87 protein-coding genes and 1 tRNA gene (2 of these 88 only partly in view) are annotated in these 115,343 nt (G+C 69.6%); 42 read left to right on the top strand and 46 right to left on the bottom strand.

Translation table 11 applies throughout. From position 1 onward, the window contains the following. Nucleotides 1–63, top strand: a tRNA-Arg gene (locus OHA77_RS13090) (it extends 12 nt beyond the left edge of the window). A gap of 404 nt (nt 64–467) precedes the next feature. Here the strand turns inward: OHA77_RS13090 and OHA77_RS13085 are convergent. Continuing rightward, entirely contained in the window at nt 468–1,367 is a 900-nt protein-coding gene (locus OHA77_RS13085; protein WP_406318305.1) for a hypothetical protein, read from the bottom strand. A gap of 172 nt (nt 1,368–1,539) precedes the next feature. Here OHA77_RS13085 and OHA77_RS13080 point away from each other — a divergent pair, with 172 nt between their 5' ends. Continuing rightward, complete coding sequence (locus tag OHA77_RS13080) at nt 1,540–2,106, top strand: hypothetical protein (protein ID WP_406318304.1); 567 nt, start codon at nt 1,540–1,542, stop codon at nt 2,104–2,106. A 221-nt stretch (nt 2,107–2,327) separates the two neighbouring features. On the opposite strand, the gene OHA77_RS13075 is transcribed toward OHA77_RS13080, so the two are convergent. The 10 genes from OHA77_RS13075 to OHA77_RS13030 all read right to left on the bottom strand — a co-directional run bounded on the left by OHA77_RS13075 (nt 2,328) and on the right by OHA77_RS13030 (nt 12,974). Next, nucleotides 2,328–3,494, bottom strand: coding sequence for a glycosyltransferase family 4 protein (locus tag OHA77_RS13075; RefSeq protein WP_406318303.1), 1,167 nt, complete (start codon nt 3,492–3,494; stop codon nt 2,328–2,330). After that, on the bottom strand, nt 3,491–4,375 hold the full coding sequence (locus OHA77_RS13070; protein WP_406318301.1) for a sulfotransferase family protein: 885 nt from the start codon (nt 4,373–4,375) through the stop codon (nt 3,491–3,493). The genes OHA77_RS13075 and OHA77_RS13070 overlap by 4 nt, the downstream gene beginning before the upstream one ends. Nucleotides 4,376–5,351: 976 nt before the next feature. Continuing rightward, nucleotides 5,352–5,945, bottom strand: a complete 594-nt coding sequence (locus OHA77_RS13065) for a GNAT family N-acetyltransferase (RefSeq protein WP_406318300.1) — start codon at nt 5,943–5,945, stop codon at nt 5,352–5,354. Further along, entirely contained in the window at nt 5,942–7,414 is a 1,473-nt protein-coding gene (locus OHA77_RS13060; protein WP_326820371.1) for an APC family permease, read from the bottom strand. The genes OHA77_RS13065 and OHA77_RS13060 overlap by 4 nt, the downstream gene beginning before the upstream one ends. 28 nt (nt 7,415–7,442) lie before the next feature. Further along, nucleotides 7,443–8,048, bottom strand: coding sequence for a GPP34 family phosphoprotein (locus OHA77_RS13055; protein WP_406318299.1), 606 nt, complete (start codon nt 8,046–8,048; stop codon nt 7,443–7,445). A gap of 47 nt (nt 8,049–8,095) precedes the next feature. After that, complete coding sequence (locus OHA77_RS13050; RefSeq protein WP_406318297.1) at nt 8,096–8,290, bottom strand: hypothetical protein; 195 nt, start codon at nt 8,288–8,290, stop codon at nt 8,096–8,098. A 496-nt stretch (nt 8,291–8,786) separates the two neighbouring features. Further along, nucleotides 8,787–9,704 carry an IS701 family transposase gene (locus OHA77_RS13045; protein WP_406318296.1) on the bottom strand — a complete coding sequence of 306 codons (918 nt, stop codon included), beginning with the start codon at nt 9,702–9,704 and terminating at the stop codon, nt 8,787–8,789. Between the two features lie 303 nt (nt 9,705–10,007). Then, nucleotides 10,008–11,147: an IS630 family transposase gene (locus OHA77_RS13040; RefSeq protein ID WP_406318294.1), complete on the bottom strand. Its 1,140-nt coding sequence runs from the start codon at nt 11,145–11,147 to the stop codon at nt 10,008–10,010. Nucleotides 11,148–11,175: 28 nt separating this feature from the next. After that, entirely contained in the window at nt 11,176–11,835 is a 660-nt protein-coding gene (locus tag OHA77_RS13035) for a transposase (protein WP_406318293.1), read from the bottom strand. A 284-nt stretch (nt 11,836–12,119) separates the two neighbouring features. After that, complete coding sequence (locus OHA77_RS13030; protein ID WP_406318292.1) at nt 12,120–12,974, bottom strand: LysR family transcriptional regulator; 855 nt, start codon at nt 12,972–12,974, stop codon at nt 12,120–12,122. Nucleotides 12,975–13,163: 189 nt separating this feature from the next. Between OHA77_RS13030 and OHA77_RS13025 the strand changes: the two genes are divergently transcribed. Then, nucleotides 13,164–13,667, top strand: a complete 504-nt coding sequence (locus OHA77_RS13025) for an SRPBCC family protein (protein ID WP_406318291.1) — start codon at nt 13,164–13,166, stop codon at nt 13,665–13,667. Here the strand turns inward: OHA77_RS13025 and OHA77_RS13020 are convergent. The 3 genes from OHA77_RS13020 to chrA all read right to left on the bottom strand — a co-directional run bounded on the left by OHA77_RS13020 (nt 13,592) and on the right by chrA (nt 16,607). Beyond that, a complete protein-coding gene (locus OHA77_RS13020) occupies nt 13,592–14,326 on the bottom strand; it encodes a DUF4158 domain-containing protein (protein ID WP_406318290.1) in 735 nt (244 codons plus the stop codon). The two genes, OHA77_RS13025 and OHA77_RS13020, sit on opposite strands and share 76 nt — an antisense overlap. Nucleotides 14,327–14,604: 278 nt before the next feature. Further along, a complete protein-coding gene (locus OHA77_RS13015; protein WP_406318289.1) occupies nt 14,605–14,934 on the bottom strand; it encodes a hypothetical protein in 330 nt (109 codons plus the stop codon). Between the two features lie 503 nt (nt 14,935–15,437). Beyond that, complete coding sequence (chrA, locus tag OHA77_RS13010; protein WP_406318288.1) at nt 15,438–16,607, bottom strand: chromate efflux transporter; 1,170 nt, start codon at nt 16,605–16,607, stop codon at nt 15,438–15,440. A gap of 457 nt (nt 16,608–17,064) precedes the next feature. On the opposite strand from chrA, the gene OHA77_RS13005 reads away from it, so the two are divergent. Both OHA77_RS13005 and OHA77_RS13000 read left to right on the top strand, forming a co-directional pair. Then, the gene (locus OHA77_RS13005; protein WP_406318287.1) at nt 17,065–17,739 is read left to right on the top strand and encodes a pyridoxamine 5'-phosphate oxidase family protein; all 675 of its coding nucleotides are present in this window, start codon (nt 17,065–17,067) and stop codon (nt 17,737–17,739) included. 4 nt (nt 17,740–17,743) lie between these two features. Beyond that, complete coding sequence (locus OHA77_RS13000; RefSeq protein WP_406318286.1) at nt 17,744–18,877, top strand: globin domain-containing protein; 1,134 nt, start codon at nt 17,744–17,746, stop codon at nt 18,875–18,877. 179 nt (nt 18,878–19,056) lie between these two features. On the opposite strand, the gene OHA77_RS12995 is transcribed toward OHA77_RS13000, so the two are convergent. From OHA77_RS12995 to OHA77_RS12985, 3 genes are all read right to left on the bottom strand, one after another. Further along, nucleotides 19,057–19,884 (bottom strand): MBL fold metallo-hydrolase, encoded by an 828-nt coding sequence (locus OHA77_RS12995; RefSeq protein WP_406318285.1) that lies wholly within the window; start codon nt 19,882–19,884, stop codon nt 19,057–19,059. A gap of 127 nt (nt 19,885–20,011) precedes the next feature. Beyond that, on the bottom strand, nt 20,012–20,905 hold the full coding sequence (locus tag OHA77_RS12990; RefSeq protein ID WP_326820378.1) for a serine/threonine-protein kinase: 894 nt from the start codon (nt 20,903–20,905) through the stop codon (nt 20,012–20,014). A gap of 27 nt (nt 20,906–20,932) precedes the next feature. After that, nucleotides 20,933–22,831 carry an N-6 DNA methylase gene (locus OHA77_RS12985; protein WP_406318283.1) on the bottom strand — a complete coding sequence of 633 codons (1,899 nt, stop codon included), beginning with the start codon at nt 22,829–22,831 and terminating at the stop codon, nt 20,933–20,935. Nucleotides 22,832–22,914: 83 nt separating this feature from the next. Here OHA77_RS12985 and OHA77_RS12980 point away from each other — a divergent pair, with 83 nt between their 5' ends. Beyond that, complete coding sequence (locus tag OHA77_RS12980) at nt 22,915–23,712, top strand: protein phosphatase 2C domain-containing protein (protein ID WP_326820380.1); 798 nt, start codon at nt 22,915–22,917, stop codon at nt 23,710–23,712. Between the two features lie 159 nt (nt 23,713–23,871). Here the strand turns inward: OHA77_RS12980 and OHA77_RS12975 are convergent, their stop codons facing one another. Both OHA77_RS12975 and OHA77_RS12970 read right to left on the bottom strand, forming a co-directional pair. Beyond that, nucleotides 23,872–24,702: a phosphoribosylaminoimidazolesuccinocarboxamide synthase gene (locus OHA77_RS12975; RefSeq protein WP_406318282.1), complete on the bottom strand. Its 831-nt coding sequence runs from the start codon at nt 24,700–24,702 to the stop codon at nt 23,872–23,874. A gap of 332 nt (nt 24,703–25,034) precedes the next feature. Next, nucleotides 25,035–25,913 (bottom strand): alpha/beta fold hydrolase, encoded by an 879-nt coding sequence (locus tag OHA77_RS12970; RefSeq protein ID WP_406318281.1) that lies wholly within the window; start codon nt 25,911–25,913, stop codon nt 25,035–25,037. A gap of 109 nt (nt 25,914–26,022) precedes the next feature. Between OHA77_RS12970 and OHA77_RS12965 the strand changes: the two genes are divergently transcribed. Continuing rightward, entirely contained in the window at nt 26,023–26,658 is a 636-nt protein-coding gene (locus OHA77_RS12965) for a TetR/AcrR family transcriptional regulator (protein WP_406318280.1), read from the top strand. A gap of 236 nt (nt 26,659–26,894) precedes the next feature. On the opposite strand, the gene OHA77_RS12960 is transcribed toward OHA77_RS12965, so the two are convergent. The 4 genes from OHA77_RS12960 to OHA77_RS12945 form a co-directional block, all read right to left on the bottom strand. Next, nucleotides 26,895–31,940 (bottom strand): DNA repair ATPase, encoded by a 5,046-nt coding sequence (locus OHA77_RS12960; protein WP_406318278.1) that lies wholly within the window; start codon nt 31,938–31,940, stop codon nt 26,895–26,897. A 5-nt stretch (nt 31,941–31,945) separates the two neighbouring features. Continuing rightward, nucleotides 31,946–34,054: a flotillin family protein gene (locus tag OHA77_RS12955; protein WP_326820383.1), complete on the bottom strand. Its 2,109-nt coding sequence runs from the start codon at nt 34,052–34,054 to the stop codon at nt 31,946–31,948. A gap of 12 nt (nt 34,055–34,066) precedes the next feature. After that, entirely contained in the window at nt 34,067–34,597 is a 531-nt protein-coding gene (locus OHA77_RS12950; protein WP_406318277.1) for a hypothetical protein, read from the bottom strand. Between the two features lie 554 nt (nt 34,598–35,151). Next, nucleotides 35,152–35,913 carry a protein phosphatase 2C domain-containing protein gene (locus OHA77_RS12945; protein WP_326820385.1) on the bottom strand — a complete coding sequence of 254 codons (762 nt, stop codon included), beginning with the start codon at nt 35,911–35,913 and terminating at the stop codon, nt 35,152–35,154. A gap of 229 nt (nt 35,914–36,142) precedes the next feature. On the opposite strand from OHA77_RS12945, the gene OHA77_RS12940 reads away from it, so the two are divergent. Beyond that, entirely contained in the window at nt 36,143–37,726 is a 1,584-nt protein-coding gene (locus OHA77_RS12940) for a peptide chain release factor 3 (RefSeq protein WP_406318275.1), read from the top strand. 144 nt (nt 37,727–37,870) lie between these two features. Next, on the top strand, nt 37,871–38,851 hold the full coding sequence (locus tag OHA77_RS12935; RefSeq protein ID WP_406318273.1) for a Gfo/Idh/MocA family protein: 981 nt from the start codon (nt 37,871–37,873) through the stop codon (nt 38,849–38,851). Nucleotides 38,852–39,569: 718 nt separating this feature from the next. On the opposite strand, the gene OHA77_RS12930 is transcribed toward OHA77_RS12935, so the two are convergent. Further along, on the bottom strand, nt 39,570–40,481 hold the full coding sequence (locus OHA77_RS12930; RefSeq protein WP_406318272.1) for an NmrA/HSCARG family protein: 912 nt from the start codon (nt 40,479–40,481) through the stop codon (nt 39,570–39,572). A 174-nt stretch (nt 40,482–40,655) separates the two neighbouring features. On the opposite strand from OHA77_RS12930, the gene OHA77_RS12925 reads away from it, so the two are divergent. After that, on the top strand, nt 40,656–41,330 hold the full coding sequence (locus OHA77_RS12925) for a TetR/AcrR family transcriptional regulator (protein WP_406318270.1): 675 nt from the start codon (nt 40,656–40,658) through the stop codon (nt 41,328–41,330). Then, complete coding sequence (locus tag OHA77_RS12920; protein ID WP_406318268.1) at nt 41,324–41,656, top strand: hypothetical protein; 333 nt, start codon at nt 41,324–41,326, stop codon at nt 41,654–41,656. The genes OHA77_RS12925 and OHA77_RS12920 overlap by 7 nt, the downstream gene beginning before the upstream one ends. Here OHA77_RS12920 and OHA77_RS12915 read toward each other — a convergent pair. From OHA77_RS12915 to mscL, 3 genes are all read right to left on the bottom strand, one after another. Continuing rightward, nucleotides 41,640–42,860, bottom strand: a complete 1,221-nt coding sequence (locus tag OHA77_RS12915; protein WP_406318267.1) for a beta-ketoacyl-[acyl-carrier-protein] synthase family protein — start codon at nt 42,858–42,860, stop codon at nt 41,640–41,642. The two genes, OHA77_RS12920 and OHA77_RS12915, sit on opposite strands and share 17 nt — an antisense overlap. Before the next feature lie 850 nt (nt 42,861–43,710). After that, nucleotides 43,711–44,319, bottom strand: a complete 609-nt coding sequence (locus tag OHA77_RS12910; protein ID WP_406318266.1) for a hypothetical protein — start codon at nt 44,317–44,319, stop codon at nt 43,711–43,713. A 116-nt stretch (nt 44,320–44,435) separates the two neighbouring features. Beyond that, nucleotides 44,436–44,864, bottom strand: coding sequence for a large conductance mechanosensitive channel protein MscL (gene mscL, locus OHA77_RS12905; protein ID WP_406318264.1), 429 nt, complete (start codon nt 44,862–44,864; stop codon nt 44,436–44,438). Nucleotides 44,865–45,220: 356 nt separating this feature from the next. Between mscL and glgX the strand changes: the two genes are divergently transcribed. From glgX to treZ, 3 genes are read left to right on the top strand one after another with little or no spacing between them, the layout of a single operon-like run. Next, nucleotides 45,221–47,326, top strand: a complete 2,106-nt coding sequence (gene glgX / locus OHA77_RS12900) for a glycogen debranching protein GlgX (protein ID WP_326827008.1) — start codon at nt 45,221–45,223, stop codon at nt 47,324–47,326. Continuing rightward, on the top strand, nt 47,319–49,514 hold the full coding sequence (treY, locus tag OHA77_RS12895; RefSeq protein ID WP_406318262.1) for a malto-oligosyltrehalose synthase: 2,196 nt from the start codon (nt 47,319–47,321) through the stop codon (nt 49,512–49,514). The genes glgX and treY overlap by 8 nt, the downstream gene beginning before the upstream one ends. Before the next feature lie 3 nt (nt 49,515–49,517). After that, nucleotides 49,518–51,281, top strand: coding sequence for a malto-oligosyltrehalose trehalohydrolase (treZ, locus tag OHA77_RS12890; protein ID WP_406318261.1), 1,764 nt, complete (start codon nt 49,518–49,520; stop codon nt 51,279–51,281). A 16-nt stretch (nt 51,282–51,297) separates the two neighbouring features. Here the strand turns inward: treZ and OHA77_RS12885 are convergent, their stop codons facing one another. From OHA77_RS12885 to OHA77_RS12875, 3 genes are all read right to left on the bottom strand, one after another. Next, nucleotides 51,298–52,248 (bottom strand): YbgA family protein, encoded by a 951-nt coding sequence (locus tag OHA77_RS12885; RefSeq protein ID WP_406319818.1) that lies wholly within the window; start codon nt 52,246–52,248, stop codon nt 51,298–51,300. Beyond that, complete coding sequence (locus tag OHA77_RS12880; RefSeq protein WP_406318260.1) at nt 52,248–52,631, bottom strand: RNA polymerase sigma factor; 384 nt, start codon at nt 52,629–52,631, stop codon at nt 52,248–52,250. The genes OHA77_RS12885 and OHA77_RS12880 overlap by 1 nt, the downstream gene beginning before the upstream one ends. Nucleotides 52,632–53,044: 413 nt before the next feature. After that, a complete protein-coding gene (locus OHA77_RS12875; protein WP_406318259.1) occupies nt 53,045–54,010 on the bottom strand; it encodes a MerR family transcriptional regulator in 966 nt (321 codons plus the stop codon). 138 nt (nt 54,011–54,148) lie between these two features. Between OHA77_RS12875 and OHA77_RS12870 the strand changes: the two genes are divergently transcribed. Both OHA77_RS12870 and OHA77_RS12865 read left to right on the top strand, forming a co-directional pair. Beyond that, nucleotides 54,149–55,423: a cryptochrome/photolyase family protein gene (locus OHA77_RS12870; RefSeq protein WP_406318257.1), complete on the top strand. Its 1,275-nt coding sequence runs from the start codon at nt 54,149–54,151 to the stop codon at nt 55,421–55,423. Nucleotides 55,424–55,629: 206 nt separating this feature from the next. Then, the gene (locus tag OHA77_RS12865; protein ID WP_406318256.1) at nt 55,630–56,031 is read left to right on the top strand and encodes a VOC family protein; all 402 of its coding nucleotides are present in this window, start codon (nt 55,630–55,632) and stop codon (nt 56,029–56,031) included. Nucleotides 56,032–56,033: 2 nt separating this feature from the next. Here OHA77_RS12865 and OHA77_RS12860 read toward each other — a convergent pair whose 3' ends face one another. The 6 genes from OHA77_RS12860 to OHA77_RS12835 form a co-directional block, all read right to left on the bottom strand. Beyond that, nucleotides 56,034–56,390, bottom strand: a complete 357-nt coding sequence (locus tag OHA77_RS12860; protein ID WP_326820398.1) for a hypothetical protein — start codon at nt 56,388–56,390, stop codon at nt 56,034–56,036. Between the two features lie 36 nt (nt 56,391–56,426). Next, entirely contained in the window at nt 56,427–57,104 is a 678-nt protein-coding gene (locus OHA77_RS12855; protein ID WP_406318254.1) for a uracil-DNA glycosylase, read from the bottom strand. Between the two features lie 78 nt (nt 57,105–57,182). Next, nucleotides 57,183–58,058, bottom strand: a complete 876-nt coding sequence (locus OHA77_RS12850) for a carbohydrate ABC transporter permease (protein ID WP_326820400.1) — start codon at nt 58,056–58,058, stop codon at nt 57,183–57,185. Then, nucleotides 58,055–59,587 carry an ABC transporter permease subunit gene (locus OHA77_RS12845; protein WP_406318252.1) on the bottom strand — a complete coding sequence of 511 codons (1,533 nt, stop codon included), beginning with the start codon at nt 59,585–59,587 and terminating at the stop codon, nt 58,055–58,057. The genes OHA77_RS12850 and OHA77_RS12845 overlap by 4 nt, the downstream gene beginning before the upstream one ends. Nucleotides 59,588–59,599: 12 nt before the next feature. After that, entirely contained in the window at nt 59,600–60,931 is a 1,332-nt protein-coding gene (locus tag OHA77_RS12840) for an ABC transporter substrate-binding protein (protein WP_406318250.1), read from the bottom strand. Between the two features lie 176 nt (nt 60,932–61,107). Next, nucleotides 61,108–62,364, bottom strand: a complete 1,257-nt coding sequence (locus OHA77_RS12835) for an ABC transporter substrate-binding protein (protein WP_326820403.1) — start codon at nt 62,362–62,364, stop codon at nt 61,108–61,110. A gap of 132 nt (nt 62,365–62,496) precedes the next feature. On the opposite strand from OHA77_RS12835, the gene OHA77_RS12830 reads away from it, so the two are divergent. The 3 genes from OHA77_RS12830 to OHA77_RS12820 are packed head-to-tail and all read left to right on the top strand — an operon-like array spanning nt 62,497 to nt 66,030. After that, nucleotides 62,497–63,003, top strand: a complete 507-nt coding sequence (locus OHA77_RS12830; RefSeq protein ID WP_326820404.1) for a PadR family transcriptional regulator — start codon at nt 62,497–62,499, stop codon at nt 63,001–63,003. After that, nucleotides 63,000–63,746, top strand: coding sequence for an ABC transporter ATP-binding protein (locus OHA77_RS12825; RefSeq protein ID WP_326820405.1), 747 nt, complete (start codon nt 63,000–63,002; stop codon nt 63,744–63,746). The genes OHA77_RS12830 and OHA77_RS12825 overlap by 4 nt, the downstream gene beginning before the upstream one ends. Nucleotides 63,747–63,750: 4 nt before the next feature. Beyond that, nucleotides 63,751–66,030, top strand: a complete 2,280-nt coding sequence (locus tag OHA77_RS12820) for an ABC transporter permease (RefSeq protein ID WP_406318249.1) — start codon at nt 63,751–63,753, stop codon at nt 66,028–66,030. A gap of 154 nt (nt 66,031–66,184) precedes the next feature. On the opposite strand, the gene treS is transcribed toward OHA77_RS12820, so the two are convergent. Both treS and OHA77_RS12810 read right to left on the bottom strand, forming a co-directional pair. Then, the gene (gene treS, locus OHA77_RS12815; protein ID WP_326820407.1) at nt 66,185–67,873 is read right to left on the bottom strand and encodes a maltose alpha-D-glucosyltransferase; all 1,689 of its coding nucleotides are present in this window, start codon (nt 67,871–67,873) and stop codon (nt 66,185–66,187) included. 642 nt (nt 67,874–68,515) lie between these two features. Continuing rightward, nucleotides 68,516–70,174: an asparagine synthetase B family protein gene (locus tag OHA77_RS12810; protein ID WP_326820408.1), complete on the bottom strand. Its 1,659-nt coding sequence runs from the start codon at nt 70,172–70,174 to the stop codon at nt 68,516–68,518. A gap of 71 nt (nt 70,175–70,245) precedes the next feature. On the opposite strand from OHA77_RS12810, the gene OHA77_RS12805 reads away from it, so the two are divergent. Next, a complete protein-coding gene (locus tag OHA77_RS12805; protein ID WP_406318248.1) occupies nt 70,246–72,210 on the top strand; it encodes a glycosyltransferase in 1,965 nt (654 codons plus the stop codon). Nucleotides 72,211–72,272: 62 nt separating this feature from the next. Here the strand turns inward: OHA77_RS12805 and OHA77_RS12800 are convergent, their stop codons facing one another. Then, nucleotides 72,273–75,965, bottom strand: coding sequence for a S8 family peptidase (locus OHA77_RS12800; RefSeq protein ID WP_406318246.1), 3,693 nt, complete (start codon nt 75,963–75,965; stop codon nt 72,273–72,275). Nucleotides 75,966–76,198: 233 nt separating this feature from the next. On the opposite strand from OHA77_RS12800, the gene OHA77_RS12795 reads away from it, so the two are divergent. From OHA77_RS12795 to OHA77_RS12765, 7 genes are all read left to right on the top strand, one after another. Next, entirely contained in the window at nt 76,199–76,855 is a 657-nt protein-coding gene (locus tag OHA77_RS12795) for a DALR anticodon-binding domain-containing protein (protein ID WP_406318244.1), read from the top strand. A gap of 189 nt (nt 76,856–77,044) precedes the next feature. After that, nucleotides 77,045–78,427 (top strand): diaminopimelate decarboxylase, encoded by a 1,383-nt coding sequence (gene lysA / locus OHA77_RS12790; RefSeq protein WP_406318243.1) that lies wholly within the window; start codon nt 77,045–77,047, stop codon nt 78,425–78,427. A gap of 61 nt (nt 78,428–78,488) precedes the next feature. Further along, on the top strand, nt 78,489–79,781 hold the full coding sequence (locus tag OHA77_RS12785; protein ID WP_406318242.1) for a homoserine dehydrogenase: 1,293 nt from the start codon (nt 78,489–78,491) through the stop codon (nt 79,779–79,781). Between the two features lie 836 nt (nt 79,782–80,617). Further along, nucleotides 80,618–81,853: a hypothetical protein gene (locus OHA77_RS12780; RefSeq protein ID WP_406318241.1), complete on the top strand. Its 1,236-nt coding sequence runs from the start codon at nt 80,618–80,620 to the stop codon at nt 81,851–81,853. Continuing rightward, on the top strand, nt 81,850–82,152 hold the full coding sequence (locus tag OHA77_RS12775; RefSeq protein WP_406318240.1) for a hypothetical protein: 303 nt from the start codon (nt 81,850–81,852) through the stop codon (nt 82,150–82,152). Before OHA77_RS12780 ends, OHA77_RS12775 begins: the two co-directional genes overlap by 4 nt. Then, complete coding sequence (locus OHA77_RS12770; protein WP_406318238.1) at nt 82,152–82,589, top strand: YbaB/EbfC family nucleoid-associated protein; 438 nt, start codon at nt 82,152–82,154, stop codon at nt 82,587–82,589. Before OHA77_RS12775 ends, OHA77_RS12770 begins: the two co-directional genes overlap by 1 nt. Nucleotides 82,590–82,865: 276 nt before the next feature. After that, on the top strand, nt 82,866–83,669 hold the full coding sequence (locus OHA77_RS12765; RefSeq protein WP_406318236.1) for a polysaccharide deacetylase family protein: 804 nt from the start codon (nt 82,866–82,868) through the stop codon (nt 83,667–83,669). Nucleotides 83,670–83,740: 71 nt separating this feature from the next. Here OHA77_RS12765 and dnaE read toward each other — a convergent pair whose 3' ends face one another. From dnaE to OHA77_RS12740, 5 genes are all read right to left on the bottom strand, one after another. After that, nucleotides 83,741–87,289 carry a DNA polymerase III subunit alpha gene (gene dnaE / locus OHA77_RS12760; protein ID WP_406318234.1) on the bottom strand — a complete coding sequence of 1,183 codons (3,549 nt, stop codon included), beginning with the start codon at nt 87,287–87,289 and terminating at the stop codon, nt 83,741–83,743. Nucleotides 87,290–87,541: 252 nt separating this feature from the next. Then, nucleotides 87,542–89,233, bottom strand: a complete 1,692-nt coding sequence (locus OHA77_RS12755) for a glycosyltransferase (protein WP_406318232.1) — start codon at nt 89,231–89,233, stop codon at nt 87,542–87,544. Beyond that, nucleotides 89,230–91,152, bottom strand: coding sequence for a glycosyltransferase (locus OHA77_RS12750; protein ID WP_406318231.1), 1,923 nt, complete (start codon nt 91,150–91,152; stop codon nt 89,230–89,232). The genes OHA77_RS12755 and OHA77_RS12750 overlap by 4 nt, the downstream gene beginning before the upstream one ends. Then, on the bottom strand, nt 91,152–92,843 hold the full coding sequence (locus OHA77_RS12745) for a glycosyltransferase (protein WP_406318229.1): 1,692 nt from the start codon (nt 92,841–92,843) through the stop codon (nt 91,152–91,154). Before OHA77_RS12745 ends, OHA77_RS12750 begins: the two co-directional genes overlap by 1 nt. After that, nucleotides 92,840–93,322, bottom strand: a complete 483-nt coding sequence (locus tag OHA77_RS12740; RefSeq protein WP_326820422.1) for a hypothetical protein — start codon at nt 93,320–93,322, stop codon at nt 92,840–92,842. The genes OHA77_RS12745 and OHA77_RS12740 overlap by 4 nt, the downstream gene beginning before the upstream one ends. A 495-nt stretch (nt 93,323–93,817) precedes the next feature. Here OHA77_RS12740 and OHA77_RS12735 point away from each other — a divergent pair, with 495 nt between their 5' ends. Then, on the top strand, nt 93,818–94,951 hold the full coding sequence (locus OHA77_RS12735; RefSeq protein WP_406318228.1) for a glycosyltransferase family 2 protein: 1,134 nt from the start codon (nt 93,818–93,820) through the stop codon (nt 94,949–94,951). Next, a complete protein-coding gene (locus tag OHA77_RS12730; RefSeq protein WP_406318227.1) occupies nt 94,948–96,714 on the top strand; it encodes a glycosyltransferase family 2 protein in 1,767 nt (588 codons plus the stop codon). The genes OHA77_RS12735 and OHA77_RS12730 overlap by 4 nt, the downstream gene beginning before the upstream one ends. 437 nt (nt 96,715–97,151) lie before the next feature. On the opposite strand, the gene OHA77_RS12725 is transcribed toward OHA77_RS12730, so the two are convergent. Continuing rightward, complete coding sequence (locus OHA77_RS12725) at nt 97,152–98,759, bottom strand: glycosyltransferase (protein WP_406318226.1); 1,608 nt, start codon at nt 98,757–98,759, stop codon at nt 97,152–97,154. A gap of 213 nt (nt 98,760–98,972) precedes the next feature. Between OHA77_RS12725 and thrC the strand changes: the two genes are divergently transcribed. From thrC to OHA77_RS12700, 5 genes are all read left to right on the top strand, one after another. Next, complete coding sequence (thrC, locus tag OHA77_RS12720; protein ID WP_326820427.1) at nt 98,973–100,031, top strand: threonine synthase; 1,059 nt, start codon at nt 98,973–98,975, stop codon at nt 100,029–100,031. Nucleotides 100,032–100,336: 305 nt separating this feature from the next. Then, entirely contained in the window at nt 100,337–101,338 is a 1,002-nt protein-coding gene (locus OHA77_RS12715) for a homoserine kinase (RefSeq protein ID WP_406318224.1), read from the top strand. Between the two features lie 465 nt (nt 101,339–101,803). Continuing rightward, nucleotides 101,804–103,918 (top strand): transcription termination factor Rho, encoded by a 2,115-nt coding sequence (rho, locus tag OHA77_RS12710; RefSeq protein ID WP_406318223.1) that lies wholly within the window; start codon nt 101,804–101,806, stop codon nt 103,916–103,918. A 211-nt stretch (nt 103,919–104,129) separates the two neighbouring features. Next, nucleotides 104,130–105,449 (top strand): sensor histidine kinase, encoded by a 1,320-nt coding sequence (locus tag OHA77_RS12705; RefSeq protein ID WP_406318222.1) that lies wholly within the window; start codon nt 104,130–104,132, stop codon nt 105,447–105,449. 12 nt (nt 105,450–105,461) lie between these two features. Continuing rightward, nucleotides 105,462–106,106, top strand: a complete 645-nt coding sequence (locus OHA77_RS12700) for a response regulator (protein WP_406318221.1) — start codon at nt 105,462–105,464, stop codon at nt 106,104–106,106. A 178-nt stretch (nt 106,107–106,284) separates the two neighbouring features. On the opposite strand, the gene OHA77_RS12695 is transcribed toward OHA77_RS12700, so the two are convergent. Next, on the bottom strand, nt 106,285–107,379 hold the full coding sequence (locus OHA77_RS12695; RefSeq protein WP_406318219.1) for a hypothetical protein: 1,095 nt from the start codon (nt 107,377–107,379) through the stop codon (nt 106,285–106,287). 268 nt (nt 107,380–107,647) lie between these two features. On the opposite strand from OHA77_RS12695, the gene rpmE reads away from it, so the two are divergent. The 8 genes from rpmE to OHA77_RS12655 all read left to right on the top strand — a co-directional run. Further along, on the top strand, nt 107,648–107,866 hold the full coding sequence (rpmE, locus tag OHA77_RS12690; RefSeq protein WP_326820433.1) for a 50S ribosomal protein L31: 219 nt from the start codon (nt 107,648–107,650) through the stop codon (nt 107,864–107,866). A 107-nt stretch (nt 107,867–107,973) separates the two neighbouring features. Continuing rightward, the gene (gene prfA / locus OHA77_RS12685) at nt 107,974–109,026 is read left to right on the top strand and encodes a peptide chain release factor 1 (RefSeq protein WP_326820434.1); all 1,053 of its coding nucleotides are present in this window, start codon (nt 107,974–107,976) and stop codon (nt 109,024–109,026) included. A gap of 9 nt (nt 109,027–109,035) precedes the next feature. Continuing rightward, nucleotides 109,036–109,890, top strand: a complete 855-nt coding sequence (prmC, locus tag OHA77_RS12680) for a peptide chain release factor N(5)-glutamine methyltransferase (protein WP_406318218.1) — start codon at nt 109,036–109,038, stop codon at nt 109,888–109,890. Nucleotides 109,891–109,900: 10 nt separating this feature from the next. After that, entirely contained in the window at nt 109,901–110,566 is a 666-nt protein-coding gene (locus OHA77_RS12675; protein ID WP_406318217.1) for an L-threonylcarbamoyladenylate synthase, read from the top strand. A gap of 184 nt (nt 110,567–110,750) precedes the next feature. Further along, the gene (locus OHA77_RS12670; RefSeq protein WP_406318216.1) at nt 110,751–112,481 is read left to right on the top strand and encodes a hypothetical protein; all 1,731 of its coding nucleotides are present in this window, start codon (nt 110,751–110,753) and stop codon (nt 112,479–112,481) included. A gap of 16 nt (nt 112,482–112,497) precedes the next feature. Further along, nucleotides 112,498–112,884 carry a hypothetical protein gene (locus OHA77_RS12665; RefSeq protein ID WP_326820438.1) on the top strand — a complete coding sequence of 129 codons (387 nt, stop codon included), beginning with the start codon at nt 112,498–112,500 and terminating at the stop codon, nt 112,882–112,884. Nucleotides 112,885–112,961: 77 nt separating this feature from the next. Next, nucleotides 112,962–114,227: a serine hydroxymethyltransferase gene (gene glyA, locus OHA77_RS12660; protein ID WP_406318215.1), complete on the top strand. Its 1,266-nt coding sequence runs from the start codon at nt 112,962–112,964 to the stop codon at nt 114,225–114,227. A gap of 57 nt (nt 114,228–114,284) precedes the next feature. Beyond that, nucleotides 114,285–115,343, top strand: the 5' portion of a protein-coding gene (locus OHA77_RS12655; RefSeq protein WP_406318214.1) for a glycosyltransferase family 4 protein. It continues 270 nt past the right edge of the window; only the first 1,059 of its 1,329 coding nucleotides appear in the window; its start codon is at nt 114,285–114,287; its stop codon lies beyond the right edge, outside the window.

Genomic DNA, 115,343 nt, shown 5'->3' with positions numbered 1-115,343 from the left:
CAGGGGATAGAGCACCGGCCTCCGGAGCCGGGAGCGCAAGTTCGAATCTTGCAGGGGGCACCAACGCTTCATCAAGGGAAACCTCGCAACGACCTGCGGAAACGCGGGTCGTTCTGCGTTGTGCCACCGGATGTCGCCAGCTATGGCTGCGCCATCCAGGTACGGGATCTTGTTACCGTAGCGTGTCTTCCGTTCGGTTGCCCGGCTGTCCGCGACTGCCGGCGCGGCCCGGAGCCCGCCCTTCCAGGCTGCGTTTCAGCCGGTTATCGGGTCAGGAGCATCAGCGCGAAAAACCCGTGCGCTCGCAGTGGTACGACAGGTACGTCCCCTGGTTTCGCAGTTCCGCGTCCTTCGCCTTGCCCTTCGCCGCTGACGGGTAGTCGCCGTACGTGATCCATGAGGATGCGATGACGGCCGGGGCGCCCGACGTGTCGTGACCGGTGGTCGCGGCGTTCGGCGCAGGGCCGTCAGGCGTACCAGTCCCCGGCGATCTCCTGAAGCTCCTTGCTCCCCTTGCGCTCCGGGGCCACGGACACGCCCACGGTGAAGACCTGCCAGATCCCCTTCGGGTCGTTGAGCAGGCTGAAGACGTGGAACGAGCCGCCGCCCCCGGTGCGGAAGCCGTAGGTCTGGGTGTGGGAGCGGAACCCCGCGTAAGCGCCCTTGGAGATCCTGGCGTAGGCGCGGCGGCTGAAGTTGTCCCCGGCCAGCCGGTAGCCGTGCTTTCCCGCCTTGTTGTTGGGATAGTCCCAGAAGGTCAGATACTCCTTGCCGACAGCCGCGCCGTCGGACGCGGCGGTGACGTAACCCTCGGCGTCCAGGCGCGGCGCCGGCACCCGCTGGCCGTAGTGCAGCGGTGTCTTCGCGGCCAGCTTGAAGGACTGGCCCTTCGGCCGCCAGAAGGCCAGAATGTGCGCCCGGTCCTGCCCCCGGTAGGTCGCCTGGAGGATGAACCACTCCCCGGTGGCCGGCTGCTCACGGGGCACGTAGTACGTCTGCCTGCCGGTCAGCAGGATCGGCTTGCGGAGCTTGCTCTTGTCGCCGTCCTCCACATGGCCCTTGTCGAGGACCGCCTCGTGCCGGGTGCCGTCCCAGAACAGGTCGTCCACCTTGGAGAAGTCGCCCCACCAGTCACGGTCCTTGATCGTTCTGTTGTGCTTGGCCACCCAGGACGCCGCGGCCTTCCTGGCGTCGGCGGTGGTGAGCCGGACGCTCTCGGGCCGAGGGGTGGGCGTGGGCGTGGGTGCCGCCGCTGTGGGCGGGGGCGTCGTCGTAGGGGAGAAGACCGGGCGAGCGAAAGGGTTGGGCACAAGGGCGCAGCCGGTGAGGCTCATCGCCAGGACGGCGATGAGTGGCGCTTTCCGCACGGTGCCGATCTCCTTTGCTGAATGCGACAAATGACAATGAAAGACACCGTACCGGTCAACCCCCAGGGCCGCGCCGATCGGTCACGGCCGACGGCCACAAGGTCGTTGCTTACCACGTGTCAATGGCAAAGAGTAAGGCAGCCAAAGCTGTCAGTAACGTAAAGTTCGGTGAGTGCTCTGCGCCTTCGTTGATGAAAGCTGTCGTGTCCGCAGGGATGACGACTGCCTCTATGTTCTTGCCGCCGTCCTCCTTCCAGCGGAAGAACTCGACCAGGTCAGGTCGATGATGGACAGCTTGCGGTACGGCAAGGCACCCACCGTTCATTGGCGAACGGAGCGATCCGCGCGCAGGCTGCTCATCGCGCAGGCGGTGGCCTCGTTGGAATGTGCGTCGGTGGTCGCCGTCAGCCTGTACGGCACTGCAGGCCGCTCGGAGCGGGCCAGGCGTCATTGTCTGCTCCGGTTGCTGCCCGAGCTATCCGCGCGCGGGGTCGGAGCGGTGGTGTTCGAGTCGCGTCGAGAGCAGGACGCTGGCGACAGGGCGATTCTCACGGCTCTGCGACGAGGCGAGCAGATCGCCGCTGAGATGTCGGTCAACTGGGAACGAGCCAGCTCGGATGCCGCGCTATGGACGGCTGATGTCGTCGCGGGGGTCGTGACCGGGTGGATGGGCGGAGATCAGCAGTGGTGGCCGCTGTTCGAGGACCGTGTCACATTCCTGGAAGCATCAGAGGCCTGACTGGAGAAAGCGCAAGCGCCGGGCTCCCGATTCCATCGGGGGGTTCCCGGCGCCACTTCCATGCCCCAGAGGACACGACACCGTAAGTATCCGCTTGTTTCCCCTCAGTCGTCAAGCCAAAGCCATCTGGTGGCTTGGACTGGCGCCGCGGGTACTGTCCGCGCGTGTCAGCGTTGCCCTTGTTGATGAGCGAGGAGTCGCGATGCCGCCGTTGCGGGCGTTCAGAGTGTCTGGTGGGTGCGGTCGGTCCTGGTCAGCTCGGCGAACAGGTTCTCCCACAGCGGTGTGACGCTGTCGGGGGCGTAGTCCCGTGCGGTGTGCACCGCGGCGGTGCCCAGGCGCAGGCGTGTCTCCCGGTCGGCGATGAGACGCTTCAGCGCCTCGGCCAGGGCGTCGACGTCCTGGGGCGGGACGAGCAGGCCGTCCACCCCATCGGTGATGACGTCGCGCGGGCCGGTCGGGCAGTCGAAGGCGACGACCGGCAGCGCGTGGGACATCGCCTCGATCATGACCATCGGCAGCCCCTCGAACCGGGAGCTGAGCACGTACACCGACGACTGGGCGAGCTCCTCGTCCAGCCGGTCGGTCCGCCCCATCAGCGTGATGTTGTCACCCAGCTTGCGTTCCCTGATGAGCGCCTTCAGCTTCGCCTTCTTCGGTCCGGTGCCGTAGATCCGTAGCCGCCAGTCCGGGTATCGGCGCACGACCTGCTCGAACGCGGGGACGAGCAGGTCGAACCCCTTCTGCGAGACCAGCCGCCCGGCGGCGATCACCAGCCTGTTCTCCTGGCGCGAGGGGGTCTGGTCGGTGGTGTGGATCGCGTTGGGGATCCGCACGACCGGGGTGCCGGGCAGCAGCGTCTGGTAGTCCCGGCGGTCGGTCCCGGTGAGCACCGCGACCGCATCCAGCCGCCCGTAGTGGCGGGCGATCTCCCGGCGGACGGTGTCGGGGTGGGTGGCCAGGTTCATGTGCTCCTGCGCGATCCGCACCACACTCATCGGGGTACGGCGGGCGGAGATGAGATTCAGCGCGGGACGGGTGGTGACCAGGATGCCGTCCTGCAGCCCGGAGACGTAGTCGATGACGGCCTTCTCCACCCGTTCGGTGAAGTAGGCCGCCGCGAACTCACCATGCGGCACGATCTTCCCGCGGACCTTCCGCCAGACCCGGCGTCCCACCGAGTCGGGCCGGACGCCGTCCCGCTGGTCGACCAGCGGGACGATCTCGACACGCGGGTCGATGGGGAACTGGGGTGTGTCGCGACGCCGTACCACGCTGGCGATCTCGACGTCGTGTCCCGCGGCGACCATCGCGTTGGCCTGGTTGACCACCGTACGGATCGTTCCACCCATGCCGTAGGCGTGCAGGAGCATGTAGCGGATCTTCATGGGCGCCGATCCGCCGGCTCGGGCAGGTACCCCCAGGTCCGGCAGATCGGCCGCAGCACCTCCGGTATCTCCTCCGGAGTGGGGAGGGCGCGTCCTCGCTGCACGGTGCCCGACTGGATCTTGTCCTTCCAGTCGCCGAGCCCCTTCTGCAGGACGGTCTGCTCGCCGTAGGAGAGCATCTCCGGTTCCCAGGGAATGTTCAGAAAGTCGCAGATGCGGCGCGTCTGGTCCTCCGGAGCCTCGGTCAGGTCCTCGTAGCGCAGGGTCAGCCCGCCCAGCGCGCGCCGTGCCCGCTGGGTCGCCTTCATGTAGCGCAGGGCGTCCAGGGCGGCCTGCTCCGCGTTCCTCTTGTCCGGGCTGGCCTCGTGCCACGATCTGGCGATGGAGGCCGGATGGCGCAGCAGGAAGACGAACCGGGCGTCGGGCCAGCAGGTGGCGATCCGCTCGAAGGCGAAGGCGTTGGCCGGGGTCTTGTCCACGACGTACTTCTTGCCGCTGCGGACGAGTTCCCGGTGCAGCACCCGGTCCCACAGCAGATGCTCCAGGTCGGCCTGGTTGTGGCCGAGGGCGTCCATCGCCTTCTCCGCGAGCGGGGTGCCGAATCCCACGGCCAGCCGTCGTACGTGCAGTTCGTGGGGGGCGTGCAACATCGAATGGGCGTTGAGCACCGCCCGCAGCAATGTGGAGCCCGATCGGACGGGGGACAGTACGAAGACCGGAGCGACCAACAGCCGATCAGCGTCCGGATCGGCGGGCGGGCGGACCAGATCATCGGACGCGACGGAGCGCGCGACCGATGTTTTTTCCGCTTTTCCTACCCGCCTTATCTGAAACCCGGCGAACTCGCTGAGAGCTTCGTTGACCTTGTACTTCCAGTTCATGCTTAATAACGCTATCCAGCTTTCCTGGCATTTTCCTGAGCGTGATCTTTCCGGCGGGGGCTCCTGGTGGGTCCGGTGCTTCGGCTGACGACTCGGGGCCCCACAGGTGAAAGGCGCTGTTTCCGGCCGGGGGCCGGGTCCGACGGCCGAGGCGGCCACCGGCCCACGGTCTTCCGGACCTATGGCGCCGCGTACTGGTGCAGGTGCCGACCTGTGACGGATTTCTCACCTCCGGACGGTTCCGCCGGCGGGTCCTGGAATTCGCCCCGGCCCCGTCGCTGCTCGGCAGTCGGTGCCGGACGGCACCACGCTGACCTTGTTCGCCGAGGCGGAGGCCGTGCGGATCAGGTCGGGCATGCCGATGTGGGTGGCGGCGTTGAGCCGTTTCGGCCCGACGGGCGGATTCCGGTCGACGGAGACGGCATCCGGGTGACGCTCCGGCGGGTATCCGTGGACGAGTGAGTTATTGCCGGAGCCGGCCGCCACGGTGAAGGCGGTTGTGTTTCATTTGAGAATGTCCAGGCGGTCGTTCTTTGGATTGTTTTATCGGCTATCTGAAATTTTCATTTTTCTGCAAAAAAGAATCTTCCATGACATTTGTTGTTTCGGAGCGAAGCGATCGGAAGGGCTTGGTGTGCCTCGGTTTCCGAGGGCGCCGCACCGCGATCCTCTCCGGCTGCCGGCCATCGGTCGTCGAGCGTGCGGAACCACGCGTGGGCGGAGAAGGAAGGCCGACGCAGGCAGTGACGACAACGGAACCGCCATTCTGTCGAGTCGTTGACCGTGCGATATACGGTTCAATTTCGCACATGCTGGAGATCAGGTGGTCAGCCTTCTCCGCGTCGATGACCTCGTTCCCGGTGAGAACACGACAGAGAGCACCCTCGTCATCACTCGGTGATGACGAGGGTGCTCTCTGTCTGCTTGATTCGCCAACGGCGTCATGATGGGCCGGGGGCGGGGGCCGGCACTCGGGTCAGGGGTTCGGCGGGCGCCACATCGGGAACATCGGCGGGCCGTCGGGCATGAACATCGGGTCGCCGAGGTCTTGGTAGCCGTGGCGCAGGTAGAGCCTGCGGCTGCGGGTGCTGCTGGCCTCCAGATACGCGGGCATGCCCGCCGCGTCGAGCCCGCGGTGATACTCCTCGAGCAGCCGGGTCCCCGTCTTCCGTCCCTGGTGCCCGGGGAGCACGGCGAGGAACGCCAGGTAGTGGTGCGGGTCGTGGGGGTGGCGCTTGTCCATCACCTCCCCCATCTGCCCGATGCGCTCCGCGTGGGGACCGGCGAACGCCTCCACCCGGGCGTCCCGGTCGGGGATCTCGGGAAGCGGCTCGGCGCCCTTGTGGAACCACACGGCCACGGCGGACATGTCGGCCGTCGCGTGGACCTCGCCGTGGATGAGGGCGCTCTCGGTGATCATGGAGAAGAAGGGGGGCATCACCCGGCGGCGGTCGTCGTCCGGCGGGATCATCCAGGCCGAGATCTCCTGCTCGTGGAAGGAGGTGGCGATGATCGCGCCGATGGTCTCGGCGGCTCCGGGAGCGTGCTGAACGTGAATGATCTCTGTCATTCGGTCCCTCCCACGGCCGCCTGGGCGCCCCGCCCGATGTTCGCGTATACCTTCGGCCGGTTGGCCCGCAGGGCGAGTCCCCACATGACGCCGAGCCCCACGGCGACGAAGTAGACGGCGGGCATGATCCAGCGCAGCGGGGAGTCGGGGGCCACGCCGAGCACGGTGTCGAAGTTGGCCATGACGAGCACGATGACCACGATCAGCAGGACCGAGGAGATACCTGGGGCGATCCTGGTCCGCCAGGCGTTCTCCTCGTTGGAGTTCTTGGCGAAGAAGACCAGCACGGAGATCGAGGTGGCCGCCAGCATCATGAGCAGTCCCAGACCACCGAACGATCCGACGGTGAAGAACAGCTGGACGACCGGATCCAGGCCGAAGACCGCATATATGACGATCGTGACCAGCCCGATGACACTTTGCGCCACCGAGCCGTTGACCGGGGCGCCGGTCCGGGGGGAAGTACGACCGAAGGTCTCGGGCAGCACCCTCTCCCTGCCGAGGGCGAAGACGTAGCGGGAGATCGTGTTGTGGAAGGCGATCAGCGCGGCGAAGAGGCTCGTCACGAAGAGGAGGGAGCCGATGGTGGCGACGGTCGCCCCCAGGTGCTGCCCGGCCAGGTTGAACAGGAGAGCCGAACTCTGCTCGCGCGAGGTCTCGACGATCTTGTCCGAGCCGATCGGCACGGTCATCGCCCAGGACGACACGGCGTAGAGCCCGGAGATGACGGCGAGTGCGGCGTAGGTCGCGATCGGCACCGTGCGCCTCGGGTCCTTGGTCTCCTCGGAGAACACCACCGACGACTCGAAGCCCGCGAAGGACGCGATGCAGATCGCGACCACCGCACCGATCCCGGGGACGAAGAGGCTCGACGGGTCGAAGACGTCGAGGCTGTAGCCCGAAGCCGCCGGGTTGATCAGGTCCGCGATGTCGAACACGACGACGACGGCTATCTCCGTCAGCAGCAGGACCGACAGGATCTTCCCGTTTACGTCGACCCGCATGAGGCCGAGCACCCCGGTCAGTACCCAGGCGCCCAGTCCGATGACCCACCAGGGCGGAGAGCTTCCGAACCAGTCGGCGATCAGTGGCTGGGCGGCCGCACCGATCATGCCGTAGAGACCCACCTGGAGCGCGTTGTAGGCCAGCAACGCGACCCACGCGGTCGCCACCCCCACCGGCCTGCCGAGTCCTTTCGCGGTGTACGCGTAGAACGCCCCGGCGTTGACGACGTAACGGGCCATCGTCACGTAGCCGACAGCGAACAGGCCCAGGATGGCTCCGAGCAGGAGAAAGGCGAGCGGTACGCCGGTCACGCCGGTCGCGGCGTAGGCGGCGGTCACCGAGCCACCGATGACGGTCAGCGGCGCCGCCGCCGAGATGACGAAGAACACCACCGACGGCACACCGAGGCGGTCCTGGGCGAGCGCGGCGGAAACGGCGCTGGCCCTTTGTTCTGTCACGGACATGGGGATCCTTGGAATGAGGGGGGTGGGTTCACCGGCGGCTGATGACGGAGTCGCCTACGGCAGCCTCGGTCTGGGCGATCAGTTCCTGGAGCGGCGCCGGGAGGGCGGTGATCGAATCGGAGAGGTATCTCGGGTTCTGCTCCCACAGGACGAGCTGGTTGCTGCCGGTCGCGACGAGCAGCCCCAGCAGGACGCTGTCCTGGACGCTGAGTGGCTCACGGCGTTGGATCGCCAGGTTGACGCGTCCACTGGGCCACGCCGCGATGTTCACGTCGACCGGCACCTGCCTCCGCGACGGGCGTCTGCCGGGCGGGCGCAGCAGCCCGTCGGCGGTCATCCGGGCCGCCACGTCGGCGGGTGCTGTACGGGCGAGGAACTGTAACCAGGTAGGGAAGCGATGCGAGGGTTCGGCGATGATGTGGTCCAGGGCGGTCCTGGTGAGCGCGTCTCCGGGCGGCGCCGCGTCGAGAACGACGAGCCGTATCTGCGCCGCCGCCAATCCCACGGTTATCCGCCCGGCGAGCATCAGTTCTCCCAGAATGGCGGCGGCCAGCCCCAAACCGGTCAGGCGGGCATGAAGCCTCATCCGGCCGGTCGCGTTGTCATGCATGACAAAGAACAGGTCGTTGGCCAACCGGGTTCCTGAAAGATCAACTCCAATCACGAACGGCGATCGTATAGCTAAATCATTAAATTTGTCATTACGCGAACAAAGTTCCGGAGCCGGACATAGATCGGCCAGGCGAGAACCGAAGAAACGGACAGATAGCTTCTATCCATCTTCGACGGCGCGTTCGGTTCCAGCTCGCGTTCAGCCGACTTCGAATCCACCGGTTGCGCCTCGACGTCCTGCGCCTCCCCCGTCAACTCCTCCACGTGCTTCTTCAGCGCGTTCAGGGCATCCGAAACGTCGAGTCCTTGCGTGGTGAGGCGGTGATATCGGCGCGAAAGACGCTGGTCGGCGGCTCTCGAAGGCTACTGAAGTCCTGAGGTTGAGGAATATCCGCGCCAGAACGTGCGCCAACTGATCGTCTCGGAACGAGTTGAGCCATCGTGAGCGAGCCAACCCAGATTCTGAACGGTCCAGAGGTTCCCGGAGCAATCCTTAGCGTTCAATCTCGCAGGGATATCGGTCAGACCAATACCCGGCGCGTGTAGAGGCCCTGGCGAAACTGGTAAGGCCCCCCTCGGGTTCCGCGCACGTGTACGCGCGAGTGCCTCGCGAAACTCTCCAGAGTCGTTCTCGCCGTTATGGGCTCTGCGTCCCGCAGGTCAGGAAGACAACGTCACTCGGCGCCGGGGGTGGACCCGCACTGGGACCAGAATGCACGCTACTGAAGTTGAAGCCCGGGAGTTAGTACTCCAGCCGTACTTAGTGATCTATGTTGCGTTGTCGCTGGTAATGGGCTCGGCGAGCGCGTGTCTGGTGGCGTATCCGCCACACTGACCAATGCCGGATGTGATGCTCGTCGATGGATGGCCGGGTGAGCGATGCGAACAGCCGGCGGATCTCATTAGCGGAGATCACGATCGTGTGGCCGACGGAACCCGTGGTCATGTGGTCGTGGTCGGGTGGGTTCGGTTCACCTGCGAGTGTGGCTCGGGTGACGGCGAGGAAGGCCAGGGCGAGCATGGCCAGTGTCATGTATCGGTACCAGGCCGGATAGAGCCTGACCTGGTACCGGTCGAGGACGGCTTCGTTCTTACCGGTTCGGAAGCACTCCTCGATGGTCCAGCGTGCGCTGGCGACGCTCACCAGGCGGGAGAGGGAGACCGGGGCCGGGCTGTGACAGAGGTAGAAGGCCAGTGCCGATGGCGTGCTGAGGGAGCGGCGGATCAGCAGGCGCTGAGCCGGGCTGGTGGTGGCGATCAGCGCCCAGTCATAACGTCGCTCTCCTTTGGCTCCAGGGCCGCAGGAGAGTCGTTGCCAGGCGGCTTTGGGGATCTTCTCGGCGATGACGTCGGCACGGACCTTGCCCGCGCCGGTGGTGATCTGGTGATCACGGGCTACGGCCAGCACGTAGCCGATCTGCCCGGTTTCCAGAAAGCGTCGCAGGGGGCCGTTGTCGCCGTAGGCCTCATCGGCCGTCACCCAGGAGAACGGCACTCCGGCGGTGATCGCCCGCTCGATCATCGCCCGCAGCAACTGCGGCTTGGTGGCGAACCCCGTATCGTCAGGGATTCCCGCCTGCGCGCATCGGTCGGTATCGGCGATCCACGACAGGCGGGGAAGATACAGCTCCCGGTCCAGCAGGGCGCGGCCCCGGGTGGAGGCGTAGCCGAGGAACACGCCGATCTGACAATTGGTGATCTTCCCGGGGGCTTGTTCGTGAATAACTGTCAGAGTTGATCTGCGGGGCAGTCATCGGCGGACGTAATACGATCTTGCAGTTGCTCGAGCGTACGTGCGGGCGATCCGGGGATCGGCGTGACGGAGATTTTGTGCAGGTCGAGGATCCGGTGGCCATCTTGGAACTGGTTGGACAAGTTGGTGCGGGTGGCGCCCAGCAGGCGGGCTAGGAGGGTGCTGGTCGCGGCCTTGCGGCGACGGAGTAAAGCGGTCAGGAGCCGGTGGAAGTGATCTAGTGGCTCGTCACGCAGCCTTGGCCGGGTAACTGGTCCAGCTTCGGATGGGTGAACTGGCGGCGAAGCGGGTCTTGGGTACGGCTTGTGCGTTGCGCCAGCGGACGTAGCCGGCGATGGCGGCGTTCTGCTCGTCGTGGCTACGGTGATCGGTGCCGTTGAGCGCGTAGTAGCGCAAGGCTGCGAACTCGGACTCGATCCAGTTCAACCACGAGCCGTAGGTCGGCAGGAACACCAGCTCGACATCGTGCTCGGCCGCCCAGGAGCGAACCTCGGGATGCTTGTGCGGTGAGTAGTTATCCATGATCACATAGAGGGTTTCGCCTGGCCAGCGTGCCCGGAGCGTCTTAAGGAAGGACAAGAACTCCCGCCACCGCTTGCGCTTGCGGATCCGGTAATACAGCTTGCCGGTGACCAGGTCCAGGGCGGCGATCATGCGCATGACGCCGTGGTAGCGGTTGTAGGTGGCCCGCAGCCGCGCCGGCGACTTCTCCGGACGCCAGCGTTTGCCCTTACGCGGCATCAGGTTCAGCGGCCCGAACTCATCGACGCAGATCACCCGCCCTCCCTCGGGCGGATGGTCGTATAAGTCCAGGACGCGCTGCATCTCGGCGATGAAGTCAGGATCGTTGGAGGACTTCCACGTGGTGGTGGTCTGCCAGCTCACCCCGCCCTTGCGCAGGATCCGGCGCAGGTGCTCGCGGCTGATCGAGGCCACCACCTTGCGCTTGAGGAGGTGTTCGGCCAGGGTCTTCAGGCTCCAGGTCGAGTGCCCGGTGATGCCCCATTCGGCGGGGACCGTCTTGGCGATCAGGCAGATGTGCTCGCGCACCTGGCTACTGATCGTCGGCGGACGGCCCCCGCTCCATTTTGGGTCCAGCGCATCGAACCCCCGCTCGTTGAACGCGTGGATCACATCGCGCGCATAGTCATCGCTGACCTGCATCAACGAGGTGATGTCCGGGACCGACCGGCCCTGGCCGGACATCATCACCACGATTGCCCGCCGCAGCTTCACCGGATCCTTCGCGGTCCGAGTGATCCGCTGCAGCTTGCGGCCTTCCTCCATCGACAGGGCACGAACGAACACTTCCGGTCGGCGAGCCACAACCACCTCCTCAACATCCTGGAGGAAGGTTGCCGCTTTCACCGCTCGAGAGCAATTACCCGGCCGAGATTCAGTGACGGGCCACTAGCAGGAAGGCCAGGCAGGGCAGATCGTAGCCGGCGTCGAACACCAGCAGGATGTCCGGATCACCCGGCCGCCACTGCCCCGCCTCGATCAGCCGGATGAGCAGGGCACGGACCTGAGCGGCGGTCACGGCCGCCAGCCGCAGCGCATCCAGCACCTGAGTCCAGGAGGTCCGCCCCGTCTCCAGCGCGGCGATCACCGAGTACGGCCAGCCCGGGATCATCAGATGCTGATCCTTGCTGCGGCCGTAGGTATGGCAGAACGAACGGCTCGGGCTGGTGGCCGCATCCGGGCGCAGCCACGGGGACACATCCACCGCCAGCACCAGGCGTCCGCCCGCCGCCCTGGGCAGCGGCAGACCGGCCAGCGCCCGCCGGAACCTGCTGATCTCGATGCGGCCCTGGTTCAGCCCGCCGTACAAGGCGCCATGCCCGCGCCGGTGCTCGGGTGCCGGCGCCAGGTCCACCAGCGTCGTGACCGGCCCGGCGGTGCACAAGAGCGCTTCGGTCAGCTCGAACAGCTCATCGGCCCGAGCGGTCAGGCAGGCGTAGAAGTCGCTGCGGAAGCCCGACAACTCCGCCAGCGCTTCGGTACGGAGATCTTTCTGGTGCGCGTCTGGGCTGCATACCGCAGCGCGTGTCAGCATGGACCTCACGGCCACCGCCTTCATCTTGATGTCTTGGTAACTCGACGATGAGGCGGTGGCCACTTTCACGTCCAGCATCCGAGCCGTTACAGCCCGATATATCGTCCGACATGGCTTAACGCAGCAAATGCGCAGTTCAGAGGTTAAACAACAAGCTGAGATGGTGTCTTTAAACCACGAGTAGCCGAAGAACGATCATCAGGTCGAGAGGCGGCCGGTCGGCGTCGTCAGGCTCGCCGACTGACTGCTGTGATGAGTGGATTCGCTCTCCGCCAGCATGTTCTTCAGCGCCGCGAGCCTGGACTCGGCAGGGTGTCGACGGCCTCGGCGAGGGCACGGATGAGCGGGTTGGTGTCGGTGGCGCGCCAGGCGAAAGCCCATCGAACGGGCGGCGCATCGGTCACGGGGACATAGGCGAGGTCCGGTCGAGGATAGAAGCGGGCGGCCTCGGCGGCGGCGGCACCGACGGCTTGTCCAGTGCTGATGACCTTGAGCTCGTCCTCCCAGTTGGAGATGACCGGGCCGCGGGCGACCGGGCGCCCGGACGGGGTGTGGAAGGGTTGGAACGCCTCTTCCATAGATGCCGGGATCGGTGATCGGTGTCCCATGAAGGTCAGGTCTCCGTAGTCCTCCAAGCTCAGCGATTCCCGGTCGGCGTACGGATGAGTGGCGGTCATGACGACGACGACCGATGAGGTGTGGGTGACCGGACCGGTGGTGATGTCGGGTTCGCCGACCGGCAGCCACAGATGGGCCACGTCGACCTCACCGGCTCGAAGCGATGTGAGCGGGTCGACGACGTTGAGTTCGCGATGCACGAGCCGGACAGTCGGACGTCGGTTGCGGAACCGATCGACGATCTCGCGGATCATCCAGCCCTGCGGGCCCATGCTGCCGAGCGTGAGCACACCGGCGATGCCTTCGGCGGTCATTCGCGCGCGTGCCAAGCTGTCGTTCAGGCTCGTGTAGATCGGTTGAAGGTCGTCGCGGAGTTGCTGGCCCAGCGGGGTGAGGCGGATCTGACGGCGGTTAGAGCGGTCGAACAGTTCCCCGCCCAGCCGGCGTTCCTGCTGACTGATGGCTTGGCTGATACGGGCCTGGGACACGTGCAGACGTTCGGCCGCCCGGCCGAAATGCAACTCCTCGGCCAGCGTCAGGAAGATCTCGATGTCTCGAAGTTCCACAAGCCCCGCCCCTAGTCATAACCCGTGCGTTATCGGCACGGGCGTGAAGTCTACGTTGATCCAGGCCAGGGTCTTGACGAGAGTGGACGGAGCAAACGGCTGGCGAACGCCCAGCCCGCTCGTGATCACGCATAGGGGGCCCAGATGTTGCAGGAGATTCGCTACCGCGGACCGTCGCTGGATGAGCTGCACAACAACTACGCCAAGCGGCACCGGATCGACGAGGAGGCGCCCATCCGCTCCGCGCACGAGGTGGTGATCGACGCACCGGCCGAGCGGGTCTGGGGCCTGCTCGCCGACCCCACCGCATGGTCGGCATTCGACCAAGCCATCCACGACGTGCGCATCGCGGGCGACGGCGACATCACGGTGGATACGCCGTTCACCTGGGTCAACGGCCGTACCGCCATCACCTCCCGGTTCGCCGTCGTCGAGCCGCTCCGCGAGATCACCTGGACCGGCAGCGCGATGGGCTCGCGCGCCGCGCACCGCCACCTCATCACCACCCGGCAGGACGGAACCACGCTCCTGCGAACCGAGGAGTCCATGGCCGGCACCCTGCTCGGGCTCTTCTACAACAGCGCGAAACTGCACGCCGAGCTGACGCGCTGGCTCGGCTCGATCAAGACAGCCGCCGAGCAGCCGTGACTCTGGCAGTCACGGCAAGGACATGGTCTGCTCCAGCAGCAGGTCCAGCACCGCCCGCTGCCGCGCGCTGGGCAGCGCGGCCAGGGTGTCGTGCAGGTGTCCCGCGTCGCCCGCTCCCGCTCGCGCGCCACCAGCCGGGTCAGCGTGCTGATCCCGGGCAGCAACACGTCATTTTGCCGCAGCCAGCGCACCGCGTACTGGAAGCACGCGGTCGGGCCGTCGCCGGTGTTCCAGGCGTGCGCCCGCACCTTGCCCGCCAGCTCGGTCTCGGCCGAGGCGAAGTCCGTCAGACCGAACGCCTTGGCGATCTCCCAGGTGTGTTCCAGCCGCGTCTTGTCCCGCTCGGTGTAACGCTTCACGCAGGACGGATCATCGATCTGCAGTTGGGCGGCGACGACGTCCAGGACCTCGTTCGGCACCTCCAGCGGATCGGTCAGAAAGCACCTCAGATAGCGAACGGTCACCAGCTGGAGAGCGAAGCCGCATCTGATATGTCGGCCGGGATGCCCCTTGATGAGGGCCATGTCCTCGTTGTCGAGGAAAAAGATCTTCTCCTGCTCGGCCCGGGAGGGCGGACCGTCGTAACGGCCGCACTTCGCCGCTTCTGAGTCGCTCGGGAAGTCGACAGGCGTGTACGCAACGTATGACCCAACAGACACAGCGTCATCAGAGCGACACAACCGTTACCAACCGCTACCTACTGTCACGCAATGTAGATCAAGGTTGCGCTGTGAAACTGAACAGGATCCGGCGTTAACCGCGTCCAGAAGACTGCAGCGGCACGGGGTTACTGACCTGGGAGGACTCCGTTAACGCCGGATTCCGTTCCAAATCTCTCTGACCCCCGGAACCCTCTAGGTCTAGAGGGCGTTCGCGGCGGTCGGCGGGCACCAGTTCGTCAAGATGCACGGGTACATCGGGCTGCGGTCGGTACGGTTCAGGCGCCGCGACCACGCCGCCGCTGCTCGGCCCAGCGGAGGCGGGCGTCGGTCACCAGCTCGACGATCGCCTTGTCCCGGGTGGCCGGGTGGCTGCCGAGTCCCTTGCCGCTCAGGTGGTAGGCGGGGGCGCCGCCGCGGTGGCGGGCCTCCCACCCGGAACGGGTTTCCCGGGCCGACAGGTGCGGGCGGACGGTGCCGATGATGTCGCCGGCAACGATGACCCAGGAGGCGCCGTCGACGTCGCCCATGGCCAGGACCTGAGCGGCGTCGAGCTCGTCGTCGGTGTACCAGCGACGGCGTTGGCCGGATCTCCGTAGCGCTCCCACACCGCGGCCTCGGCGGCCTCGGCGGGCTTGGCGGTGGGCGTGGCCACCGGGTAGGGCGGCGGCGTCCGGGGCGGCTGGGCAGCGGCCGGTGCGGCCCTGCCCGGCTCGGTGGCTGGCTCGGGAACGATCGGCTCGGGTGCGGGGACCGGCTCGTCTACCGGCTCGGGGACGGCCTGGTGGTCGACCGGCGCCGACGGATCTGGCCCGAGTGCCGGGACCGGGGGAGCCGTGGGATCGGCGCCATCTGGTGCCGTATTCGCTGTCGTGCCGACCTCGGTCTCAAGGTCGGCCTCGATGCCGTGGCGTTGCAGCCACTTGCGCGCGGTGTCGGCCTTCATCCCGCCGCGTTCGCCCAGCAGGCGCCCCAGCAGCCGTTGGGGCACGCCCATGCTTCGCAGCTGCCGGGCCACCGTCAGCAGGTCGCTCTCCAGCGCGCTCGTGCGGGCCCGCGCCGCGATGAGATCACTGGGTGCGGCTGGAATACTAACTCTGGAGGTTCAACCTCAGTAGCTGAGCGCCGCTCGCACCAGGCCGATCGCGGCGGCCACCGCGATGAACCAGACGGTGCTGAGCCGGGTGCGCCACTGCAGCAGCAGCGCCAGTACGGCGAGGCCGACGGTGATCGGGTCCACGAACGCGTCACCCGCGAGCTGGAGGGTGACTCCCGCCATCAGGGCCAGGGCGGTGGCGTTGACCCCGTCCAGGAAGGCCGAGGACCAGGCGCGGTCGCGGATGCGGTCGACGACGCGGCTGAGCAGGCCGACGAGGAGGAACGACGGTGCGAAGATCCCCGCTGTGGCCAGCACCGCGCCGGGGAATCCGGCGACCACGTAGCCGACGAAGGTGGCGGTGGTGAACAGCGGCCCGGGGGTGACCTGACCGATGGAGACCGCGTCGAGCAACTGGGTCCGGGTGATCCAGCCGAGCCGGTCGACGAAGTCGCCCTCCAGGAAGGCGAGCAGCACGTAGCCGCTGCCGTAGAGAACCGAGCCGATCTTCAGGAAGTCCAGGAAGAGCTGGGCGAGCCGGCCGCCGGTGGGGTCGGGGAGCCGGGGGCCGACCAGGAACGGCAGCGCCGCCACGGCCGGCGGACCGCCACCGGGCGGCCGGCTCTCCCAGGTGCGCACCGCCGTCACCACCAGCCCGCCGGTCGCCAGGATGGCGAGCTCATCGGCCCCGATCAGGTAGGCCGCCAGGGCCGCCACGGCGACGGCCGCGGTCAGCCGGTCCCTGATCGCGGTCCGCAGCAGCCCCACCAGAGCCCAGACTACGATGGCCACGACCACCGGCTTGATCCCGTACAGCAGGCCCTCGACGGCAGGTGTCTGGCCGTACCGGACATATGCCCAGGCCAGCGCCAGCACGATGGTGAACGCGGGAAAGATGAAGCACACTCCGGCGACGATCAGCCCGCGCCGGCCCGCCCGTTCGTGACCGAGGTGAATGGCCAACTCGGTGGAGTTGGGGCCGGGAATGAGGTTGACTGCGCCCATCAGGTCGACGAAACGCTCGTCGGACACCCAGCCGCGGCGCCGTACCAGCTCCTCGCGCATCATCGCGATGTGCGCGGCGGGGCCGCCGAACCCGATCAGGCCCAGTTTCAGGAAGACCCCGGCGACCTCACGCAACGGGTGGGCCGGGCCGTCGCGGGTCTCGCCATCCGAACCGCTCATCAGTGGCCTCCCGCCGGGCAATCGCCGAATCGTGTGTCGTTCACGACTCCGCTGAACGGCAGGGGGGCGGCCGGATGACGGATGGCCTGCCATGCCCGCGAAATCGTAGAACACGACCGGTCCGTTGCCCACCACCTGGGCGCTGTGTCCGGGTGCGGTGAGAAGCCGTCACCGGACCAGTGACCTGCCGTAACGGCCTTTCCCGACCGGCTGCGACGGGGTGGCGCCGGGTCCGGAGGGCGGCGGGGCGCGAGGCGAATCCCGGGAGACAGGAATAGCTGAGTTGTCCTCATGACTGACGAAGAAAACTTTCCCAACCATTTCGGACAAGGGAGAACATGGTCTAGGCTCCATCGCTTATGTGGGCAGGATTGTTCGGTTCGGTCTTCCGCTCTGGTGCGAGCCGGCGCCCGCTCGTGTCGCAAGCCTCGTGTTCAGGACCAATAGGAGCGATGTGATGGGGCAGTACGCGCCGCGCGGGGGTCTGGATGACGGCGAAGGACTGCCGGGTTCAAGGGGGGAGCACGTCCTCCAGCGGCTTTTCGCCACCAGAGAGCGGGCGGAGCGGTTCTACGACCGGCAGGTCGTCGACCGTCTGACGCCGCACATGCGCGAGTTCGTCGCCCGTCAGGAAATGGTCTTCGTGGGGACCTCGGACGCGGCGGGCAACTGTGACACGTCGTTCCGGGCGGGCCCGCCCGGTTTCGTCCGGGTCATGGATGACACGAGGCTGATGTACCCGGAGTTCCGGGGGAACGGCGTGCTCGCCAGCATGGGAAACATGCTGGAGAACGCGCACATCAGCCTGCTGTTCGTCGACTTCTTCGAGGACCTGGTCGGACTGCACGTGAACGGTGCGGCGACCATCGTGACCGCCTACGACGCGGTTCGCCGCTACGGGCTGGAGGACGAGGACCGCACCGTGCCCGGCCGCCGCGCCGAGCGCTGGATCACGGTGGAGGTCGAGGAGGCCTACATTCACTGCTCCAAGCACATCCCGCTGCTGGTCAGGCAGGACCGCAGGGAGCGCAGGCCGGAGGGGCGCAGGCCGGCGGGGGACGACTACTTCGGGGTCGGGCAGGTGAGGTCCGCCGGGCGGGAGCGGGAGGTAGCGGGGAAGTCGGTCGAGTGACGATATGACAATTGACATCGGGCTGATCCGCTACAGCTGGTCTCTCGTCGAGCCGGTGGCCGGCAAGCTTGCCATGCACTTCTACGGCAGACTTTTCGCGAACTACCCGCACATCCGGGAGATGTTCCCTCCCGCGATGGACATGCAGCGCGACCGCCTGCTTCAGGCGCTCACCCAGGTGGTGCTCAACCTGGAGGACGGTGAGGGACTGAGCGACTACCTCGGCACGCTCGCCCGCGACCACCGCAAGTACGGGGTCCGGCCCGAGCACTACCCCGCCGTTGGGAGCTGCCTGGTCGCCGCGATGCGGTACCACGCGCAGGGCGCCTGGCTGCCCGCCTACGACGACGCCTGGATGACCGCCTACAACTTCATCGCCGAGGTGATGATCCAGGCGGCCGAGCAGGACGCCGCCCAGACGCCCCCGACCTGGGTCGGCACCGTGGTGTCGCACGAGGTACGCACCCCCGAGGTGGCCGTGATCACGGTCGCCCCCGACCAGCCGTACCCGTTCCGGGCCGGCCAGTACGCCACCCTGCAGAGCGCGCACTGGCCCCGCGTATGGCGCTCCTACTCGATAGCGAACGCGCCCCGCGAGGACAACCTGCTCTCGTTCCACGTGCGGATGGTCTCCGGGGGATGGGTCAGCACAGCGCTGATGCACCACACGCGCCCGGGGGACAGCCTCCTGCTGGGACCGCCACGAGGATCCCTCGTGCTCGACCGGGCGAGCAGTTCGCACCTGGTCTTCATCGCGGGAGGTACGGGTCTGGCCCCCCTCAAGGCGCTCATCGAGGAGTCGGTGTGGGTGCCCGACCGCCCCGCCATCGACCTCTTCCACGGCGTCCGGCGCAGCGCCGACGCCTACGACAACGGGGACCTGCAGCGCCTGCGGGCACAGCACAGGCGCCTGCGGATCGTCCAGACGGTGTCCGACGAGCCGCAGCAACGGCCCAGGCACAACGCCGTGGACGCGCTGGACTATCACCGGATCATCCCGCGCGGAGACGTCTTCGTCTGCGGCTCCACCGAGATGGTGCGGGTGACGACCGCTCGCCTGGTCGCCATGGGAGTGCCGTACGACCGCATCCACACCGAATTCGCCCCGGGAGGCGCGCCCACCCTCGCGAGGCTCTGAGCGGCCGCCGTCCTGTCGGAGCCGGACGCCGGGCCCGGGGCCGGGAACAGGCGCCCGGCCAGAGGCGGACGGGTCAGTGGCGGACGGGTCAGTGGCCACCGGCCGGAGAGCAGGTGCCCCGGCCGGTGGTGGACGGGTCAGCGGCTGAGGAGCAGGTGCCCCGGCCGGTGGCGGACGGGTCAGTGGTCGGAGACGCCCCACCGGTCCACCGGGCGGCCCAGGGCGGTCCTGGTGGTGTCCTCGGGGTAGGGCGACAGCCGTACGGCGTCCTGGATGCTCATCCGGCCCGCCGCCACCTCCCGGCAGAGCCCGGCGACGGCGCCGATCTCGGCCCGCTGGGCGGCGACGAACCCGCGATCCACCGGATCCCCGTGCCCGGGCACGACGACGGCGTCGTCGCCGGCGAGCCCGAGCAGACCGTCGACGGTGGCCGGCCACTCGAGCGGGTAGGCGTCGCCGTAGGCGGGCGGCGCGCCGTTCTCCACCAGGTCGCCGGCGAACACCGCATTCGCGTCCGGCACATGGACCACCAGGTCGTTGCCGGAGTGACCGCGGCCGAAGTAGGTCATGACCACGCGCCGCCCGCCGACGACCGACTCCGCGCGATCGGTCACGAGATGATCCGGCAGCACGATCTCCGTCCCGGCGATGTCGTCGGCGATGTCCGCGCGCCCCTTCTCCCGGTACCGCCGCGCCCAGGCTTCTTTCGTGCCGGCCCCGTCCTCGGCCAGGTCCGCCCGGCAGCCCTCATGCGCCCAGACGGGGCACTCCAGGAACGGCCGCGTGCCGAAGCTGTGGTCGAAGTGCGAGTGAGTGATCACCACCGTCCACGGATCCCGGGTGATCCGCCGCACCTCGGCGGCGAGCTCCGCCCCCTGCCGCTCGTCCCCTCGCGTGTCGACCACCAGGCAACCGCCGTCGCCCATGACCAGTCCCACCGACAGGTCCAGCTCGGCATATCGCCGGACCAGCACCCGATCGGCCACTTCCACCCATCGACTCTCCATGAACGGCATTCTCCCCGGAGTGCCGCGGCACCGCCGGACGGTGGGGCGGCGGGTCTCAGGTCGCAGCCGGTCGCAGTGCCGGCACCGGCCGCGGCCGCGCAGGTGATAGGCCTGACCCCGGTGGAGGTCAGGCGAGGACGCGGCCGACCATCCGGGCGTACATCCGGCCGGGGCTGGGCACCGACGGCGGGTTCAGGAAACCGGGGAGCATCGGCAGGTCCACGGCGAAGGACTGCAGGCGTTCATAGAGGAGGTCGGCGCTCGCCGGGCGCCGTTCGGGATCCTTCTCCAGAAGATCCTCGATCAGCCGGTTCAGCTCCGGGGAGACGCCGGGGACGGCGGGCGGGCGCTCCTTCACCTGACGCTCGAAGACGGCGTACTCGGTGGGGCCGGTGAAGAGCTGCCTGCCCGTCAGCATCTCGTGGATCACGCAGCCGAGGGCGTAGAGGTCGCTGCGGGGACCGGCGAGACCGCGCTGGATCTGCTCGGGAGCCATGTAGGCCGGGGTGCCGAGAATCTGGCCGACCCGGGTGAACCGGGTCGAGTCCGCTTCGCGGAGGATGGCCAGGCCGAAGTCGAGCACCTTGACGCTGCCGTCGGGACAGAGCATCAGGTTGGTCGGCTTGAGGTCGCGGTGGTAGATGGAGAGCGCGTGGGCGGCCGACAGCACGGCACACGCCTGGGCGGCGATCGCGGCCGCCCAGGGGACCGGGAGCGGGCCGTGCTCGCTGACCAGGTCGGCCACGGTCACGCCCTCGATGAACTGCATCACCTGGAAGAGCCGCTGGTCGAAGGTGCCGAAGTCGTAGAGGACGGGCGCTCCGGGGTGCTCCAGCTTCGCCAGGATCCGGGCCTCCCGCAGGAAGCGCCGGTTCAGCTCCTCGTCCGGACCGCTGAGCAGGCGCAGGAACTTGACGGCCACCTTGCGGTCGAGATGCCTGTCATGGCCGCCGTAGACCGCGCCCATGCCGCCCTGGGCGAGAGGGAGGTCGTCGAGCACGTATCGGTCGCCGATGACCATCCGGCCCTCCCCTGGACGTATAGGAAGTCACACTCCTTGGTCGCACGGCCGGAGGTGGCCGTCGACCAGTCCGTCAAAGCCTAGCCGGATCAGCGTTTCCCCCAGCGTCGTCGTCTCGCGCACCCTGTCCTCCAGCGCGAACAGCTCACGGAAGGCCGTGCCGTACCGCCGCTGGTCGGCAAGGGGAAGCATGGGCACCCGCGCCCGGCGCACATCCAGGCGGCTGGAGCTGGGGTGGACGCGGGCCGCGTCGGCGGAGCGGAGGAAGCCGGCCAGGAAGTCGGCGTCGAGCCGCTGCGGGTCGACGCGGTAGAGCGTGAGCTGCGGGCCGAGCGCCGCGCCGCTCCGGGTGACCACCCGGACCGTGCCCAGGGTGGTGGTCACCACGTCCCCGGGCCTGATCATGACCAGGGCCGGGTCAAGGGTGGTCCTCCCGGAGGGAGGCGTGCCCAGTGCGGTGTCGTCGGCGGTCAGGACCGGCAGCGGGCCCTCGTCGGCCGTCATCTTGGCCGGAGCCTGCAGGATGGTGATCAGGCCCGCCTTGGCCAGCTCGCCGACGGTGGTGGTCGGCAGGTCCTGCCGCTCGGTGAGCAGCTCAAGCGCCGGAGGGGCCACCGGCAGCATGGCCGAGGTGTCGCGGAAGCGGTTCAGTGCGTCGGTGAAGTCGCGCAGGAAGTCCGGGCCGCCCAGCTGCGGGCGGTGCCGGGCCGGGGTGAGGTCCACCTCGTCGTCGAGCAGGTCGATGATCCGCACGGTACGGCCGCCGCCGGACGGCTCGGCCTCCGGATCACGGAGGTAGGCGTGCCAGGCGGGCTCCACGGCCGACAGGTCCTCGCTCGCGTCCATCATCAGCAGCCGGGACGGCGGGTGGCCTCCGTCGGGCCGGCGCAGGATCCACAGGTCGGGGCCGCCCAGGCCCAGTGTCACCACGGCCCGCAGCGCCCCGGTGCGCAGCAGGTTGCCCCGGATGCGCTTGCCGGGACGGCGACCGGCCGCCGCCGTCGGCATCAGGATCACCACCAGGCCCCCCGGTCTCACGTGGGCCAGGCAGTGCTGGACCCAGGCCAGCTCGGACTCCCCGCGTGGCGGCAGGCCGTACTCCCATCGGGGGTCGCCGGTCAGCTCCTCGTATCCCCAGGCGCGCTCGTTGAACGGAGGGTCGCAGACCACGGCGTCGGCGAGCTCGCCGGCCAGGCCGTCCTCGCGCAGCGAGTCGCCGGCGACGACCCGGGCAGTGGCTCCGCGCAGCAGCAGCCGGACCGCGGCGAGCAGCGCGTTCGTCTCGTTGGTCTCCTGACCCAGTGAGGCACCGGCGTGCAGGAGGAGGGTTCCGAGGCCGCAGGCGGGGTCGAGGACGGTCCCGGAGTCCTGGCCGGCCAGCCGGGACATGAGGGCGGCCACGTCGTCCCTGGTCACCGAGAGCTGACGGGAGTGGGCCTCGACATAGCGCTCGCAGAGGAACTCGAAGGTGTCCAGCGGGCCCCGCTCGGCGGCCAGTTCGGCCACCAGCCTGACGAGCGCGAGGTCGTCCAGTCGTAGGTCGGGGGAGCCGGGAAGGTCTGTCGTCGCGGCGGTCAGGCTGGTGAGAGACTGTGTGCCGTGTTTCCGCCACGCCTCCGGTTCCCGCTGCAGGAACAGCAGGAACGCGCCGACCCTGCCCACCAGGTCGCCCAGGCGCAGGTCGTCGACCGAGGTCCGCAGCCGCTGCCAGACCAGGTCGCCAAGAGAGACCTCGAACGACTTGCCGTTGCGGCGCAACCACGCGGCGATCTCGGGCAGGGAGAACAGCGGGCTGGAGGCGGTGCCCCCGACAGGCTGGGGAAAGTCATCATGGCGGCGGCGCCAGTTGCTCACCGCGGCCCGGCCGACGGAGGCGAGCCGGGCGATGTCGCCCGCGTTCACCGTGATGTCCTGGCTCTCCTCCATGTTGGCCACAGTAGTTCACTGTGCCTTAACGGTCTACAACATCTTTGCTTGTGAAGTGCTTCAACCAATGCTTTACTGCCTTCATGGCACTGAACGAAGGATTGGCCCTGCGATATGCGGCCCGCTCCGACGTAGGCGTCCGCCGTGAGGCGAACGAGGACTCGGGCTACGCGAGCGCGCGCCTGCTCGCCATAGCCGACGGCATGGGCGGTCACGCGGGTGGGGAGGTCGCCAGCTCACTCGCCGTCACCGCCCTGGTGGCCCTGGACGAGGGCCTTCCGGCCGGCGGTGTCGACCTGGTCGCCGCCCTGAAGGGCACGGCCACGGACGTCAACCACACGCTGCACGACATGAGTGAGCAGGACCCCACGTTACGGGGGATGGGCACCACGCTGACCGCCATGCTGTGGGACGGCGCCACCTTCGCCCTCGCCCATGTCGGGGACTCCCGCGCCTACATGCTGCGCGGCGGCGCTCTGTACCAGATCACCCATGACCACACCCTGGTCCAGTCACTGGTGGACGAGGGCCGCATCACCCCCGAGCAGGCCGCCGAGCACCCGCGCCGGGCCATGGTGTTGCGGGTCCTCGAAGGCACCGGCGACGGCGAACTGGACCTGTCCCTGCGCGAGGCCCAGCCGGGCGACCGCTACCTGCTCTGCTCCGACGGCCTGACCGGAGTGGTCGGCCCGGAGACCCTGTTCAACACGCTCACCGAGATCGCCGATCCCGACGAGGCCGCCCGGTGGCTCATCGACCTGGCCAACCGGGGCGGTGGCCCCGACAACATCACCTGCATCGTGGCCGACTTCGGAGCCCATCCGGTCTCCGCCGAGCGCCTGGTCGTGGGCGCCGCGGCCGAGCGGAAGCTGACGCCCTGAGGCCGTTCCGCCGGACGGGAGGCGGTGTTCGCACACCTCTACGGGACTCGTCCCCCCGTCCGGTCGCGGGGAGCCGGTCTCCGTTCGCCCGAGAGGGCACGGCATCCACGGAACGCGGACGCCGGTCCTTCCCCTCGGTGAGGCCCTACCGGCGCGCGATCACCAGGTCTTGCCCGTGATGCGTTCGTACGCCTCGATGTAGCGGGCCCGGGTGACCTCCACGACCTCGGCGGGCACCTCCGGGGCGGGCTCCTTCTTGTCCCAGCCCGTGCCGGTCGCCCAGTCGCGGACGTACTGCTTGTCGAACGAGAACTGGGCGTGACCGGGCTCCCACCGGTCGGCGGGCCAGAACCGCGAGGAGTCGGAGGTCAGCACCTCGTCGCCGAGCACGAGCGTGCCGTCGGCGGCCCAGCCCAGCTCGATCTTGGTGTCGGCGATGATGACGCCCCGCTCCGCGGCGAGCTCGGACCCCCGCCGGTAGACCTCCAGCGTGATCCGTCGTAGCTCCTCGGCGACCTCCGCGCCCTCCTGGGCGACCACGTCGTCGAAGGCGATGGGCTCGTCGTGCTGGCCGAGTGGAGCCTTGGTGCTCGGAGTGAAGATCGGCTCGGGGAGCCTGGAGCCGTCCACCAGGCCGGGGGGCAGCGGCACACCCGAGACCGATCCGTGGGTCCGGTAGTCCTTCAGCCCGCTGCCGGTCAGGTAACCGCGTGCGACGCACTCGACCTGCACCATCGTCAGCTTCCGGCACCGTACGGCGCGGCCCTCGAACTCGGCGGGCACGTCGGTGGCGGAGACCACGTGGTTGGGCACGATGTCGGCGAGCTGCTCGAACCACCACAGGGAGAGCTGGGTGAGGATCTTCCCCTTGTCGGGAATGGGCGTGGGCAGGATCACGTCGTAGACCGACACGCGGTCGGAGGCCACGAGGATGATGTCCCCGCGGTCCTCGTATACGTCGCGGACCTTCCCGGAGTGGAGAAGCTTCACCGTGCTCCCTGCTCTTGCGCGGTCTCGTCGGCCGTGGGGGCCGTCGACCGCTGATCGGAATGTACGTGCCGCACGTGAAGGCCATCCCGGCGGGCGCGGACCGATTGTGCGTAGACGAGGGAAAGTATAAGGAGGTGAGGACCGTCTCCACCGGTGCGGGGGCCACTCCCTCGATCCCACCGGGGAGATCAACGGGTCGCCTATGGACCGTGGGCCGGGCCGGAGATGTTCCGCTGTAGCCCCGGCATCCATGCCGGTGGGTCCGCGCCGTCTTCGGGCTCACCCGGATCCCGCAGACGGGGTGGTCGCCTGTTCGAGGTGTGTGGCGGACTTCAACGGGTGAAGGCAAGGGAGCGGATCTGGTCGAGTATGGACGGCCAGAGGGCTCTGGGCAGGTCGTGACCCATGCCGGGATAGGTGACCAGCCGTGCGCCGGGGATGGCGGCCGCTGTGGCCCGGCCGGCCTTGAGCCGGATGACCGGGTCGTCCTCACCGTGCAGGACGAGAGTGGGGATCCGCACCTTGGCCAGTGCCTTGCGCCGGTCCCCGGAGACGGTGACCGCGGCGCGCTGGCGCGCGTCGCCTTCGGGAGTGCCGGGGTTGCGCTCGTAGGATCGGCGGCCGATGTCGCCCACCTCCTGCTCGTCGAAGGGGTAACGCGGGGAACCGATGAGCTTCTTCATCGCCACCGCCTCCTGTGCCGCCTGGTCCGGGCCGGTCACCGGCATGCTCGAGATTTTCATGATCGCTTTTAGGGTGGCCATTTTGGGGATGGTGCCGATCCGGGCCGCGGGGGTGGACATGATCGAGGTGAGGGTGCGCACCCGGGAAGGGTGCCGGATGGCGATGGTCTGGGCGATCATCCCGCCCAGCGAGGTGCCGACCAGATGCGCGGACTTCCACCCCAGTGCGTCCAGCACCGCGACGGCGTCCTCGGCCATGTCCTCCAGCCGGTACGGCGCCGAAGACGGGCGGGTCATGGTCGTGAACCAGCCGGGCGCAGGCGCGCCGGTCAGGTGAGTGGACAGGCCGGTGTCGCGGTTGTCGAACCTGGCGACCTGGAAACCGAGATCGACGAGCGCGTTGCACAGGTCTTCCGGGAAGATCAGCATCTGCACGCCCGTACCGCTGATCAGCAGCAGTGGTGCTCCGTCCGGGGTGCCGAAGGTCTCGTAGGCGAGTTCGACGTCTCCGTTGCGTGCTGTGCCCATGGGTCTGCCCTCTCGGTAGGTCATACTGTGTATGAACCAGTTTTCAGTGAATCTGAATTCGATGAATACAGATTTACCGAGTGGGAGTCTAGCTGTCAAGGAGGGGTGTGTGTCCGCATCCGAGCCGACGGCTGCAAGCCGTAAGGCCAAGGCCGCGCAGACCGAGGTCGCGCTGAAGGAAGCCGCCCGCCGGGTGTTCGCCCGCACCGGTTATCTCAATGCCAAGATCACCGACATCACCACCGAGGCGGGCCGTTCCGCCGGCTCGTTCTACAAGCACTTCGCGAGCAAGGAGGAGGTGCTCCAGGCGTTACTGGTCGACTGGTCCGCTCAGGCAGGTGAGGAACTGTCGGGCCATGAGGCGGGCGACGACCTGTCGCAGCAGCCCGCCCTGCGCGCCCGGGTGGCCACGTACTGGCACACCTACCAGGCGCACCTCCCTGAGATCCAGGCGCTGGGCCAGGCCGCACTGGTCGACCCGCAGTTCGCCGAGCAGGTGGCCCGGAGCAGGCACGCCCAGTTGCAGACCATGCGCGAGCACCTCCAGCGGCTCCAGACCGCCGGGTTCGACCTACCCGGCGACCCCGCGGTCCTGGCATCGGCGTTCAACGCCCTGCTTGAAGGGTTCTGCGAGGTCTGGATCGCCGGCGGCGGCGAACCCATCGGCCGGATCCTCGGGGACGACGAAGCGATCGACACCCTCACCGGGCTGCTCCAATACGGCCTCACCGGTCCCCGGCCGTAACGGCTCAGGGCATGGTCTCGCCGGTCCCGGACCGTAACGGCTCAGGGCACGGTCTCGCCGGTCCCCGGCCGTAACGGCTCAGGGCACGGTCTCATCGGTCCCCGGTCGTAACGGCTCACGCCGCCGTCTGCGACGGCATGAGCCGGCCGGTCCTGCCGCTCCTGACATGCCGCTCCCGAAACGCCGCTTCCGAAACGCCGTCATGTCCCGGCGGGTCAACCGCTCCGGCACCTCCGCTACGGCTCGGGGGACAGGCGGTCGGCGGCCTGCTCGATGGCCGTGCTCACCCGGTCGGCCAGCAGGCCGACCGCGCCGACCGCCCTGGTCACCGGGTCGTCACCGGCGCCGCCGAGCGCCTTCTCACGCAGGTAGGCCGCCTTCACCTCGGCCCACCGTCCGGCTTGCCCGGCCGTCATGATGCCCCGCAGTTCGGCCAGCTTGAGCAGGTTGGCCTCGGCGCCGGAGGTGAGGGTCCGGGCCTCGCCGAGGTAGTGGTCGTCGATCAACGCCTCCAGCTCGGCCCCGTTCATGACCGGGACGATCCTGGCGGCGAGCTTGTTCATGTTCCGGTAGGACCCCTGCAGCTGGAAGGGCGGCTCGGTCCTGGACGCGTCGGACTGGGCGGCCGAGGCGATGTAGGCCTGGTTGCCGGCCAGCACCACCCGCTGGACGCGGAGCAGGTGGCGCAGGACCGGGAGCACCTCGTCGAGCTCCGCGGCGGAGTACGGGTGGGAGAGCCGGTCGGCCCTGGCCGCGGGGTCGCCCTGCGCCAGCCGTACCAGGAGGCGGATGTCGCCGCGGTCCCGGGTGGACAGCGGAGCGAGGAACGGGTTGGAGGTGAGCGCGTTGTCGACGTAGCTCAACGCGAACAGCTCCTCCCTGCCGGACAGCACCTCACCGAGGTTCCACACGTCGGCACGGTTGGCGAGCATGTCGGGGATGCGGAACCGCGTGCCGGACTCGGTGTACGGGTTGCCCGCCATGCAGACCGCGAAGCGCTTGCCGCGCAGGTCGTAGGTGCGGGTCTCGCCCTCCCAGACACCCTCCATCCGCCGTTGGCCGTCGCACAGCGAGATGAACTTCTGCAGCAGCTCGGGGGAGGTGTGCTGGATGTCATCGAGATAGAGCATCACGTTGTTGCCCGTCTCCAGCGCGAACGAGATCTTCTCGACCTCCTGGCGGGCCGTCGCGTCGGGTGCCCGCGCCGGGTCCACCGAGGTGACCAGGTGCCCCAGGGCGGGGCCGCTGACCTTCACGAACATCAGGCCGAGCCGGCTGGCGACGTACTCCATGAGGGTGGTCTTGCCGTAGCCGGGCGGTGAGATGAGCAGCAGCAGGCCCATCTGGTCGGTCCGTTTGGCGTCACCGGCCGCGCCGATCTGCTTGGCCAGGTTGTCACCGATGAGCGGGAGGTAGACCTCGTCGAGGAGCTCGTTGCGCACGAAGGCGCTCATCACCTTCGGCCGGTACTCCTCCAGGCGCAGCCGCGCCCGCTCGGCGGCGACCAGGTCGTTGCGCCGCCGCTGGTAGGCGCGGTAGGCGGGGACGCGGTGCTCGCGGAAGTGCCGGGTCCGCCCGAGGAACTCGTCCAGGCGCAGCTCCAGCGTGCGCCCGGCGATCCGCGGATGCGTGCCGAGCAGCCCCTCGACCGTGGCGGTCAGAGCCGCGGAGGAGTCGTACCGGACCACCTCGCACAGCCGTACGGCCACCGCCTCCGGCAGTTCGGCCGGTGACTCGAACGCCCCCAGCCAGGCCTCGGCCAGCCGGTGACGTCCGGCGAGGTCGTCCCCGAGTGCCCGCAGGTCGTCGTCGAACTCCTGGCGTGACGTCCCCAGCGCCCGGTCGAACCGCTCCAGCAGCGACCGCGCCCCCGCGCTCGTCACGAACCCGGACGGTTCACCGGCCAGCTCCTCGAAGAGATACTCCCCGGCGAGCGCGAAGACGTCCTGACCGCCCGGCCCGTCCGTCCGCCCGGACCCGGCGGTCGCCTCCCCCGCAGTGCCGCCCGCAGTGCCGCCCGCAGTGCCGCCGAGCCCGGCCATGAAGGCCGCGATGGCCACGCCGAGCGCACGGCGCGTCTCCTCCACCGCGCCGACCCCGCCGAACAGGGCGCGCGCCCGCGCCAGCGAGACCGTCCGGGTGCTCCATGCCGCGCGCGAGGACTCGTCCACCCCGAAGGTCCAGAAGAGCTGGGCCGCCGCCCTCGCCGCGGGAGGGAAGCGCAGCAGGCCCGCGCCCGCGTGCAGCCGCAGCAGGGCCGTCAGGATCGCGGTCGCGTCGTGGTCGTGCACACCACGCTCGTAACCCTCGTCGTAACGGGCCTGCGCCACGGTACGGACGATCTCCAGCAGACCGCCCGCGTCGGCCGCCGAGCGCAGTCCGTCGAGTGTGACGGCCGCCCCGCCCGCGCTCAGCGTGCCGGCCTCGGCGGCGGCCAGGATGACGGCGGCCAGGTGCTCACCCCGGTAGACCTCAGCCGTCTCGGACACCAGCGACTGGCTCCAGAACGGCACGGTCTCGGCGAACGTCTCGTCGCGCACCGGCGAGCGGTAGTCGGTGCCGGTTATGGCGAACGTCGGCCGGCCCTCGTGCGGCACCAGCGTGAGGTCGGTGGCCTGGGTGTTGACGGCGAACCGGTGCCGTCCCAGGCGGATCGTCTCACCGCCGTCGGTGTACAGGTCGAGCCGGTCGCGCAGGGCGCGGCCCGCCTCCTGGCGGGCCGATTTGATCCGGCCCTCGATCTCCTCGGCCCGGACCGCCTCACCCAGCGCGCGCAGTTCCCCGGTCACACCGTGCAGCTTGACGACCATCGGGTCGGAGCCGAAGTAGGTGTTGACCTCGTCGAGCGAGCCGAGCCCGGCCGCCCGGCGGCGCACACCGACCAGGATCCGGGTGGCGGACTCCACCAGCCGGTCGGTTCTGCGGGCGCGCTCGTCCAGCAGTGCCTGCCGCCGCGCGGAGAACGCCTCGTAGACGTCCTCCCGCTTGGCCGCCAGCCGGGCCAGGAAGTCGTCGAACTCGGCGAAGCGCGACTCCAGGCCCTCCAGCTGGAGCATCAGCCGGCCGAGCTGCTCGTCGCAGCGCTCGGGGGTGCCGGCCAGCGCCAGCGCCCCGGTGATCGCCTGCCCCAGCAGCGTGAACTCGGCCGCGAACGCCGCCCGGCCCTCGCTCGCCAGCAGCTCCATCCGGCGCGCGTCCAGCGTGGCGCGGGCCCGGTTGATCCCGCCGAGCACCTCGCCGATCCGTTCCAGGATCGCGGTCCGCACGGTCGCGTCGGCGATGTCGAGAGTGCCGACCACCTCGACCACGACCTCCAGCCCCTGCGACTGCCCGGCCAGCCGCTCGCCGATCGGCTCGGCCTCGGCCACCGTGGCGATGGCCCCGGCGTCGGAGACCAGCCGCTCGACCTCCGCGTGGTAGCCGGCGAAGGCGTCCTCGCCCCGCAGGAAACCGGCCGCGCGCTGCGCGGTGGCGCCGAGTTCGGTGTCGAGCTCCGCGCGCAGCCCGTCGATCCGGCCGGTGTCCACGTAGCGCAGCTCGCGCAGGGTCACCAGACGGCCCTGGGCCCGCCGCAGCTCGGCGAGGTGGGTGATCCACCCCTGCGCGGAGCGCGGCTCCTGCGCGTGTGCCCGCCGTACCAGGGAGACGATCTCGTCGGCGGTGGTCTCCAGCGCGGTCGCGGCCTGCTCGGTGAGCGCCTGGACCTTCTCGAACTCCTCCAGCACCTGCTCGGCGGCGGCCCGCACGTCGGCGAGCGGGCCTCGCAGGCCGTGCTCGCCCAGCCAGTGGTAGTGGTCGAAGGCTCGGGCGCAGGCCGCGATCAGCGCCTCGAAAACAGGGACCGACGGCGCCATCTCCTCGATCATCCGGGCCACCGAGAGGCAGTCGGAGATCCCGCGCACCAGCTCGGCGTTGCCGATCCGTTCCAGCGGCCCGGTGCCCGCCGGCTGGGCGGCGGCATGCAGGTCCGACACGTACGGCGTCTGCCAGACCTGCATCGGGTGGACCCGGGTGGGCTCGTCCGAGGTCGCCTTGAAGACGATCAGCGTGCCGTCGTCGAACAGCGAGTAGCCGTGACAGGACAGCGGCGTGGAGACCTCTTTGCGGATCACGTTGTACGGCAGCAGCAGCGACCGGCCCTCGGCACGGGCGTGGAAGACGTAGAGCACGTCCTCACCGTTGGACGAGCGGATGACCCGCTCGAACTCCAGGTCGGAGACGTCGGTGTCGAAGGTCTTGCCGACCCCGGTGGACAGGTGGTAGCCGCCGGGGAAGATGATCCCCTGGTCATCGGGGAGGCGCTGGCAGGCCTGGCCGATGCCGTCGAGGCGGCTGACGTCCTTGGTCCTGGTGTTGAAGACCAGATGCCGCCACTCGGTCTCGTTGTAGGGCCGGACGCGCAGCAGGATCAGCGGGCCGACCCTGGCGTGGTGCACGTCCGCGTCGGCGAGGCTCTGCAGCGGCTCGGCGACCGGCTCACGGTAGACGCCCTCGCCGGTCTCCGTATTGTTCTCGATCTTGATGGTGAGGTCGCCGCCGACGGTCTCGACGAACATCTCACCCTGGATCGAGATGTGCGGGTGGCGGCCCGGCACGTGGTCGTCGCGGGTGGCCGGAATCCACTCGAAGTCGTGCGAGGGCGGGAAGGCGTGGTCGCGTTCGCCCCGGTCGTCGATGTAGGTGAGGCTGCCGTCCACGCCGACCTGCCAGCGCAGCACGCGGACATCCTGCGGACCCGTCTGGAAGACCGCCAGCATCCTGCCCTCGATCCGGCGGAGCTGGAGCAGCCGCGTCCCCCGGTAGTAGCGGTAGAGCTCGGCGAAGTCCCGCTCGAACTGCGGATGCCGGAACAGCGGTGCGGGGTCGAACCGGAAGGCGTCGCCGTCCAGGCCGCTCCCGGTGCCCGCCGCCCCCCGCACGAAGGTGTGCATGGAGAAGACGTCCCCGACGGCCGTCTCGGGCTTCAACCCCATGAACACGTTGTAGCCGAACAGGATGAGCCCCTGCCGGTGGTCGTGCCCGTCTCCCGTCTCCTCGCGCGGGCCCGCCGTCCCGCCGAGCGCCACGATGTCGCGGGGAACGCAGTTGTTCTCGGTACGGATCCGCTCGGTGCCGATCAGGCGGAGTTCGGTCCCGCCGAAGACCTCAAGGCGCCGGGCGTTGAGCGTCTCGGACCGCCGGGCCAGCACGGCCGCCCGCTCGGCGAGCCGGCCGCGGAGCACCTCGTAGGTGCCCGCGTCCAGCACGGAGTGGCCGCCCGGAGCGTCGGCGACCTCTGTCATGGGCGTCACTGCTTGCCGGAGCTGAGGGCGGCGGCCGGAGCCTCGGCGACGGCGGACTCACGCGTGCCGCCCAGCAGGTCACGCAGTCTGTCGGCGTCGGCACCGCCCGAGTTGATCAGTTTCACCAGCAGCGCGGAGAGGGAGAGGTTGCGCACGTCGGCGGTGTCGATCGAGCCGATCATCCTGCCCAGGTCGGCGGGGAGGCTCTGCGTGCCGTCCAGGTACGGCCCGGCCAGCGTCTGGGCGACGTCGGAGTGCTGCACGAAGCCGTCCACGGCCTTGCCCAAGCCGATCGAGCCCACCAGCCGGTCGAGGAACACGCTGTCGCCGCCGACGATGTCGATGTTGGCCTTGGACAGGCCCGCGGACAGCACCTCGGCCTGCGCCTCGGCGACCTTGAGCTGAACGTTCACTCCGGCGAGCCGGATCTCGCGCTCCGCCTCCAGCCGCAGGCGGTACTCCTCGTGGCCGCGGCTCGCCTCGTCCAGCGCGGCCAGCGCCGCCGCCTTCTCGGTCAGACCCTCGGCCTCGGCCTTGAGCTTCTCGCCGATCGCCGAAGCGGCCGCGAGCGCCATGGCCTGCTCACCGTCGGCCTCGGCCCTGAGCTTCTCCCGCACTCCGGTGGCGGAGGCCAGCGCCTTCGCCTGGTCGCCCTCGGCGACGGCCAGGGCCTTCTCCCGCTCGACCTGGGCCTCGGCGCGGCCGATCTTCTCGATCGCCGCGGCGTCCCGCTCGCGCACCTGCACCTCGGCCAGGCCGGCCGCGGCCGTCTCGGCCTGGACGCCCTCGGCCAGACGGATCTTGGCGCGGGCGTCGAGCTCGGCGGCCTGCTGCCGCGCCTCGGCCAGCACCAGCACCTCGCGCGCCTTGTGCCGGGACGCCGCCTCCGCCGCCTCCGCCGCCTTGATGTCCTTGACCAGGCTCTCCTGGGCCTCGGCCTCGGCCTGGATGATCACGGCCTGGCGGGTCCGCTCGGCGTCCTCGACGACCCGCAGGCGCTTGATGTTCTCCTCCTGCTCGGCGACCGTCTTCTCCACCGCGATCCGCTCCCGCATCACCTCGGCGATGGCGCGCTTCTCGCCTTCGAGCTCCTTGTCCTTGGAGATGCGCGACAGCTCGGTCTCGCGCTCGCGGGAGATGACCTCCAGCATGCGGTCCTTCTCGATCCGCTCGGACTCGATGGCGAGGACCCGCTCGCGGTTCTTCGCCGCCACGGCGATCTCGCGGGCCTGGTTCTCCTGCTGGATGCCGAGCTGCTCGTCGGTGCGCAGGCCGGCGGCCTGCGCCTTGAGCCGCTCCTCGGCCTGGACCTTGGAGGTCTCCGCCTCCTCGCGGGCCCGCATGGTCTCGACCTCGCGCCTCTGCTTGATCTCCGCGTCGGCCTGGCGGCGCTCCAGCTCCAGGATGGCCTCCCGCGCGTCCACGTTCTGGCGGGTGATCTCCTTCTCCTCGTGCCGCTGGAACTCGTTGGTCCGCACATGCTCGATGGCGGTCAGCTCGGTGATCTTCCTGATGCCCTGCGCGTCGAGGATGTTGTTCCTGTCGAGCGAGGTCAGCGAGGTCTGCTCCAGATAGTCGATGGCCGCGTCCTCAAGGCTGTAGCCGTTCAGGTCGGTGCCGATGACCTGGATGATCTGGTCACGGAACTGGTCGCGCTGGGTGTAGAGGTCGACGAAGTCGAGCTGCTTGCCGACCGTCTTGAGCGCCTCGGAGAACTTGGCGTTGAACAGCTCCTGCAACGTCTCCTTGTCACTGGCCCGCGCGGTGCCGATGGCCTGGGCGACCTTGACCACGTCCTCGACGGTCTTGTTGACCCGGACGAAGAAGGTGATCCGGATGTCGGCCCGGATGTTGTCCCGGCAGATCAGGCCCTCGCGGCCGGTCCGCGCGATCTCGATGGTCTTCACCGAGATGTCCATGACCTCTGCCCGGTGGAACACGGGCAGCACTACCGCGCCGGTGAAGGTGACATCCACCTTGTTGACCTTGGAGATGATCAGTGCCTTACCCTGTTCGACCTTGTTGAACAGGCGACTGATCATGATCAGTAAGCAGACGACGACGAGAAGGACGACGGCGAGAAGAATGCCCAGTCCGGTGGAGATGACGTCCATGTGGTCCCCTGGCTAAATAGGACGGTGGGGGTCGAGTTCCGCGTCGTACGGCATCACCCAGAAGAACTCGCCCGTTGCGTCGTAGGCGAATATCAGGGCGGTGCTGCCGGCGTCGAAAGCGTCGTCGCCGACCTGACGGACTTGAACAAGGGCGGAGGAGCCGTCCGCGGCGGTGACCTCGGCCTGGCCGAAGTCCCTGCCGACCCGGCCGGTACGGATGACGCACGTCCGGCCCACGAAGTCGGTACGGGAGGGGAGCTGCTCCCTGGAGGCGGTGCGCCGCAGCGGCAGCAGGATCAGGCGGGTGCCTGCCCAGGCGCAGACGAGCGCCACCGCCAGCACGCCGATCAGCGCGAGGGTGCCGCTGAACAGGACCCCGCCGACCAGGCTGACGAACCAGGCGATGACGATCATCAGCGATACGGCCGCGGCGATCGGTGCCCCGCCCAGCCCGAGGCCGCTGAGGAACCCCGACGACTCGTCGACCTCGCCGTCGAACCCGATACCGCTGGTCACCACAAGCAGCCAGTAGCCGACGACCACCACAAGGAGGAAAGTGAAAAGAACGGTTGGGAACGCTAAAACCGCATCGACAAACTGGCCCATTGGCGTACGAGATCCCCTGTTGGCATGCCCAGCATCGCTCCCCCGAACGTATGTGCCTGACTATACAAACTTAAAGATTGGCTAAAGGGAATAGTTCCTGGAGCACAAGGAAATCTGCCGTACGCACAAGAAGGCCGAGGAAGCGGAGGGCTGCTCCGGTTCCTCGGCCGTTGCGGTGAGGTCAGGCGGGCCGGGTGATCATGTAAGCCAGACCGACGAGGATCACGACGGGTATGAGCCACACGATCGCCTCGATGGCGAATTCCTTGTACATGCGGGACGCCCTTCCGGAGCGACGGTCGCCGAGGAGTGCAGGGAACTCGACCATAACGGCTGACCCGCGCCGCGACCAGGACCCACCGCCGATCGGGCTCCACCCGATGGGACGGTCCCGGCCCGGGACTCCGGCCATGAGAGACGCGCCGCCGAGTGGACACGCCGGCAAGGGGACGGACCCCACGAGGGGGCTCGCTTATGAGAGACGCGCCCGCCTATGAGGGGACGGCCGAGCCGACCACCACGGGGGTGTCGGTGCCGGGACCCTCGACCACGTCCGCCACCACGCAGGTGATGTTGTCGGGGCCGCCCGCCTCGCACGCCAGCTCGATGAGTCGCCGGGTGACCGCGTCGAGGTCGTCGACGTCGGCGAGCACCTGGCGGAGCTGGTCGGCCTCGACTACTCCGGACAGGCCGTCGGAGCAGAGCAGGTAGCGGTCGCCCACCTCGGCGTCGCGCAGGGAGAGATCGGGGTCGATGGTGTCACCGCCGTCCAGGACCTGGAGCAGGATCGACCGGTGCGGGTGCCGGGCGGCCTCCTCGGCGGTGATCCGGCCGTCGTCCATCAGAGTCTGGACCAGGGTGTGGTCATAGGTGATCTGGTAGAGGTCGCCGTTGCGGAGCAGGTAGGCGCGGGAGTCGCCGATGTGGGCGAGGGCGATCCGCGGCCCGTCCCAGAGCATCAGGGTCAGGGTGGTGCCCATGCCGGTGAGGCTCGGGTCCTCCTCGACCAGCTCGCGCAAGCGCTGGTTGGCCTTGCGGACCCCGGCCTCGGCCGAGGCGACCAGATCGTCGGCGTCCTGGTGGTCCAGGGTGGCGACGGTGGCGATCGCCGCCGAGCTGGCGACCTCCCCGCCGACATGGCCGCCCATCCCGTCGGCCACGGCGAGCAGCCGGGCGCCGGCGTAGGCCGCGTCCTCGTTGCCCTGGCGGACCCGGCCGACATCGGAGCCTGCCGCATAGCGGAGCGTGATCATCTTGACACCACTGGAAGGTCGAGTTGCACGAGTGGGTCGCTTTCGGGCAGTTGGGGCGGGCGTAGGGCGAACCGAGTTGTTCCACGATCCACTGAACACCATGGTGGCGCAAGCGGCCCGGGGAAGTGTTGCCACATCTGTTGACAGGTGTGGTGGCGCGTAAGCTGTTTCGGCGCCCCTCGTACTGCCGGGGAGCTCCCCACCTCACGCACGGCTAGGAGACCAGGACATGACCGCGATCCTCCAGGAGGCGGCACGACGCCGCACGTTCGCGGTGATCAGCCACCCCGACGCCGGTAAGTCGACCATGACTGAGGCGCTGGCGCTGCACGCCTCCGCGATCAGCGAGGCCGGCGCGGTGCACGGCAAGGCGGGCCGCCGCGGTGTGACCTCGGACTGGATGGACATGGAGAAGGCCCGTGGCATCTCCATCACCTCCGCAGCACTCCGGTTCGAATACCGGGGGCACATGTTCAACCTGGTCGACACCCCCGGCCACGCCGACTTCTCCGAAGACACCTACCGGGTCCTGGCCGCGGTCGACTGCGCGGTCATGCTACTCGACGCGGCCAAGGGCATGGAGCCGCAGACCCTGAAGCTGTTCGAGGTCTGCCGGCACCGCCGGATCCCGGTCATCACCTTCGTCAACAAGTGGGACCGGCCCGGCCGCGAGGCGCTGGAGCTGCTGGACGAGATCCAGGAGAAGACCGGCCTGCGGCCCACCCCGATCACCTGGCCGATCGGCACCGGAGGGTTCTTCCACGGAGTGGTGGACCGGGTCGCCGACCGTGCGGTCCGCTACACCCGCACCCCCGGTGGGGCCACCAAGGCCATCGAGACGGAGCTCAGCCCGGAGAACGCCCTCGCCGAGATCGGAGAGGACTGGGAGCGGGCGAAGGACGAGGTCGACCTGCTCTCGGCAATCGGCTCCGACCACGACCAGAAGGCGTTCGAGGCGCACGAGTCCACGCCGGTGCTGTTCGGCGCCGCCCTGAACAACTTCGGCGTCGGCCGTCTACTGGACGCCATGGTCGACATCGCTCCCGCGCCGGCGCCCCGTCCCGACGTCAAGGACGACCCCCGCCCGCTGGACCAGCCGTTCTCCGGCCTGGTCTTCAAGGTGCAGGCCAACATGGACCCCTCGCACCGCGACCGGATCGCCTTCGTCCGGGTCTGCTCAGGCCGGTTCGAGCGGGGCATGGTGCTCACCCACGCGGCGACCAATCGCCCCTTCGCCACCAAGTACGCCCAGTCGGTCTTCGGCCAGGAGCGCGCCACGATCGACGAGGCCTTCCCCGGAGACGTGGTCGGCCTGGTGAACGCCACGGCCCTGCGCCCCGGCGACACCCTCTACGACGGCCTCTCGGTCGAGTTCCCGAAAATTCCGAGCTTCGCGCCCGAGCACTTCTGGACGGCCCGGTGTCGCGACTCCAGCCGTGCCAAGCAGTTCCGCAAGGGCATCGAGCAGATGGAGGCCGAGGGCGTCGTCCAGGTCCTGCGCTCCGACATCCGCGGCGACCAGTCGCCGGTGCTCGCGGCGGTCGGCCCGATGCAGTTCGACGTGGTCAAGCACCGGTTGGCCGGCGAGTTCAACACCGAGATCGCGATGGACCGGCTCGACTTCAGCCTGGCCCGGATCACCGACGCCGAGTCCGCGCCGATCCTGGCCCGCCAGCGCGGGGTGGAGGTCTTCACCCGTGCGATCGACGGGGAGTTGCTGGCACTGTTCACCGACGAGTGGCGGATGCGCGGCGTGCTGCGCGACCATCCCGATCTGGCGCTCAAGGCCCTGCTCGCCGACACCCGTGGCTGAGCCGGTCCCGGTACGGCCCGCGCGGGATTGCCCGGTAGGGCCTGCGCGGGGATCGTCCGGTAGGGCCTGCGAGGACTGCCCGGTTCCGGTACGGCCTGCGCGGGGACTGCCCGGTGCGGGCCGTACATGGTGAGATATATCCCCATGAGCACCATTAAGTGGGGAATCCTGGCGACCGGCGGGATCGCCGCCACCTTCACCGAGGACCTGAAGCTCCTGCCGGACGCCGAGGTGGTCGCGGTCGGGTCCAGGTCCGTCGAGTCCGCCCGGACGTTCGCCGACCGGCACGGCATCCCCCGCGCCCATGGGAGCTGGGCCGAACTGGCCGCCGATCCCGACGTGGACATCGTCTACGTCGCCAACACCCAGAACGCCCACTACGACGCCGTGCTGACCTGCCTGACGGCGGGCAAGGCCGTCCTGTGCGAGAAGGCCTTCACGCTCAACCGGGCTCAGGCCGCCAAGCTGGTGGACCTCGCGCGAGAGCGCGGGCTGTTCCTGATGGAAGCCATGTGGACGCGCTGCCTCCCGGCGGTCCGGAAGATCGTGGAGCTGGTCGAAGGGGGAGCGATCGGCCCGGTCGGCACCGTCCACGCCGACTTCGGGATCTCCGCCGACGTCGGGCCCGACCACCGGCTCCGCGATCCCGCCCTGGGCGGCGGCGCCCTGCTCGACCTGGGCGTCTACCCGGTCTCGTTCGCCCATCTGATGCTCGGCGAACCCGCCAAGGTGCAGTCCTGGGGCCGGCTGACCCCCGAAGGAGTGGACGAGAACACCGGCATGCTGTTCGGCTACGACAACGGCGCGGTCGCACTGCTCTCCTGCGGCATCACCACCGACGGCCCGGTCGTCGCGTCGGTCTCCGGCCCGCTCGGCCGGATCGAGGTGCCGAGCCCGTTCTTCCGTCCCGGCTCCTTCACCCTGCACCGCAAGGACGCCGAGCCGGAGACCTTCCACGTCCCCTACGAGGGGGCCGGCATGCTGCACGAGGCCGCCGAGGCCATGCGCTGCCTGCGCGAGGGCCTGCTGGAGAGCCCGCTCGTGCCCTGGCAGGCGACGCTTGAGGTGATGGGCCTCATGGACGAGGTTCGTGCGCAGGTGGGGGTCCGTTTCCCGGGGGAGTGAGCCGGTGCGGGACGCGGCGGTGAGAGTGTTTCCGCTGTTCTTGGGGCGTCTCCCGGCGTGGTGTTTCGGTCTGTCGCCGTTCGTGCTGTGGTGGGTGTTCTTGTGTCTTGGGGGCATGCCGGGATGAAGGGTCTGTCGCCGTGCGTGCTGTGGTGGGTGTTCTTGGGTCCCGTGGGCATTTCGGGTCGAAGAGTCTGTCGCCGTGCGCGCTGCGGTGGGTGGGTGTTCCGGCCGGCCGTCGCAGTCACCGTCTCGTTTTCAGGCCTCCGGCCTGACGGGCGCTCTGGTTACGGTTTTTTATAAGCCGACCGGAACACCCACCCACCTCCGCGCCAGACGGCCCCGCCGTACGGCGTGCGGGCCGTAGTTGCTCACTCTCCGACCGCCCAGCGAACCCTGTGACGCTGAAGCAATCCGTGCGGGATCGTTCAGGGCCGATCGCCGTAGCTGACGCGTTCCTCTCCGACCAGTGCAGGGCTGAACGCTCCAAGGGAGAAGCCGGAGCCGCCATGGTGCGGCGCTCTCTGGGAAGTGCGGCGTCACCGACAGGCGATCATCTGCTGAGAAGCGCATCGAGGGCTTCCTGACGCTCGGCAGAGGGCTCCACTTCGGGCGTACCCGAGAAGATGTCAACGTCGGCTGAATTCTGACCCTCTGCCCTAGAACCCGCGCGTCGCCACAGGGTCAGTTTTCACCCGTCGTCGACAGAAGACCGGCGTCAGGCGAATGCGAGCAGGTTCCTATGCGCTGCCGTCCAGGCCTTGAAGCTCGTCAAGGGGATTCCATAGGCGGCGAGGGTGTCGATCGGAGCGTGATAGCCGACCTCATTGAGCCATTCCTCGCCCCGGACCACGGCGGGATGGCGACCTGCGGCGAGGGCCTCTCGGGAGGTCAGGGAGATCGCGGCAACGGGTCGGCCGGTGACAACGCCGAGCGTTGCGGCGATCTCCCGCATGGTCAATGCTTCGGCGGCCAGTTCGATACTGCGCTCGGAGAAGCGTCCAGGCTGGTCCAGCGCCGCGGCCCCGAAGGCCGCGATGTCGTCGGCGGCGATCAGTTGCACACGGGTCTGGGCTCCGATGGCGGTGACGATCTCGCCATGGGGCAGTTCGGGGAACATCGAGGCCACCTTGGGGGAGGCGAAGTTCTCCATGAGGAAGGCCGGCTTGAGGATGGTGTGTGCCGGGAACCCCGTGTGGCGGATCGTCTCCTCGATCCGCCACTTGGTCTCCCAGTAGTCTTCGTTCCAGTAGCCGCTGTTCCAGCGGGGCATGTGGGGCAGATCGCCGGTTCCTGCCACCGATGTCTGAATGTAGTGCTGAACGCCGGCGCGCTTGGCCGCCTCGGCGAGGAGGATGCTGTTCTTCAGCTCCCCTTTTTCGTCGGTGGGATCACGCAGCGGCACGGCGAATACGGCGGTCGCACCCCGCAGGGCAGCCTCGATGGAGTGCCGGTCGGCGAGGTCGCCGCGGACCAGGTCGGCGCCCAGTCGGCTCAGACCCCGAGCCCGCGCGGGGTCGCGGGTCAGCGCGCGTACCCGGTGACCCCGCCTCAGCAGTTCTCGTACGGCCGCCGACCCCTGGGTGCCGGTCGCTCCGATCACCAGCACTGAGTGCCGTCTGTCGTTCATGGCGTCGCTACCTCCGCTGTGCGTTCTTTCACCCGATGTCTCGCCTTCGACCTGGGCGACCATGCCGATCGTCGTCAAACGGACCAATTGGTCACTTTGACCGTAGGCGTAAACGGACCGGCTGGTCAACTTGCGATAGGGTGTGGTGAGAACGAGACGAAAGGTGAGTGCCAGATGCCGCCCGCATCGCCGCCGCACCGATTGCGAGCAGATGCCGCCCGCAATCGGCGGTCGCTGCTGGATGCCGCCCGTGAGGTGTTCGCCGAGCACGGTATGGAGGCGTCGGTCGCAGAGATCGCCCAGCGAGCCGGAATCGGCAAAGGCACGGTGTTCCGCCACTTCGCGACCAAGGAGTGCCTGGCAGCCGCGATCGTCTCCGACCGGCTCGATGAACTCGCCGCAACCGGTCGGACGCTGCTCGATGCCACCGATCCTGGAGCCGCCCTGTTGGAGTTCATGACCGCCGGCGTCGAGTTGCAGGCGCGTGATCGTGCCTTCTGCCAGGCCGCGACCACGAGTGTCCGCAGGGATCCGGCGGTCCGGGCGGCCAGTGACCGCCTGTCCCAGGCCGCCGAATCCCTCACGGAGCAGGCGCGGAGGCAAGGAGCCGTACGCGACGACATCACCGGCCAGGATGTGATCCTGCTGCTGGGGGCAGCGTGCCAGGCCGCCGCACCGCTTGGGGACACCGCCGCTGATCTGTGGCGGCGTTACCTTTATTTGATCTTCGATGGAATGCGACCCGAGGGCGCGCATCCCTTGCCCCGCCCGGCGCCGGCCCGCGCCCGGTTCGACCAAGCAGTCGATCCCTCCGGTCCTGACCAGGAGCCGTCCGCCGAGCGGTGCTGACCGCCCTCCCGGCTCTGCTCGCTCTCGCGTCCGGCGTCGGCACTACAGAGATCGTCATCGCCGGCGTCTCCGCGTTCAACGTCGGCAACACCGCGGGGCCGTTCCTCGGCGGCCTCGCCGTCGGCGCGGGATACGGCTACTCGTCGATCGTCTGGGCGGCCGTACTCCTCAGCGCACTTGGCCTGGGCCGCGCGCTCGGCCTGGGCTGCGCCCTGCCCCCGGAGCCGTCGAGCGGCGGAAGACATCTCTCCGTTGAGCGTGACCCGAGCCCTGCCATGACGGCGGTCCCGTCCGTGCCGCAGGGACCTCTCAGGGAGCGGGGGTGAAGATCAGGGAGGCGTTGTGCCCGCCGAACCCGAACGAGTTGGTCAGCGCCGCCGTCAGGCGGCCGTGCCGCGGCCGGCCGGTGACGACGTCGAGTTTGATCTCGGGGTCGAGGTCGTCCACGTTGCGGGTCGCCGGGATGACCCCGTCCCGGAGCGTGAGGATCGCGGAGATCGCTCCCATCGCCCCGGCCGCACCGCAGAGGTGGCCGGTCATCGACTTGGTCGCGGTGACCGCCGGGTGTGTCCCGATCGCCTCGGCGATCGAGTGGGCCTCGGTCACGTCCCCGATCGGGGTGGAGGTGGCGTGCGCGTGCACGTGCTCGATGTCGAGCGCGTCCAGACCTGCGGAGGCCAGGGCCAGCCGGATGGCGCGCACCTGCCCGTCCGGGTGGGCCGCGGTGATGTGGTGGGCGTCGGACGTGGTGCCCGCACCGGCCAGTGCGGCATGGACGCGGGCGCCGCGGGCGGCGGCGAACCCGGCACGCTCCAGGACCACCAGGGCGGCTCCCTCGCCGAGGACGAACCCGTCCCGCGACGTGTCGAAGGGCCGGGAGGCCTCCTGCGGTGCGTCGTTCCGGGTCGAGAGCGCTCTGGCCTGGGCGAAGCCGGCGATGGTGAGCGGGTGGACGCACGCCTCGGCACCGCCCGCGACGACGACGTCGGCGCGGCCGAGGCGGATGAGGTCCAGGCCCATCGCGATCGCCTCGGCTCCCGAGGCGCAGGCGCTCACCGGCGTGTGGGCGCCGCCGCGGGCGCCGAGCTCCATGCTGACCATGGCGGCGGGCCCGTTGGGCATCAGCATGGGCACCGTGTACGGCGAGACCTTCCGCGCCCCGGAATTCCGCAGGACCTCGTCCTGGGCGAGGGTGCTCAGCACCCCGCCGACCCCGGTGCCGATGACCACCGCCAGACGCTCGGGTTCCACCTCCGGGGCTCCGGCGTCGGCCCACGCCTCGCGTGCGGCGATCAGGGCCATCTGCTGGCAGCGGTCCAGCCGCCTGGCCTTCGGCCGGTCGAGCACCTCGGTGGGTTCCACCCGCAGCCGGCCCGCAATCCGCACCGGCAAGCCGGCCGCCCACTCTTCCTCGATGAGGCCGATCCCGGACCGCCCAGCCAGTAGGGCGTCCCAGGTGGAGGCCACATCACCGCCCAGCGGCGTGGTGGCGCCCAGCCCCGTCACCACCGCATCAGTTTCCCCGACCATCGGATGCCCCCTTTTCAGCCGTCGTGAAGACGCTTCTCCCCGAGAAGCCGCAGCAGGATGCTCCGGCCCCGATCCACACTGTCAAAGCAGCGGCTGATCTGGCAGGTACAGCGGCCGACGAAAATTGCGGGACAAAATTTGTCGGAAACCCACAGGATCGCGACAGCCGACCCCGCCGACCCGCCCCCTGCCCGACTTGGCCGCACCCGGTGTTTCCCGCCACGTCCACGGCACCCGCCCTGAGGTCATCCTGCCCGCCCTACCTGACCCCGACAGCGATGGCGGACGCGGCCTGCTCCTGCCTGATACGCCCCATGATGATCGTTTGTTGAGAAGTGCACGCCCTCCGGGCAATCCGGCCGTGCACTTCTCAACAAACGATCACCGCTTGGCGAGCCCGCCCTTCCACCCCGATCCTCCCTCCTCTCTGCGGCGCCCAGCCCTGCACTGGTCGGAGAGGAACGCGTCAGCTACGGCGGGCACCTCTGCACGGCCCCTGCGCGGATTGCTTCAGCGTCAGTGAGATCCATGGGCGGCCTGGAAGGGAGCGGCTACGGTCCGCACGCCGTACGGCGAGGCAGCCTGGCGCGGAGGTGGGTGGGTGTTCCGGCCGGCTTATAAAAAACCGTAACCAGCGCGCCCGTCAGGCCGGAGGCCTGAAAAACAAGACGGTGACTGCGACGGCTGGCCGGAACACCCACCCACCGCAGCGCGCACGGCCACTCACCCTTCACCCCGGAGTGCCCGCGGGACCAAAGAACACGCCGCAGTGCGCACGGCGACAGACCCTTCACCCCGGAATGCCCTCAAGACACAAGAACACCCATCACAGAACGAACGGCGACACCCCTCAGACGCGGACCCAATCGTGACGTTCCAGGAAGGAACGGTCGCCGGTGGCGTACTCGGCGAAGGCCTGCTGAATCGCCCCAAGATCGGAGACGTGCGTGCGGAACATCAGGTCCCGGGCACTGTCCTTGTACTCCAGTTCGTAGCCCGTGATCTCCGGAGACACCTGGATGAAGTGCTCGCCGAAGACGACCAGCGCGGTGAACGGGTTCTGCGGCGACAGGGTGGCCAGCGCGTCGGCCACCAGCCGCAGGTCCGGGTCGACCACGATCATCCCGTCGCCCGTGTGCATCTGCATGCCGGAGTAGACGCCCAGGGGCGCCAGATTGTGCACCAGCTCCCGCTGCGGGTCGTAGCAGACGAGGCCGCACTCGCGGGCCGCGGCGAAGACCACGCCCGACACCTCGTCGGCCCGCTCCGGCTCCACGACCACCAGCGCGTACGCCGGAAAGGCCTGCGCGACCCCGGACAGCCGCTCGGCGAACGCCGCCACCCCGGGATGCGGCCCGGCGGCGTCGGGCTCTCCCCGGCGGAGCGCCTGGAAGACGTTCTCCGCCTGCTCCCTGCTGATCGGCTCGGGCTCGTGCCAGACGGCCAGTTCTACGCTCACGGTCCCATCGTCCTACAGCCGGAAGACGCACGAGCCGCCGAAACGCTCGGGAATGCACCCGGGTCCACAGGTGACGTGCGGGCGACCGGAATCCGGGCCGGTGAACCCGGGGCCGGTCAGGCGGGAGGCTTGTCGGCGGCGTGCACCTGGGACAGCTCCACGGTGCAGAAGGCGCAGCGGCTGGCCTGGACGGGGATGTCGCTGAGGCACTCCGGGCACTGCTTCTCGGTGGCGGCCCTGTCCCGGTCGAAGAAGGAGATGACCCGGGTCATCGGCATCACGACCAGCCAGTAGACGACGGCGGCGATGATCAGGAAGCTCAGCACATGGTTGACGAAGTCGCCGTACATGAACTCGGCGCCGTTGACCTTGAACACGTACTTGGAGAAGTCGGGCTCGCCGCCTCCGGTGATCGCCGCGATCAGCGGGGTGATGAGGTCCTTGACCAACGCCTGCACCAGGCCGCTGAAGGTCGCGCCGATCACCACCGCCACGGCGAGCTCGACGAGGTTGCCTCTCATCAGGAATTTCTTGAATCCGCCCATTCCCTGCGTCCTCCGCTCGTGAGAACGCCCGGACTACCCCGGCAGCGGCGGGCAAACGTCGCCCTTGTGGGCGGCCACGCACGGGCCTGTTCCATGGCGCCGGGTGGCCGTGCCGAGCCCTGCCTCCGGGCGGTCCGCACCGCACCATCCCGGGTGCTCGGGGCGGCTGTGGGGGTCACCGGCGGGCCGGGGTTTGGGAGGCCGGAGACCGCGGGTATTCCCATGTCGCGTCAGCGCCACGCCACCCGAGTGGACACTGTCGACCAATGGGACCGAGTTCACAGTGACAAGGGTGGGAATGTGTGCATGTTCAGGAGAACATGGGGCATGTTCCTCCACCGCTGAAGGGCGGTGCAATGATCGAGATCTGGCCGGGTGACCCCTATCCCCTGGGGGCCACCTATGACGGCGCGGGGACCAACTTCGCGCTTTTCACCGAGGCCGCGGAGCGGGTCGAGCTGTGTCTGTTCGACGAGGACAACAAGGAGACCAGGGTCCCGTTCACCGAATGCGAGGGTTACGTCTGGCACGGTTACCTGCCGCGCGTCGGTCCCGGGCAGCGGTACGGCTACCGCGTGCACGGTCCCTACGACCCCGAGAACGGGCTCCGGTGCAACCCGGCCAAGCTCCTGCTCGACCCGTACGCCAAGGCGGTGGAGGGGGACGTGAAATGGGACGAGGCGGCGTACGGTTACCGTTTCGGGGAGCCGGACAGCCGTAACGACGCCGACTCGGCCGATTTCGTCCCCCGCTCCATCGTGATCAATCCTTTCTTCGGCTGGGGTCACGACCGCCCGCCCGCCACGCCGTACCACGACACGGTGATCTATGAGGCACACGTCAAGGGCCTGACCATCAACCATCCGAAGATCCCCGAGCGGATCCGCGGGACCTACGCGGCCCTCGGTCACCCGGAGGTCATCGACCACCTGACCGCGCTCGGCGTGACGGCGGTCGAGCTCATGCCGGTGCACCAGTTCGTCACCGACCACGTCCTGGCCGAGCGGGGGCTGACCAACTACTGGGGGTACAACAGCATCGCCTTCTTCGCCCCGCACAACGCCTATTCGAGCACCGGTGAGCGCGGCGGGCAGGTGCTGGAGTTCAAGGCCATGGTGAAGGCGCTGCACGAGGCGAACATCGAGGTCATCCTCGACGTGGTCTACAACCACACCGCCGAGGGCAACCACCTGGGTCCGACGCTGAGCATGCGCGGGATCGACAACGCCAACTACTACCGGCTGGTCGACAACGACAAGCGCTACTACATGGACACCACCGGGACCGGCAACAGCCTGTTCATGCGCTCCCCGCACGTGCTTCAGATGATCATGGACTCGCTCCGCTACTGGGTCATCGAGATGCACGTGGACGGGTTCCGGTTCGACCTCGCGGCCACGCTCGCACGGGAGCTGCACGAGGTGGACCGGCTGAGTGCCTTCTTCGACCTGGTCCAGCAGGACCCGGTGCTGTCGCAGGTCAAGCTGATCGCCGAGCCGTGGGACGTCGGCCCGGGCGGCTACCAGGTGGGCAACTTCCCCGCCCGGTGGACCGAGTGGAACGGCATGTACCGCGACACGATCCGCGACCTGTGGCGCGGAGAGCCGGCATCCCTCCCCGAGTTCGCCTCCCGGCTGACCGGCTCCAGCGATCTCTACCAGGACGACAGCCGCCGCCCCGCCGCCTCGATCAACTTCGTCACCTGCCATGACGGGTTCACCCTGCAGGACCTCGTCTCCTACAACGGGAAGCACAACGAGGCCAACGGCGAGCACAACCGGGACGGCACCGACGACAACCGGTCCTGGAACTGCGGGGAGGAGGGGCCCGCCTCGCTCGCGATCGAGTCGCTGCGCGAGCAGCAGAAGCGCAACTTCCTGACCACGCTGTTCCTGTCCCAGGGCGTTCCGATGATCTCTCACGGTGACGAGCTGGGACGCACGCAGCAGGGCAACAACAACGTCTACTGCCAGGACAACGAGCTGAGCTGGGTCGACTGGTCCGACATCCGGGAGAACTGGCTGCTGCTGGAGTTCACCCGGCGGCTGGCCAAGCTCCGCGCCGACCATCCGGTCTTCCGGCGGCGCCGGTTCTTCTACGGCAGGCCGGTGCGGGGTTCGGAGGACAACCTCAGCGACATCGCCTGGTTCACCCCGCAGGGGGAGAAGATGACCGACGCCGACTGGAACGTGGGCTACGCCAAGTCGCTGGCGGTCTTCCTGAACGGCGACGCCATCACCGAGCCGGACCGGCGGGGGCGGCAGATCACCGACGACTCGTTCCTGATGCTGTTCAACGCCCACCATGATGTCATCAAATTCACGATTCCCAGGGACTACGGCGACATGTGGCTGACGGAGATCGACACGGCGATGCCGATCACAGTGGACACCCGGCTCTGCCGGGCGGGGGAGGACGTGCCGGTGGTCGGCAGGTCGGTGAGGGTGTTGCGACGTGTCTGAGCCGTTCACGGCGCCGTACGCGGTGCCGGTCTCGACCTACCGGATCCAGCTGACCCCCGACTTCGGGTTCGCCGAGGTGGCCGCACTCGCCCCCTACCTGCGGAAGCTGGGGGTCAGCCACGTCTACCTGTCGCCGATCCTGCAGGCCGAGCCGGAGTCGCGGCACGGCTACGACGTGACCGACCACTCCCGGATCCGGGCGGAGTTCGGTGGGATCGAGGGCCTGCGGGCGCTCTCGGCGACGCTGTCCGAGCACGGGCTGGGTGTCGTCGCCGACATCGTGCCCAACCACATGACGGTCCCGGTGCCCGAGTCGGGCAACGCGGCGCTGTGGTCGGTGCTCAAGGACGGGCAGGTGTCGCCGTACGCGTCGTGGTTCGACATCGACTGGACCGGCGGCAAGGTGAACATGCCGGTGATCGGGGATGCCACCGAGCCGGTGGCCGACGGCGGCGTGCTGCGCTACCACGACCACGAGTTCCCCTACCCCGACACCCACTACCGGCTGGTCGACTGGCGCCAGGGCCCCGGCTACCGGCGTTTCTTCGACGTGTCCTCGCTGATCGGGCTACGTGTGGAGGACCCGGAGGTGTTCGACGCCACCCACGAGGTCATCCTGGGGCTGGTCGAGGAGGGGGTCGTCGACGGCCTGCGGGTGGACCACCCCGACGGGCTGGCCGAGCCCCGCGGCTACCTGTCCCGGCTCCGCGCGGCCTCGGACGTGTGGACCGTGGTGGAGAAGATCCTGATCGGCGAGGAGAGGCTGCCCGCCGACTGGGACTGCGACGGCACCACCGGCTACGACGTGCTCAACCGGATCACCAGGCTGTTCGTGGACCCCGCCGGGAGCCGGCCGCTGGTGGAGCTGTTCGTCACCCACACCGGGATGCCGCACGACTACGCCACCGTGGTCAGACGGTCCAAGCGGGAGGTCGTCGACCTGTTCTTCACCGCCGAGGTCGACCGGCTGCACGCCGAGGTCGGCGGGGACCGCGAGACGCTGGTGGAGCTGCTCATCGCGATGCCGGTCTACCGCGCCTACGTGGTGCCGGGAGAGCCGGTGCCCGAGGTGTCGGCCTCGATCGTCGAGTCGGCCGGGCAGGTCGCCGCCGCCCGGCTGCCCGATGGCGCCCCGGTGGCGGAGGTCGTCGACCGGGTACTGCGCGGCCCGGCCGACGCGGTCGTCCGTTTCCAGCAGATCTGCGGGCCGGTGATGGCCAAGGGGGTGGAGGACACCGCCCTCTACCGGTGGTACCCGCTGGCGTGCCTGAACGAGGTGGGCGGGGAGCCGGACCACTTCGGCGGGGACGTCGGCGAGTTCCACGCGTTCGCCCAGGAGATGTCGCCGACCACGATGACGACCCTGTCCACGCACGACACCAAGCGCTCCGAGGACGTGCGCGCCCGGCTGGCGGTGCTGTCGGAGCTGCCCGAGGAATGGGCCGCGGCGGTCGGGGAGTGGTCGTCCAAGGTCTCCTTCGACCCGGCGCTGGACTATCTGGCCTGGCAGAACCTGATGGCCGCCTGGCCGATCGGCCCCGAAAGGTTCTTCGACTACCTGTTCAAGGCGGCCCGCGAGGCCAAGACCTCGATCTCCTGGGCCGCCCCGGACCCCGCCTACGAGGCGGGCCTGCGTGACTTCGTCGCCCGGGCGATCGACGAGTGCGGTGCCTCGGTGGCGGAGTTCGCGGCCGGCATCGAGCCCTACGCCCGCGCCAACTCGCTGGGCCAGAAGCTCGTCCAGCTCATGATGCCGGGCGTGCCCGACCTCTACTGGGGCAACGAGATCACCGACTTCTCCCTCGTGGACCCGGACAACCGCCGTCCGGTGGACTTCCCGCTGCGCCGGCAGCTGCTCGCCGGGGAGGGCGGTTTCCCCTGGGACGAGGCCAAGCTGGCCGTCACCACCCAGGCGCTGAACCTGCGGCGGCGGCTGGATCCGGCGTCGCCGTACGTCCCGCTGGAGGCCGGTGACCACGCGATCGCCTTCGCCCGCGGGGAGCGGGCGGTGGCGGTGGCCACCCGGCTGCCGGTCGGGCTGGCGCGGCGCGGTGGCTGGGGGAGCGAGACGATCATGCTGCCGCACGGCGCGTGGCGGGATCTGCTGACCGGTGCCGAGTACACCGGCCGGATCCCGCTGGCCCACCTGCTGTGCACCCACCCTGTCGCCCTTCTGGAAGGTGAGTAGCCCGTGTTCGAGGTCTGGGCGCCGCTGGCGACCGCGGTCGACGTGGAGATCGGCGAGATCCGCTACTCGATGGACGCACGGGCCGGCGGCTGGTGGTCGGCGGAGGTGCCGGGGGCCGGTCACGGAACCGACTACCGGTTCCGGCTGGACGGCGGCGAGCCGCTGCCGGACCCCCGGACCCGGTGGCAGCCCGAGGGGATCTTCGGGCCCAGCCGGCTCTACGACCACGACCGGTTCGAGTGGAACGACGACCTGTGGCACGGCCGTGCCCTGCCCGGCTCGGTGATCTACGAGCTGCACGTCGGCACCTTCACCCCCGCCGGGACCTTCGACGCGGCGGCCGGCAAGCTCGACCACCTTGTCGAGCTGGGCGTCGACTTCGTGGAGGTCATGCCGGTGCCCCCGGTGCCGGGGGAGCGCAACTGGGGTTACGACGGGGTGGACCTGTGGGCCGTCACCGACAACTACGGCGGACCCGACGGGCTCAAGCGTTTCGTGGAGGCCTGCCATCTGCGGGGCGTCGGCGTGATCCTCGACGTCGTCTACAACCACCTCGGCCCGTCCGGCAACTTCCTGGCGCCGTTCGGCCCCTACTTCCACTCCAGCGCCTCCTCCTTCTGGGGGCAGGCGGTCAATCTGGACGGTCCCGGCTCCGACGAGGTGCGCCGCTACTTCGTCGACAACGCGCTGCAGTGGCTGCGTGACTACCGCATCGACGGCCTGCGGCTGGACGCCGTCCACGCACTGCACGACAACCGGGCCGTCCACCTGCTGGAGGAGATCGCCACCGAGGTGGACGCGCTGTCCGCGGCCGTGGGCAGGCCGCTGACGCTCATCGCCGAGTCCGATCTCAACGACCCGCGGCTGATGACGCCCCGCGAGGCCGGCGGGTACGGCCTGGCCGCCGCCTGGAACGACGACGTCCACCACGCCCTGCACGTGGCGGTGACCGGTGAGCGGCACGGCTACTACGACGACTTCGCCGGAGCGCTGCCCAAGGTGCTCGCCGCGGCCTACTACCACGACGGGACCTACTCGGCGTTCCGGGGACGTTCCCACGGCCGCCCGGCCCGCCACGTGCCCGGCTACCGCTTCGTCTGCGCCGCGCAGAACCACGACCAGATCGGCAACCGGGCGGAGGGCGACCGGATGGCGCCGGAGGCGCTGCGGCTGGCAGCCGGGCTGCTGCTGACCTCGCCGTTCACCCCCATGCTGTTCATGGGCGAGGAGTGGGGCGCGCGCACGCCGTTCCTGTTCTTCACCGACCACGTCGAGCCGCAGCTCCGCGAGGGCGAGGGCGACCGGCGTCGGCGGGAGTTCGTCGGCTTCGGCTACGACGACTGGGCCGAGAAGGCACCGGACCCGGGGGAGGAGATGACGTTCCTCCGCTCCAAGCTCGACTGGAGCGAGCTGGACGACGAGGCCCACCGGGCCCATCTCGACTGGTACCGGGCCCTCATCGCGCTGCGCCGCGCGCACCCGGACCTGTCGGACCCGAGGCTTGAGCGGGTCCGGGTCGAGCACGGTGAGACCTGGCTGGTCGTCCACCGGGGAGCGCTCCGCGTCGCCGCCAACCTCAGCCCGATCCCGCTGAACATCCGGCTCGCCCCGGGGCAGATCCTGCTCGCCTCCGACCCGGGCGTCCACTTCGGCGACGCTCCGCCCTCGTCCGGCCCGGACGGGGAGGCGTCGGTGCCCGGCCTCTCCGACCTGGTGTTGCCCGCTCACTCCCTGGCGGTCATCCGGCCGGACGGGAGCGGGCTCTGACCGTCCGGTGCCTCCCTCAGGCGGGGACGTGGTTGCGGAGGCGGAGCTCTTCCGGATAGGGCGAGAAGTAGGTCTGGTCGCGGAGATACTCCGCGGACTCGCCCCGCGCGTGGTGGCGGAGCAGGGTGGCCGGCACGCTGAGTGCCACCTGGCCGGCCTGGTAGGAGGCGATGACCTCCAGCAGGTCGGCCCGCCTGGTGTGGTCCAGTGAGTCGCTCACCATGCCCAGACAGTGCTGGAGCACGTTGACGTGGCGGCCGATGGTGGCCTTCCTGGCGAGGGCCGTGCCGAACTCGCGGGTGTAGTCGGCGGCCAGTTCCGCATGGGAGCGCAGGCCGGCCTGCGCCACCACCCGGCCCGCTCTGCGGTAGGCGGTGGGGTCGTGGGCGAGTATCTGCATCTTGTGCCGGGAGTGGAAGGCGACCAGGTCGCGTGGGCGCCAGTCGCTCCGCAGCAGCGCGCGCAGCCGGGCGTGCGCGAAGATCCGCTCTACGAAGGTCTCGCGGAGCAGCGCGTCGTTCAGCCGTCCCTCGTCCTCCACGGGCAGCAGCGGGTGGGCGTCGATGATGCGGGCCGCGAAGACGCCCCTGCCCCCGCGGTCCACCGCCGCGTCACCGGTGTAGACCGGGATGCCGTGCACCCCGCAGCTGGGGCTTCTGGACTTGAAGACGTAGCCGTCCACGTCCAGGGTGCGCGCCCGCGCGGCGCCCAGGGCCGTCATCGGGCCGGTGAGATCCACCCCGGTGTTCCGGGTGACCAGGTGCGGCCCGTCCGGGGAGCGTTCGAGGCGGAGAGTCTCGCGCGGGGTGCCGAGCCCGATCTCCATCTCCGGGCAGACGCGCACCCAGTCGACGTAGGGATCCAGCTCTCCGCTGAGGAACCTGTCGCGGCTGTGGCCGCCGTTGAACCGCACCGGCTCGCCCGTCAGGCAGCTCGACACGGCGACCCGCGGCCTGACCTGGTCGATCACGCCGCGACCGGGGTGAGGATGTCCGACAGGCGGCGCAGCCCGCGCGCCGTACGGGCCTTGACCGTGCCCAGCGGCACCCTGAGCTTCTCGGCGATCTCGCGCTGGGTCAGCTCACCGTAGTAGGCCAGCTCGATGGCCTGGCGCTGCGGGGCGGGAAGCTCCGCCAGCGCCCGCTGGACCTCGTCGCGCTCGGCCAGGCCGTCTCCGTGGTTCCGGCCGTCCACGCCGGCCGGGTCGGCCACCACGTCCAGTGGCACCGTCTGGAGCGTGTGCACCCGCAGATGGTCCACCGCCCGGTTGTGTGCGATGCCGATCAGCCATGCGGGCAGGCTCCGGCCCGGGTCGAAGCGGTGCCGGCACCGCCACACTTCGGCGAACACGATCTGCTGCAGGTCTTCGACCTCCTGGGGAGGGACGAATCACCGCAGGTAGGAGCGGAGCAGTGAGCCATGCTCGCGGAAGCAGTCGGCCAGGGCCGTGTCGTCGCCCTCGGCGAGCCGGATGTTCAGGTTGTCGATCATGGTGGCTCCTCCTACCCATAAAAGCTACTCAAAACTTATTCACTCCGGTCATCCATTCATACCCCGGCCACCGCCGTGACCGCAACTCTGTGTGAGGGACCGGACGCGGTTTCGCCGGTGAGGACGGCGAAACCGTCAAGGTAAAGATCAGTGCACACCGCGGTGGTACGGCTCCGCGTCCGGTGGGTCGGTGAAGTGCGCCGCGGTGGTACGGTTCCGCACCCGGCGGGTCAGTGAGTGCGCCACGGTGGTGCGGCTCCGCGTCCGGCGGGTCAGTGAAGGGCGCCGCTGATCCGGGTGAGGGCCTCACGGAACGAGGTGACGTGGGAGACCGACGGCGGGAGCCCGTCCCACCAGCCCTGGCCTCCGACGATGACGCGGCTCGCCGGGCGCAGCAGCGGGAGCGAGGCCAGCGGCGCCGGATCGCCGGTCGCGTGCAGCTGCGACCAGATGAAGACCACCGCCGGGCCGAGGCGGCGCATCGCGTCGGCCAGGGCCGAGTAGGGGGTCCGCGCGCCGAGGATCCGGGTCTCCACGTGGTACTCGGTGGTCAGCTCGGCGGCCAGGGCGTAGATCGGCAGGCTGTGCTGTTCCTCCTCGGCACAGGCCAGCAGCACCGGCCGCTCGTTGACCGGCTGTCGCGGGCGCTCGATGAGCCGGGTGAGCGCGGTCAGCACCCGCTCGGAGAACAGGTGCTCGATCTCGATGCTCGCGCCGGTCTCGGCCTGGCGCCGGCAGATGAGGTCGAAGACCGGAACGACCAGATTCTCCCAGGTCCACAGGACGCCGTGCCTGGTCAGTGACGAGCCGATCCAGTCCGACACGGTTCGGCTGTCCAGCGAGAACGCGGCCCGCCCCAGCATCGCCACGGACGGGATCTCGTGCCACATCACCGGTGCGGCGTCCGGGAGCACCGCCTCGACAGGGTCGCCGAGCGCCGCGGCGGGCTGCCGGTCCCGGACGCGCTCTCCCACGAGGACGACGTCGGCTCTCAGCGCCTCGCGGGCCGCGTCGGCGGCCGGGACCCCGGTCTTGATGAGCCGGCTCATCTCCTCAAGGCGCCGCAGGTCGCCCGCGTCGTAGCGGCGGTGCCCTCCGGGGCTGCGGTGGCTCGGCCCGATCCCGTAACGCAGGTTCCAGGTGCGCAACGTGGGAGCGGGCACGCCGAGCCGCCGCGCGACGGCTCCTATGCCGTAACCCGGTTCCTCCTCGGTGGTCACCTGCCCCTGACCGTCCATCCCTGTCTCACTTCGTGCCCATTGATCGCGATACCAGCCTGCCAGGCGATGCGGGCGGTTCCTCCATCCAACCTTCTTTCGAGTGGCGGGCATGGGCGGATGCAACCATCGGCGGCCGGCACCTCGAAGAACTCCCTGATGGACACTGTCATCGTCTTGTTCAACCGTGACCTCCGGGTGCACGATCACCCGGCGCTGGCCGCCGCATGCGCGACCTCCTGCCGGGTGGTACCGCTGTTCGTCGTCGATCCGGAGATGCCCGCCGCCCATCGAGCGGGCTTCCTGTCGGAATGCCTCGCCGACCTGCGCCGGTCGCTCCGGGAGCTGGGTGGCGACCTCGTGGTCCGCCGGGGTGATCCGGTGGCGGAGACGCTCCGGCTCGCGGAGGAGCTTCCGGCGCAGGCGGTTTACGCCAGCGCTGACGTCAGCGCGCTCGCGCGCCGCAGAGAGCGCCGGCTCGCCGAGGAATGCGGGCGGCTGCGGATGGATTTTCGCACTTTTCCCGGGGTGACAATCGTACCGCCGGACGCGCTCAGGCCCTCCGGCGGCGGCGACCACTACCGGGTCTTCACGCCCTACTGGCGGGCCTGGAGCCGGCAGAGCCGTCGTGAGGTGCTGAAAGCCCCCGACAAGGTCTCCCTCCCCGAAGGGGTGGAGAGCGGCCCGTTGCCGGCGACCGGTGATCCGCACGGGCTGTTCAAGGGGGGCGAGACGGTGGCACGCGGCCGTATGCGGCAGTGGTTGAAATACTGCGTCGCGGACTACGCCGACGGCCATGACGACCTCGCCGGCAACCGCACCTCCAAACTCAGCCCCTATCTGCGCTTCGGCTGCCTGTCACCGCTGGAGCTGGAGGCACTGGCAGAGAACGGCGACGAGTTCGTCAGGCAGCTGTGCTGGCGTGACTTCTTCCACCAGGTGACGCGGGCGTTCCCGCGCATCAACCGTGACGACTACCGCTCGCGCGGGCGCGAATGGCGCGACGACCCCGACGCGGCACAGGCCTGGAGAGAGGGGATGACCGGGGTCCCCATCGTGGACGCGGGCATGCGGCAGTTGCTCGCCGAGGGGTGGATGCACAATCGGGCCCGCCTGGTGACGTCGGCGTTCCTGGTCCAGAGACTGATGGTGGACTGGCGGGTGGGCGCCGAGCACTTCTTCGACCTGCTGCTGGACGGTGACGTGTCCGACAACTACGGCAACTGGCAGTGGGTGGCCGGGACCGGGAACAACACGCGACCCGACCGCGTCGTCAATCTTGTCCGGCAGGCCAGGAGGTTCGACCCGGATGGCGAGTACATTCGGCGTTATCTGCCTGAACTGGACGCCGTGCCGGTGAGGATGCTCCACGAGCCGTCGCGGATGCCCAGAGTGGTCAGAGGCTATCCCGCCCCACTGGTCTCCGTGGGCTGACCGGCCGTCGCCAAGACGGCCCCCTGGGTGAACGAACGGGCCAGCCGCCGGCGCGGCGATCCGGTGTGCCGTCGCGGCTCCCTCGTCGCCCGCCGTGAAGAGATCCTCACCGGCTGAGAAGAAGATCCGCCGGGTGGGCTGACGGGATCGGCCAACGGTGGCAAGCTCGGGGCTGAAGGCATCGCACCGTCTCGATGGAGGGCAGCATGTCGACGCCCCTTGTGGTCCCGTTCCTTCGCTATCAGGATGCTCCGGCCGCCATCGAGTGGCTGGGCAAGGTCTTCGGCTTCCGGGTGGCGCTCACCGTCCCCGGGCCGAAGGGCGGCATCGGACATGCCCGGCTCACGCTGGGAGACGCCGTGGTCATGCTCGCGTCGGTCCGTGACGGCGAGCCGTACCTGCGCAGTGCCCTGGACCTACCGGCGGTCAGTCAGGGGGTGTTCGTCGTGGTGGACGACCTGGACGCCCACTACGAGCAGGCCGCCGCCAGGGGCGCGGAGATCGTGGTGGAGCCCGAGGCCACCCCCGAAGGCGCCAGGGTCTATCTGGCTTTCGACCTGGAGGGTCAACTCTGGGCCTTCGGGGACGGCTTCGCGGTCAACGACTGATCTCAGTGACCATGGCCATGACCGTGGTCATGGCTGTGGTCATGGTCGTCGTCCTCCTCGTCCGAGGGACCGTCGGAGGGCTCCACGCCCAGCACGGCCTCGCGGGGCTCGATCTGCTCCACGTGCTCGATCAGACCCAGGACATGGTCCGGCTCGATGAGCCACTGCAGCGCCGTGGCGCCGGTGTCGTCGGCGGAGACCATCTCCGCCTGCTCCCGGCGCTCGTCGTCGTCCAGATCGGCGTCCGGGTGGTTGATCTCCTTCAGTGCGGCGGCCTGGAGCCCGCCGAGGTCCTGCACCTCGACGGTCAGCTCAACCGTCAACCGCAGATAGCGTTCAGTGCCCGATTCATCACTCATGGTGGAAATCCTAGTGCCCTCGTGAAGGGGATCGCCCTACGGAAGCTTCCACTCCACCGGTGCCGTGCCCTGCTCCACGAGGAGCTCGTTGGCGCGGCTGAACGGACGGGAGCCGAAGAAGCCGTTACGGGCCGACAGGGGACTCGGGTGGGCCGACTCGATGGCGGGGACGTCGCCGAGCATCGGACGCAGGTTGCGGGCGTCACGGCCCCACAGGATCGCCACCAGCGGCTTGCCGCGCGCGGCGAGCGCCTTGATGGCCTGCTCGGTGATCTCCTCCCAGCCCTTGCCCCGGTGTGAGGCGGGCTTGCCGGGCACGACGGTGAGCACCCTGTTGAGCAGCAGCACACCGTGCTCGGCCCACGGGGTCAGGTCGCCGTTGCTCGGCATCGGCAGCCCGAGATCCTCGGTGAGCTCCTTGTAGATGTTGCGCAGACTCGCCGGGATGGGCCGCACCTCGGCGGCCACGGAGAAGCTCAAGCCGATCGGATGACCCGGTGTGGGGTAGGGGTCCTGACCGACGATCAGCACCTTGACCTGGTCGAAGGGCTGCTGGAAGGCGCGGAGCACATTGGGGCCCGAAGGGAGGTACTGCCGGCCTTCGGCGACCTCCTTGCGGAGGAAGTCGCCCATCGCGGCGATCTTGCCGGCGACGGGCTCGAGGGCCGTGGCCCACCCGGCTTCCACGACTTCGTTCAAAGGGCGTGCGGACATGCCGAAAACCCTATCGAGGTTTGAGACCCGGTACGGCTCGCCCCTGAAATCCGGGTAAGCCGTACCGGGTCTGCCCCTTTACTTCACCGAGCCCGCCATCATGCCCTGCACGAAGTACCGCTGGAAGGCGAAGAACAGCACCAGCGGGATGATCAGTGACAGGAAGGCGCCCGGCGCCAGGATGTCGACGTTGGTCCCGAACTGCCGCATCTGGGACTGCAGCGCCTTGGTCATCGGCTGGTTCTCGGTGTTGGCGAAGACCAGAGCGACGAGCAGGTCGTTCCAGACCCAGAGGAACTGGAAGATGCCGAGCGAGGCGACCGCGGGCTTGGCCAGCGGGAACACCACGGTCGAGAAGATCTTCCACTCGCCCGCGCCGTCCATCCGCGCCGCTTCGAGCAGCGAGGCCGGGATGCCCGCGAAGAAGTTGCGGAGCAGGAAGATGGCGAAGGGGAGCCCGAACGCGACGTGGAAGAGCACCACACCGGCGATGGAGCCGAAGATCCCGATGGAGCCGTAGAGCTTGGCGATCGGAATCAGCCCGATCTGGACCGGCACCACCAGCAGGCCGACCACGACCAGGAACAGCCCGTCCCTGCCCGGGAACTCCATCCAGGCGAACGCGTAGGCCGCCATGGCCGCGATGCCGATCACCAGGACGGTCGTGGGCACCGTGATGAGCACGGTGTTCCAGAACGACGAGGTGAACCCGGTGGCAAGCAGATCGGAGTAGCTCTTGAGGGTCAGCTCGGCCGGCTTGGTGAACACCGTCCACCAGCCGGTGGAGTTGTTGGCCGCCTCTTCACGGATCGAGACGACGAACAACCCGAGGGTGGGGACCAGCCAGAAGACGCCGATCAGTACCAGCGCCGCCTGGACCAGGCCGCCGCCGATCCGGTCGACGACCCGGCCGAGGGCGCTGCGGGGCGGAGCGCCGAGAGTGGAGGTGGTCACTGGTTGTCCCTCCTGAACCGGCGGATGTTGAGAATCATGAAGGGCAGGACGAGGATCAGCAGGAAGATGGCCAGCGCGCTGCCCAGTCCCTGGTTGCCGCCACCGCCGAAGGAGACCCGCCACATCTCCAGCGCGATCACGTTGGCCTGCGGCTGCACCGATCCCGGTGCGATGACGTAAACCAGGTCGAAGACCTTCAGGGTGTTGATGATCATCGTGACGAACACGACGAGCAGCACCGGCGAGAGCAGCGGAACGGTGATCTTGCGGAACACCTGCCACTCGGTGGCGCCGTCGATGCGGGCCGCCTCCAGCGCGTCCCGCGGGATGGCCGCGAGGCCCGCCGCGATCAGCACCATGGAGAATCCGGCCCACACCCAGATGAACGCGCCGATGATCGCCGGAGTGATCAGCGTCGGGCCCAGCCAGGAGACCCCACTGAAGGCGGCCTCGAAGTTCGACTGCGGCAGCCGTACCGTGTAGTCACCCGGAGCGAGTCCGGTGAAGCGGAACGTACCGTCGGCCTCGGTGGTGGCGGTCGCCTTGACGGCGCCGTTCTGCACCGCCTCGACCGTCACCCCGGTCAGGCCCTTCTCGGTGCCGTCCACCTGGTTGAGCGCGCCGCCGCCGCCCTGGGTGAAGTCCACCCACACGGTCCCGGCGAGGTCGCCCGGACCAGGCTGGGCCGCCTTCGCCGCGGAGGCCGAGGCGAGGGACTCGGGCTTCACGCCCACCAGCGGGATGAGCACGGCCTTCCCGGGCTGGGAGGGCTGCTTGGTGACCACCGTGCCCTGCTGGGCGGCGACCGGGGCCTGGTCGTTCTCCCGGGGCCGGGCGTCCGGATAACCCGTGTGGGAGCCGAAGAGGCCGTCCACCGAATTGATCACGGCGTTGGCCACGCCCCGGTCCGGGGCCTGCTCGTACACCAGGCGGAAGATGACGCCGGAGGCCATCAGTGAGACGGCCATCGGCATGAACACGATCAGCTTGAACGCGGTCGCCCAGCGGATCCGCTCGGTCAGCACCGCGAAGATCAGGCCGACCGCGGTGACCAGGGCGGGAGCCACCACGACCCAGATCAGGTTGTTCCTGATCGTGGTCAGGGTGGAGGCGTCGCTGAAGATCGCCGCGTAGTTGTCCACTCCGACGAAGTTCTGGCCGTTGCCGTCGTAGAGGCTACGGAAGATCGAGTAGATGATCGGGTAGATCACCATCGAGCCGAGCAGGATCGCGCCCGGCAGCAGGAACCAGATCGCCAGCGTAGGCGCCGGTCCCAGCTTGGAGGCGCGGGCCGGTGCGGCGGTGCCGGCCGATGGGGCGTTGGTTGAGGTGGGGGGGACGGCACCGGCGGGCTTGGTCCCGGCGGTGTCGTCGGCATCCGTGCCGGTGCCGGCCGGAGTCGAGGGCGGGGGCCCCTCATTCAGGTCGAGGGAGGAGCCCCGGGGGGCGTCGTTCGGTCCGGAGGAGGAACCGCGGGCGGCGTCATCGCCGCCACGCGGGCCCTGCGGGCCGTCTAACCGGTTGGTCACGGCCTCTCCCCTTTACTTCCAGGCCTTCTTGGCCTCGGTCTCGAGCTTCTCCTGGATGTCCTTGACCTTGGAGGGGTCGCGGACGAGGTCCTGCAGGAGCTTCCACTCGCCCTTGCCGTCGGTGCCGCCGAAGGCGCTGGGCGCGAGGTCGGACATGTCGTAGCGGACGGCGTCACCGGCGGAGACGATCGTCTCGGCGAGCTTCTTGGTCAGCTCGCTCGGGTAGTTGTCGGGCGAGACGTTGCGGTTGGGCGAGAGGTAGCCGGGGAGCTTCGCCCAGACCTCGCCGCCCTCCTTGGAGGCGAGGAACTCCATCAGCGCCATCGCGCCCTTGGAGTCCTTCATCACCACCGCGATGTCGCCGCCCAGCACGACCGGAGCGGTGTCACCGGCCTTCGGGAACGGGAAGTACTTGGCCTCCTCGCCCAGCTTGGCGCCGGACTCCTCGGCCGTGGTGCCCACGAAGTCCGCCTCGATGACCATCGCCGACTTGTCCTGGCCGTAGACCTGGGTCACGCAGGTGGGGAAGTCGGTCTGCAGGGCGCCGGAGGAGCCGCCGAGCATGAACTCCTTCTTGCTCACCAGCTGCCCGATCTTCTCCAGCGCGGTGGTCACGCTGGCGTCGGTCCACGGGATCTCGTGCTTGGAGAGCTTGGTGTAGTTCTCCGGGCCGGCGCTGGACAGGTAGACGTTCTCGAACAGGTCGGTCAGCGTCCAGCCGGACGCGCCGCACAGGGAGAACGGCGGGGTGCCGGAGTCCGCGACCGCCTGGGCGGTCGTGACGAGCTCGTCCCAGGTGGCGGGCGGCTGCGCCCCGGCGTCCTGGAAGGCCTTGTCGCGATACCAGATGAGCGACTTGTGCGCCGCCTTCACCAGCACGCCGTAGGCCTGGCCGTCGGCGGAGCCGAGCTCCTTCCAGTACGGGGTGTAGTTGTCGTCGACCTGCTTCAGCACCTCGGGGCTGAGCGGCTTGAGCGCCTTCTGGTCGGAGTACTGCTTGACCAGGCCCGGCTGCGGCAGGATCGCGATGTCCGGCGGGTTCTTGCCCTCGATGCGCGGGCCGAGGTAGGCGCCGGTGTCCTCACCGGTGGAGGCGTAGGTGACCTTCGCGCCGGTCTTGGCCTCGAACGCCTTGAGCACCTCCTGGAAGTTGGTCTGCTCGGCGCCGGTCCACTTGGCGGCGACCTCGAGGGTCACGCCTTCAAGGGTCTTGGCCGCGGGAGCGGCCGCGGAGGAGCTGTCGGCGGGGGCCGGGGCGGCGGTGTCGGTGTCGGCGGACTGGCCGCACGCGGCGAGCGCGAGCGCGAGCCCGGCTGTGGTCACTGTGACGACGGTTTTACGCATATCGAGCAAACCTCCTGCGCTGTCAGCGCTCCTGGATTTCGATCGGGGGGCGGAGATGACAGCTCACTGTGGACGGGATGAAAGGGGATGGCGCCCGACCGGACTGGGGGTGGGGATGACCCTCGGTCCGGCCGGGAGTGGGATGACGGTCTCGACTCAGGGGGATCGCCCCCGGGTCACTGAGCCCGGATGATCTCGTTGAGCTGACCTTTGACGGAGGCGACGACGTCGTCCCCGGACTCCTTGAAGGGCGGGGTGAGCGCGTTGGAGACCGCACTGGCGATCACCAGGCTCACCTGGTTGTAGTTGGCACTCGCCGGTCTCGGCTGAGCGGAGAGAATGCTCTTTTTGAGAACCGGCAGGTAGGGAAAGCGTTTGATCAGGCTGGGATCGTCGTACAGCTCGGCCCACACGGGCGGGAACGAGCCGTCGGCGAGCACCCGCCGCTGGTTCTCCAGACCGGTGAAGTAGCGGATGAACTCCACCGCCGACTTCTGCCGCTTGGAGTAGGCGCTGAGCGCGAGGTTGACCCCGCCCAGCGAGCTGGAACCCGGTCCGTTGAGACCGGGAAGCCTGGTGACGCCGAACTTGTCGGCGACCGCCGAGGTGGTGGCCGGGCCGTACGCGTGCGGCCAGTTGCGGGCGAAGGCGAGCCGGCCGTCCTGGAAGGCCAGCCGGGACTCCTCCTCCTTGAAGGAGAGCGACTCCGCAGGGATCCATCCCTCGCGGAACCCGCGGGTCAGGAAGTCCAGAGCGGTCTTCGCCTTGGTCGCGTCCATGGTCACCTGAGTGCCGTCCCGGCTGAGGATCTGGCCACCCGCCGACTGCACGGCCTCGGCGAAGTTGACGGTCAGCCCCTCGTAGGCGAGGAACTGACCGGCGTAACCGCCGATGGCGTACTTGTCGTGCAGCACGCGGGCCTGCTCGCGCAGTTGTGCCCAGGTTTTGGGCGGCCTAAAACCCTGCTTGTTAAGAAGATCTTTGCGGTAGTAAAGCAGGCCGGCGTTGCTGGTGTAGGGCACCGCCCAGAGCTTGTCCCGGTAGATTGCGGTGTCCACCACCGGCGGCAGGAACCGGCCCAGCGGGAACATGCCGCGGTCGAGCGGCAGGATCCAGCCGGCGTCGGCGAACTCCGCCGTCCAGACCACGTCGAGACCGAGCACGTCGTAGCGGTCGCTTTTCGCCTGCAGATTGGCGACCATCTGCGCACGCTGCTCGTCGGCCGCCTCGGGGAGTTCGAGCAGGGTCGCCCGTTCCCCGGGGTGGGCCTGGTTCCATCGGTCGAGCAGCGGTTGCAGGTAACCGGTCGTGTCGCGTCCCGTCACGAGAGTGAACGGGCCGGTCCCACCGGACCGCTCCGTCTTCTGGGCGACCGCGGCCGAGCATCCCGCCGTCACCAGTACGGCGAGCGCGACGGGGAGCAGGCGGCGCATTGGTTGCCTCCACATTTCGGAGCGGTTACATACGTGTTAGGTAGATGCATGCATGTTATGCACAGCGCTAATGTGGACGTCAACGGATAGCCACATAACGCTCACATAACGAGCACTCCGAGGAGGTGGGGCGTGAGGCAGTCGCTGATGGCGCTCCTCGCGAAGGAACCTGCCCACGGATACGAGCTGAAGCAGGCGCTTGAACAGATCTTCGGCAGTGCCTACCCATCACCGAACATAGGGCAGATCTATGTCACGCTCGGCCGTCTGGAGAAGGACGGCCAGGTGCGGGCCGTGGACGTGGAGCAGACCAACCGGCCGAACAAGAAGGTGTACTATCTGACCGCCAAGGGCCGAGAAGCCCTCGATGCGTGGGTGGACGAACCCACCGAGGGTCCGCGGGTCCGGGACGAGTTCTTCATGAAACTCGTGCTGGCCCCCATGACCGGCATCGCGGACCGGATGACGCTGATCAACCGTCAGCGTCGCCACTACCTCGCGCTCATGCGCGACCTCAACGAACTCGCTGAGCGGACCGACCCGGGGGATCGTGTCGCGCTCCTGCTGATAGAGGGGGCCATGCTTCATCTGCAGGCCGACCTCGACTGGCTCGAACGCTGTCAGGAGGACCTGTCATGAGCCCGCCCCCCACCGTCACCACGGTCAACCTCGTGAAGATCTACCAGAACGGCGGCGTCCCGGTGCCCGCCGTGCGGGGGGTGGACCTGACGGTGGAGGCCGGTCAGTTCGTCGCGGTCATGGGGCCCTCGGGATCGGGCAAGTCCACCCTCGTTCACATGATCGGCGGCCTGGACACCCGGACCAGCGGTGAGATCTGGCTGAACGGCAAGCGGGCCGACACACTGGGCGAGAGCGCCTGGGCGCTGCTGCGCCGCCGGGAGATCGGCTTCGTCTTCCAGTTCTTCAACCTGGTCGCCAACATGACCGTGGCCGACAACGTCGAGCTCCCCGCACTGCTGGCCGGGGCCTCCCCGCGCGAGGCGCGCGAGCGCCGGGAGTATCTCCTCGGCGAGCTCGGCCTGGCCGACCGCGCCGGCGCCGCCCCCGCCCAGCTCGCCGGTGGTGAGCAGCAGCGGGTCGCGCTGGCCCGCGCGCTGGCCAACAAGCCGAGCCTGCTGCTCGCCGACGAACCCACCGGCAACCTCGACAGCCGCAACACCCGTGACGTGCTCCGCCTCCTCGGCGAGGTCCACCGTGACGGCCAGACCGTCATCCTGGTCACCCATGACGCCCGGGTCGCCAGCCTCGCCGACCGGGTGGTCTCCCTGCTCGACGGCGAGATCGCCGACGACGGCGCCGTCGGTACGGCCCGCCGTCGCCCCCGGGCCACCGCGGGCGACGTCGTCGAGCTCAGGGGATAGCCGGGTGAGCACCACCAGGGCCTCGGTCAGATGGATCCGGGCCGATCTTCGGGCACGACGGGGACAGGCGCTGCTGACGGTGCTCGCGGTGGCGGGGATCGTCACGGCGCTCATCACCTCGGCGACGCTGCTGGAGGACGGGACGAACCCGTGGCGGGGGCTTTTCACGGAGTCCCGGGGCGCGCACGTGTGGATCCACACCAAGGACGCTCCGGCCGTGACCGCGCTCTCACACCTTGCGGGCGTGGCCGAGGTGGCCGGGCCGTACCGTACGGCACCCGTGATGCTCGCGATGGACGGGAAGAAGTCGCCCGTGGCACTGCGGGGGATGCAGGCGACGCTCCCGTCCGTGGCCGCTCCGCTGGTCCGTGAGGGCCGCTGGCTACGCCCCGGTGACGTCGAGGGCGTGGTCGTCGAGCGTTCCTTCGCCGAGGCGCTCGACCTGCGGGTGGGCGGTCCCTTCACCGTCACCGCGCTCAGCGGGGTCTCCCACCCATTGATCGTGGTCGGTCTGGCCGACACCGCGGACCAGGGTTTCTACCCCGAGTGGACCCCCGGCCTGGCCTGGACCCTGACCACCACCCTCGCCAGGGTCGAACCCGCGCTGGGCCGCAGCGAGTCGGTCACCGGGCTGCGGCTCGCCGACGGGGAGGACACCCTGCCGGTCGTGCACGGCGCGGTCACCCTGCTGGCCGAGCAGATCCAGCGCATGTCCACCTGGCGCGAGGTCCGTGCCTCCATGGAGCTGGACAACAGGCTGCTCGGCCTGCTGCTGGCACTGTTCGGCGTCGCCGGGCTGGTCGCCGCCGCCCTGGCCATCGTCAACGTGGTGGGGGGTCGCGTGCTGACCCAGACACGCGACATCGCCACGCTCAAGTCCCTCGGTTACACCCGGGGTCAGATCTTCGGCCTGCTCATGGTGGAGCACGGCGCGCTCGGCATGGCCGGCATCGCCATCGGGCTGGTCTGCGGCCAGATCGCCTCCTCGTTCGCGCTGGACGGCATGCCGATCCTGCCGCTCTCGCTGCTCCCGCTGCTGGCGATCACCGGCGGCACCGCCGCGGTGGTCCTCGTCGCGGTGGCCCTGCCCGCCTGGCGCGGCAGTCGTACGCCGCCCATCCCCGCGGCGTCCGCCGCGCCGCCGCGGGGCCACCTGTCACGGATCGCCAGGCTCGCCCTTCTCGTCCGGCTGCCGCCCGCCCTCGTCCTGGGCACCCGTGACGCCTTCACCCGCCGCGTCCCCGCCTTCCTGAGCATCGTCGGTCTCGCCGTCCCGATGGCGATGATCACGATCGGCCTCGGCTGCTGGGCGACTCTGGACGACTTCCTGCGCCATCCCGAACAGATCGGCCAGGCGGCCGCGCTCACCCTCCACCCGGACAAACTCTCCGCCGAAGAGGCCGCCAGGATCGCCAGAGCCGATCCTGAGGTGCTGTCCGCCTACCCGGGCACCGAGGTGTCCGCGCTGGAGCCCGAACAGACCAGGAGCGTGCTGGCCCGCGCGGTGGGTACCTCCGCCGACCCCTACCCCTTCTCGGTGGTCGAGGGGCGGATGTTCGCCGCCCGCGGCGAGGCCGTCGCCGGGCAGGGGCTGCTCGACCTGCTGGAGGTGAAGATCGGCGACCGGGTGCGGATGACGGTCGGCGGCACGCCGCTGATCGTCCACATCGTCGGCCGGGTGGTGGAGCCGGACCAGGACGGCGAGGTGCTCTCCCTCGGCCTGGACAGCCTCGCCGCCAAGGACGCGATGCCACCGCAGTTCTACAGCCTCATCCTCCGGCAGGGAGCCGACCCTGCCGCGGTCCGGGCCCGGCTGCTGGCCGCCTCGAACGAGGAGCTGGAGGTGCACCTGGTGGTCAACCCGGCCGAACGGCTCTCGATCATCCGCGTGGTGATCGTCGGGTTGATCGTCATGCTCTCGCTGCTCGGCCTGGCCAACCTGCTGACCGCCAGTGCTCTCGGTCTGCGCGACCACGCGCTCGACCTGGCGGTGCTCAAGGCCATGGGACTCACCCCGCGACAGGTCGCCGCGACCCTGGTCACCGGCACGGGGCTGCTCGTCGTGCTGGGCGTGGTGGCGGGCACCGCCGCCGGAGCGTCCCTGGTCGGCGGTCTGATCGACCTGCAGGGGCACACCAGCGGTGTCGGCGCGGGCATCGGCCGCACGCCCTCGTTCCTGACCCTGGCCGCCGCGGTGCTGATCGCGGTGGGGGCGGCCCTGCTGGTGACGCTGATACCGGCCCGCAGGGCCGCACGCGCCCAGGTGCCGGTGACCGCCAGGTAGACGGCGATTCCTCCTGTGACGGCCGGCTGAGAACGACGGACGGTGCGGTACGGCCAGGCCGTACCGCTGGACGGCGACCCTCCCATGACAGCTCCTTGAGAACGACGAACGGTGCGGTACGGCCAGGCCGTACCGCACCGTTTCGCGGAAAGGGTCAGCGGGCGTTGATGGAGAACCAGTAGAAACCGTGACCCGGCAGGGTCAGCAGGTAGGGAAGCGTCCCCACCTGCGGGAACGGCACCCCACCACGGGCCTCGACCGGCGTCATGCCCTCGAAGCGGCGCAGATCCAGCTCCACCGGCTGCGGATACTTCGACAGGTTGTTGACGCACAGCATCACGTCGTCGCCGTCCTCGCGGATGAAGGACAGCACCGCCGGGTTGCCGGACCACAGCTCGCTGTAGACGCCGGTGCCGAAGACCGGGTGGTTACGGCGGATCTCCAGCATCTTCTTCGTGAAGTGCAGCAGCGACGCCGGGTTCTTCTGCTGGGCCTCCACGTTGACCGCCTGGAAGCCGTAGATCGGGTCCATGACGGCCGGGAGGTAGAGGCGGCCCGGGTCGGCCTGGGAGAAGCCGGCGTTGCGGTCCGGGCTCCACTGCATCGGGGTGCGGACCGCGTCGCGGTCCTCCAGCCAGATGTTGTCACCCATGCCGATCTCGTCGCCGTAGTACATGACCGGCGAGCCGGGCAGCGACAGCAGCAGCGCGGTGAACAGCTCGATCTGGTCCCGGTCGTTCTCCAGCAGCGGGGCCAGCCGGCGCCGGATGCCCAGGTAGGCCCGCATGCGCGGGTCCTTGGCATACTCGGCGTGCATGTAGTCGCGCTCTTCCTCGGTGACCGTCTCCAGCGTCAGCTCGTCGTGGTTGCGCAGGAAGATGCCCCACTGGGCGGTCTCCGGAAGCTTCGGCGTCCGCGACATGATCTCGGAGATCGGCTCGCGGCTGCCTCGCCGCACGGCCATGAAGATGCGCGGCATGAGCGGGAAGTGGAAGGCCATGTGGCACTCGTCGCCGCCCACCGCCGGGTCGCCGAAATACTCCACCACGTCCTCGGGCCAGCCGTTGGCCTCGGCGAGCAGCACCCGGTCGGGGTAGAGGCGGTCCACCTCGGCGCGGACCTTCTTCAGGTAGGCGTGGGTCTCGGGCAGACCGGAGCAGCCGGTGCCCTCGCGCTCGAAGAGGTACGGCACGGCGTCCAGGCGGAAGCCGTCGATGCCCAGGTCCAGCCAGAAGCGCAGGACCTCCAGCATGGCCTCCTGAACCGCGGGGTTGTCGTAGTTCAGGTCCGGCTGGTGGTGGAAGAAGCGGTGCCAGTAGTACTGCTTGCGGATCGGGTCGTAGGTCCAGTTGGACTCCTCGGCGCCGATGAAGATGATCGGGGCGTCGGGGTATCCGGTGGGCTCGTCGGCCCAGACGTAGAAGTCGCCGTAGGGCCCTTCGGGGTCGTGCCGCGAGGCCTGGAACCAGGGGTGCTTGTCGCTGGTGTGGTTCATCACCAGGTCGGTGATGATGCGCAGGCCCCGCTCGTGGGCCGCCTCGATGAGCTCCACGAAGTCGCCGAGGTCGCCGAAGTCGGGGAGGATCTTCATGTAGTCGGAGATGTCGTAGCCGCCGTCACGGAGCGGCGACTCGTACAGGGGGAGCAGCCAGAGGCAGTCGACACCGAGCCACTTGGTGTAGTCGAGCTTCTCGATCAGGCCGCGCAGATCTCCTGTGCCGTCTCCGTTGGAATCCTTGAATCCCCGGACCAGCACCTCATAGAAGACCGCCCGCTTGTACCACTGGGGGTCGGCCGAGACGAAGTCCTCGGAAACGGGCTCCACGTGGGGGGATGGGTTCATCGCGTTCTCGCTCACGGTGAGAAAGGGCAGGACGAAGTCACCGGATAGTCCGGCTGATGATGTTTGGTGACCGCGCTGGCGGGAGCCGTCATCCCCACGTGCTCCATGCCCCCGGACGGACCGAATTTGTGATTCGGGCTGTCCGTTGTGGCGCTTTCTGCGCCGAACACTACCAGTCGTTCGCCGCTGTCGTATCCCCTAAACATCTCGCCGCCGTCTCTGCCCCACGGAATCTTGACGGGCATCGCGCAACCCACCCGTAATCGTGATGTCACTTACTGTTTTCATTCGTGAAATATGGCTGCACGGTTGCGATGACCTCGGCGTATGTGTGCGCGGCCGGGCGGGCGCGCACCGGATCCGGCCGGCGCGACCTTCCCGGTCCCCGATCCGGCCGTCCGCGCCGGGAGGCCTTCCCCCCGGGGTCAGGGACCCCATCGATCGAGACTACCCACCCGCGGGAGAAGCTCCCAATTCACCCCATACGGCCTTTCAGCTGCACAGACAACGGACGGTGCGCACCGCGGGCGTTCCGTACCGTCGCGGTCTTGCGCCGTCCGGATGGCCGGACGCGGGCGCCGTCGCCGGCGTGGAGTCTCCCGGCCGGCGTGGTGGACCACCCCGAGGCAGGGGGCGGGGAGATCAGGTCCAGGGTGGGGTGAGGGTGGGCAGGCGGTCCTCGTAGTCACCCAGCCAGGCTCCGAACAGGACCAGGCTCCGCACCCAGAACCGGTCGTTCCAGCCGTTGAACCTCGCCAGGGCGTCGGGGCCCTCGGCGACCACGCCGTGCAGCTGCTCCGACAGCAGAGAGGGCACGGTGCCCGCGACCCGGGTCAGCATCCGGTGACCGTACTCCCGCGCGGGCGCGGCGGCCGAGCGGAGCGGGACCCGCTGGAGCGGCTGCTTGACCACGTTGGTGGAGGGGAGCGCGGCGACGCGGGGGTTGGCGGCGTGCAGGAGCTCCCGGTAGAAGTGTCCCTTGTCCTTGCGGGCCACACCCACCGAGAGGGCGGCGTCGAAGAAGTCCGGATGCATGAAGGGCGCCACGAACGACACCTCGGGGCCGACCAGGTTGACCGGGGAGCGGGCGATGCCCCGGGCGGTCCGGGTATGCAGGACCGACAGGGGGAGCTCGGCCCGGTGACCGTTGAACATCGAGGTCGACTGGGTGAAGGCCGCCTCGACCGAAGAGGTGATCCAGGCCGACGCCTCCTCCGACAGGAGCGGCACCGACGGGGCGCCCAGCGTGAGGGAGCCGAGCAGCGCCGCCTTCCTTTCCGCCTCCGAGGTGGCCTCCAGGGCGGCCCCGCTGACCATGAAGTTCTTCAGCAGCGGCCCTCCGGCCAGCCCGTCCACCAGGGTCCGGCCGGCCCGGTGCACCTCGCGGGCGAAGGGGGTGTACCAGGCGTGGTGCGGAGTGAGGAACGAAAGCCGGCGGGCGACGGCCAGCGCGTCGCCGGGGTAGGCGGCGGCGTCCTGGGTGATCACGCGGTGCCGTACGCCCAGCTCACGGGTGATCGCGCGGGCGAAGGCGATGTCGGTGTCGGTGCCGTCGTCGGGGCTCGTCGTCCACGACTCGACGTCGGCGCCCCGGGTCACCGCGACCGAGCAGAGCAGCCGCGAGTCGTAGCCGCCGCTGACCGGCACGAGCAGCGGCCGGTCGTCGAACTCCTTGTAGACCTCGTGCAGGATCTCCAGGATCTCCCCGGCCGTCCGCCCCGCCTCGAACGGTTCCTCGCGCAGCCACCGGGGCAGCCTGCGCTCGGTCGAGATCCGGCCCGAGGAGCGGTCGAAGGCCAGTGCGCCGGCCCCGGCCAGCCGCTTGACCTGGGCGTAGGGGGTGTCGTCGCGGAGCGGGAAGGTCAGTTGGAGAATCGACGCCCAGGCGTCCCAGTTGATCTCGTACGGCGTGCGGGCCAGGGCCAGCAGCGGCTCCAGGAGCGAGGAGAAGTAGACGGCCCCGTCCCGGGACAGGTAGTAGACGTCCACCAGGCCGAGTCCGCCGGCGTGCAGCGTGACCCGGTCTCCGTCGTCGATCAGGCCGGGGGTCTCGAACTCCTCCGCCACGCTGATCCACGGCGCCGCCTCCGTCGGCCTGCGCTCCCCCCAGGCGAACGCCCAGGTCCGGGCGGCCCGCTGGTAGGGCGGCAGCGGCGAGGAGCTGAACAGCGCCGCCTCGGGCGTCCGCAGCGCGGGCCTCACCCGCGGTCCGGCCTCCCGTAGCGTCTCCAGGACGGCATCGTCGAGGTGGCCGATGCCGCCGCAGACGTACGGCCTCACATTGAACGTCGGCCACTGCACCGTGCTGACTCCTCTGTGTCGCGATTGACCAAAGGGTATCCTTTCGCCCGGCTCAGAAATCGGAGGACGGCGTGGCGAGCGAGCAACTCGAGAGCACACGGTTGGCGTTGCGGGAGGCTGTGGCTGCGGCGGAACGGGCTGCCGAACTGGCCAGACTGCTTGACGCGGCACAGGCGAAGATCACTGAGGCGGAGCGTGCCACGGCCGAGCTGCGTGGCGTCCAGGAGCGGCTGAGCGAGGCCGAGGAACGGCTCGAAGCGGCACAGGCGGCGGAGGAGCGGCTCCGCAGGGACCTGGCCGAGCAGCGCTACCAGGCCGAGGTGGCGAAGTGGAAGCTGTCGTCGGTGCAGGTGGCGCGGTGGTCCCGGCTCGGTGACGCGATCAGGACGGGTAAGAGCAACCCGGTACGGCTGGCCCGTGGCCTGCGCGGAGCCGCCCGGCCCGCCAAGCGCCCGACCGCCCCCAAACGCCAGCCCGTCCCGGTGAAGAGCACCTCCAAAGTGGTCCCGGGGGCGTCCTTCCAGGCCACCACGTCCACCAGGACCGTCGGCGGAAAGTCGGTCAAGCTCAAGCCGTTCCGTGTCCCGACCGGCCCGAACACCCGCCCGCACCTGACCGCCGCCGTGGTCGCGGAGCCGCACGCCGAGGCGCTGCTCCGTTACGAGTGGCGGCAGAGCACCGGCTTCACGCCCAGGGACTTCGCCCGGGTCCTGGCCGCCGAGGTCCCGCACCTGCTGCTGGTCGAGTCGGTCACCCGCGGGCCGTGGGCCGAGGAGCTGAGTGAGCCGGGCGAGGGCCTGACCGCGCTGCTCGCCTGGTGCGCCGAGCGGGGCATCCGCACGGTCTTCTGGCACACCCGGGGTGAGGTCGGCGACTTCGCGGCCGCCGCGAGGCTGTTCGAGCACATCGTCACCGCGCTGCCCGGGTCCGTGGCGGCGTGGGGCGCCGCGCTGGCGTCCCGGCCGCCGGAGTCCGGCCGCCGGTCGCCCTCACTGGGGCTGCTGCCCTTCGCGGTCCAGCCCCGGGTGCACAATCCGCTGCCGCTGGCCGGAGACCGGTTCGACCGGGTGCTCACCCTGGAGGAGCTGCTCCCGGGACACCTGTCGTATCCGGACGTGCTCACCTCCTACCGCTGGCCCAGGGCCGTGCACTGCCCGCCGGGCACGGAGGTCTGGCGGATGGCCGAACTGGCCGCGTGCGGCACGCCGATCACGGCGTCTCCGGCCGATCCCGCGCCGGACTCCACGGCCGATCCGTCGGGGACCCCGGGCGGGACCGGTGCCGACGACCGCCGGGCCCACGCGGCGCTCCGCCAGGCCTACGCCTCCGGCACGATGACGGAGAAGGTCGACGACCTGCTCGACGCGATCGGGCTGCCCAGCGCCCGGGCCACCCTGACCGTCTCGGTGATCATGATCGACAGGGGCGACCTCGACCACACCCTCGCCCAGGTCGCGCCGCAGAAGGGCGTCGTCCAGCTGGTGCTGCTGTCGGACGCGGTGGACGCCGCGGAGCGGGCCCGCGCCGCGATGCCGGACCGGGTGGACGTCGTGGTCCGCCCCACCGACCCCGGGCTCACCACCGGCGGCATGCTCAACCGTGCCCTGGACCTGTGCCAGGGCGACCTGGTGGCGGTCATGGACGCCAGGGACGTTTACGGCGAGCACTACCTGACCGATCTCACCCGCGCCTTCCTGTTCAGCACCGCCGACATCGTCGGCAAGGCGGCTTTCCACGCCCACCTGCGCGACGTCGCGGCCACGGTGCTGCGCCAGCCGGCCGCCGAATACTCCTACCTCCCCGAGATCATCGGCGCCACCCTGCTGGCCCGCCGGGCCGTCCTGCGCGGCATCGGTTTCGCCGACGTCTCGGAGGGGTGGGACGAGGTGCTGATGCGCCAGTGCCGCACGGACGGGATCAAGGTCTTCTCCGCCGACCGGTTCGGCTACGTCTGCCGGCGTGACCGGGACCGCTGGCTCCTCGGCTCGGCCCAGCTCGTCGACTACGGCCCGGCCGCCCCGCACGCGCTGGCCTGAGGGCCGGAGTCTCGGGGATACTCCGGCGGGGCCCGTCCGGTGACGGGCCCCGCCGGCGCGGATCACTTGAGGGCGAACGCCCGGGTGATCGTCTGTTCCACCTTGGCGCCGGCCGAGTCCCAGGCGGTGACCCTCAGGGACGCGTGGCCGGTACGCCCCTTGTGATCGGCCCGCACCGTGAACCTGCCGTCGTCGCGCCGGTCGACGCGGAGACCGGTCCACGTCGCGCCGTCGTCATAGGAGATCTGCGCGGTCGCTCCCTTGACCGGCCGGGCCACGGCGCCGGTGGGGGGCCGGACCGTGAACGCGAACGGCTGGCCCCCGCGGGCCGGTACGGCGTTGCGCAGGTCGACGCCCAGCTCGTAATCGATCTTGAGTAGCGGCAGGACCTCCGGCCTGTCGGTGTGCGCGGAGGAGAACGTCCAGGCGGTGGCCGTCTTCGTCGCCGTGCCCCACCAGCCGGCGGTGCGCGCCGAGGTCTGCTCCAGCCGGTAGGAGGCCCGTTCCGCGGGGAGGGTGAGCGTCACGTTGTACAGCTGCGGGCCCTCGCCGATCAGGGTGTCCCCGCGGTACAGCCTGGCGAAGGCCTGGTCGGCGGCGCCGTACAGGAAGCCGAAGTGGTCGGGGTCGGAGTCGCCGAACTCCGGCACCATGATCCGCACGGTGTCCTGGGTGCGCTGCGCGGGCAGGCCGTACTCGGCGTAGGCGCTCGACAGCCTGCGTGGCTGTCCGGGGCCGCCGGGCGCGAACCAGTGCTCGGTGAGGCGCCGGCCCGCCTGGTACGTCCGGTCACCGGTGATCAGTTCCGCGCCGCCCTCGGTGGAGCGCTGGAACCGGGTACGGACCACCAGGTCGCCGGGGGTGGTCCACTCCTCGCGCTCCATCGCGCCGCTGATCGGGGACGGCTTGATCATCATGCCGGCCGCGTTGGGACGGAAGCTGGCGCGCGTGCCGTACCCCTGCTCGTCGGAGGTGCCGTGGTAGTGCGCGTCGATGCGGGTCATGGTCTTCGGTGAGATCTCGTACTGCAGGTTCCGCGGCACGCTGTCGTGCCAGCGCAGCACGTCGTACCAGTACGGGCTCACCGAGGTGCCCTCCAGCCGGACGCGGCCCGCCTTGCGGAGCGCCGCCGCCTCGTCGTAGCCGGTGGTGAACGAGGGTGCCTCCAGCCCGCTGCCCCAGTACGACAGGGCGCCGCGAGCCTCGTTCATGGCGAGCACGACGACCGAGGCACCGGCCTTGCCGGCGCCGGTGACGGCGGTGAACGCGTCCTGCTCCGGCTGGAACGTCAGCAGCGCCAGCTTCCCCCGGAGGTCGACGCCGGTGAAGTCCTCGCGGGTGCCGCCGTCGTAGACCGGCAGGTCCCGCCGCCCGTCGAACTTCGGCCCGTAGTCCATGTGGATCAGCCGGACCTCCTTGCCGCTGGGGACCGTCCTCGCCGTGGCGACGGGCGCGTACAGGTCCCAGTGGTGGTACATCTCGAACTGGCCGACCTCGGCCTTGGGGATGGGCGCGAGGTAGGCGCGCTCGGTGGCCGGGGTCATCATCCACGACGAGGAGAGACCGCCCTCGGGGTTGGCGCCCCACCGGTCGTGCCCGATCGTGACCTGGGAGTGGTCGACCGGCCGGGCCGTGTCCAGCCGGACCCGGTTCGCGCTCCGGGCGTCGATCGGGACCGTCGCCGGACCGGTGACCTCCACGTCCGGGTCGCCCGCGAAGACGATCTCGGAGGTCATCGCCGCCGGCTGCCTGCGCTCCATCAGCGTGGCCATCATCGAGTAGCGGCCCGCCGGGAGCTCGGTGACGATCCGGCCGTCCTCCGGGACCTGCAGGTCGCGGAACTCGCCGGTGTCCAGGTCCAGGACGTCGACGCTGGAGGCCTCGCCCGGTGCGCCGCCGTCCCGGTAGGTGACCGGGATTTCGACGGGATATCTCACCGGGGAGAGGGTCTGGACGACCGCCACCGACAGTTCGACGCCGTCGGCGGTGCCGCGCAGGCGCCCGGTGTAGCGGCCGCGGGTGCCCTTGGCGGGGTCGGCCGTGACGACCACGGAGGCCTTGCCGCCCGCGGGCACCTCGACTCGGTCCGCCGACAGCGCGAACAGGCCGTCGGCGGCCGGTTTGCCGCCGGAGTCGCGCACGTCGAGGGCGAGGGCGAGGGTCACCGGGGTGGTGCCGGAGTTGACGATCTCCACGGTCGCGTCCTGCTTCGCGCCCTCGGGTGTGACGGTGGGCATGCTCACCGCGGCAGGGCTCGCGTACACCTGCTGGGTGACCGCTCTGCCCACGTCCACGCGTCCGGAGCCGATCGCGTCCACCGCGCCCTCCACCGGCTTGGCGGTGCTCACCAGCGATGCCTTGAGCTGCCCGGCGGTCCAGTCGGGGTGCCGCTGGGCGAGCAGCGCCGCCGCGCCCGCGACGTGCGGGGTGGCCATCGAGGTGCCGTTCAGCGAGGTGTAGCGGGCGTCGACCGGGGTGCCGAGCGAGGTGCCCTCGGCGCGGGCGGCGACGATGCCGACGCCCGGCGCGCTGACCTCCGGCTTGAGCGCGTCGTCACCGGCGCGCGGACCGCGTGAGGAGAACTCCGCCAGCCCGTCGGCCTTGTCGACCGCCCCGACGGTGAGCGCCGCGTCGGCGGAGCCCGGTGAGCTGACGCTCCCGGAGTCGGGGCCGGCATTGCCCGCCGCGACCACGAACAGCGCGTCCGACTCGGCGGACAGGTTGTTCAGCGCCTGGCTCATCGGGTCGCGGCCGTCGGTGGCCTCGTTGGTGCCCAGGCTCATGCTGACGACGTCGACGTCCTGTCCGGCCGCCCACTCCATTCCGGCGATGATCCACGACAGGCTGCCGGAGCCCTGGTCGTTGAGGACCTTCCCGATGTAGAGGGAGGCGCCGGGCGCGACGCCCTTGCGCCTGCCCTCGGCCGCCGCGCCGCTCCCCGCGATCGTGGCGGCCACGTGCGTGCCGTGGCCGTGGTGGTCGACCGTGTCGACGGCGTCGCTGAAGTTGGCGCTCGCGGCGACGCGGTCCTTGAGGTCGGGATGCGTGGTGTCGGCGCCCGTGTCGAGCACCGCCACCTTCACCCCTTTGCCGTCGTACCCCGCCTGCCAGGCGGCCGGTGCGCCGATCTGCGGCACGCTGGTCTCCAGCGTCGCCCGCACCGGCCGGTCCAGCCACACCTTCGAGTACGCCGGAGCGGCGGTACGGCCCGTCCCCGCGGTGCCGAGCGCCTTCCAGAAGGCGACGGCCTGCGCGGGGGCACGTTCCACGGCGGCGGCGCCGGCGCTGGGCAGCAGTCGCGTCCGGTGGGCGCCCGCGGGCACCGGCTGGGCGGCCAGGGTCCGCCGTGCCCCCTCCCCGTAGGAGACGATCAGCGGCAGCGACGCGCGGTGGGCGTCGTCGTATCCCGCCGCGATGAGATCGGTGACGTTGAACAGCTCTTGGTCCAGCCGGTCGGCGGCCAGCATCGGACGGGCCGTCTCCGGAATCACGTACAGGTCGCCGTGCCGGTTCACGGTCTTGAACGCCGGCTGCGGCCTTCCGGCGCTCCCGGGACGTGCCGCGGCGACCTGACGGCCGTCGGGGTAGGTCTGGACGTCGACGACATCGCCGGTGATCAGCGTCAGCGTGTGCCGGGACGCGGATACGGCGGGCAGCTTCACAGGTGCTTGTCGTGGTTCGGCGCCGGCCGGTGCGGCCGAGGCCAGTACGGCCGCGCCGGCCGCCACCGCGACGACACGGGAAAGTGGTCGCATCCCTGGGGTTCCTCCTTGGTCCCGCGCGGCACATCCGTCACACCGCGCGGAACAAATCTTCGGGAGGTGAGATATATCGCGACAACCCTTCTTGTCGGCGGATTACTGTCATGTCGGCTATCCGCCACCTCGCTGATCTGGACACAGGGTGCCGCCACGGGAAAGGGGCGAGCCTCCAGCGGGCCGGTCATCGCCACGACGAAGATCCACGAGTACGCCCTAGGCTGCCAGGCATGACGCCCGGTCAGCTCGGTGAGATCCTCGGCCTGCCACCGGTCCCCCAGGGGACGTGGGCCGAGGAGGCCGTCTACGTCTCGCCGGCCGCGCTGCGTCTGCGACGGCAGCCCGGGGAACTGGCGGACCGGCTGCGCGGACTGCCGGGGATCGCGGACGTCCGGGTACGGGCCGACGCGTTCCTGGAGATCACCGTGGCCGTGCCGGGGGAGCTCGTCGCCGCGATCGGCCCGGCCGTCCCGCCGGCCGGCGGGGTGTCGCCGTGGGTCGACGCTCCGAGAACCTGGGGCAATCCCGGATTCGTCGTGAGATACGCGCATGTCCGGGCGGTCGCCGTACAGCGCTGGGCGGCGGAGCTGGGGGTCGGCGGGCGGTTCCGGCCGGAGCTGCTCACCGACCCTCTGGACCGGGCGGTCCTGAGGTCGCTGGCCGAGGTGGACAGCAGGCGGGCGAGCCGGGACCCGGGCTGGGCGGCCTACACCGAGCAGCTCGCGCTGGCCTATCACGACGCGTTCGAGCGGGCTCCCGCACTGCCCGTGGGGGACGAGGAGCCGTCCGCCCTGCACGCGGCGCGGGTACGGCAGGCCGAGGCGGTGCGGGACGTGCTGGCCGAGGGGCTGGCGGCACTGGGCGAGACGGCCCCCGACGTCCTGTGACCGGTTCCGCCGGGGTGGCGGACGCGGGAGGGTAGCCGGGTGACTTATCGGATAGATCACCACAAAACGTAAAAATATGGTGCCGAAGTTATTAATGACATGAAAAATTTCCGTATTTTCCGGCCGATCGTGTCTCGCCAGTTGGGCACTCGTACCACAGGGATCACCGGTTCCGATAGCCTCGATCGGGTGAGTCGATTCGCCCACCCCGCCGGTGACCGGCACGCCGAAGTGCGGCCCGAGGAGCGCCCTCCGCACGCACCTGCCGACCTGAACACACTCGACCCGACCATCTGGCCGCGGACGTCGGGCCGTGCCGCAGGCTCGATCACGGTCGGCGGCGCCGACGTCAGGGATCTGGCCGAAGAGCACGGCACCCCGCTCTACGTGGTGGACGAGGAAGATTTCCGCTCCCGGTGCCGCGACTACCGGGACGCGTTCTCCGGTGGCGAGGTCCACTACGCCGGCAAGGCGTTCCTGTGCCGGGAGGTGGCCCGCTGGATCATGCAGGAGGGCCTCGGCCTCGACGTGTGCAGCGCGGGCGAGCTCGCCGTCGCGCTGAGCGTCGGGTTCCCGCCCGAGCGGATCACGATGCACGGCAACAACAAGTCGCTCGCCGAGCTGGAGAAGGCGGTCGAGGTCGGGGTCGGGCACATCGTGGCCGACTCGTTCGAGGAGATCGCCCGGCTGGGCTTCCTGGCGGACAAGCACGGCAGGCGTCCCCGGGTCATGATCCGGGTGACCGTGGGAGTGGAGGCGCACACCCACGAGTTCATCGCCACCGCCCACGACGACCAGAAGTTCGGCTTCTCGCTGAGTGCCGGCGCCGCGGCCGAGGCGGCCCGGCGCATCCTCGCGCTGCCCCAGCTCGAGCTCGTCGGCCTGCACTCCCACATCGGCTCCCAGATCACCGACACCGCCGGGTTCGAGGTGGCCGCCCGCCGCCTGGCCACGCTGCTGGTGCAGATCAAGGAGGAGCACGGCGTCGTCCTGCCGGAGCTCGACCTCGGTGGCGGCTACGGCATCCCCTACGTCGAGGGCGACACCGCGCCCGACGTGAAGGAGATCGCCGACGGGCTGCGGGAGATCGTCGCGAAGGTGGCGGAGTCCGCCGGCCTGCCGGTGCCCAAGCTCACCGTCGAGCCGGGCCGGGCCATCGCCGGGCTCGCGGGCGTGACGCTCTACGAGATCGGCACGATCAAGGACGTCGAGGGGCTGCGGACCTACGTCAGCGTCGACGGAGGCATGAGCGACAACATCCGCACCGCGCTCTACGGCGCCGAGTACACCGCGCGCCTGGCCTCGCGGGAGAGCCTCGCCGAGCCCATGCTCTCGCGCCTGGTGGGCAAGCACTGCGAGAGCGGCGACATGGTGGTCCGCGACCTGTGGCTGCCGCAGGACCTGGCCACCGGTGACCTGATCGCCGTCGCGGGCACCGGCGCCTACTGCCGCTCGCTCGCCAACAACTACAACTACCTTCCCAGGCCCGCCGTGGTCGCGGTCAAGGACGGGGTGTCCCGCGTGATCGTCCGCAGGGAGACCGAGGACGATCTGCTGAGAGGACAACTGTGAAACGACCCGAAACCGCGGGCCGCCGGGTGGGCGTGGCGAACGAGCAGGGGAGGGCGGCCTGATGGCGCTGAGAGTCGCTCTCCTCGGCTGCGGTGTCGTCGGGTCCCAGGTGATCCGGCTGATGCGTGAGCAGGCCGACGACCTCGCCGCGAGGGTCGGGGCCCCGCTGGAGCTCGCCGGGGTCGCCGTGCGGAGGCTGGGCCGTAAACGGGACACCGACGTGGACCCGGAGCTGCTGACCACCGACGCCGAGGCCCTGGTCACCCGCGACGACGTGGACATCGTCGTCGAGGTGATCGGTGGCATCGAGCCCGCCAGGTCGCTCATCCTGGCCGCCATGAACAGCGGCAAGTCGGTCGTCACGGCCAACAAGGCGCTGCTCGCCGAGGACGGCGCGACCATCCACGGCGCGGCCAGGAACAACGGCGCGGACCTGTACTTCGAGGCGGCCGTCGCGGGGGCCATCCCGCTGATCCGGCCGCTGCGCGAGTCGCTGGCCGGCGACGACGTGCACCGCGTGCTGGGCATCGTCAACGGCACCACCAACTACATCCTCGACAAGATGGACGGAAGCGGGGCGTCCTTCTCCGACGCGCTGGAGGAGGCCCAGGCCCTGGGATACGCCGAGGCCGATCCCACGGCCGACGTGGAGGGCTTCGACGCCGCGGCCAAGGCCGCGATCCTCGCCGGGATCGCCTTTCACAGCCGGGTGACCGCCGCCGACGTGCACCGCGAGGGCATCACCGAGATCACCGCGACCGACGTGGCCAGTGCCAAGGCGATGGGATACGTCATCAAGCTGCTGGCGATCTGCGCCCGCTCCGACGACGGCCGCTCCTTCGGGGTCCGGGTGCACCCGGCCATGATTCCCAGGACGCACCCGCTGGCCGGGGTCCGCGAGGCCTACAACGCGGTCTTCGTCGAGGCGCGGTCCGCGGGACAGCTGATGTTCTACGGCGCGGGCGCCGGCGGCGCCCCGACGGCGAGCGCGGTGCTGGGCGACCTCGTGGCCGTGGCTCGCAACCGGCTGGCCGGCACCCGGGGGCCCGAGGAGTCGACTTACGCCGACCTGTCCGTGCACCCGATGGGCGAGACCGTCACGCGCTACCACGTCTCCCTGGACGTCGCCGACAAGCCGGGCGTGCTCGCCCGGGTCGCCGACATGTTCGCCAAGCAGGACGTGTCCATCCAGACCGTCCGCCAGGAGGGTCACGGCGACGACGCCCAGCTGGTCCTCGTCACCCACCGGGCCAGTGACGCCGCGCTGTCGGCCACCATCGAGGGCCTGCGCGAGATGGACAGTGTCCGTGACGTGGTGAGCGTGATGCGGGTCGAGGGCGAGGACGCCTCCTAGCGCCGCGTTCCCGAATGAGGGCGTACATCCCTGCTGACCTCGGGCGATGATGCTCTCAGGGGGATTGTCACCCTGAAGTCGCCTCCTCGCGCGTCCGCCGGTGGACGCCGAGGAGGCTCTACGGCTCCGCAAGCCGGCCGGGGCCCGCCCTGCCCCGGTCGGCTCGATCATGCGGGCGCGGATGGCCGCCGCCCAGCTCGACCGGCGGGCCAGGCCCTGGGCCTGGAGACGGCCACCACCGGCCCCCGGACACCTACGCCGCCAATTCGTCTGCGGCCTTTGAGGAATGGCGGCACCATCCTCTGTCGCCTTTCTGGTCCATCCCCGAACCGGCATGCCGGACTGAGCCCGTGGCAGGTATCGAACATCACTCGTGCGACGGCCTCAGTATCCCGAACCACGGCCGAAACCATGGAGTTCTGGTCATTTAGGTCAAGCCGAATGTCAGGGTCAGTATGCCTTGTCTCGGCGATTCAGCCACGTTCGCGTCATAGGGCGGGCGATGCGCATAGCCATGTCGCCGACCTGCTCTAACACCCTGTACCGCGGCGATGTGATCTTCCGCGGCCGGTTTCCCGCGCCGCGCCTTACGGCCGTCCGGCCGGACCTGGACTCTCCTCCGGGAGAGGTAATTGATGACGTATGTCACTGACGCGATCTTGGGGTAGTCGCAAGGGAATTTGCTGTGTCAAGATGCGAGCTGACAGATTGATCAGCTTTATACACGGACGTGCCGTCGTGAACGGCGTACGCCGTGAGTCCAGCATGCCCACATCTCCAGCGCCGGCGTTTCTCGGTGGCGCGGCGGAAACGAGCACATTCGTCAAGGAGGAAGCGTGTCCAACCAGCTGACGGACCTCATCCACACGATCGGCAACGCCGCCGCGGCCGTAGGGAGCGACGAGGACGTGCGGCAGCTGGGTCGGATGGAGCAGGCCACCACACGACTCGCCGGCGACCTGAGCATCGCGGGCGAGCGGTACATCGACCCCGCCATCGACAGGGGCAGGGCCCGGTGGGCGGGCGCCGCGGCGGAGCTCTACGATCGCCGCGTCGCCGATTACCTGCCGGCGGCGCAACGCGTCGAGCTCACCCAGAACCTGCGCGGCGTGGCGGAAAGTCTCGGCCTCGCGCAGGTCGCGAGCCAGCAGACCAAGCACGCGTTCGCGGAGTTGGTGAAATCTCTCGTCCTAGGGGCGGCGATCTGCGTGGGCCTCTCCCTGATGACCGGCGGGGCCGGCCGCTTGGCCGCGGCCAGCCTGGAACGGAAATACGCCGTCGAGGGAGCGGGCAGAGCGGTGCAGATCATCAGGCGACTGGCCGGACTGATGCGGCTGAACGCCAAGCTCATGCAGAAGGCTGCCGAAATGCGGCTCCCCGGCCCGCTGAAGAAAACCTCACTCTTCTCGAGGACGATCCTGCTGTCCATGCGCGAATACGGCAAGATGTTCGGCATCAACCTCGCCGGCAACCTGACGTACGTCGGCCTCAACCGGATGCGCCAAAAACAGTCCTTCCTCGCGCCGTTCGGTCTGTCGTACGCGCAGATGGTCAACTCCTCGGCGGTTTCCGCGGGTTTCCCTTACGGCCGGATCGGCTGGGCGAAGCTGCGGGAAAGGTTCGGAGCCAAGGCGTACCTGGGCTCCGGAGCTCTCACCGGCATGGTTTCCACCGTGATGAACGACCAGCTCGAAGGCCGATCGGCCGGCCGGACGGCCTGGGACACCTTCAAGATGAGCCTGGTGAACGGCAGCTGGAACGCCACGGCGGCCTGGGGCCTCGGCAGGATGAACATCAGCGGCGACGCCGCGCAGCAGGTCGCCAGCTCCTTCGGAGCGGTCCTGCCCGGCACCGTGATGCGCGGACTCCCGCAACCCATCGGGGTGCCCTATAAGGCGCCGCCCGAGCAGGTGCAGATCAACCCTGACGCGACCTCGCAGGGCACGCTTCCGCAGATCAAGGCCCCGCTGGACTCCGGCCTGGGGCACGACCGGACAGTGGCGACACCCCTGGTCGGACTGAGGAACGACCGGATCGTAGCGACACCCACCGAGGGCAGGAGTCTGGGATGACGAGAGACGTGCTCGGGTTCACGTACGACTCTGGAGAAATGCAGGGTGGGGTGAACGGCATGGTCGACGCGTCGGGCATGCTGGACCGGCCGAGGCAAGACTACGAGGCGGACGCCGTGCCGACGGACACGTGTTTCGGCCTGGTGCCCGAAGGGTCGGAGGAGGCGGCCAGGGACTACCGTCTTTTCTTCAACAACACCATCGAGTGGGTCCGCTCGTACAGTGACAACGTGCGGGGCGCCGGGCTCATGCTGGGTCAGGTCAGGGTCAACTACGACGCGGCCGATCGGCCGGGCTGATGAGAGGCGACGATCACCGGCGGACCCCCCTGGACGATCTGGTGCGGATCACCGATGAGGCGGAGAAGGGTCAGCGCCTCCTCCGGAACGCGCAGCGCGAGATCGCCGCGATCAAGGGTGAGGGCGAGAGTGCGAGCGGCAAGGTCCGCGCCCGCGTCGATACCGACGGAAGGCTCGTCGACGTACGGCTCGACCCGCGGGCGACGAAGCTGAGCAGCATGGATCTGGCCGAGGAGATCACCCTCGCGGTGCAGCGCGCGCAGGACGACGCCGCCCGGCAGCGCGAACGCGCGTTCCGCGACGCGGTCGGCGCGCCGCTGCCCGACGCGGCACAGGTGCTGGAGCAGTTCGACGAGACGATGCAGACGTTCAGCCGCGCCATGAACGGGCACGAAGCCCGCCTCGACCAGATCCTTCGTGAGATGAACGACCGTTAGTGCTCCGTTCCTGAGCAGGCCCCCAGTTCGGCTACAAGCCTTTGAGGAATGCAGCACTGGACCCGTTCGCCGGGTGTCCCCTTCTGGGTGGGGACGCCCGGTTTCTCCGAGTGCTCCCCGGTCGGCCGGGCGTCTCCGGCGGCCGGTGCCGTGCCGCCGGATCCCCGGTGGCGTCGGCTTTCTGACCATTTGGTAACAGCCGCATCCGACGAGCCCGGTGGGCTTGTATGGTGCGGTTCTGTGCTTATGATCCGTTGCCTGAAGGGACGGCCCCCCGTGAAGATCGTTCGTTGGGCCGCGGCGCTGCCGGCGGCGCTGGTCGCGCTGGCGTTTCTGCAACCGGCCGCCCACGCGGAGAGCGCCAAGCCGCCGAAGGTCAGGACGGTCGTCTCGCTCACCTTCGACGACGGGGACGTGACCCACCCGGCCACGGCCCGCATGCTGCAGAAGCGCGGCGTACGCGGAACCTTCTACATCAACACCGACACCGTCGGGCGCGACGCCAAGCTGACCCGCGCGCAGCTCGCCGCGATCGCCAAGGGAGGGCATGAGATCGGCGGCCACACGCTGACCCACGTCCGCCTCACCGAGCTGACCAGAAGCGAGCAGCGCGAGCAGATCTGCGACGACCGCAGGACGCTGGTGGCGTGGGGGTACCGGCCCACCACCCTCGCCTACCCGTTCGGCTCCGTCGACGCCGATGCCGAGGCGGTGGCCCGGCAGTGCGGCTACGACGCGGCTCGCGGGGTCGGTGGGCTCAAGGAGTGGGGATGCCCCTCCTGCCCGGCCGCCGAGAGGTCGCGCCCGGCGGACCGCTACGACATCCGCACGCCGGGCTCGGTCCGCGAGGACACGCTGCTGCGCCAGCTGAGGCAGCAGGTCCTCAACGCCGAGAAGAGCGGCGGACTCGTCACCCTGGTGTTCCACCGGGTCTGCGACGACTGCGGCGTCTACTCGGTGTCCCCCCGGACCCTGGACGACTTCCTCGGCTGGCTGGTGAGCCGCAAGGCCCACGGCACGGTCGTCAAGACCCTCCAGGACGCGATCGGCGCCCGCTACCGGCCCGTGCCCGGGGAGTAGCGGGCGCCGCATCGGTTCCGCGAGGGGGCAGGCCGTCCCGGCAGGAGGCGCCGGGCCCGACCGGAGTCAGGTCACAGGCTGATCGCCTCGGGACCGATGAGGGCCTTCACGTCGGCGCTGAACGATGATTCGGCACTGACGGAGAAGTCGGGCAGCGCCACGATCATGGTCTTCCCGGAGGGCCTGCGCAGGTTGATCCGTACCGGCACCTTGCCCTGATGGGTTTTGAGGACGTTGCGCAGCTCCTCGACCAGCACCGGCGTGACGCGTTCCTCCCGCAGAGTGATCGTGACGGGATGCCCGGAGTCGCTGGTGACGCCGGAGACGTCGATCGGCGTCAGGTCGTTGGCGAAGATCGAAATGGCGCCGTCGCGGCTGCTGACCTGCCCGGCGACCGACACGACGGCGTCTTCCCGCAGCTCGGGGGCGTACAGCTCGTAGTTCTTCGGAAAGAACAGGCACTCGACGGCGCTGTCCATGTCCTCGACGACGACGATGGCCCAGAGCTTCCCGGCCTTGTTGACCCTCTTGTCGACCTTCGTGATGAGCCCGCACACCTTGACGTCGGCGCGGTCCTGACCGTTTTCGAGGAGGTCGACGATCGTGGTGCTCCGATTGCGGGCCAGCAGCCGTTCGGTGCCGGCCAGCGGATGGTCGGACACGTACAGGCCGAGCATCTCCCGCTCGAACGCCAGCATCGTCTTCTTGTCCCACTCGCCTTCGGGGATCGAGATGGCGAAGGTCTGGTCGAGGCCGCCGTCGTCGTCGCCGAACAGCGAGTCCTGTCCGTGGGCCTCGGCGCGTTTGATCGGGATGATGCTGTCGACGGCCTGTTCGTGGATCACCATCAGCGCTTTGCGCCGGTGGTCGAGCGAGTCGAACGAACCCGCCTTGACCAGCGACTCGATGAGCCGTTTGTTGCAGACCTGCAGGGGGACCTTCGTCAGGAAGTCGTTGAAGTCGGTGAACGTGCCGCTCTCCTTGCGCGCGGCGACGATGGATTCCACCCGGTCCGCGCCGACGTTGCGGACCGCCCCGAGACCGAACCGGATCGCGTCGTCGCCGACGGGGGCGAAGTGCAGGGAGGACTCGTTGACGTCCGGCGGCAGCACCTGGATGCCCATCTTGCGGCACTCGGCGAGGTAGACGGCGGCCTTGTCCTTGTCGTCGCCCACGGAGGTGAGCAGCGCCGACATGTAGTCGGCCGGGTAGTTCGCCTTCAGGTAGGCGGTCCAGTAGGACACCAGCCCGTATCCGGCGGTGTGGGACTTGTTGAACGCATAGCCGGAGAACGGCAGCATCACGTCCCACAGCGCGGTGATGGCCTCGTCGGAGTAGCCGTTGTCCTTCATGCCCTTCTCGAAGAACTCGTACTGCTTGTCCAGCTCCGACTTCTTCTTCTTGCCCATCGCCCGGCGCAGCAGGTCGGCGCCGCCGAGGCTGTAGCCGGCCAGCTCCCGGCCGATGGCCATCACCTGCTCCTGGTAGACCAGCAGGTGGAAGGTGGTGCCGAGGATCGGTTCGAGAGCGTCTTTCAGCTCCGGGTGGATCGGGGTGATCTCCTGGCGGTTGTTCTTGCGGTCGGCGTAGTTGATGTGGGCGTTGGCGGCCATGGGTCCGGGCCGGTACAGCGCCAGCACCGCGGCGATGTCCTCGAACCGGGTGGGCGCCATCAGCCGCAGCAGGGAGCGCATGGGGCCGCCGTCGAGCTGGAACACCCCCAGGGTGTCGCCGCGGGCCATCAGCTCGTACGTTTTCGCGTCGTCCAGGGGGATGTTCTCGGTGGAGATCTCCACCCCGCGGTGTTCCTTGATGATCTGGATGGCGTGATCGATGATGCCCAGGTTCCGCAGACCCAGGAAGTCCATCTTGATCAGGCCCATGTCCTCGCACTGAGGATAGGAGAACCCGGTGATGATCACGCCGTCTTTGTCGCGGCGGTGCAGCGGGATCAGGTCCATCAGCGGAGCCGAGGAGAGGATGACCGCGGCGGCGTGGACGCCGGTGCCGCGGATCAGCCCCTCGATGCCCATGCCGGTGTCGATGACCTTTTTGACGTCCGGGTCGCTGTCGTACATCGCCCGGAGCTCGCCGGCCTCGGAGTAGCGCGGGTGCTCGGGGTCGAAGAGGCCTTCGAGGGGGACGCCCTTGCCCATCACGTCCGGCGGCATGGCCTTGGTGATCCGCTCACCCACCTGGAAGGGGTAGCCGAGGATGCGGGAGGAGTCCTTGACGGCGGCCTTGGCCTTGATCGTGCCGAACGTGTTGACCTGCGCGGTGTAGGCCTCGCCGTACTTGTCGGTGACGTAGCGGACCATCTGGTCGCGCCGGCGGTCGTCGAAGTCGAGGTCGACGTCGGGAGGGCTGATCCGCTCGGGGTTGAGGAACCGCTCGAACAGCAGGCCGTGCTCCAGCGGGTCCAGCTCGGTGATGCGGGTCAGGTAGGCGACGATCGAGCCCGTGGCGGAGCCACGGCCGGGGCCCACCGGGATGCCGCTGTCGCGGGCGTAGCGGCAGATGTCGGCGACCACGAGGAAGTAGGAGTCGAATCCCAGAGGGGAGATGACGCCGAGCTCTATCTCCAGCCGGTCGAGGACCTCCTGGCCGGGATCGTCGCCGTAGCGTTCCTTCAGGCCCCGCTGGCACTCCTTGCGCAGCCACGACGCCTGCGTCTCCCCTTCGGGGACGTTGAACTGCGGCATCCGGTCGACGTAGGTGAAGACCTCGCTGTAGTCGCCGACCATCTCGGCGACCAGCAGGGTGTTGTCGCACGCCTGCGGGAGCTCGCGGAACAGCTCCCGCATCTCCTGCGGTGTCTTGATGTAGTAGCCGGACCCGTTGAACCGGAACCGGTTCGGGTCGTCTTTGTTCTTGCCGACGCCGATGCACAGCAGGTTGTCGTGGGCGTCGGACTGGTCCTCGGTGACGTAGTGGGAGTCGTTGGTGGCCAGCAGCGGGATGTCGAGCTGCTGGGCGACCCGCAGCAGGTCCTGGCGGACGGTGCGCTCGATGTCCAGGTCGTGGTCCATCAGCTCCAGGAAGTAGTTCTCCTTACCGAAGATCTCCTGGTAGGTGGCGGCGGCCTTGACCGCCTCGTCGTACTGGCCCAGGCGCAACCGGGTCTGCACCTCACCCGAAGGGCAGCCGGTGGTCGCGATGATCCCCTCGGCGTGCTCGGCGATCAGCTCCCGGTCCATCCGGGGCTTCATGTAGTAGCCCTCGATGGAGGCCAGCGACGACAGCCGAAACAGGTTCCGCAGCCCGTGGGCGTCCTTGGCCCACATGGTCATGTGGGTGTAGCGGCCTCCACCGGAGACGTCCTTGCCGCCCTCGCCGTCGGTGTTGACGCTGCGCTGCCCACCGGGAGCCCAGAACACCGGCTTCTTCCAGTGCCGGGACTCCGGCGCGACGTACGCCTCGATGCCGATGATCGGCTTCACCCCGGTCTTGCTGGCGAGCTGGTAGAACTCGTACGCGCCGAACATGTTGCCGTGGTCGGACATGGCCACGGCCGGCATGCCCTGCCGCTCGACCTCCGCGATCAGCTTGCCGTTCTTCGCGGCCCCGTCCAGCATCGAATACTCGGTGTGGACATGCAGATGCGCGAACGAGTTGGTCACCTGTACCTCTTTTTTTCCAGTCCGAACGCCGGTTTCGGCCCCCGAGCCTACGCCCCTTCGGCCCGGCGTCCCACCACTCTTCTATCACCCTGCACCTGAGCCTCGCAGATGAGAATGAGTCACACAACGGTCTTCGCCGTCTTCCCCACAGTAGCTTTTCCGAAGCGGCGCTTACCGCTGTGACCTGCCGTTATCTCTCTTCTGCCCAGCTCGGAGCGGTCCTGTCGCGGGGCCTTCCCGGCTGACCGCGCCTTACCTGACGAGCCGGCGGAGGCGGCCGACGGTGAGGCTGAGCAGCGAGCGTTTCCGTGCCTGGCGCAGGGCGACGGCCTCCAGGCGGCGCTGCTCGGCCTTCTCCTTCCACCGGGCGGTGTCGCGACTGCCTTTGGCCGCCGAGGCGCGCATCTCCTTGAGCTCCGCCTTCAGCGCCGCGACCTGCCGCTTCGCCTGTTCGGCCGACTGCTTGGCCCGCTCGGCCTGCGCGCGCCAGCGCACGGCCTCGCGGTTGCGGTCGGAGGCCCAGTACGGGTAGGCCTGCGCCGCCGGCCGGAACCGCCACGACTCGGCGTCCAGCCAGGTCGCGCCGTGCAGGTCGGCGATCACGTCGTCCAGGGACTCGCCGTCGCGCACGACGCGCAGCGCCCGGGCGACAGAGGCGGTCCGTTCCAGCCGGGCGGCCACGACACCCGACTCGTTCTCCTCCAGCGCCACCAGGAGCAGTCCCTCGTCGTCCTTCTCCGCCTGCTGGGTCAGCAGGGCCAGCGACTCGGCTCCGGGCACCCATCCGGCGGGGCAGGTGAGCCGGAACGGTGCGGGGAGCGAGGTCGGAGGGACCTGCTCCACGAAGGAGACGCGGCCGTCGTGGGCGTACTGCCCGCGGACCAGCCGTAGGTCGAGGAGCGGGTCGTCCAGTGGCGCGCGGCGCCCGGTGGTCAGCGACGCCCACGGGCCGGCCAGGGTGACGTGCACGTCGGGCAGGGTGCTCGCCAGCGCCCCGTCCACGCTCGCCCGGACGTCCTCGAAGGAGGCGCCCCGGGCGTCCACCACGACGTCGACATAGGGGACCAGCCACTGGCGGCCCCCGTCGGTGCGCAGGTGGCGCCGGTACGGCACGCGGTCGGCGATGAACGGCTCGTTGTACCGCCGGACCTCTGCCGGCCGCCGCATCGCCGTCGTCGTCCCCAGATGCCAGCTGAGCGCCTCGGCGTCCGGGACGAACACCGCGCCCGTCTGGGTGAGCCGGTAGCCCAGCTCGGTGTCCTCGCCGAGCGTCAGGGAGGTGTCCATCCCTCCCGCGGCTCTCAGCAGGGCCGCGGGCAGCGAGACCGTCGCGCCCACGTGGACGCGGTGCAGCAGCGAGCTGGGCGCGTCGCGGAAACCGCGGTGGGTGGTGACGAGTTCGTCGATCCAGTGGTGCCCGTGATCGGGGTCGAGTTCGAAGAGGGAGTCGGCCCGGTCCTTGGCGACGGCGATCTGGACCTCGGCCGCGGTGGGCGGGGTGCCCGCCATGGCGGTGAAGCGCAGCGTTCCTAGCACCACCAGGTAGTCGGCCAGGTGGTGCCAGCGCATGTGCGCCTCCACATGGTCGGCGTAGGAGACGACGTCGGCGTCCAACCGGTGGATCACCTCGCCGTCGGCGACCGCCGTACCGGACAGCAGGGCGTGGGCGATGCCCCAGCCGCTGCCGGAGCCGATGATCCGGGTCCGTTCCGGGGCGATCTCGGGGAGCCGCAGCGGGGGCGCGCTGCCGTCGTCCACGACGATCACTTCGAGGAGGTGCGCGGGGTAGGTCTGGGCGGCGAGGGCGGCCAGGGTGAGGTCGAGCTTCTCCTGCTGCCCTCTGGCGGGGATCACCACGCTCACCGACAGCCGGGGCTCCCACGACCCCAGGGCGGGCAGATCGAGAACCCCGTAGTCGTTGCCCGGAATCCGCGGCGCGTTCACACCTCCTCCACGGAGAGCTCCATGAGCGCGCTGGGTCGGAAGCCTCGCCACTGTCGTTTGTTGCGCCGCAGGAACGTGCCGATCGGCTCGCGCCAGGTGTGGTTGGCGGCGTTGCCGCGCCGCAGGATGTAACCCAGACCCTGGGTGCGGTAGATCTGCCCGCCCGCGGCCTGGACGGCGTGCTGGAACTGGGCGTCGATGGTGCCCGGCAGCGGGCGGAAGCCGCCCACGGCCTCGAAGGCGGAGCGCGCGGTGAAGATGGTCCCTCCGGCGATGAAATTGGTGATCTGCTCGGTGACCTGGTCGCGGTGCACGGTCACCCCGATCGACGCGAGGTAGACGAACTCGGGCACCATGCCCACGACCTCGGCCCCCGAGTAGGAGTGGGCCAGGAGCAGGTCGGAGATGAAGTCGGGCCCGTACCAGTCGTCGTCGTCCATTTTCAGCAGGAACGATCCCGAAGCCCTGGCCGCGGCCTCGTTCAGCACGGCTCCGAACACGGTCTCCCTGCCCGCCTCGAACACGGTGAGCGACCCCTGGTAGGAGGCGACCGCCTCCGTCACGTCGGGATGCCCGGCGGGGAGCCCGTGCAGGGCGAGGATCACCTCGAACTCGGCGCCACGCTGCCTGGCCAGCTGTTCCAGCGCGAAGCGCACCATCTCCGGACGGCGGGTGGCCAGCAGCACCGAGACCGGCGGCACCGGCGTGACGGGGGCGCCCAGCTGCTCCCAGCGGGCCCGGACGCCGTGAGTGCGCAGCGCCTCGCGGCGGAGCCGGATGCTGTGCTCCTCCCGCTCCAGGTCGTCCCCGAGCCCGGCCTCGTCGACCGAGGTGATCAGTCTGGTCAGCTCGGGGCCGAGGGCGCCCGCCCAGCGGGGCACGGTTGCGGAGAACAGCGGCACCCCGGCGGCGGCCAGCCCGGTGACGACGCGCAGCGCGGCCACCGGGCCGCTGTGGCTGCGCCGCCAGTCCAGGCTCACTCCTCTGACCTGCCTGATCCGGTCCACGTCCACGTCGGTGACACAGCCGGAGGAGCCGAAGACGGTGAGCGTCCTGCCCTCGCAGACGACCGCCCAGCGGCCGGACTCCACGGACAGCTCGGCGGTGCCGAGCGAGGGCACCGTGCGGAAGTTCATCGGGTTGACCGAACGGTCGTCCACCGGAGGGATGGTCCGGGGCTCCGACAGGTCCCCCAGGTCGTTCCTCAGGAGCTCGGCACCGCCGGGGCGGCCGATCCGCTCCCAGCTCATCAGCTCGGCGACCGGGCGGTCCACCGGGGTCTCGTCACCGGACCAGGGCGGCGGGTCCTCCCCGACGGTGCGCAGGACCAGGTCGCCGCCGCGGGCACCGAACCGGTCGGGGAGGGGGCCGGCCACCCCGGCCGGTGCCGCGTTGGGGTCGCCGGGACGCCAGTGCGCCGCTCCGGGGCCGGCCAGGCCGGCCACCGGCGCCGCGACGGCGTCCATCCGGTGCCCGGCGAACGCCCTGGCCATCGCGGCGAGCGTACGGCCGGCGGGCGTGGGCTTGGAGAATCCCGCCTCCACCGCCCAGGCGAGCCGTTCCGGCCGGTACACACGCAGTTCGGTCAGCGACCGCCAGCGGTGGGCGGGCGTGGGGGACAGCACCGGCGCGGTGTACCAGTGGGGTGTCTCCTCCACGGCGACGACCACCCGGGTGGCCATGGGCAGGACGGACTGCAGGGACGCGGCCCGGCGGAGGTCGGTCGCCGTCCGGGCGATCACCAGCACCTCGGCGGCGCCCTCCTCGGCCCGCGGGGCGCCGTCGAGGTCGCCGTCGAGGTCGATCGCCTCGTACGGTTCCAGCCCGTCCGGCGCCTCGAAGCCCGCATGGTAGACCAGGACACGCCGCTTGCCGTTCCGTTTCTCGGCGGCGCGGACAAGATTGATCACAAAGGACATCAGGCGGTCTTTCCTTGACGCATCGCCGTCGCGATGATCCCTCTCAGCGGGCCACGCCGCTCGTCCTGCGGCTGCTCGGCCGCCCGCAGGCTCTCGTTCTCCGCGCGCAGGCTCTCCACCTCGCCCTGCAACCGTTCCGCCTCGCGTTTCCACCGCTCCGAGCTCGCCCGCCACTTGGCGGGATCTCCGGCGACGGGCTCCGCCTTCTCCGCGGCCGTGACGCCGAGCTCGTCCGCGCTCACCCAGAACGAGCCGAACAGCTCGTCCACCACGCCGTCGAGGTCACCCGCGCCGTCGTCCACCAGCGCCGCCCTGGCGAAGGCGGCGGTCCGTTCGAGCCTGGCCGCCCTGATGCCGGTGTCCCTCTCCTCAAGTGCCGCGCTCAGCAGGCCGTACTGCTCCTTCTCGGCGAGTTTCACCATGTCGGCGAGGCTGTCCGCGCCGAACGCCCAGCCCGCGGGGCAGGTGAGGCGGAACGGCGCGGGCGCCGAACTGTGCGGCGTCTCCTCGGTGAAGGAGACACGCGGCTCGTGGCCGTACAGGTTGCGCACCAGGCGCAGGTCGAGCAGCGGCTCGTCCAGTGAGGAGCGGCGCCCGCCGGTGAGGGCCGACCACGGTCCGACCACGGTGACGGCGACGTCGACGAGGGTGCCGGCGAGCGCGCTGTCCACGGTCGTCCGGACGTCCTCATAGGAGGCGTCCCGGGCGTCGACGACGACGTGCACGTACGGCACCAGCCAGTTCCTGCGCGGGTGGCCGCGGAGCCAGCGCAGGTCGGGAATGAGATCGGGGAGCACCGACCAGTTGTGCCGGTGCACCTCCTTCTCGCGGAGCATGACCGTGGACGGGCCGAGGTGCCAGGCACGAGCCTGCGGATCGGGGATGAAGACCGCGCCCGCCTGGGCGAGCCGGAAACCGAGGTCGGTGTCCTCACCCATGTTCAGCGTGGTGTTGACCCCGCCGACGGCGCGCAGGAGCGCCATGGGGACCGACGTGGTGGCTCCCGAGTGGAGCCGGTAGGCCCCGGCGCCGGCGTCCCGCAGCCAGCGGGTCTCCTCCAGGACGCCCGCCCGCCACGTGTGCGGGACCGCCCCGTCGAACAGCTTCTCGGTGTCCCCTGCCTGTACGGCCGCGGAGACCTCCTGGGCGCAGGGCCCGTCCTCGCCCGGGGTGAACCGGACGTCGCCGAGCACGACGGCGTAGGAGGCGAGATGGTGCCAGCGCATGTGCGCCTCGAGGTGCTCCCGATCGAGGATCATGTCGGAGTCGACCCAGTGGAGGACGTCGCCGGCCGCCGCCGCCGCGCCGGTCTGGCGGGCCCAGCCCCGCCCCCACCGGCCGTCGGGCACCCGGACGAGCCGGGTGTTCGCCGGGGCGAGTTCGGGGATCCGCAGCGGCGGGTCGCTGCCGTCGTCGGCGACGATCACCTCTGTCAGGTGCGCGGGGTAGCTCTGCGCGGCCAGCCCGGCGAGCGTGCGGTCCAGCGCCTGCTGGCAGTCGTGCGCCGGGATCACCACGCTCACCCGGAGCAGGGGCTCCCAGTCGCCCAGCTCGGGTGGGAGCAGCGGCCCGTAGTCGTTGTGCCTGATCCGCGCGGACGGGACGGCGGTCCGGTCGTCCGCGGAGCGCGGGGTGCGGGCGTCGCGGGGGAGCGGGGAGCCGTGCGGGGCGGCGAGATCGGCCGCGGTCATGCCGTGCCCTCTCGTCCCTCTTTCCCGGTCTGTTCGGTTCTGGCCTCCACCGCGGCCAGGCGCGGCAGGACCTCGTGGACCATCTCCTCGATCTCCAGGCGCTGAGGTATGGCGGCCAGCCGGTCCTCGCCGAGGGAGACCAGGATCGCCTGCAGATCCTCGTCCCGCCTGCGCCCGTCCTCTCTGAGCAGTTCGACGATCTCGTCCAGCCGGCGGTCCAGCCGCTCCGTGGCCGTCCTGACCTTGGCCAGTTCCGCCTCGTAGCGCTTGGCCCTGTTGTCGATGCGCAGAGCCTTGCCGTCGACCCTGCGGACGGTCGCGACCGCGAGAACCTGGGCGGCGAGCACCATCATGATCGCGCCGAGCACGATGGCCGCCGTCACGGAGATGGCGTCGGCCCCGGCGAGCAGGACCAGCGCGATCAGAGCCAGCAAGCCGACGATTGCCGCCAGGAGCGTCAGTTTTCGGGGCGTGGGCATCTGCGCGTACCTTTCCTACCGCTCTGTCATGAGCTGCCGTCGGGGAAGGTAATTGAGGGTATCCGCTATTTAAGAGCAAATATGGCGATAAACAGGAAACTTGGAGCTTCCTGTTACCTGGGTGACTGCTGTCAGTGATCGATCGTGATCGTCGGTGTAAAGCCCGAAGAGCGGCGGACGCCGGATCCGACGCCCGCCGGGAACCCGGAGCGACCGAGGACGTCGCACCGGCCGCGGCCCTGTCGTGTACCGGATGTCGTGCCGGATGTCGCACCGGCCGCGGCCCTGTCGTGTACCGGATGTCGTGCCGGATGTCGCACCGGCCGCGGCCCTGTCGTGTGCCGGATGTCGCACCGGCCGCGGCCCTGTCGTGTACCGGCGGTGGCCCCGTCGCGTATCGGACGTCACATCGGCCGCGGCCTCGTCTCATACCGGATGGCACAGTCCGCCGGGGTCCTTCGGCCACGGAACATCCCGCCTCGCTATCCTTCGCTGGTGCTTGCACAGCAGACCCCCCTCCCCCCTGCCCTCTCCGCGACTCCCACCGGTTTCCAGCGATCGGCGACCGAAGAGGCGGCGGAGCTGTCCTGGACCGGTCAGGAGTGGCTGGCGGCCGGAGAGCCGCTCGGTGACCGGCCGGACGCCACCGAGGTCACCCGTCTCCGACCGTTGCGCGGCCTGACCGTCCGATGGCCCTCCTCCGCGGTCCCCACCGACGTGATCACCGGCCTGGCCGCGGCGGGGGTGCCGCTGCACGCCGCCGCCTCGCCCGGCTGGGTGGAGCCCGGTCTGGCCCGGCTGCTCGCCGACTGGACGCCCGAGGAGAAGGACGGTGGCGGCCCCCGCTCGGTGGCCGACCTGCGCCGGGAGGAGCAGAGCGTACGGCTGCGCCGCCACGGCCTCCGCAGCCTGCACGGCGCGGACGGCGCGGTCGTGCCCAAGGTCAGCGTCGTGATGTCCAGCATGCGCCCGCACCTGCTGGGCTCGGCGCTCACCCAGATCGCCCGGCAGCGGCGGGTCGAGACCGAGGTTCTGCTGGCCCTGCACGGCGTCCCCGCCGGCCACGAGGCGGTACGGCGGGCGCTCCGGGAATGCGACCTGCCGGTCACCGTGATCGAGGTGGACGCGGCCATCCCGTTCGGGGAGGCGCTCAACACGGCCGCGTCCCGGGCGAGCGGTGAGTACGTCGCGAAATGGGACGACGACGACTGGTACGGCCCCGAGCACCTGGCCGACCTCCTTCTCGCGAGGTCGTACACCGGTGCGGACATCGTGGGCACGGCGGCCGAGTTCTTCTACCTGGAGCCCCTGAACGCCACGATCCGCCGCACCGACTACACCGGTGAGATCTGGTCCGATCACGTGGCCGGCGGCACGATCCTGCTGGGCAGGGCCGGGTTCACCGAGCTCGGCGGGTTCCCCGCGCTGCCCGGTGGGGTGGACGCCGGATTCCTCAAGGCGGCCCATGCCGCCGGGGCGCGCATCTACCGCACCCACGGTCTCGGCTATGTGCTGCGGCGCTCGGTGAGCGCCGAGCACACCTGGCGGCTCTCGCTCGCCCACTTCCTGCGCGTCGCGACGAACCAGTGGCGAGGCTTCCGCCCGAGTCTGATCCTGGAAACGCCGTGACAGCGCGAATCACCGGCAACGACTACCGGAGCCTCACCCCGCCCGAGATCGGCGCCTGGACGCCGTCGCTCCGGGTCAGCGTGGTCGTGCCCGCCTACGGCGGCCAGGACAAGCTCGACCTGGTGCTCGCCGGGCTGGCCGGTCAGACCTATCCCGCCGGCCTGACCGAGGTCGTCGTGGTGGACAACGGCAGCGAGCCGCCGCTGCGCCTGCCCGAGATCCGGCCCGCGGGCACCCGGCTCGTCACCTGCCCCACTCCCGGCAGGGCCCATGCCCGCAACGCCGGTCTCCGGGCCGCCACCGGCGACGTGATCCACTGGCTCGACTCCGACGTGGTCCTGGACCGCCGGTCGGTCGAGGCGCACATGCGCTGGCACCACACGGCGCCCTACCTCGCGGTCACCGGCTACCTGCGATTCACCCCGGCCGACCTGCCCACCCCCGAGACCGTGGCGGCCACCGACGACCTGGCCGAGCTCTTCGAGCCGGCCGAGCCGCACGCCTGGCTGGTGGACCTGATCGAGCGGACCGGCGGTCTCACCGACAACCCGCATCGCGCTTTCAGCCTGCACGTGGGCGGGGCCACCTCGGTCAACGCCGCGCTGCTCGCCCAGGCGGGTCCGATGGACACCGATCTCATCCTCGGCCAGGACACCGAGATGGGTTACCGGCTCGCCCAGGCGGGCGCGGTCTTCGTGCCAGAGCCGCTGGCCCGCGCCTTCCACCTGGGGCCCACCATGCGGATGCGCGACAAGGCGCCGATCGACCGGGTCAGCCACGCGTTCGTCGCCGACCGGATCCCGACCTACCGCTGGCTCCGCTCCCATCCGGCCCGGCAGTGGAAGGTGCCCTACCTGGACGTGGTCGTCGAGCCCGCCGGAGGGCAGGGCCCGGCGGAGCGGGGCGGGTACGGATACGGCTACGACGAGGTCCGCGCGACCGTGGACGCGGTCCTCGCGGGCACCCTGCCCGACGTCGCGGTCACCGTCCCCGGTCCCTGGGACCGCGTCCGGGCCGAGGGCCGCGCCCCGCTGACGGATCCGGACCTGGACCTTGTGCTGATCCGCGGTCACTACGCCCACGAGGGCCGGGTGCGTCTCGTCCCCGGCTCGCCCGGAACGGTGCGGACGGCCCCGCCGCCTTCGGCGGAGGGAGAGAAGTCCCCGGAGGACGGAGCGGCTCCTCCGTGCCCGGCGGGCGGACGGCCGCCGGAGATCAAGGTGGCGTCGCCGTACCGGCTGAGGCTGCCCGCCGGGTGGGTGCCGGGGGAGGACAGCCTCGCCCGCCTGCTCGACCTGGCCGTGGACGGCGGATACGGACTGGTGGGGGTGCTGCTGGCCGAGGACTCCGGCGAGGAGCTCGTCGCGGCCAGGTTGGAGCGGACCGCCGCCTTCGCCCGGGCCGCGATCGTCGTGCGGGAGGGCGAGGACCTCGACGACGCCGTCGAGGACACCTTCGGGGTGCTCTGGGTGGACGGCCGGACCTACGGGTTCCTGCCCGAGGCGGGGCCGCCCACCGGCCGCCGCAGCGCCTACCGCGCCAGGGCGGAGGCGCAGGCCGAGATCGCCCGCCTCACCAAGGAGACCGAGCGGCTCCGCGCGCAGGTGACCAAATGGCGCGACGAGGCGGGTCGCTGGCGCAAGAGCGCGGTCGAGATGCGGCGTGAGATCGGCGGGCTGCGCAAGGAGCTGGCCGCGGCCAGGAAGATCGTCCAGTATGGCCTGCTCTCGTCCGTCAGGCGGGCGATCACCCGCCGCCGATGACGCTCCGGGGGCGAGAGCCGCGCGCGGGGGCTGCGGGGGCTCTCGCCCCGGCCGGGTTGCGGTCACCTGCCGTCGGTGACCGCTCCCAGCTCGCCCGGAAAGGAGGACCCGGATCCCCGGCAGGGCACCACGGATCTCGGGGACAAAGGCGGGCGCCCGCTTCGCGGCCTCCCGGCCAGCGGGAAAGTCGTCCTTGCTGCTCCGGCGATGGTCATACATACGGGCGGTGTCCGGAATATCCGTCTGAATGTTCGCCGGGATCTGGTCGATCACATTCCGCTCCCCGGGAATGATTTCCCGGAATCGGCGCGATCCCATCGAAAAAGATCAATATGAATGAGCAGCAAGCTGCCGGAATCTCACGATGACCGCCGACCTCTCGGATCAGGATTCTGCCCGGAAGAGGCGGAAATCCGGTCGTGGCCGGCCGGCCCGCCTCACCCCTTCCGGATCGCGGAGCGGAGCCGGGCGAGATTGGACCTCCGCTTCTTCGCGGAGGGCGTGGGCTCCGCCGCGGGAGCAGTGTCCTGCGCGGCCCTGCCCGCCGGGGCCTGCGTGGGCTTGCCCGCCGGGGTCCGTCCGGTCCCGTTTCCGGACCCGCCCGCGGGGATCCGTACGGTCCCGTTTCCGGACCCGCCCGCCGGAGACGGAGGCCGGGGCGACCAGAACTCCGTCCGGTCGCCACGCCGTACGCCATGGGTCGCCGTGATCGAGCCGAGCACGTCGCCGGCGTTCAGCAGTCGCGCCCGGCCCAGGGCCTCGGTCCGCTCCAGCGTCGCCGAGCCGTCGTCGCCGAGGTCGACGACGAGCATGCCGGAGCGGTCGTCCTGGACAGCGGCGATCATCCGTTCCAGGGAGTCGGGTCCCAGCGGGACCGAGACCGGGCCCGTGAAGCGGAACGGGGTCGGCGCAGGGGTGGGGGAGACCTCGTCGGCCAGCCGGATGCGCTCGTCGTGGGCGAAGTGCTCGCGCAGCAGCCGCAGTTCGAAGGAGGGATCGCCGAGCACGGGGCGGCGGCCCGAAGGCAGCCGGGACCAGGGGGCGACCAGGGTGATCCGCACATCGGTCACCGTGCCCTCCAGCGCCGCGCTCACCGCCTCGCGCACCTGCCCGCCGTCACCGTCGTCGCCGACATGGAGCACCACCTCCACGTACGGCACCAGCCACCGTCGGCCTCTGTCCTTGCGCAGGTCGCGGCGGAGCGGCACGCGATGGGCGAGATAGGGGCCGACCGCGCGGACCGCCCGGTCGCGGTCGCGGCGCTGCGCCGGAAGCCCCAGATGGACGGCCTCGGCCGCCATCTCCGGGATGAAGACCACGCCGTGTGCGGCCAGCCGATAGGCGAACTCGGTGTCCTCGCCCCTGAGTACGGCAGGATCGAGACCGCCGACGGCGTGGAAGATCTCCCGCCGCATCGACACCGTCGGCCCGGTGCACACGTGGTAGGGGTTGCGGCTGGCCCGCAGGCCGTCGGTGCGGGAGATCGTCTGCTCGGTGGAGCTCGGCAGCGCGTTCGACAGGTCGAAGACGGTCTCCAGCGAGCCCGTCCGTACCCCGTCGTGCAGGCGGCCGGGGGTCAGCTCCGGCTCCTCGACGAACTTCTTCGCGCCGATGGCGACCAGGTAGTCGGCCAGGTGGTGCCAGCGGGCCATCGCTTCGACGTGCTCGCGGCAGACGACCATGTCGGCGTCCAGGCGGTGGACGATCCGCCCCTGCGCGAGGGCGGCCCCGGTGTTGACCGCGTGCGCGATGCCCCAGCCGCCGGGGTCGGCGGTGACGATCCTGGTGCCCGGCGGGGCGATCTCCGGCAGCCGCAGCGGCGGGTCGCTGCCGTCGTCGACCACGATCACTTCCATGAGGTGGCCGGGGTAGGTCTGGGCGGCCAGGGCGGCGAGGACCAGATCAAGCCGGTGCTGGCCGCCGTACGCGGGGATGATCACACTGACCGAAAGCGCCGGATCCCATTCGCCGAGCGCGGGCGGGGCCAGCGGGGAGTAGTCGTTGTGCCGGATCGGGGGCAGCTCGATCCCCGTTCCATCCGTCATGTCGTCAAGCCCTTTGTCTGCGTTCCCGCTTGTCAAGTCCGGTCAACCCTATCCCCGGTTGCTTAGGGTTTCCTGCGTAAAGGCGGGAAAGAGCTGTGCGTTGTCCAATGGATGGACAGCGCATCCCACCGTGGAGGCCGTTGCCCGTAGACTCGTTGCTCAACACCGCAGGTAGGACGCGCAGGGTGTGTTCCCTGCGCGGGAGGAGCAATCATGACCAGGGCGTGGCGTGGCCTCATCGAGGAGTACCGTGACCGACTTCCGGTGACCACGGCGACGCCCGTCGTCACCCTCATGGAGGGAGGCACGCCCCTCGTCCCCGCGCACCGGATCTCGGCCCTGACCGGCTGCGACGTCCATCTCAAGGTCGAGGGCGCCAATCCGACCGGCAGCTTCAAGGACCGTGGCATGACCATGGCCATCAGCAAGGCGGTCGAGGACGGTGCCAAGGCGGTCATCTGCGCCTCCACCGGCAACACCAGCGCCTCCGCCGCCGCCTACGCCGTCCGCGCGGGCCTGACCTGCGCCGTGCTGGTGCCCCGAGGCAAGATCGCGATGGGCAAGCTGGCCCAGGCGCTGGTCCACGGGGCCACGCTGCTCCAGGTGGAGGGCTCTTTCGACGACTGCCTGGAGATGACCAGGAAGCTGTCGGTGGACTACCCCATCGCCCTGGTCAACTCGGTGAACCCGTTCCGGCTCCAGGGCCAGAAGACCGCGGCCTTCGAGATCGTGGACGCGCTCGGCGACGCGCCCGACATCCACTGCATCCCGGTGGGCAACGCCGGCAACATCTCCGCTTACTGGATGGGCTACACCGAATACGCCCGGGACGGCCTCGCCACCGGGACACCCCGCATGTTCGGCTTCCAGGCCAGCGGCGCCGCCCCGATCGTCAACGGTGCGCCGGTGCCCCGTCCCCAGACGATCGCCACCGCGATCCGCATCGGCAACCCCGCCTCCTGGCAGCTCGCCGAGGCCGCCCGCGACGAGTCCGGCGGCGTCATCCAGGCCGTCACCGACCGCCGGATCGCCGCCGCCTACAAGCTGCTGGCCCAGGAGGAGGGCGTGTTCGTCGAGCTCGCCTCGGCGGCCAGTGTGGCCGGCCTCCTCCAGGCCCACGAACAGGGCCTCGTCGAACCCGGGCAGCGCATCGTCTGTACAGTGACAGGGAACGGTCTCAAGGACCCCGACTGGGCCATCTCCGGTGCCCCTACCCCGGTGACGATCCCCATCGACGCCCGCGCCGCGGCGACCGCCCTCGGACTCGCTTAGGCAGTTCTGTGGATTTTTCCGCCCATCGCGGTCGGCCGACTGGTCCCTCGTCACGTTGTCGTCGTCATCCGTAACTCCGTTGCAGGCTCCTCCTCCGCCTTGCAGGAAACCAGCCGGCCGGTCCTCGCGACATTGAAGATCCACAGAACGGCCCCCGGCCCCATGAGACGCCGGTGGGGTGCGGGACGCCCGCACCCGACCGCACCGCACCGAACACGGCAGATAGGAGGAGGGGCTCCCTCCCTATGGCTCAGCCAGGGGCCTTCCCCCATGGTTCGGCCAGGGGCCTTCGCCCCACACACCTCATGACCCATACCAGCAAGGTCGTCGTCCGGGTTCCGGCGACATCGGCCAACCTCGGCCCCGGGTTCGACACCCTGGGACTGGCCCTCAGCCTCTATGACGAGGTCGAGGTCAGCCTGGTGGACCCGGGTGCCGGTCCCCGCTCCCTGAGCGTCACCATCGACGTCGAGGGTGAGGGCGCGGGCGAGCTCGACCCCGACGAGGGCCACCTCATCGTGAGAACGATGCGGCTGACCTTCGAACGGATGGGAGTCCCGCAGCCGCGGGGCATCCGGCTGCGCTGCCTCAACCGCATCCCGCACGCGCGGGGTCTGGGATCCTCCTCCGCGGCGATCTGCGCCGGGATCCTCGCGGCACGGGCGCTGGCCGGCACACCGTACCCGGCAGCGGACGGCGCGGAGGGCCCGGACGGTGCCGGGTACGACCGCCCACCGGCCGGATCCGCCTTCACCGACGACGATGTCTTCGCACTGGCCACCGAGATCGAGGGACACCCGGACAACGTGGCCCCCTGCCTTGCGGGCGGACTGACCATCGCGTGGACGGACCAGTCGGATGCGCCACATATGGTGAAGCTGATCCCACACGCCGATATTCGGCCCGTGGCCATCATTCCCAGGAACCGGCTCTCCACGAAGGTCGTGCGAGGGCTGCTCCCCAAGGACGTGCCGCACGCCGACGCGTCCGCGAACGCTGGCCGGGCCGCGCTCCTTGTCGTGGCACTGACCGGGCGGCCGGAGCGGGAACTGTTGCTGGCCGCCACCGAAGATCGGTTGCATCAGGACTACCGCGCGTCTGCGATGCCGCAGAGTGCGGATCTGGTACAACGTCTGCGCGGGATCGGCGTCCCCACGGTCATCTCGGGGGCGGGCCCCACAATTCTTGCGTTTTCGACAGTGGATACGCAGGATTTGATCGCACCGCAAGTGGGTACTGATTGGCACATCCAGCCACTGGATGTCGAAACCCGCGGTGCGTGCGTTGTCTCTTCCGAGACACGCTGATGCCTCTTCGACCTTCAGGGAATAGCTGTGTGCGCTGGTGATGTTAGGCTGGTAGCCGCACCAGGTGCCCCCTTGTTGGGTGCGTGCTTGTCAGCCACACATCGCTGCATTGTGTCTCACTCCGTGAGGCATGAGTGCCGCAGTGGCCTCCCCGAATCCGTCCCCTCTGAATGCTCCACATTCGGTTGGGGCAACGAGAGGCGGCGTTTGAGGGGACATGCGCGTTCGAATTACCTCGACATCTGGTTGCCGGTAGCAATCCGGGGGGTGTCTTCCCGGCCCCACCGTCGACGAATCTCGATGGTGGCGGCAGGGATGTGCCCTTCTCCGACAGTGGCGGCAGTCCGCGAGGGCTGCCGAGGATCGCAACGTGCAACCCGGCCCGGTCTGTCCCACCGGGCCGATCGCACCACCGGGACGATTGGCTGATCGTGGCCACGCCCGACCCCTGGGAAGGACCCATTAGTGAGCGACACCACCGAACTCCTCTCCGACGCCGCCGGCGCGCCACCGGCGGCCGGCGACACCCCCACTCGCGCCGCGGCCAAGCCGCGCCGTCGCTCCGGCACCGGCCTGTCCGCCATGGTGCTGCCTGAGCTGCAGGCCATCGCCTCCGGGCTTGGCATCAGCGGGACCGGGCGGATGCGCAAGAGCCAGCTCATCGCGGCCATCCAGGAGAAGCAGGGCGTATCCAGCGAGAACGCCCCTGCTCCCGCCGCCGTCAAGGAAGCGCCGGTGACCCAGACGGTTCCGGCGCCGGCCCCCGTGGCCGAGCCGGTCGCCGAGCGTCCGGCCCGCAGCCGCAGGGAACGTTCCCGTCCCGTGGCCGCCGAGCCCGTGGCCGAGCAGACGCCCTCCGTGCCCGAGCCGGTGGCCGCTCCCGTCGTGGAGCAGCCGGCCGAGACCGGTCAGCCCGACGGTCGCGCCGAGCGCGGTGAGAGCCGCCGTGAGCGTGGCGACCGCCGTAGCCGCAACAGCGACCGGGGCGAGCGCACCGGCGACCGCCGTGAGCGTGGCGACGGCCGTACCGACCAGCGCGCCGCCGACGCGGGCCAGAGCCGCGGCGAGCGCAACGACCGTGGCGAGCGCGGTGACCGCAACGACCGCAATGACCGTGGCGAGCGCAACGACCGCGGTGACCGCGGGGAGCGCGTCAACGACCGCGGTGACCGCGGGGAGCGCGTCAACGACCGCGGTGACCGCGGGGAGCGCGTCAACGACCGCGGTGACCGCGGGGAGCGCGTCAACGACCGCGGTGACCGCGGCTCGCAGAATCGCGGCTCGCAGGACCGTGGCCCGCAGGACCGTGGCCCGCAGGACCGGGGCGACCAGCACGGCCTGGGCGAGGACGATGACCGTCGCGGCCGTCGTGGCCGGTTCCGGGAGCGCAACCGTCGCGGCCGTGACCGTTTCGACAGCAACGAGCCCGTGGTCGCCGACGACGACGTCCTGATCCCGATCGCCGGCATCCTGGACATCCTCGACAACTACGCCTTCGTGCGGACCAGCGGCTACCTGCCGGGCTCCAACGACGTCTACGTCTCGCTGGCCCAGATCCGCCGCAACGGCCTGCGTAAGGGCGACGTCGTCACCGGCGCCGTCCGTCAGCCGCGCGACGGTGAGCGCCGCGAGAAGTTCAACGCGCTCGTCCGTCTCGACACGGTCAACGGCATGGACCCGGAGCAGGCGCGTCAGCGGCCCGACTTCAACAAGCTCGTCCCGCTCTATCCGCAGGAGCGGCTCCGCCTGGAGACCGAGCCGAACATCCTGACCACCCGGATCATCGACCTGGTGGCGCCGATCGGTAAGGGCCAGCGCGGCCTCATCGTCTCCCCGCCCAAGGCCGGTAAGACGATGGTGCTCCAGTCGATCGCCAACGCGATCACCCACAACAACCCCGAGTGCCACCTGATGGTCGTCCTGGTCGACGAGCGTCCGGAAGAGGTCACCGACATGCAGCGGTCGGTGAAGGGCGAGGTCATCCACTCGACCTTCGACCGTCCCGCCGAGGACCACACCACCGTCGCCGAGCTCGCCATCGAGCGGGCCAAGCGTCTGGTGGAGCTGGGTCACGACGTCGTCGTGCTGCTCGACTCGATCACCCGTCTGGGCCGGGCCTACAACCTGGCGGCCCCGGCCTCCGGCCGTATCCTGTCCGGCGGTGTCGACTCGACCGCGCTCTACCCGCCGAAGCGCTTCTTCGGTGCAGCCCGCAACATCGAGAACGGCGGCTCGCTGACGATCCTCGCCACCGCGCTGGTCGAGACCGGCTCCAAGATGGACGAGGTCATCTTCGAGGAGTTCAAGGGCACGGGAAACCTGGAGCTCAAGCTCAACCGTTCGCTCGCCGACAAGCGAATCTTCCCCGCGGTGGACGTCGACGCGTCCGGCACCCGTAAGGAAGAGATCCTCATGTCGAAGGACGAGCTGCAGATCACCTGGAAGCTGCGGCGCGTGCTGCACGCCCTGGACATGCAGCAGGCCCTGGAGCTCCTCCTGGAGAAGATGAGGGAGACCAAGTCCAACGCGGAATTCCTCCTCCAGGTGAAGACGACGACGGTCAGCTCCGACCGCGACTGATCATCTGTCTGTACGGCTCGCGCCCCGGCCTCCCGGCCGGGGCGTTCGTCGTCTCCGGCCCCTTGTGCGGCCGCCCTCTTCGGGATATTCATACGTCAGGACGCCCGGCCGTTCCGTTCACCGCGCCCGGGGCTCCCGGTCCGCCCGAACGATCCGGGACGAGTCCCGGATGTGTGCCGTGATCGCAGCGCGTGAGGCCTGAGGGGGGCGCATGACGGCTGAGACGGCGGTTGGCCGGCCGGTGACGCGCGCACCGTTGCGCCGGCGTGTGCCGCTGGGGCCCAACGGGCCGCTGGGCATGCTCGTCGACCCGATGACCTGGCGTGCCGTGCCGTACATGCTGGCGAGCATGTTCTACGGCATCGTGTGCTTCGCCTTTCTGGCGTCCGCGATCCCGGTCGCGCTCGCTCTGGTGATCGTGTGGGTGGGAGTGCCCCTGCTCGCGCTGATCATGTTCGTCTGGCGCGGCGCGGCGATGCTGGAGCGCAGACTGCTCCGGCTGGCCTTCGGCGTCAGGATCCGCGATCCTTACCGGCCCTCCCGGGACAAGAACCTGTTCTTGCGCTGGAGGGACGCGCTCGTCGATCCCGCGACCTGGAAAGACCTCCTCTACGTGCTGCTGCTGCTGCCGATCGGCATCGTGGAGTTCGTCGTCTCCGCGGTCCTGTGGTGCCTGGCGTTCGGCCTGATCGTGGCCCCCCTCGCGCTGCTGATCGGCGGCGAATCGCTGGTGATCACCGATGGCCTGCTGATCGACAGCGTTCCGAGGGCGCTGCTCTGCCTGCCCGTCGGGGTGGGAGTCTTCTTCGTCGCGCTCTACGCGACACGGGGAATGGCCTGGCTGCACATGCTGCTCGGCGTCGCCCTGCTGAGTACGGGGGAGAAGAGCCTGCTGGTGGCCCGGGCGGCCCATCTGCGGGCCAGCCGGGCGCGCGGGGTCGACGCGGCCGAGGCGGAACGGCGCAGGATCGAGCGTGACCTGCACGACGGCGCCCAGCAGCGGCTGCTCTCGGTCGCCATGGACCTGGGACGGGCCCAGGCGAAGATCGACTCCGACCCCCAGGCCGCCAGGGAGCTTCTCGCTCAGGCCCATGCCGGCACCAAGGCGGCGATCGCCGAGCTGCGCGACCTCGCGAGGGGCATCCATCCGGCGATCCTCACCGACCGGGGACTGGACGCGGCGCTCTCCTCGCTCGCGGCCCGGGCGCCGGTACGGGTGGACCTGTCGGTGGAGATCTCGCACCGCCCTCCGGCCGCCGTGGAGAGCATCGCCTACTTCATCGTGGCCGAGTCCCTGACGAACATGGTCAAGCACTCCGAGGCGACCGAGGCGTTCATCCGGGTCAGCCGGCAGGGCCAGCGGGTCGTCGTCGAGGTCTACGACAACGGGATCGGCGCCGCGGTGCCGAGCACCGGGGGCGGTCTGGCGGGACTGGCGGACCGGGCCGCGACCATCGACGGCACCCTGAGCGTGGACAGCCCGCCCGGCGGTCCCACGCTGATCCGCGCCGAACTCCCCTGCGAGTGGTGAACACTTGAGCTCATGCGGGTGGTGATCGCCGAAGACTCGGTGCTGTTGCGCGAGGGGCTGGCCCGGCTGCTGGCCGACGGGGGGATCGAGACCGTGGGGGTGGCGGGGGACGGCCCCGGGCTGGTGACCGCGGTGGCCGAGCACGACCCCGACCTGGCCATCGTGGACGTGCGGATGCCGCCGAGCCACACCGACGAGGGATTGCGCGCCGCGCTGGAGGTCAGGTCACGGCGTCCGGGGCTGCCGATCCTGGTGCTGTCGCAGTATGTCGAGCAGCAGTACGCCACCGAACTGATCGGCGGGGGAGTGTCAGCGGTCGGTTACCTGCTCAAGGAACGGATCGCCGACGTGGCGGAGTTCCTCGACGCGGTACGCCGGGTGGCGTCCGGGGGGACGGTCATCGACCCCGAGGTGATCGCGCAACTGCTGAGCCGTCACCGCCGGGACGATCCCCTGGACTCCCTGACCGCCAGGGAACGGGAGGTGCTGGCGCTGATGGCCGAAGGCCGCTCCAACACGGCGGTCGCCGGGCGCATGGACGTCACCGACGGCGCCGTGGAGAAGCACATCTCCAGCATCTTCACCAAACTCGGCCTCGAACCCGCTGCAGGCGGCCACCGCCGGGTTCTGGCCGTGCTGGCCTACCTGGGGAGATGACAGGGCGCCCGGAGCCGGACACCGCCATCGGCCGCTCCCGGCCGGCCGCATGCCCCGGCCGCCCTGCGGCCCGTCACCGGCGCCGTCCCCGAAGCCCGTCACTGAAGCCGTCACCGGAGCCGGAGAGCGGAACCGGGAGTGGGAATGGGAGTGGGAGCGGGGCCGGGAGCGGTCCGTCCTAGCGGACGTCGACGAACTCGTAGCCGGACCTGGCCTTGGCGGTCTTCCCGGTCCCGGAGGTCTGGGCGCGCCAGTAGGCGTCGTGCCTCGGTTGGACGGTCTTGCCGAAGCGGCCGCTGCGGTTCGCCTGCACGGAGTAGGCGAACCTCCAGCTGGAGGAGCCCTTCTTCTTGTAGTAGAGCCCGACCTTCTTACCGGAGTAGGCCGAGCCGTTCCGGTAGGCCCTGCCGTACAGGCGGATCTTCCTGCCCTCCCTGACCCGGTGCGCGCTCACGTCGAACGAGACCTTCGCCCTGGCCTTGCTGCCGGTGCCGACCCAGAATCTGTCGGCGCGGCCGAACCTGGCACTCTCCTTGCCGCGGGTGACGGTCAGCTCCAGGGTCCAGGCGCCCTTGGCGTAGTCGTCGCCGAACCAGGTCTTCCGCTGCCACCGGCCGGCGGTCTCGCTCTCGGAGAGCTTGACATCGACGGAGTCGTCGGCGTCCTCGCTGAGGAGGTGGGCGGTGACCGAGGAGGCGCCGATGACGTTCGCACGGATGTTCACCTCGGTCTCCTTGCCGGGGACGAGGACGATCGGATCCGTCACCGAGGCGTCGATGTACGTGAGCCGCGGAGCGACCGCGACCTCGGCGCAGCTCCCATGGGTCTGGACGCCCCGGGTGATCAGCAGGCGGACCCGCCAGGTGCCGTCCCTGTCACCCTTCGCGACCCTGAAGCCACCCCTGACCTTGATGTCGGCCGGAGCAGCCGGGGTGCCGGCCGGCGGTCCGGGAATCTGACCGATGGATGCTCCGTACCAGGTGGTCTCACCGGCCTTCTGAAACTGGGCCCTCAAACCGGTCACCTGTCTGCCGAGCCTCCCGTCACCGCCCGTCACGTACGGGTTCCTGACGGTGGCCTCGAAGCCGACCGTGGCGTGGCCCTTGAGGGGGACGTAGGCGTCGTCGAACGTGATGCCGGTGACATCCGTGGCGGTGAGCGCGCAGGCCGCCGTGGCGACCCCGGCCTGCGTGGCGAGAGCGGGCGTCGTACCGGTGGCGAAGGCGGCAATCCCCGCCGCGGTCGCCAGAAGCAACCGTATCCCCTTCCGCATCGGGTCCCCTTACTGCGGTGAAAGGTAGGTAAAGTTACGTTTTGGACACCGGAGCCTAGTGGGACCACAAGGGCTCGTCTACGGCCAGGTCGGGTGGGCGGGAATGACTTGTGGCCTGGGATGGTTGGAGCATCTGGCACACTGGTAGCGAACCGCAGCGGTTCCGGTTCCCGCCCGCGCGCACCTCAGTGTGCACATCGCGCGCAAGCCTGACAGGCGAGAGACAGTGGCGACCCGGCGACCGCGCTCTGGAGAGGAACGCAGCATCATGAAGCCCGACATTCACCCGGAGTACATCACCACCGAGGTGACCTGCACCTGTGGTAGCACCTTCACCACGCGCAGCACCGCCAAGAGCGGTGCGATCCACGCCGACGTGTGCTCCGCCTGCCACCCGTTCTACACGGGCAAGCAGAAGATCCTGGACACCGGTGGCCGGGTGGCGCGCTTCGAGAAGCGCTTCGGCAAGAAGACCACGGGCCAGTAGCCCGCACTCGACGCCGGCCCGGAACCACTCCCTGCGTCATGGGAGTGCGCCCGGGTCGGCGTTCGTGGTGATGAGGCAGGTTCCGTAGGTTTCAGGAAGGACGCACGGTGAATCTCGACGAGCTGCTCAGTGAGTATGCCGAGCTGGAACTCAAGCTCGCCGACCCCGCCGTGCACGCAAACCAGACGCAGGCGCGTAACTTCGGCAGGCGCTACGCCGAGCTGACTCCGATCATCACCACCTATCGGGAGCTCGAAGGCGTCCAGAACGACCTGGGCACCGCCCGGGAGCTGGCGGCCGAGGACGAGACCTTCGCCGAGGAGGCCAGGGAGCTCGAAGGCCGCATCCCCGAGCTGGAGGACAAGCTCAGGCATCTGCTCATCCCGCGTGATCCCAACGATGACAAGGACATCATCATGGAGATCAAGGCGGGTGAGGGCGGCGAGGAGTCGGCGCTGTTCGCCGGCGACCTCCTGCGGATGTATCTCCGATATGCCGAGCGGGTCGGCTGGAAGACCGAGCTCATCGACGCCACCCACTCCGACCTGGGCGGCTACAAGGACGTCACGGTCGCGCTGAAGGCCAGGGGCGACGACGGTGTCTGGTCGAAGCTGAAGTTCGAGGGCGGCGTGCACCGCGTCCAGCGGGTGCCGGTCACCGAGTCGCAGGGTCGCATCCACACCAGTGCGGCGGGTGTCCTGGTCTATCCGGAGGCCGAGGACGTCGACGTGCAGATCGATCCCAACGACCTTCGCATCGATGTCTACCGGTCCAGCGGCCCCGGAGGACAGAGCGTCAACACCACCGACTCGGCCGTGCGGATCACGCACGTCCCGACCGGTGTGGTCGCCTCCTGCCAGAACGAGAAGAGCCAGCTCCAGAACAAGGAGTCGGCCATGCGCATCCTGCGGGCCCGGCTGCAGGCCATAGCCGAAGAAGAGGCCAACGCGGCCGCGATGGCCGAGCGCAAGTCCCAGATCCGGACGGTCGACCGCTCCGAGCGCATCCGCACCTACAACTTTCCCGAGAACCGCATCTCCGACCACCGTGTCGGCTTCAAGGCCTACAACCTTGATCAGGTGCTGGACGGTGACCTGACGGCCGTCATCCAGTCCCTGCTCGACGCCGAGATGGCGGAGAAGCTCGCCGCCCACTCATAGAACGCGCTGATGACCTTTCTGCTGGACGAGATCGCCCTCGCCACCGCCCGGCTCGCCGAGGCAGGTGTGCCGTCGCCACGCACCGACGCCGAGGAGATCGCCGCATTTGTCCACGGTGTACGGCGCGGTGAGCTGCACAACGTGGCGGACGCGGACTTCGACGCGCTGTTCTGGGAGGGCGTCGCCCGGCGTGAGGCCCGCGAGCCACTCCAGCACATCACCGGGCGCGCATACTTCCGCTACCTGTCCCTGGAGGTCGGACCCGGGGTGTTCGTGCCGCGCCCGGAGACCGAGGTCGTGGCCGGATGGGCCATCGAGCGGCTGCGGGAGATGGACGTCGCCTCCCCGGTGGTCGTGGATCTCGGCACCGGCTCCGGCGCCATCGGCCTGTCCATCGCCCAGGAGGTCGCGTTGGCCACGGTCCACGCGGTCGAAGTCGACCCGGACGCCTACCGCTGGGCCAAGCGCAACATCCTCGAGCACGGTCAGGGCCGGGTCCATCTGCACCCGGAGGATCTGGCCGACGCCCTGTCCGAGCTGGACGGCCAGGTGGACCTGGTCATCTCCAACCCGCCCTACATCCCGCCCGGCGCGATCCCCCGCGACCCCGAGGTGCGTGACTACGACCCGCACCGAGCGCTGTACGGCTCCGGCGACGACGGTCTCGACGAGGTCAGAGCGGTGGAACGGACCGCCAGGCGGCTGCTGCGCGCCGGGGGGTTCGTCGCCGTGGAGCACGCCGACCAGCAGGGCACTCCGGTTTACCTGATCTTCTCCGAGGAGAACGGCTGGCGCGACGTCCGCAGCCGCCAGGACCTCACCCGCAAGGATCGCTTCGTCACCGCCCGCTTCGGCCAGGAATAGGATGACACGCGTGAGCCGACGTTATGACTGCACGGACGCCGAACAGCGAGCCGCCGGGTTGACCGACGCCGCGTCAACCGTACGACGGGGCGAGCTCGTGGTGCTCCCGACCGACACCGTCTACGGCATAGGCGCCGACGCCTTCACCCCGGCCGCCGTGACCTCGCTGCTCGAGGCCAAGGGGCGCGGCCGGGACATGCCGGTGCCGGTGCTGGTCGGCACCGTGCGCGCCGCCAACGCCCTCGTGGAGAACCTCGGCCCGTACGGTCAGGACCTCGTCGACTCCTTCTGGCCCGGCCCGCTCACGCTGATCTGCCGTGCGAATCGGTCGTTGTCGTGGGATCTGGGAGACACCAAGGGCACCGTCGCCGTCCGGATGCCGCTGCATTCGGTCACCCTGGAGTTGCTCAAGGAGACCGGCCCGATGGCCGTGTCCAGTGCCAACCGCTCCGGCGGTCCTCCGGCGACCACGGCGGCCGACGCCGAAGAGCAGTTGGGTGACTCGGTCGCGGTCTACCTCGACGGCGGCCCGTGCGCCGACAACGTCCCCTCCACGATCCTCGACCTGACCACGGCGGTGCCCAGGCTGCTGCGCAGTGGCGCCATCCCGGTGGAGAAGCTGCGCGGTGTGATCGGTTACGTGGCGACGGACGCGGGTCCGGAGTCCGACGACTGAAGGACGGTTCGCTCGGGCCGGTCAGCGCGTTGCTGTCGCTGCGCGGTGCGGCACGGTGGGCCCCGGCCGGTCGGGCCGGGGTCGCTGACGGTCCGTACCGTGATCCATACCGTCTGATTATCCTCGTGACGCGGGGCTGTCTCCCCGGTACCGTGAAGTCCGCCGACACTTCCGGGAGACCTCCATGGGCAAGTTCGACGGAATGGACCCCAAGCTGGTCCGTGATCTGCTGTCCGAGGTCAAGCAGGTGGCCGCGGAGATGCGGGAGGCCGAGACCCGGATCACCCAGCTGATGAGCAGGGCGGGTCTCTCGTCCCACTCCTCCCACCGCCCGGCGCAGATCGCCGACTCGGGCGACGCGATGGTCCGCGACGTCACCGCCCGGGTGACGCTGCTGGAAAAGAAGATCAAGCACGATGTGTCGCCGCCGGCCGAGCCGCAGGCGGGGGAGCCGAAGACCGACAGTGCGAAGCCGGACACCGGCTCGGAGGCCGAGTCCGATCCGAAATCCGACGGCGGTGCGGCGGCCAAGCAGGACGCGAAGCCTGATGCGCCGAAGGTCGAGGATCTGAAGCCTGCGGTCCCCAAGGGTGACGAGGGTGCGCCGTCGCAGGATCGGCCGCAGTCCCAGGACCAGCCGGCAGGCGATCAGCCCAAGGACGGGACGAAGCCGGATCCGAAGCCCGACAGCGGTGCGGATGCCAAGCAGGAGGCCAAGCCCGATCCGAAGCCCGACGGCGGTGCGGATACCAAGCAGGATGCGAAGTCGGATGCGCCGAAGGTCGAGGATCTGAAGCCTGCGGTCCCCAAGGGTGACGAGGGTGCGCCGTCGCAGGATCGGCCGCAGTCCCAGGACCAGCCGTCGGACGGCCGGCCCAAGGACGACGTGGGGTCCGATTCGAAGTCCGGTGGTGCGGATGTTAAGCCGGATACCGGTTCCAAGGGGGATGAGCGTTCGTCGCGGGATGGTGGGGGCGCCGGCGGTGTCGAGGTCGTGACCGATCCTGGGGCGCGGGATGAGAACGTTTCCGGTGGTGCGGATGTCAAGCCGGATACCGGTTCCAAGGGGGATGAGCGCTCGTCGCGGGATGGTGGGGGCGCCGGTGGCGTCGAGGTCGTGACCGATCCTGGGGCGCGGGATGAGAACGTTTCCGGTGGTGCGGATGTCAAGCCGGATACCGGTTCCAAGGGGGATGAGCGCTCGTCGCGGGATGGTGGGGACACCGGCGGCGTCGAGACCGTGGACACCGCACAGAAGGACCACCCCGACGACCTCGACCAGCATGGCGACATGAAGCCGAGGGTGGTGGCGGTGGACGGGGTGCAGGTGCTGCAGATCCCGCTCGACTCCCCCACGGCGGCGGAGGTCACCGAGCTGCTGAAGAACATCGAGGACATCCCGCCGCTGGACATGCCCACGACCGACGGCGTCTCCGATGCGGTCGGAGTGCCGTCCGACCGCATCGAGCCGGATCGGACGTCGTCACCGGACGACTTCGGCGTCTCCATCCCCGACACGGTCGAGCCCGTCCCCGACCAGACGATCCAGCCGCCGGGCACCGGAGGGGAGCCGGACGCCCCCTCCTTCGACACCCGCCCCGATGGCGGCGCGATGCCGTCCCCCTCCGAGACCACGGTCGGAGAGTCGGCCGCCTGGTGGACGGACGACGGCACCGACGTGGTCTCCGTCCAGACGGCCCCGCCGGACACCGACGCGATCAGGACGCTCGCCGACAACGCGCGCGACATCGAGCCGATGGACATGCCGAGTGTGCAGGTGCCCGACGGTGAGACATGGGGCGAGGGCGCGTGGACGTCCATGGACATCGGGCCCGACGGCGAGCCGGGTGATCTGGATCCGGGAGACCCGTCGCGGCCGATTCCACCCCCCGGTGGACGGTCGGACGGGCAGTGAGCGTGAGGAGTCTGTGATGTCCGTGGATCCGCCCGCACCGCAGCCGCTACGGCAGGGGGAGACCCCGCCGGTCCCGGCGAGCACCGGCCTGCCGTCCTCGGACAGGGCCACGGCATGGGAGTTCAACCCCGAGTACCAGCGGCTGGTGACCACCTGGCAGCAGGTGCTCCCCATGCTCGACGCCCTGGCCCTCCGCCTGGACGAGGCCTACAAGCAGGCCACGCGCACGGAGGTGTGGGATGCCCCCGTGTCGAAGCGCTACGTGGAGGAGATAGCCCAGTGGCGCGCCGGTCTCCGGCTCTACCGGCAGGCGATCCTGACCTCGATCAGCAGGGAGGCCGAAGAGGGGCGCACCCAGAGGTGGGTGCCCGTGAACGCCGGCGCGCCGCACGCATTCTCGTGACGACGCGCCCCTGACGTCGGAAATCCTGAGCGGCCGGGCTTACAGTGGGGTGAGTCGTCGTCCCCGGGATGTGAGCCATGGACGCAGAGCCGTACTACGGGCCCGACTTCGGGCTGCTGCAGAGGCAGGACCCAGAGGTCGCGCGCGTGCTCCTCGATGAGCTTGATCGCCTCCGTGGCGGCATCCAGCTCATCGCCAGCGAGAACTTCGCCTCGCCGGCCGTGCTCGCCGCGCTCGGGTCGACGCTCACCAACAAATACGCCGAGGGGTATCCCGGCCGGCGCTACTACGCCGGCTGCGAGGTCGTCGACCGGGCCGAACAGCTCGCGATCGACCGGGCCAGGCGGCTGTTCGGCGCCGACCATGTCAACGTCCAGCCCCACTCGGGCGCCTCGGCGAACCTGGCCGCCTACGCCGCGCTGCTCCAGCCCGGTGACACGGTGCTGGCCATGGCGCTGTCCCACGGCGGACACCTCACCCATGGCTCCAAGGTCAATTTCTCCGGCCGGTGGTTCGACGTCGTCGCGTACGGCGTGCGCAGGGACACCGAGCTGATCGACTATGACGAGGTCAGGGAGCTGGCGCTCCGGCACCAGCCAAAAATGATCATCTGTGGTGCCACGGCCTATCCTCGTGAGATCGACTTCGCCGCGTTCCGCGGGATCGCGGACGAGGTCGGTGCCTGGCTGCTCGCCGACGTCGCCCACACCATCGGCCTGATGGCCGGGGAGGCACTGCCGTCCGCGGTGCCGTACGCCGACGTGGTCACCTTCACCACGCACAAGGCGCTGCGCGGTCCACGAGGCGGCGCCATCATGTGCACGCGGGAGCTGGCGGCCCGGATCGACCGGGCGGTCTTCCCGTTCACCCAGGGAGGCCCGCTCATGCACGCGGTGGCGGCCAAGGCGGTGGCGTTCGGTGAGGCGCTCCGGCCGGAGTTCGCCGACTACGCGCGCAGGGTGGTGGCGAACGCCCAGGTGCTGGCCGACGCGCTGGCCGCCGAGGGCATGCGCCCCGTGTCGGGAGGGACGGACAGCCATCTGGCCCTGATCGATCTGCGGGACATCGGGATCTCCGGTGCGGTGGCCGAGCAGCGGTGCACCGCCGCCGGGATCACGTTGAACCGCAACGCGATCCCCTACGATCCCGAGCCGCCCACGGTGACGTCGGGCATCCGGGTGGGCACACCCTGTGTCACGACGCAGGGTATGGGGCCCGAGCAGATGAAGGAGATCGCCTCGATGGTGGCGCAGGTCGTCCGCAACCCTGACGCGGTGGGGGAGATCAGGGAGTGGGTGACGGCGCTGACGGAGCTCCATCAGATTTATCCCAGCGAACTATGAGCCGTTCTGTGTCGTTTTCCGGTCACAGTCGGCCGGACTATCAGCGAAACTAGGTCCGTGCGCGAATATCTACTCATGGCGCTGGTGGCGGCGACGGTGACCTATCTGCTGGTCCCGTTGGTCCGCGTGTTCGCCATCCGCATCGGTGCGATGCCAGAGGTCCGTGACCGTGACGTGCACACCATTCCGACGCCACGACTGGGCGGTCTGGCCATGTACGGCGGGCTCGTCGCGGGTCTGCTGATCGCCGGCCAGCTCCCTTACGCGGGGGCCAGACTGGCGGAGAGCAAGACCGTGATCGCGCTGATCCTGGCGGGGGGGCTGATCACCCTGACCGGCTTCCTGGACGACTGGTGGGGGATGGACGCCCTCATCAAGCTCGCCGGGCAGGTCGGCGCGGCGGGCGTGCTCGTCGCCTTCGACGTCAGCCTGCCGTGGCTTCCGCTGCCCACCGCGCTGGGCGGCCAGACCAGCCTCGACTCCACGCTGAGTCCACTGATCACGATCCTGGTCGTGGTCGTCACGATCAATGCGGTGAACTTCGTCGACGGCCTGGACGGTCTGGCGGCCGGGATCGTCGGGATCGCCGCCATGGCCACCTGGACCTACTCCATCGTTCTCTCCACGACCTGGGCCGACACCAGCATCAACGCCACCGCGGCGATCGCCTCGGTGCTCATCGGCATGTGCCTCGGCTTCCTGCCGCACAACTTCCACCCGGCCAAGATCTTCATGGGTGACACCGGGGCGATGCTGATCGGCCTGGTCCTCGCGTCCACGATGATCACCATCACCTCGGCGCTCGACTCGACCAGTATCATCAACCGCTTCCCGGTGATCCTCCCGCTGCTGGTGCCGATCGCCATTTTGGTCCTGCCGCTGCTCGACCTGATCATGGCGGTGGTCCGGCGCACCTCCAACGGCCTGTCGCCGTTCGCACCCGACCGCGGGCACCTGCACCACCGGTTGCTGGACATCGGTCACTCGCACCGGAGCAGCGTGCTGATCATGTACATCTGGACCTTCCTGTTCGCCTTCGCGGTCGTGGCGATGTCCATGGAGGGTGTCCCGCTCATCCTGTTCGCGCTCACCGTGCTGCTGGCCGTCGGGGTGCTG

It is taken from the genome of Streptosporangium sp. NBC_01639, from assembly GCF_045209755.1.
In the GTDB taxonomy this organism is placed as follows: Bacteria; Actinomycetota; Actinomycetes; order Streptosporangiales; family Streptosporangiaceae; genus Streptosporangium.
This window is presented reverse-complemented; position numbering and strand designations above follow the sequence as displayed.

Coding starts and splice junctions, on each gene's coding strand:
- OHA77_RS12725 (WP_406318226.1), bottom strand. CDS start 98,759: ATGACGGATGGAACGGGGATCGAGCTGCCCCCGATCCGGCACAACGAC.
- OHA77_RS13060 (WP_326820371.1), bottom strand. CDS start 7,414: ATGTCCGTGACAGAACAAAGGGCCAGCGCCGTTTCCGCCGCGCTCGCC.
- OHA77_RS12835 (WP_326820403.1), bottom strand. CDS start 62,364: ATGCGCCGCCTGCTCCCCGTCGCGCTCGCCGTACTGGTGACGGCGGGA.
- OHA77_RS13025 (WP_406318291.1), top strand. CDS start 13,164: ATGTTGCAGGAGATTCGCTACCGCGGACCGTCGCTGGATGAGCTGCAC.
- OHA77_RS12935 (WP_406318273.1), top strand. CDS start 37,871: ATGAGCACCATTAAGTGGGGAATCCTGGCGACCGGCGGGATCGCCGCC.
- OHA77_RS12745 (WP_406318229.1), bottom strand. CDS start 92,843: ATGACCGCGGCCGATCTCGCCGCCCCGCACGGCTCCCCGCTCCCCCGC.
- mscL (WP_406318264.1), bottom strand. CDS start 44,864: ATGGGCGGATTCAAGAAATTCCTGATGAGAGGCAACCTCGTCGAGCTC.
- OHA77_RS12740 (WP_326820422.1), bottom strand. CDS start 93,322: ATGCCCACGCCCCGAAAACTGACGCTCCTGGCGGCAATCGTCGGCTTG.
- OHA77_RS12705 (WP_406318222.1), top strand. CDS start 104,130: ATGACGGCTGAGACGGCGGTTGGCCGGCCGGTGACGCGCGCACCGTTG.
- OHA77_RS12870 (WP_406318257.1), top strand. CDS start 54,149: ATGGACACTGTCATCGTCTTGTTCAACCGTGACCTCCGGGTGCACGAT.
- OHA77_RS12770 (WP_406318238.1), top strand. CDS start 82,152: ATGAGAGGCGACGATCACCGGCGGACCCCCCTGGACGATCTGGTGCGG.
- OHA77_RS13000 (WP_406318286.1), top strand. CDS start 17,744: ATGACAATTGACATCGGGCTGATCCGCTACAGCTGGTCTCTCGTCGAG.
- OHA77_RS12980 (WP_326820380.1), top strand. CDS start 22,915: ATGGCACTGAACGAAGGATTGGCCCTGCGATATGCGGCCCGCTCCGAC.
- OHA77_RS12700 (WP_406318221.1), top strand. CDS start 105,462: ATGCGGGTGGTGATCGCCGAAGACTCGGTGCTGTTGCGCGAGGGGCTG.
- OHA77_RS12785 (WP_406318242.1), top strand. CDS start 78,489: ATGGCGCTGAGAGTCGCTCTCCTCGGCTGCGGTGTCGTCGGGTCCCAG.
- prmC (WP_406318218.1), top strand. CDS start 109,036: ATGACCTTTCTGCTGGACGAGATCGCCCTCGCCACCGCCCGGCTCGCC.
- glyA (WP_406318215.1), top strand. CDS start 112,962: ATGGACGCAGAGCCGTACTACGGGCCCGACTTCGGGCTGCTGCAGAGG.
- OHA77_RS13035 (WP_406318293.1), bottom strand. CDS start 11,835: ATGCTGACACGCGCTGCGGTATGCAGCCCAGACGCGCACCAGAAAGAT.
- OHA77_RS12840 (WP_406318250.1), bottom strand. CDS start 60,931: ATGCGTAAAACCGTCGTCACAGTGACCACAGCCGGGCTCGCGCTCGCG.
- OHA77_RS12955 (WP_326820383.1), bottom strand. CDS start 34,054: ATGGACGTCATCTCCACCGGACTGGGCATTCTTCTCGCCGTCGTCCTT.
- OHA77_RS12800 (WP_406318246.1), bottom strand. CDS start 75,965: ATGCGACCACTTTCCCGTGTCGTCGCGGTGGCGGCCGGCGCGGCCGTA.
- OHA77_RS12750 (WP_406318231.1), bottom strand. CDS start 91,152: ATGTCCTTTGTGATCAATCTTGTCCGCGCCGCCGAGAAACGGAACGGC.
- OHA77_RS12875 (WP_406318259.1), bottom strand. CDS start 54,010: ATGGACGGTCAGGGGCAGGTGACCACCGAGGAGGAACCGGGTTACGGC.
- OHA77_RS13005 (WP_406318287.1), top strand. CDS start 17,065: ATGGGGCAGTACGCGCCGCGCGGGGGTCTGGATGACGGCGAAGGACTG.
- OHA77_RS12695 (WP_406318219.1), bottom strand. CDS start 107,379: ATGCGGAAGGGGATACGGTTGCTTCTGGCGACCGCGGCGGGGATTGCC.
- OHA77_RS12945 (WP_326820385.1), bottom strand. CDS start 35,913: ATGATCACGCTCCGCTATGCGGCAGGCTCCGATGTCGGCCGGGTCCGC.
- OHA77_RS12985 (WP_406318283.1), bottom strand. CDS start 22,831: ATGGAGGAGAGCCAGGACATCACGGTGAACGCGGGCGACATCGCCCGG.
- OHA77_RS12795 (WP_406318244.1), top strand. CDS start 76,199: ATGACGCCCGGTCAGCTCGGTGAGATCCTCGGCCTGCCACCGGTCCCC.
- OHA77_RS12670 (WP_406318216.1), top strand. CDS start 110,751: ATGGGCAAGTTCGACGGAATGGACCCCAAGCTGGTCCGTGATCTGCTG.
- OHA77_RS12825 (WP_326820405.1), top strand. CDS start 63,000: ATGAGCCCGCCCCCCACCGTCACCACGGTCAACCTCGTGAAGATCTAC.
- OHA77_RS12940 (WP_406318275.1), top strand. CDS start 36,143: ATGACCGCGATCCTCCAGGAGGCGGCACGACGCCGCACGTTCGCGGTG.
- OHA77_RS13075 (WP_406318303.1), bottom strand. CDS start 3,494: ATGAAGATCCGCTACATGCTCCTGCACGCCTACGGCATGGGTGGAACG.
- chrA (WP_406318288.1), bottom strand. CDS start 16,607: ATGAGCGGTTCGGATGGCGAGACCCGCGACGGCCCGGCCCACCCGTTG.
- OHA77_RS12930 (WP_406318272.1), bottom strand. CDS start 40,481: ATGAACGACAGACGGCACTCAGTGCTGGTGATCGGAGCGACCGGCACC.
- OHA77_RS13070 (WP_406318301.1), bottom strand. CDS start 4,375: ATGAACTGGAAGTACAAGGTCAACGAAGCTCTCAGCGAGTTCGCCGGG.
- OHA77_RS12990 (WP_326820378.1), bottom strand. CDS start 20,905: ATGGTCATCGGCGACCGATACGTGCTCGACGACCTCCCTCTCGCCCAG.
- OHA77_RS12915 (WP_406318267.1), bottom strand. CDS start 42,860: ATGGTCGGGGAAACTGATGCGGTGGTGACGGGGCTGGGCGCCACCACG.
- OHA77_RS12855 (WP_406318254.1), bottom strand. CDS start 57,104: ATGTCCGCACGCCCTTTGAACGAAGTCGTGGAAGCCGGGTGGGCCACG.
- OHA77_RS12960 (WP_406318278.1), bottom strand. CDS start 31,940: ATGACAGAGGTCGCCGACGCTCCGGGCGGCCACTCCGTGCTGGACGCG.
- thrC (WP_326820427.1), top strand. CDS start 98,973: ATGACCAGGGCGTGGCGTGGCCTCATCGAGGAGTACCGTGACCGACTT.
- glgX (WP_326827008.1), top strand. CDS start 45,221: ATGATCGAGATCTGGCCGGGTGACCCCTATCCCCTGGGGGCCACCTAT.
- OHA77_RS12775 (WP_406318240.1), top strand. CDS start 81,850: ATGACGAGAGACGTGCTCGGGTTCACGTACGACTCTGGAGAAATGCAG.
- OHA77_RS12995 (WP_406318285.1), bottom strand. CDS start 19,884: ATGGAGAGTCGATGGGTGGAAGTGGCCGATCGGGTGCTGGTCCGGCGA.
- OHA77_RS12925 (WP_406318270.1), top strand. CDS start 40,656: ATGCCGCCCGCATCGCCGCCGCACCGATTGCGAGCAGATGCCGCCCGC.
- OHA77_RS13065 (WP_406318300.1), bottom strand. CDS start 5,945: ATGACAGAGATCATTCACGTTCAGCACGCTCCCGGAGCCGCCGAGACC.
- OHA77_RS12970 (WP_406318281.1), bottom strand. CDS start 25,913: ATGGGCACAGCACGCAACGGAGACGTCGAACTCGCCTACGAGACCTTC.
- rpmE (WP_326820433.1), top strand. CDS start 107,648: ATGAAGCCCGACATTCACCCGGAGTACATCACCACCGAGGTGACCTGC.
- treS (WP_326820407.1), bottom strand. CDS start 67,873: ATGAACCCATCCCCCCACGTGGAGCCCGTTTCCGAGGACTTCGTCTCG.
- OHA77_RS12860 (WP_326820398.1), bottom strand. CDS start 56,390: ATGAGTGATGAATCGGGCACTGAACGCTATCTGCGGTTGACGGTTGAG.
- OHA77_RS12715 (WP_406318224.1), top strand. CDS start 100,337: ATGACCCATACCAGCAAGGTCGTCGTCCGGGTTCCGGCGACATCGGCC.
- OHA77_RS12865 (WP_406318256.1), top strand. CDS start 55,630: ATGTCGACGCCCCTTGTGGTCCCGTTCCTTCGCTATCAGGATGCTCCG.
- OHA77_RS12665 (WP_326820438.1), top strand. CDS start 112,498: ATGTCCGTGGATCCGCCCGCACCGCAGCCGCTACGGCAGGGGGAGACC.